The organism is Bifidobacterium sp. N5G01, assembly GCF_002742425.1.
GTDB classification, from domain to species: Bacteria; Actinomycetota; Actinomycetes; order Actinomycetales; family Bifidobacteriaceae; genus Bifidobacterium; species Bifidobacterium hominis.
On sequence record NZ_NJNP01000002.1, the window covers coordinates 403701 to 515170 of the forward strand.

79 protein-coding genes, 1 tRNA gene, 4 rRNA genes and 6 pseudogenes (1 of these 90 only partly in view) are annotated in these 111470 nt (G+C 56.2%); 37 read left to right on the forward strand and 53 right to left on the reverse strand.

Annotation, left to right across the window (positions count from 1 at the left end; genetic code table 11):
* Window positions 1-1030, reverse strand: partial view of an anaerobic ribonucleoside-triphosphate reductase gene (gene nrdD, locus CE168_RS05310; protein ID WP_099571425.1) — the 5' portion only. It extends 1370 nt beyond the left edge of the window; only the first 1030 of its 2400 coding nucleotides appear in the window; the start codon lies at window positions 1028-1030; the stop codon falls past the left edge of the window.
* Window positions 1031-1354: 324 nt separating this feature from the next.
* Between nrdD and xseA the strand changes: the two genes are divergently transcribed.
* The 3 genes from xseA to CE168_RS05325 all read left to right on the forward strand — a co-directional run bounded on the left by xseA (window position 1355) and on the right by CE168_RS05325 (window position 3147).
* Complete coding sequence (xseA, locus tag CE168_RS05315; RefSeq protein ID WP_099571426.1) at window positions 1355-2635, forward strand: exodeoxyribonuclease VII large subunit; 1281 nt, start codon at window positions 1355-1357, stop codon at window positions 2633-2635.
* Between the two features lie 2 nt (window positions 2636-2637).
* Window positions 2638-2922 carry an exodeoxyribonuclease VII small subunit gene (locus CE168_RS05320; protein WP_003834114.1) on the forward strand — a complete coding sequence of 95 codons (285 nt, stop codon included), beginning with the start codon at window positions 2638-2640 and terminating at the stop codon, window positions 2920-2922.
* A gap of 152 nt (window positions 2923-3074) precedes the next feature.
* Window positions 3075-3147, forward strand: a tRNA-Arg gene (locus CE168_RS05325).
* 48 nt (window positions 3148-3195) lie between these two features.
* Here the strand turns inward: CE168_RS05325 and CE168_RS05330 are convergent.
* Window positions 3196-4293, reverse strand: a complete 1098-nt coding sequence (locus tag CE168_RS05330) for an endonuclease/exonuclease/phosphatase family protein (protein ID WP_099571427.1) — start codon at window positions 4291-4293, stop codon at window positions 3196-3198.
* Between the two features lie 313 nt (window positions 4294-4606).
* Between CE168_RS05330 and CE168_RS05335 the strand changes: the two genes are divergently transcribed.
* Window positions 4607-5281 (forward strand): ABC transporter ATP-binding protein, encoded by a 675-nt coding sequence (locus CE168_RS05335; protein WP_099571428.1) that lies wholly within the window; start codon window positions 4607-4609, stop codon window positions 5279-5281.
* Between the two features lie 68 nt (window positions 5282-5349).
* Window positions 5350-7650 carry a hypothetical protein gene (locus tag CE168_RS08920; protein ID WP_143433399.1) on the forward strand — a complete coding sequence of 767 codons (2301 nt, stop codon included), beginning with the start codon at window positions 5350-5352 and terminating at the stop codon, window positions 7648-7650.
* A 108-nt stretch (window positions 7651-7758) separates the two neighbouring features.
* Here CE168_RS08920 and rrf (CE168_RS05350) read toward each other — a convergent pair.
* The 4 genes and pseudogenes from rrf (CE168_RS05350) to CE168_RS05365 all read right to left on the reverse strand — a co-directional run bounded on the left by rrf (CE168_RS05350) (window position 7759) and on the right by CE168_RS05365 (window position 10126).
* A 5S ribosomal RNA gene (gene rrf / locus CE168_RS05350) occupies window positions 7759-7875 on the reverse strand.
* 65 nt (window positions 7876-7940) lie between these two features.
* Window positions 7941-8082, reverse strand: a pseudogene (locus CE168_RS09155) (Ppx/GppA family phosphatase); the annotation flags it as partial.
* A 234-nt stretch (window positions 8083-8316) separates the two neighbouring features.
* Entirely contained in the window at window positions 8317-9522 is a 1206-nt protein-coding gene (locus tag CE168_RS05360) for an aminotransferase class I/II-fold pyridoxal phosphate-dependent enzyme (RefSeq protein ID WP_099571431.1), read from the reverse strand.
* Between the two features lie 130 nt (window positions 9523-9652).
* Window positions 9653-10126 (reverse strand): very short patch repair endonuclease, encoded by a 474-nt coding sequence (locus tag CE168_RS05365; protein ID WP_099571432.1) that lies wholly within the window; start codon window positions 10124-10126, stop codon window positions 9653-9655.
* 184 nt (window positions 10127-10310) lie between these two features.
* Between CE168_RS05365 and CE168_RS05370 the strand changes: the two genes are divergently transcribed.
* Together CE168_RS05370 and CE168_RS05375 are read left to right on the forward strand one after the other, a co-directional pair.
* Window positions 10311-11315 (forward strand): Gfo/Idh/MocA family protein, encoded by a 1005-nt coding sequence (locus tag CE168_RS05370; protein WP_099571433.1) that lies wholly within the window; start codon window positions 10311-10313, stop codon window positions 11313-11315.
* Window positions 11316-11734: 419 nt separating this feature from the next.
* Window positions 11735-13489 carry a UvrD-helicase domain-containing protein gene (locus CE168_RS05375; RefSeq protein ID WP_236824328.1) on the forward strand — a complete coding sequence of 585 codons (1755 nt, stop codon included), beginning with the start codon at window positions 11735-11737 and terminating at the stop codon, window positions 13487-13489.
* A gap of 614 nt (window positions 13490-14103) precedes the next feature.
* Here CE168_RS05375 and CE168_RS05385 read toward each other — a convergent pair.
* Window positions 14104-14373, reverse strand: a complete 270-nt coding sequence (locus CE168_RS05385) for a Txe/YoeB family addiction module toxin (RefSeq protein ID WP_065440024.1) — start codon at window positions 14371-14373, stop codon at window positions 14104-14106.
* Window positions 14373-14642 carry a type II toxin-antitoxin system Phd/YefM family antitoxin gene (locus CE168_RS05390; RefSeq protein ID WP_099571436.1) on the reverse strand — a complete coding sequence of 90 codons (270 nt, stop codon included), beginning with the start codon at window positions 14640-14642 and terminating at the stop codon, window positions 14373-14375. Before CE168_RS05390 ends, CE168_RS05385 begins: the two co-directional genes overlap by 1 nt.
* A 171-nt stretch (window positions 14643-14813) precedes the next feature.
* Between CE168_RS05390 and CE168_RS05395 the strand changes: the two genes are divergently transcribed.
* From CE168_RS05395 to CE168_RS05405, 3 genes are all read left to right on the forward strand, one after another.
* Window positions 14814-15251 (forward strand): (deoxy)nucleoside triphosphate pyrophosphohydrolase, encoded by a 438-nt coding sequence (locus tag CE168_RS05395; RefSeq protein WP_099571437.1) that lies wholly within the window; start codon window positions 14814-14816, stop codon window positions 15249-15251.
* Window positions 15252-15323: 72 nt separating this feature from the next.
* Complete coding sequence (locus CE168_RS05400) at window positions 15324-18506, forward strand: DEAD/DEAH box helicase (RefSeq protein ID WP_099571438.1); 3183 nt, start codon at window positions 15324-15326, stop codon at window positions 18504-18506.
* Between the two features lie 140 nt (window positions 18507-18646).
* Window positions 18647-19954 (forward strand): DUF6880 family protein, encoded by a 1308-nt coding sequence (locus CE168_RS05405; RefSeq protein ID WP_099571439.1) that lies wholly within the window; start codon window positions 18647-18649, stop codon window positions 19952-19954.
* 187 nt (window positions 19955-20141) lie between these two features.
* Here CE168_RS05405 and rrf (CE168_RS05410) read toward each other — a convergent pair.
* Together rrf (CE168_RS05410) and CE168_RS09160 are read right to left on the reverse strand one after the other, a co-directional pair.
* Window positions 20142-20259, reverse strand: a 5S ribosomal RNA gene (gene rrf, locus CE168_RS05410).
* A gap of 560 nt (window positions 20260-20819) precedes the next feature.
* Window positions 20820-21116 (reverse strand): alpha/beta hydrolase family protein, encoded by a 297-nt coding sequence (locus CE168_RS09160; RefSeq protein WP_236824330.1) that lies wholly within the window; start codon window positions 21114-21116, stop codon window positions 20820-20822.
* A gap of 128 nt (window positions 21117-21244) precedes the next feature.
* Here CE168_RS09160 and CE168_RS05425 point away from each other — a divergent pair, with 128 nt between their 5' ends.
* A complete protein-coding gene (locus CE168_RS05425; protein WP_099571441.1) occupies window positions 21245-22006 on the forward strand; it encodes an SIR2 family NAD-dependent protein deacylase in 762 nt (253 codons plus the stop codon).
* Between the two features lie 106 nt (window positions 22007-22112).
* Here CE168_RS05425 and ilvA read toward each other — a convergent pair whose 3' ends face one another.
* From ilvA to CE168_RS05450, 5 genes are all read right to left on the reverse strand, one after another.
* The gene (ilvA, locus tag CE168_RS05430) at window positions 22113-23378 is read right to left on the reverse strand and encodes a threonine ammonia-lyase (protein WP_099571442.1); all 1266 of its coding nucleotides are present in this window, start codon (window positions 23376-23378) and stop codon (window positions 22113-22115) included.
* A 236-nt stretch (window positions 23379-23614) separates the two neighbouring features.
* Window positions 23615-25435, reverse strand: coding sequence for a glycoside hydrolase family 13 protein (locus CE168_RS05435; RefSeq protein WP_099571443.1), 1821 nt, complete (start codon window positions 25433-25435; stop codon window positions 23615-23617).
* 511 nt (window positions 25436-25946) lie between these two features.
* Window positions 25947-26831, reverse strand: a complete 885-nt coding sequence (locus tag CE168_RS05440; RefSeq protein ID WP_099571444.1) for a carbohydrate ABC transporter permease — start codon at window positions 26829-26831, stop codon at window positions 25947-25949.
* A 38-nt stretch (window positions 26832-26869) separates the two neighbouring features.
* Window positions 26870-27805, reverse strand: coding sequence for a carbohydrate ABC transporter permease (locus CE168_RS05445; RefSeq protein WP_099571445.1), 936 nt, complete (start codon window positions 27803-27805; stop codon window positions 26870-26872).
* A 14-nt stretch (window positions 27806-27819) separates the two neighbouring features.
* The gene (locus tag CE168_RS05450) at window positions 27820-29112 is read right to left on the reverse strand and encodes an ABC transporter substrate-binding protein (RefSeq protein ID WP_099571446.1); all 1293 of its coding nucleotides are present in this window, start codon (window positions 29110-29112) and stop codon (window positions 27820-27822) included.
* Between the two features lie 207 nt (window positions 29113-29319).
* On the opposite strand from CE168_RS05450, the gene CE168_RS05455 reads away from it, so the two are divergent.
* Complete coding sequence (locus tag CE168_RS05455) at window positions 29320-30522, forward strand: ROK family protein (RefSeq protein WP_099571447.1); 1203 nt, start codon at window positions 29320-29322, stop codon at window positions 30520-30522.
* A 75-nt stretch (window positions 30523-30597) separates the two neighbouring features.
* On the opposite strand, the gene CE168_RS05460 is transcribed toward CE168_RS05455, so the two are convergent.
* The gene (locus tag CE168_RS05460) at window positions 30598-32910 is read right to left on the reverse strand and encodes an alpha-galactosidase (RefSeq protein WP_099571448.1); all 2313 of its coding nucleotides are present in this window, start codon (window positions 32908-32910) and stop codon (window positions 30598-30600) included.
* Between the two features lie 234 nt (window positions 32911-33144).
* Window positions 33145-33594 carry a nucleoside deaminase gene (locus CE168_RS05465; RefSeq protein WP_003835363.1) on the reverse strand — a complete coding sequence of 150 codons (450 nt, stop codon included), beginning with the start codon at window positions 33592-33594 and terminating at the stop codon, window positions 33145-33147.
* 107 nt (window positions 33595-33701) lie between these two features.
* Between CE168_RS05465 and CE168_RS05470 the strand changes: the two genes are divergently transcribed.
* The 3 genes from CE168_RS05470 (at window position 33702) to dcd (ending at window position 38007) form a co-directional block, all read left to right on the forward strand.
* Window positions 33702-35774: a cation:proton antiporter gene (locus CE168_RS05470; protein WP_099571449.1), complete on the forward strand. Its 2073-nt coding sequence runs from the start codon at window positions 33702-33704 to the stop codon at window positions 35772-35774.
* 627 nt (window positions 35775-36401) lie between these two features.
* Window positions 36402-37205: an alpha/beta hydrolase gene (locus CE168_RS05475; RefSeq protein WP_099571450.1), complete on the forward strand. Its 804-nt coding sequence runs from the start codon at window positions 36402-36404 to the stop codon at window positions 37203-37205.
* A 220-nt stretch (window positions 37206-37425) separates the two neighbouring features.
* Window positions 37426-38007 carry a dCTP deaminase gene (gene dcd / locus CE168_RS05480; protein ID WP_004223871.1) on the forward strand — a complete coding sequence of 194 codons (582 nt, stop codon included), beginning with the start codon at window positions 37426-37428 and terminating at the stop codon, window positions 38005-38007.
* 288 nt (window positions 38008-38295) lie between these two features.
* Here the strand turns inward: dcd and CE168_RS05485 are convergent, their stop codons facing one another.
* Window positions 38296-41301, reverse strand: coding sequence for a cation-translocating P-type ATPase (locus tag CE168_RS05485; RefSeq protein ID WP_099571451.1), 3006 nt, complete (start codon window positions 41299-41301; stop codon window positions 38296-38298).
* Window positions 41302-41778: 477 nt separating this feature from the next.
* Between CE168_RS05485 and CE168_RS05490 the strand changes: the two genes are divergently transcribed.
* The 4 genes from CE168_RS05490 to CE168_RS09250 all read left to right on the forward strand — a co-directional run bounded on the left by CE168_RS05490 (window position 41779) and on the right by CE168_RS09250 (window position 45179).
* Window positions 41779-42423: an HdeD family acid-resistance protein gene (locus CE168_RS05490; RefSeq protein ID WP_236824331.1), complete on the forward strand. Its 645-nt coding sequence runs from the start codon at window positions 41779-41781 to the stop codon at window positions 42421-42423.
* A gap of 320 nt (window positions 42424-42743) precedes the next feature.
* Window positions 42744-42866, forward strand: a complete 123-nt coding sequence (locus CE168_RS09245) for a hypothetical protein (RefSeq protein WP_260847255.1) — start codon at window positions 42744-42746, stop codon at window positions 42864-42866.
* 314 nt (window positions 42867-43180) lie between these two features.
* The gene (locus CE168_RS05495) at window positions 43181-44659 is read left to right on the forward strand and encodes an ATP-binding protein (RefSeq protein ID WP_099571452.1); all 1479 of its coding nucleotides are present in this window, start codon (window positions 43181-43183) and stop codon (window positions 44657-44659) included.
* 397 nt (window positions 44660-45056) lie between these two features.
* Window positions 45057-45179 carry a hypothetical protein gene (locus tag CE168_RS09250; RefSeq protein WP_260847254.1) on the forward strand — a complete coding sequence of 41 codons (123 nt, stop codon included), beginning with the start codon at window positions 45057-45059 and terminating at the stop codon, window positions 45177-45179.
* 125 nt (window positions 45180-45304) lie between these two features.
* Here the strand turns inward: CE168_RS09250 and CE168_RS05500 are convergent, their stop codons facing one another.
* Entirely contained in the window at window positions 45305-46585 is a 1281-nt protein-coding gene (locus CE168_RS05500) for an MDR family MFS transporter (RefSeq protein WP_236824332.1), read from the reverse strand.
* A gap of 67 nt (window positions 46586-46652) precedes the next feature.
* Here CE168_RS05500 and rlmB point away from each other — a divergent pair, with 67 nt between their 5' ends.
* Window positions 46653-47654, forward strand: a complete 1002-nt coding sequence (gene rlmB / locus CE168_RS05505; RefSeq protein WP_099571454.1) for a 23S rRNA (guanosine(2251)-2'-O)-methyltransferase RlmB — start codon at window positions 46653-46655, stop codon at window positions 47652-47654.
* A 407-nt stretch (window positions 47655-48061) separates the two neighbouring features.
* On the opposite strand, the gene CE168_RS05510 is transcribed toward rlmB, so the two are convergent.
* Window positions 48062-49471 carry a DUF4032 domain-containing protein gene (locus tag CE168_RS05510; RefSeq protein WP_099571455.1) on the reverse strand — a complete coding sequence of 470 codons (1410 nt, stop codon included), beginning with the start codon at window positions 49469-49471 and terminating at the stop codon, window positions 48062-48064.
* Window positions 49472-49854: 383 nt separating this feature from the next.
* The gene (locus tag CE168_RS05515; RefSeq protein WP_004220968.1) at window positions 49855-50982 is read right to left on the reverse strand and encodes an ABC transporter ATP-binding protein; all 1128 of its coding nucleotides are present in this window, start codon (window positions 50980-50982) and stop codon (window positions 49855-49857) included.
* Window positions 50983-51299: 317 nt separating this feature from the next.
* Here CE168_RS05515 and CE168_RS05520 point away from each other — a divergent pair, with 317 nt between their 5' ends.
* Window positions 51300-52016 carry a LytR/AlgR family response regulator transcription factor gene (locus tag CE168_RS05520; RefSeq protein ID WP_180753713.1) on the forward strand — a complete coding sequence of 239 codons (717 nt, stop codon included), beginning with the start codon at window positions 51300-51302 and terminating at the stop codon, window positions 52014-52016.
* An 89-nt stretch (window positions 52017-52105) separates the two neighbouring features.
* The gene (locus CE168_RS05525; protein WP_099571515.1) at window positions 52106-53449 is read left to right on the forward strand and encodes a sensor histidine kinase; all 1344 of its coding nucleotides are present in this window, start codon (window positions 52106-52108) and stop codon (window positions 53447-53449) included.
* Between the two features lie 233 nt (window positions 53450-53682).
* Here CE168_RS05525 and CE168_RS05530 read toward each other — a convergent pair whose 3' ends face one another.
* From CE168_RS05530 to CE168_RS08930, 9 genes are all read right to left on the reverse strand, one after another.
* Window positions 53683-55020: a chloride channel protein gene (locus CE168_RS05530; RefSeq protein WP_099571516.1), complete on the reverse strand. Its 1338-nt coding sequence runs from the start codon at window positions 55018-55020 to the stop codon at window positions 53683-53685.
* A 76-nt stretch (window positions 55021-55096) separates the two neighbouring features.
* A complete protein-coding gene (locus CE168_RS05535) occupies window positions 55097-55438 on the reverse strand; it encodes a DUF4143 domain-containing protein (RefSeq protein ID WP_236824333.1) in 342 nt (113 codons plus the stop codon).
* 515 nt (window positions 55439-55953) lie between these two features.
* Window positions 55954-56742: a hypothetical protein gene (locus tag CE168_RS05545; protein WP_003835811.1), complete on the reverse strand. Its 789-nt coding sequence runs from the start codon at window positions 56740-56742 to the stop codon at window positions 55954-55956.
* Window positions 56726-57709: a class C sortase gene (locus CE168_RS05550; RefSeq protein WP_003835808.1), complete on the reverse strand. Its 984-nt coding sequence runs from the start codon at window positions 57707-57709 to the stop codon at window positions 56726-56728. Before CE168_RS05550 ends, CE168_RS05545 begins: the two co-directional genes overlap by 17 nt.
* Window positions 57710-57789: 80 nt before the next feature.
* Complete coding sequence (locus CE168_RS05555; RefSeq protein ID WP_099571458.1) at window positions 57790-59397, reverse strand: SpaH/EbpB family LPXTG-anchored major pilin; 1608 nt, start codon at window positions 59395-59397, stop codon at window positions 57790-57792.
* A 64-nt stretch (window positions 59398-59461) separates the two neighbouring features.
* A complete protein-coding gene (locus CE168_RS05560; protein WP_099571517.1) occupies window positions 59462-67147 on the reverse strand; it encodes an LPXTG cell wall anchor domain-containing protein in 7686 nt (2561 codons plus the stop codon).
* Window positions 67148-68127: 980 nt separating this feature from the next.
* Window positions 68128-68685, reverse strand: a complete 558-nt coding sequence (locus tag CE168_RS05570) for a GtrA family protein (protein ID WP_099571460.1) — start codon at window positions 68683-68685, stop codon at window positions 68128-68130.
* Window positions 68678-71107 carry a beta-glucosidase GluB gene (gene gluB / locus CE168_RS05575; RefSeq protein ID WP_099571461.1) on the reverse strand — a complete coding sequence of 810 codons (2430 nt, stop codon included), beginning with the start codon at window positions 71105-71107 and terminating at the stop codon, window positions 68678-68680. Before gluB ends, CE168_RS05570 begins: the two co-directional genes overlap by 8 nt.
* 325 nt (window positions 71108-71432) lie before the next feature.
* Window positions 71433-71840 carry a hypothetical protein gene (locus CE168_RS08930; protein ID WP_143433062.1) on the reverse strand — a complete coding sequence of 136 codons (408 nt, stop codon included), beginning with the start codon at window positions 71838-71840 and terminating at the stop codon, window positions 71433-71435.
* A gap of 15 nt (window positions 71841-71855) precedes the next feature.
* On the opposite strand from CE168_RS08930, the gene CE168_RS05585 reads away from it, so the two are divergent.
* Window positions 71856-74381, forward strand: a complete 2526-nt coding sequence (locus CE168_RS05585) for a glycoside hydrolase family 31 protein (RefSeq protein WP_099571463.1) — start codon at window positions 71856-71858, stop codon at window positions 74379-74381.
* Window positions 74382-74968: 587 nt separating this feature from the next.
* On the forward strand, window positions 74969-76810 hold the full coding sequence (locus CE168_RS05590) for a glycoside hydrolase family 13 protein (protein ID WP_099571464.1): 1842 nt from the start codon (window positions 74969-74971) through the stop codon (window positions 76808-76810).
* Between the two features lie 431 nt (window positions 76811-77241).
* On the opposite strand, the gene CE168_RS05595 is transcribed toward CE168_RS05590, so the two are convergent.
* A complete protein-coding gene (locus CE168_RS05595; RefSeq protein ID WP_099571465.1) occupies window positions 77242-78255 on the reverse strand; it encodes a LacI family DNA-binding transcriptional regulator in 1014 nt (337 codons plus the stop codon).
* A 186-nt stretch (window positions 78256-78441) separates the two neighbouring features.
* Between CE168_RS05595 and CE168_RS05600 the strand changes: the two genes are divergently transcribed.
* The 6 genes and pseudogenes from CE168_RS05600 to CE168_RS09170 form a co-directional block, all read left to right on the forward strand.
* Window positions 78442-79791: an ABC transporter substrate-binding protein gene (locus CE168_RS05600; RefSeq protein ID WP_226560252.1), complete on the forward strand. Its 1350-nt coding sequence runs from the start codon at window positions 78442-78444 to the stop codon at window positions 79789-79791.
* 12 nt (window positions 79792-79803) lie between these two features.
* Window positions 79804-80658 (forward strand): carbohydrate ABC transporter permease, encoded by an 855-nt coding sequence (locus tag CE168_RS05605; protein WP_039776028.1) that lies wholly within the window; start codon window positions 79804-79806, stop codon window positions 80656-80658.
* Window positions 80655-81491 carry a carbohydrate ABC transporter permease gene (locus tag CE168_RS05610; protein ID WP_021913073.1) on the forward strand — a complete coding sequence of 279 codons (837 nt, stop codon included), beginning with the start codon at window positions 80655-80657 and terminating at the stop codon, window positions 81489-81491. Before CE168_RS05605 ends, CE168_RS05610 begins: the two co-directional genes overlap by 4 nt.
* Before the next feature lie 6 nt (window positions 81492-81497).
* Window positions 81498-82112, forward strand: coding sequence for a YesL family protein (locus tag CE168_RS05615; RefSeq protein WP_099571466.1), 615 nt, complete (start codon window positions 81498-81500; stop codon window positions 82110-82112).
* A 682-nt stretch (window positions 82113-82794) separates the two neighbouring features.
* The gene (locus CE168_RS09165; protein WP_236824342.1) at window positions 82795-83133 is read left to right on the forward strand and encodes a hypothetical protein; all 339 of its coding nucleotides are present in this window, start codon (window positions 82795-82797) and stop codon (window positions 83131-83133) included.
* Window positions 83134-83140: 7 nt separating this feature from the next.
* Window positions 83141-84067: pseudogene (locus tag CE168_RS09170) on the forward strand (IS3 family transposase); the annotation flags it as partial.
* Between the two features lie 167 nt (window positions 84068-84234).
* On the opposite strand, the gene CE168_RS05625 reads toward CE168_RS09170, so the two are convergent.
* Window positions 84235-84936, reverse strand: a complete 702-nt coding sequence (locus CE168_RS05625; protein WP_099571467.1) for a phosphatase PAP2 family protein — start codon at window positions 84934-84936, stop codon at window positions 84235-84237.
* Window positions 84937-85148: 212 nt separating this feature from the next.
* Here CE168_RS05625 and CE168_RS05630 point away from each other — a divergent pair, with 212 nt between their 5' ends.
* The gene (locus CE168_RS05630; protein ID WP_080723487.1) at window positions 85149-85586 is read left to right on the forward strand and encodes a GNAT family N-acetyltransferase; all 438 of its coding nucleotides are present in this window, start codon (window positions 85149-85151) and stop codon (window positions 85584-85586) included.
* Window positions 85587-85892: 306 nt separating this feature from the next.
* Here CE168_RS05630 and CE168_RS05635 read toward each other — a convergent pair whose 3' ends face one another.
* The 4 genes from CE168_RS05635 to CE168_RS05650 all read right to left on the reverse strand — a co-directional run bounded on the left by CE168_RS05635 (window position 85893) and on the right by CE168_RS05650 (window position 90932).
* Window positions 85893-86528 (reverse strand): ABC transporter ATP-binding protein, encoded by a 636-nt coding sequence (locus CE168_RS05635; RefSeq protein ID WP_099571468.1) that lies wholly within the window; start codon window positions 86526-86528, stop codon window positions 85893-85895.
* 12 nt (window positions 86529-86540) lie between these two features.
* Window positions 86541-87764 carry an ABC transporter permease gene (locus CE168_RS05640; protein WP_099571469.1) on the reverse strand — a complete coding sequence of 408 codons (1224 nt, stop codon included), beginning with the start codon at window positions 87762-87764 and terminating at the stop codon, window positions 86541-86543.
* The gene (locus CE168_RS05645; protein ID WP_099571470.1) at window positions 87761-89128 is read right to left on the reverse strand and encodes an ABC transporter permease; all 1368 of its coding nucleotides are present in this window, start codon (window positions 89126-89128) and stop codon (window positions 87761-87763) included. Before CE168_RS05645 ends, CE168_RS05640 begins: the two co-directional genes overlap by 4 nt.
* Window positions 89129-89414: 286 nt before the next feature.
* Window positions 89415-90932 carry a glycoside-pentoside-hexuronide (GPH):cation symporter gene (locus CE168_RS05650; protein WP_099571471.1) on the reverse strand — a complete coding sequence of 506 codons (1518 nt, stop codon included), beginning with the start codon at window positions 90930-90932 and terminating at the stop codon, window positions 89415-89417.
* Window positions 90933-91243: 311 nt separating this feature from the next.
* Here CE168_RS05650 and CE168_RS05655 point away from each other — a divergent pair, with 311 nt between their 5' ends.
* Window positions 91244-94315 (forward strand): glycoside hydrolase family 2 TIM barrel-domain containing protein, encoded by a 3072-nt coding sequence (locus CE168_RS05655; protein WP_099571472.1) that lies wholly within the window; start codon window positions 91244-91246, stop codon window positions 94313-94315.
* 223 nt (window positions 94316-94538) lie between these two features.
* Here CE168_RS05655 and CE168_RS05660 read toward each other — a convergent pair whose 3' ends face one another.
* The 4 genes and pseudogenes from CE168_RS05660 to CE168_RS09175 form a co-directional block, all read right to left on the reverse strand.
* Window positions 94539-94844, reverse strand: a complete 306-nt coding sequence (locus CE168_RS05660) for a hypothetical protein (RefSeq protein WP_180753714.1) — start codon at window positions 94842-94844, stop codon at window positions 94539-94541.
* 68 nt (window positions 94845-94912) lie between these two features.
* On the reverse strand, window positions 94913-95152 hold the full coding sequence (locus CE168_RS09340) for a glycosyl hydrolase family 95 catalytic domain-containing protein (RefSeq protein ID WP_410050791.1): 240 nt from the start codon (window positions 95150-95152) through the stop codon (window positions 94913-94915).
* 17 nt (window positions 95153-95169) lie between these two features.
* Window positions 95170-95280 (reverse strand): annotated as a pseudogene (locus CE168_RS09085) (dihydrodipicolinate synthase family protein); the annotation flags it as partial.
* 255 nt (window positions 95281-95535) lie between these two features.
* Window positions 95536-95856 carry a carbohydrate ABC transporter permease gene (locus CE168_RS09175; protein ID WP_236824334.1) on the reverse strand — a complete coding sequence of 107 codons (321 nt, stop codon included), beginning with the start codon at window positions 95854-95856 and terminating at the stop codon, window positions 95536-95538.
* Between the two features lie 274 nt (window positions 95857-96130).
* Here CE168_RS09175 and CE168_RS09255 point away from each other — a divergent pair, with 274 nt between their 5' ends.
* Window positions 96131-96253 carry a hypothetical protein gene (locus CE168_RS09255; protein ID WP_004223384.1) on the forward strand — a complete coding sequence of 41 codons (123 nt, stop codon included), beginning with the start codon at window positions 96131-96133 and terminating at the stop codon, window positions 96251-96253.
* 148 nt (window positions 96254-96401) lie between these two features.
* Here CE168_RS09255 and CE168_RS05675 read toward each other — a convergent pair whose 3' ends face one another.
* The 3 genes from CE168_RS05675 to rrf (CE168_RS05685) all read right to left on the reverse strand — a co-directional run bounded on the left by CE168_RS05675 (window position 96402) and on the right by rrf (CE168_RS05685) (window position 99229).
* The gene (locus CE168_RS05675) at window positions 96402-98168 is read right to left on the reverse strand and encodes an FAD-dependent oxidoreductase (protein ID WP_284703051.1); all 1767 of its coding nucleotides are present in this window, start codon (window positions 98166-98168) and stop codon (window positions 96402-96404) included.
* Window positions 98169-98270: 102 nt separating this feature from the next.
* Complete coding sequence (gene ahpC / locus CE168_RS05680; RefSeq protein WP_039776050.1) at window positions 98271-98834, reverse strand: alkyl hydroperoxide reductase subunit C; 564 nt, start codon at window positions 98832-98834, stop codon at window positions 98271-98273.
* A gap of 277 nt (window positions 98835-99111) precedes the next feature.
* A 5S ribosomal RNA gene (rrf, locus tag CE168_RS05685) occupies window positions 99112-99229 on the reverse strand.
* A 141-nt stretch (window positions 99230-99370) separates the two neighbouring features.
* On the opposite strand from rrf (CE168_RS05685), the gene CE168_RS05690 reads away from it, so the two are divergent.
* Both CE168_RS05690 and CE168_RS05695 read left to right on the forward strand, forming a co-directional pair.
* On the forward strand, window positions 99371-99625 hold the full coding sequence (locus CE168_RS05690) for a hypothetical protein (protein ID WP_099571474.1): 255 nt from the start codon (window positions 99371-99373) through the stop codon (window positions 99623-99625).
* A 13-nt stretch (window positions 99626-99638) separates the two neighbouring features.
* Window positions 99639-99914 (forward strand): CopG family transcriptional regulator, encoded by a 276-nt coding sequence (locus CE168_RS05695; RefSeq protein WP_099571475.1) that lies wholly within the window; start codon window positions 99639-99641, stop codon window positions 99912-99914.
* Window positions 99915-100287: 373 nt separating this feature from the next.
* On the opposite strand, the pseudogene CE168_RS05700 reads toward CE168_RS05695, so the two are convergent.
* The 7 genes and pseudogenes from CE168_RS05700 to CE168_RS05730 form a co-directional block, all read right to left on the reverse strand.
* Window positions 100288-100499 (reverse strand): annotated as a pseudogene (locus CE168_RS05700) (IS256 family transposase); the annotation flags it as partial.
* Window positions 100500-100501: 2 nt separating this feature from the next.
* Window positions 100502-100648: pseudogene (locus CE168_RS05705) on the reverse strand (nucleoside hydrolase); the annotation flags it as partial.
* 95 nt (window positions 100649-100743) lie between these two features.
* A complete protein-coding gene (locus tag CE168_RS05710) occupies window positions 100744-101361 on the reverse strand; it encodes a DUF47 domain-containing protein (RefSeq protein ID WP_099571476.1) in 618 nt (205 codons plus the stop codon).
* Between the two features lie 127 nt (window positions 101362-101488).
* Window positions 101489-102361: a glycerophosphodiester phosphodiesterase family protein gene (locus tag CE168_RS05715; protein WP_099571477.1), complete on the reverse strand. Its 873-nt coding sequence runs from the start codon at window positions 102359-102361 to the stop codon at window positions 101489-101491.
* A 110-nt stretch (window positions 102362-102471) separates the two neighbouring features.
* Window positions 102472-103824: an ABC transporter substrate-binding protein gene (locus tag CE168_RS05720; protein WP_099571478.1), complete on the reverse strand. Its 1353-nt coding sequence runs from the start codon at window positions 103822-103824 to the stop codon at window positions 102472-102474.
* A 152-nt stretch (window positions 103825-103976) separates the two neighbouring features.
* Entirely contained in the window at window positions 103977-104783 is an 807-nt protein-coding gene (locus CE168_RS05725) for a carbohydrate ABC transporter permease (RefSeq protein WP_099571479.1), read from the reverse strand.
* A complete protein-coding gene (locus tag CE168_RS05730) occupies window positions 104783-105667 on the reverse strand; it encodes a carbohydrate ABC transporter permease (protein WP_236824335.1) in 885 nt (294 codons plus the stop codon). Before CE168_RS05730 ends, CE168_RS05725 begins: the two co-directional genes overlap by 1 nt.
* A 396-nt stretch (window positions 105668-106063) precedes the next feature.
* On the opposite strand from CE168_RS05730, the gene CE168_RS05735 reads away from it, so the two are divergent.
* Window positions 106064-107005 carry an inorganic phosphate transporter gene (locus CE168_RS05735; protein ID WP_099571481.1) on the forward strand — a complete coding sequence of 314 codons (942 nt, stop codon included), beginning with the start codon at window positions 106064-106066 and terminating at the stop codon, window positions 107003-107005.
* 103 nt (window positions 107006-107108) lie between these two features.
* On the opposite strand, the gene CE168_RS05740 is transcribed toward CE168_RS05735, so the two are convergent.
* Entirely contained in the window at window positions 107109-108134 is a 1026-nt protein-coding gene (locus tag CE168_RS05740) for a LacI family DNA-binding transcriptional regulator (protein WP_099571482.1), read from the reverse strand.
* 720 nt (window positions 108135-108854) lie between these two features.
* Here CE168_RS05740 and CE168_RS05745 point away from each other — a divergent pair.
* Window positions 108855-109142, forward strand: coding sequence for an IS110 family transposase (locus tag CE168_RS05745; protein ID WP_143433401.1), 288 nt, complete (start codon window positions 108855-108857; stop codon window positions 109140-109142).
* A 533-nt stretch (window positions 109143-109675) separates the two neighbouring features.
* On the opposite strand, the pseudogene CE168_RS05750 reads toward CE168_RS05745, so the two are convergent.
* Both CE168_RS05750 and rrf (CE168_RS05760) read right to left on the reverse strand, forming a co-directional pair.
* Window positions 109676-111094: pseudogene (locus tag CE168_RS05750) on the reverse strand (PDDEXK-like family protein).
* A gap of 168 nt (window positions 111095-111262) precedes the next feature.
* Window positions 111263-111380 (reverse strand): 5S ribosomal RNA (gene rrf / locus CE168_RS05760).
* Between the last annotated feature and the right edge of the window lie 90 nt (window positions 111381-111470).

A 111470-nucleotide genomic window follows, 5' to 3' on the forward strand; every position in this document is an offset into this window, starting at 1 on the left:
GGTATTCCATGGTCTGCATGGCGTCGTAGATGGCCTTGCGGGTCTGGATCTTCGCCCACACCTCGCGCAGCTGCTGCAAACGACTGGCATCCTTGTTAAACGGCTCGTCCATCGGCAGGGCCGGACGGTCCTTTTCGAAATGCAGACGCTTCGGTTCGACATCCTTGGCCAAGCGTACCTGGCGTTCGGCGATTTCAATCGGCAGGTCGTCAGGCATGATCTCATGGGCCTGCTCAAGGAATTTATCGTAATCTTTCCTGGCATATTCAACGAAGTGCTCATCGGCACGGTTGGCGGTCTGGCCACCATATTGGCTGGAAGCCACGTCCTTCATGATCTGGGTAATCTGCGTGGCAGCGATGGAAATGCTGTTCGGCGATCCCATCGGCGCGTTGCCGAGGGTGAAGCCGTTGGCGAGCATATCCCAATAGTTCGGCAGAGAGCAGTTGGATTGTGCGGTGAACGGCGAGTAGTCGGCGTCGTGGAAATGGATGTCACCCTTCATATGGGCGTTGGAAACCGCGTCCGGCAGCATGGAGAAGGCGGACGCCTTGGACACCGCACCCGCCAGCAGATCGCGCTGGGTGGAGTAGACGTTGGAATCCTTGTTGGCGTTCTCACGCACCAGAGCCTCGTCACGGTTCACCAGACGCTTGACGGCTTCGTTGATGTCGGTGGCCTTGGCACGTTCGATGTCTTTGTTCAGACGGTAGTTGGTGTACGTGCGCGCCACATCGTACAGGTGGTCTTCGATCAGGCCGTGTTCAACGAGATTCTGGATGTCTTCGATCTTGGCGGGACCGTTGTAACGATCCTTGATTTCAGCTTCGACCTGATTGGCGATATCACGGATCAGCTGTTCCTCCTGCGGCCCGATCTTCTTATCAAGGTCGGCGAAGGCTGACTTCACCGCGCTGATGATGTTGATCGGATCGAAGTCGACCACACGACCGTCGCGCTTCTCGACGAGCACCTTACCGGTTCCCGTTTTAACGGTTGCGGAGACGGCATTCAGAGCCTGCGTTTCCATTCATCATCCTTTCCGGGTCGAATCCCATCCGACCAGGTTTTCATGCTTTGTTTCGCATGCCATACGTTTTCTACGTCCATAGACTCTACGCCATAGCCAGCACTAAATGTAGTAGAGGCGCGCCGGCAGTAAAACTATATATTCCATTTTTGGCTTGATTCCGCCATTCCTTAACTTGTGTGACAAAGGTAACGATTTCACCTCGGAGTGTCGCCCGAGTGTCGATTTGACGCACCCGCCGAAGAGGGACTATACAAGGCGGGGTACCCTCACGCGATTCGAACATGTGTTTCATTTGTCCGCAAGATGATGGAATCTTGAACCATGACTTGGAACCAGGATTACACACCCCCGGCGGCGCAGCCGAACAGCAAACCGCTGCCGCGACTGGCCGGCGAAACCACTGCTGACAACCCCTGGCCGGTAAGTCTGCTCAGCGAGAAATTCCATATGGCCGTTGAACGGTGGCCATCGGTTTGGGTAGCCGGGCAGATCACACAGATCAACACCAGACGCCAAGGCAGCGCCTACATCACGTTGCGCGACGATTATCAAGACATTGCGTTGGAGGTCAACGGCTTCGGACAGTTCGCCGCAGCGGCCACGCCTTTTGCACAGGGTGATCGCGTCATCATCCATGGCAAACCGAATCTGTGGATGAAACGCACGTCACTGTCTTTACGTGGCGACGCCATTATCGCAGCCGGCGCGGGTGGCAGTCTGAAGGCCATGATCGACGAATTACGCAAGAAGCTTAAAGGCGAAGGATTGTTCGATGCCGACCGCAAGCAGCCTCTGCCGGAGTTTCCGCATTGCATCGGTCTGATTTGCGCTCCGCAGGCCCGCGCGGAAGGCGATGTCATCACCAACGTGAGATTGCGTTGGCCTGTCGTCGACTTCAAAGTAACGCATGTGCACGTGCAGGGTGAGCAGTGCCCTTCCGATGTGACCAAAGCGATCGCACAGATGGACGCCGATCCCGACGTCGATGTAATCATTGTGGCCCGTGGCGGCGGTGCTTTTGAGGATCTGATCGGATTTTCCGACGAAGACGTGGTACGTGCCGCGGCAGCCGCTCATACGCCTCTGATTTCCGCGATCGGCCATGAAGATGATTGGACATTGCTTGATTTGGTCGCCGACTTGCGAGCATCCACTCCAACGGATGCGGCAAAGAAAGTCGTGCCAGACGTTCGTGAGCAGATGCAACTCATCAATGTGAACATCGAGCGCATGCGCATGCGCATCGACGCCACCGTCAACAATGAAACAAGACTGATTGAAGGCTATGCGAACCGTCCAAGTCTCACACAGCCACTCACCATGCTGGAACCGCATCAGCGTCTTATCGACGATGCAAGGACCCGCATGAGAATCGGCTTGACACGCATTCTCGACGACGCAAGTCTCACCATCGAAAAAACGCACGCCTCACTGACCGCGCTCAGCCCGCAATCCACCCTCAACCGAGGCTATGCCGTGGTGCAGGGAGCGGACGGTCACGTAATCGACGATGCGAATGCCGTAAACACCGGCGATCAGCTCACCATGACATTGAAGCACGGCGTGATCGTGTCCGAAGTCACCACCGTAACGAAGGAGTAGCAATGACCAACGAAACCACCCCCGCATCCAGCCTGACCGACAAGGAACGCGAAGCCATCGCACAAATGCCTTATGAAGAGGCTCGAGATCAACTCATTCAGGCAGTGCAGGCGCTTGAAGCCGGCGGACTCAACCTTGACCAGTCCATGCGCCAGTGGGAGCTTGGAGAAGCCCTCGCCAAGCGCGCCCAAAGTTTGCTCGGTGAAGTGCGCGCCAAGCTTGACGCAGCACAGGCGGAACAAGCCACTGCGGCCAATACTGCTGGAACGCAAGACAATCTGGCCTGAGCATCTCAAAAATACCGCCAATATATCGTTTTCCATGACTGTGCGCCACACGTTTTACAAGGCATTATGTGGCGTACAGCCATGCGTAAATTTCGGATTTCTTCATTTCGGCACCACACTCGTCCGGAATGTGTGTAGAATGAAGATTCGTTGCCTCAGTAGCTCAGTGGATAGAGCACTTCTCTCCTAAAGAAGGTGTCGTAGGTTCGATTCCTATCTGGGGCACTTTGTTTTATGCAGATGCGCAGCCGATACATGGCAGTACCAGCACCTTCACACGTCGAATTGCACGGTTGCCAGCAACGCCTTGTGATCACTTCCATCGATTTTCAACGATTTGACCCGACCGGCCAACATGCCGGAATCCAATACGATATGGTCAATGCCCGCAAACGTCGGCACATAATCGATATTCGCAGGCCACGTGAACACCAATCCCCCGGCCGCTTGCTTGGCCGCATCCGTGAACCGTGTTCCCAAGAAATTACGGAACGGCGCATGATCGTTGGTCGCGTTGAAATCGCCCATGAACACGTACCTGCGAGACGTATCGTACCGGAGTCGACCAAGCTCATCCAATGAACGCTTCCACTGCTGCCAATATCCATCGGTCGGAGACGTGGTATGTACCGAAACGAAACGGATCTGCGTCCGACCATCATTGAATGCAACCGTGGCTCCTGGCATGAACGACGCGCTCGAATCAACATCATCATCAGCCGGATCAACAAGCGGACTCGCCGACCACAAACCATTGCCATACACGCCGTCTGAACTTGCCACCTGCGCATACGGCAACAAATCGCCAATACCAGCCTTGTTCAACTCGTCCACGAAAGCATCGGTCGTTTCTTGCAATGCCAGCACTTCCACACGCTCGCTACGCACCACATCGACAATTTCCTGCGCATCGGCACGACCCTTAAACACATTGCATGTCATCAAACGAGCATAATCATCCTGCGTATTGGCGGACGCTCCCGAAACCGCTGCAATCGCGGCACGCGGAAGCTTCGTCTCATTGTAGAAAAACGGATACTGCCACCATACTTGCAACGCGATCGCCGCAATCGCCAGCAATACCGACATTGTTCGCTTCGAAACAATGCCGCAAATCAGCGCAATCACCGCAAGAATCGCAAACCAAGGCACCAACGAAACGATAATGGGAACATACGGCCACGCCTGAATCTCAGCAGGCAGTATGTGCGAAACAGTGCCCAGCAAAGCTGCAAGCGACAGAATGCCAGCCAGAAAACCGCATATAAGATTGCGCGCACGATGCGACTTAGTTTTCTTCAACGCGCGAATAGGCTTAACAGCCTTCGCCTTCGCCGTACGCGGTTTCGTAGGCGTACCAGACCGTGCCATACATCCTCCAACATGAGCATTGCGTTCCATCAGTCAATACATCAATCATCAAATCAGCCATCAAAACCGAGTTCATGACGAACGCCATCGGCAATAGTGCGGCTTCATAGTACCCCAACTTCCACATTCGCTGGCAAATAGTCGCAATCGTCTCCATAAATTTAACGAAAAACAATCGAAACACAAAAATCACCATCTTGCCCCAACCATTAAATACTATTACGCTAGGCACATAAGAAATCGTAACTAATGGGGGTACGACGCCTTACGCAAGAGCAATGGATGCTCATGTATACCGAGAGGGGGCTATTCCATGCTGGAACTTGACCACGTGGGGTTTTCGTATGGAAAACGTCTGATTTTAGACAATGCGAGCGCATTATTCAAAGAAGGTTCGACAACGGCAATAATGGGACCTTCCGGCTCAGGAAAGACCACTTTGCTGCGTTTGATGGACGGTTCTTTACAACCAGACACTGGCTCCGTCACCATTGATGGAACAAATGTCAATTCCATTGATCGAAAAAAACTTCTCGGATCTTTATGCATGCGCATATTTCAGGATTACAGGCTCATTCCATATCTTGACGTGCGAGAAAACATCATGTTGGCGTTTGAAGCGACGCATAAGAACCTCGGACAAACCAAGATTAAGGAAACTTCCCGCACTGAAAACAACACAATCGATAACTTGCTTGAAGAAGTGCATTTAGCAGGCTATACAAACCATTTGGCTGACCAATTGTCAGGAGGAGAGCAGCAACGTGTGGCCATCGCACGCGCGATCGCCATGAAACCACGTGTGATTCTCGCGGATGAACCCACCGGCGCGCTTGATGAGGAAAATACGCAGGCAATCGCAACATTGCTTTCAGATATTGCCCACAAAGAGCGATCCATTGTCATAATCGCAACGCATGACGCTACGGTCGCGCAGCACAGTGACCGCATTGTGCGCATTCAGGACCACAAGTTGGTGGAGCAATGAATGGCATGCCTTACCACAGCACTGGAATCACGAGGCACGTTACCTCTGGATATTTGAGATTCCATCCGATGCTCACCATCTCACTCTTTGTGGTGGCATTATTGTCGGCGATGCTACCCGTGGTGGCCTTGAACAGCTTGGATCTATACGTACAGGCCGCCAAAGAAGGCGCAGCAGGTCAATCCGGAGGGTACACATATCAAATTTCAGGAGGCAGCAACGATGTAGCCGAAGAACTCAGACAACAAGTCCAAAACGGTAAGGCCATCGGCGTCAAATCCACACAAGGATCAGTAGGCCTCACTTCCGCCAGCGGCTCTTCACGAAACACCATCGCAGACATAACTTTCCTAACAGGCCCCTCACGATATGGCACGCTCATCGAAGGGCATCAGCCGTCGCAAAAAAACGAAATCTCCCTGTCTCGGGCCGCAGCTGAACAAATTGACGCCCAGCTGGGAGATATGGTCACCGTGCAATGTGACGATTCCGCATTATCAAGCGACTATAAGCTCATTGGCATCACCGTCGATGCTGCGAACACCAACACCGTGTACGCAACAGCAGTGTCTTCCAAAGACAATCTCCAAAACATACAAATGTGGCTCACCGACGATGACGCTACTGTAAATCAGGGAGAAGTCGCAAAAGAGAGCGCAACCAACAATGTCAATATCGGATACATCAAATCGACAATACGAAATGCCGAAGAAACGGTTCGTACTCGCGATCTGCCAGGATGCCAATGGTACGGAATAGTTCTGTTCCTTTGCTTGCTGTGCGTACATATCGCAGTAATGACAGCATTCTTCCGAGCAGGTCAGTGCTCCGGAGATGCTGTGGTAGAAGCTCTGGTAGCTTGCGGATTCCCCCTCACCACCAGCAGATGGACAGTGTTTCGAGGATTGCTTATTTGCACAATACCCGGAGCCGCAATCGGCATCGCAGCCGGATATGCGGTATTCGGTCTTAGCTACAGGACCATAGGCAGCATATTCGCCCAATATTGGGAATGGCAACCATCAGCAACTTCCCTGCTGTCCATCTTTTTTGTAGCAGCGATTTTGCTGTGCTCGCTATGCTTGACATGGTTGGTTTTGTTTTTCCGCATGTCCTTTAAGCATGACATCACAACCAGAAACGCATTATGGTACATCATTCCTTCCTCGGCCGTTCTGATGTTTTCTTGTGTGGCGATAGAACGTTATCATGCAGCCGCATGGCCGTTTGGCGGATCAGTGGGCTCGGTCATGGGGGCTTGTGCTCTGGGACCTCTGCTCCTTTCACTACCTTGGCTTTTCCGCACGCCAGCACAATGCAGTGCGATAGAACGTACACGAAGTTTGTCTGCCCCAGTATGCGCATTGGCACTCTTATTGTTAGGTGCCAGCTCATTGTTCAGCGGGCAAATGATGATAGCGACAGGCAATTCGGATAATGGGCTGTTCATCGCCGATTATTTGACTCAGGATGACTTGAACTATCTTGCCGGCAAATATCCCGAGACTCTAGACAAAGCCATCGTGCTCACGGCACCGGATGAATCCCGGTATCTGGTCCGCGCCGCGACTTCCCATGCTTACGATTGCGTCATTCAACATGGTTCCGACGATGCGGATTGCTACTCAGATTCCGATAATGAAACCACTGTCATGCTTGTTGATAGCAACTCATCTTTAGCCGGTAAAACCAACGACGTTCATATTGCCGAAGGCGGCAACACTGGCATCATTCTCATCGATCCCGCAACCCAAAAAATAACTCAGGCAGCACAAGTTCCCACCGAGGGCACCGACTCGCTGCTCAATGATTACACCATGCCCGGCGTGGTTCTTGGAATCGACTCACCACAGGCAAAAACGCTTGGCCTTACGCCAAGCAACCGGCATACTCTCATTATGACCGATTTCCCGTCAATCGCTTCCGGCGTTCGCGATTCAATCCGATCCGACATCATTAACCGTTGCGGATATGCATTCATTACCGAACACGACACCACCTCTTACCGCTCCTACATGGCACGCGCCATTGTCATACCAGCTTTGGCCACAATTATCAGCGGCCTGACATTCGCCGCATTGGCCATATCAACACGTCAAACGCAGTCAACATTACGCTGGACTCTTCAAGAATTCGGTGCATCACGATTCCAGCTCATGCGTTTGTTCAGACCTTTAGGAATAACCATGTCGTTGGGATCAGCCATAGCCGTATTCCTGGGATGGCTGGGATCGCATCCTTGGATTATTGCGCCCGCGAACGAATTCGGCACCACTGGCTGGTGGTGGCTCATACCGCTACCCATCATTTTTGTTGAAACGGCATTGTTCTGTTGGTGGTTTTCGCTGCCTGAGCGCCGCAATCAGTGACCACTGGATTCGCCTTCGCACATAACCGGAACATAATTGGACTTGGGCGAATCACGTAACGAAAAATCCCGAGGAGCGATGCTCGACTCGGGATTCAAAAAAGTTTAAGTGCGGCGACGTGCTACTCTCCCACACCCTCTCGAGTGCAGTACCATCGCCGTGCTAGACCTTAGCTTCCGGGTTCGGAATGGGACCGGGCGTCTCACCTAGGCTCTGATCACCGCAAGATGAAATAATACGCACACATGCCTCAATCACCAAATCACGGCGTGTCGCAACACGTTTGACCACATCAGCCGCGCCGTGCTTTTAGCGCTTGCCTCAGGTTCAGGGCGAGCTCCGGAAGCCGCGTCAACGATGAGCATGTGTACAGTTATTCGAACCAATATCAAGCACACCGAGTCGCGTGGCATACGAATGCAAATCGACCATGATTCAACAGCATAGTTACCGAAGCATTTAACATGTTACGCGACATGCCATTGACAACCTTCGCTTTTTCTTATCTCAAGTCAGGAAGAAAAGGGTGCTTACCCCTCTTATAGGGCGGAAACAACGATTGCAATCAACAGAAAAACATATACAAAAGACGGTTCCACACGATGTTTCCATCGCACGAAACCGTCTTCACCGCAAAAACAACAGTCTCAACAAGCCATGCAGAAATCAGCCGCGAAGCTTGCTAACGAAATCGCCAAGCCGCTTCAAGCCCTCACGCAACGCCTCGCGCGAGGCCGCATACGACAGTCGCACATGCGTATCAGCAGTGGCCTCACCGAAATCACGACCAGGCGTCAACGCAACATGCGCTTCCTTCAACGCGCGCTCACAGAACGTCCACGCATCAAGACCAGTGCTGGAAATATTGAAATACGCATAGAACGCACCATTCGGCTCAACCTCCAACGGCAGACCGATCTCAGCCAATCCGTCAACCACAATGCGACGACGCTCCAGCAACTCCTGACGGCGTTCCTCGCACACGGCCAACGTTTCCGGAGTGAAGCACGCGAGCGCCGCATGCTGGGTGGGTGTATGCGCGCACAGGAAGAAGTTGGTGGCGAGATCGTCCATGGCTTCGAGCGCGTATTCAGGCACGACCATCCAGCCCAGTCGCCAGCCGGTCATACCGAAGAACTTGGAGAAGCTGGAGCATACGATGGCGTCCGGGTCGCAGGCGAGCACGGATTTCACGTCGGAACCGTCCGGTTCGCGGTCGGCTAGGTCAAGGTAGGTTTCGTCGACGATGCGCCATGCGCCGCGTTCTTTCGCCAGATCGCACACGGATTTCAGGGTGTCGAAGGCGATGGTGGTACCGGTCGGGTTCGACGGCGAGGTGATCATCACCGCTTTGGTGCGATCCGACCAGTATTCGCGGCATAGTTCCGGTGTGAGATGGAATCGGGTGTCCGCGTTCGTTGGCACGTCCACGACTTTGCCTCCGAATGCGCGGACCAGTTCGCGATTGCACGGGTACGACGGGTCGGCGATCAGCACTTCGTCATCCTCGTTCACCGTCAATGCGGCGGCAAGCAGCAGTGCCGTGGAACCTCCGGCCGTGATTGCAATACGTTTCGGATCGACGCTCACATGGTGGCGTTCCTTGTAGAAATCGGAAATCGCCTGACGTAATTCCGGCAAGCCCATTGCAGCGGTATAGGGCAATGGACGGCCATCATACTGTTCGCGCATCGCATCACGCACTGCAGGTGGAGCGCCGAAATCCGGCTCCCCCAAGCTCAACTTGACCACATCGGTGCCTGCGGCGATCATCTCGTCGGCCATCGCGCCAAACACCATGGCACGGAACGGATTAGCAATCTGGGCGCGGTGCGACATCTGCGGCAGCGCGCTGTTCTCAGCATTTCCCATAGTTCGTTTGTATTCTTCAGACGCGACAAATCGCAAACACCGTCTCGCCGCCATTACGCTCGTTTTGAAAACAGAAAATCACATGTCACGGAAAGCTGGAACCACGAGCATCATGTTCCAGCGGCAAGAATCACGCTTCGACGATTTCGCAGTACAGTCTCTCCAACCGTTCCTCACGCACTTTTTTGGCGAGCTCGCATTCCCACACCACGATCACTTTCCAGCCCATCGCTTCAAGTTCGGCATGCTGTCTGACATCTCGTTCGTGGTTGCGCAGCAGTTTCGCACTCCAGAATTCCACATTCGATTTCGGTACGCGGGTGGCTTTCGGGCAGTTTTCATGCATATGCCAGAAACAGCCGTTGATGAACACCATCGTACGGTATTTCGGCAACACCACGTCGGGATGCCCCGGATACCGCTTGTCGTTTTTACGGAATCGTAGGCCTTTCGAAAAAAGAAAACTGCGTACCATCATTTCGATGGAGGTGTCTTTGCCTCGGATATGCGACATGATGTAACTTCTCGTGCCACGCTCGTATTTCTCTTTTTTTGCGGATTTCCGAGGTTTTCCGGTCTTCTTAATTTGTTCCTGCGCTGCCACAGCACACCATTATGGCAAGATCCGGCAAAATACGGCAAATCAGAAAAGCATCCGGACGAACGCGTGCAAGTGCGATGCGGATCAACGCGCGTTGCGATCACACATGGCGTACGCTGGAACTTGCAACGCAGCAATATAAATGAATCAACACTGTTCAGACAGTTTACGAAAGATGGGGTTTGATATGGCTCGTATTCGTGTTGCGATTCTCGGCGCAGGCCGGATCGCACAGCATATGGCTGACACGTTGGTGAAAATGGCCGCGGACAGTCGTTATGCGGATTTGGTGGAACCGTATGCTGTCGCCGCACGAGATGCGGGACGTGCGGCTGATTTCGCCGCGAAATACGGTTTTCCAGTTTCATACGGTTCATATGAGGAACTTGTGGCCGATCCAAACGTGGACTTGGTGTACATCGCTACGCCGCACAATCTTCATGCGGAACAAGCGATATTGTGCATGAAAGCCGGCAAGGGTGTGCTGGTGGAGAAAGCATTCGGCGCGAATGCGGCACAGGCCCGTAAGATGATATCCGTTTCCAAGGAAACCGGCATGCTATGCACAGAAGCGATTTGGACGCGATACATGCCATCTCGCGCCATTATCGATAAGATTCTCACTTCCGGTGCGATTGGTGAAATACAGGCGATCGATGCGAACCTGTGTTATCCCACCACCGCGAAGGCACGAATCACCGATCCCGCGCTTGCCGGTGGCGCATTGTTGGATGTTGGCGTATATCCAATCAATTTCATCGACATGATCATGCATAATGCGCCGATCGCTCGCATTGAATCGTCGATGCGAGCGTACGAAACCGGCGTGGATGCTCATAATTCCATGACGTTCTATTACGAGAACGGCGTGATGGCGACCGCGCAAAGTTCGATTCTATGCCATAGCGACCGCATGGGATCCGTGTGGGGAACCGATGGCTATATGGCGTGCCAGAACATTAATAACGTTGAGGCGATTGACGTGTATGACGGCAATCATACGGTTGTTGCGCATTATGACGTTCCCTCCCAGCTCACCGGCTATGAGTACGAGGTGGCGGCCGCCGCACAGGCCGTAATCGACGGTCGCATCGAATGCGAGGAAATGCCCCACGCCGACACCCTGCGCATTATGGAACTCATGGATTCCCTGCGCCGCGACTGGAGCCTCACCTACCCCTTCGAACGTTGAGCTCCAATATTAGTCTCAGCGTCGGCGAATTTCGATTTCTTCAAACAGCCGACGCTGAGACATTCATCGGCAGCACATATAATTTCTCCTTGCACTGGTTGAGGAGGAACATTATGGGATTGCTGAGCAAGGTCATGAACGCGCTTATTGGAGAACCATCTGTCTCCAGACCTGCGACTCAGCCCGTCCCCAGGCCCGCGCAGCAAAACGTTCCCAAGCCTACGCAACAGCAGACGACGCAACGCAAGTCCACTGCACAGCCACGTCAAACGCAACGGCCTACGCAGCCATCCCAATCATCACGCTTGGCGCGATCGTCATATCGCGCGAAAACACAAACCACAGCTCGCAATACTTCTGTCATAACGAATCGTTCGCGAGCGCGATCTCATGCCAATTCACAACCGGCGCAGAAACTTATGCCGCAACCAATGCTCCCTGCCGAGCAGATCGAACGGGCGCGAAATATTATCGGCAAAATCGAAAAGCATGAGTTAAGCGACGAGCAGATCAGCGCCATCGCCGGAGCTGGTCACAATACGCTGGTGCTTGCAGGTGCGGGAACCGGCAAAACCACTACTATCGTCGGCTATATCACATGGTTGCTGAACACAGGAACCGCTACTCCCGAAGAGATTCTGGTGCTATCATTCACCAAAGCTTCCGCCGACGAAATGTCGAGTCGCATCACGCAAAGCGCCGGCAAAGTCATTCGCGCATGCACATTCCATAGTCTCGGACTGGAAATCTGCCGTTCCTCCACTATTGCCAACCGTCCAATTATTGACGGGCGCACGTCAAACAATGTGGTGCGTAACGCATTTGAACACTTGCTTGAACACAATGTTTCCTATCGTCTTCTGGCATTTAAACTCATGTCGCAACAGTTGCTCGATAAATATTCCGCAGCTGCACGACTTGAGAATTTCCAGTTACCAACAGACGATTATGCGTTCAATCAATATCGGCAGAATCTTATCGATACCGCACAAACCATTATCCAGCATATGCGGTCAAACAATATTGACACTGCTGGAATGCAAGCTCTTAACGAACGTTATGGCGGTAAAAACATCGGCCGCAATCGTGAGATGCTACAGCTCATAGAACCGCTTTATCACGCCTATGTGCAGAATTTCGCAACCAATAATGGTATTGATTTTCCGGGAATGATCGTTGATGCCATCAGTTGCGTCAATAATGGCTCGTACCGTCATCCATATAAATATGTGCTGATTGACGAATATCAGGACATGTCACGACCGCGTTATGAGCTAATCCGCGCGCTTCGCTTGCAACATGATTTCTCATTGTTCTGCGTTGGCGACGATTGGCAGTCGATTTATCGTTTCGCAGGCAGCGACATTCATCTCATTCTCGATTTCGACCGAATTTGGCGCGACTGGGGTCCGACCCGCATGTTCCAAATCACCACCACACGGCGCTTCCGACAGAGTCTCATCGACGCAAGCGGAACATTCGTGATGCGCGACACCAATCTGTATGTCAAACACTTGCATAATCCCAGCGATAAGAAGGATTATTCGCTGAAAGCACTTGGCGGGCATACTGCGGAAGAACGATTCAATGTGATTGTCGAGCAGTTGCGTAAACTACCGAAAACCGCGTCCGTATTGCTGCTTGGCCGGTATCGCAGTGACATCAATCTCATGATTCGTTGCGATAAAGACGGTCTGTTCTCCATTGACCAGAGCATTGGGAATATTCGTTTTCTTGAAAAACCGGATATGGATATTCGTTTCATGACCGCTCATGCTTCCAAAGGATTGCAACGCGATTTCGTATTTCTGCTGTGCTGTTCCGGTGGATTGAAAGGTTTTCCAAGCACGATTCCCGAAGAGCCGCTGCTTGGTCTGCTACTGCCGGAAGTGGAGAGATGCCCACATGCGGAGGAACGGCGACTGTTTTACGTGGCGATGACCCGATGCAAGAAGAAACTGTTCTTCATCGTGGATCAGACCCGCCCGTCGCGATTCATGTATGAATTGCATAGCAATATCTGCCCGAACATTTTCCGAGGAGTCAAACTTCCTCCACAATGCCCGAATTGCGGCGAAGCCCTAAGTTTGCGGCACAATCGCAACGATCCGAACCGCTCATTCTACGGATGCACCGGCTTCCCGAACTGCCGCTACACCCAACAAGCAAAATAAGCGTGACATACGTGATGTGAAAGTTTTTGCTTCCAAAGATCATCTCCAGCTCTTCGCCAATGTCTGCATGCCCTATACTGTGCGCGTAACGCACGTTGCTTCATTGGTTGAGGTTAAGGAAAGGTAATGATCAGGTTTGCCGATTTCGAGGATCTGCCCGAGTCCTGAAGGTTCTATTCCGGCAACACCGGTCGAAAGGCCGTAGTCCGCTGGAGGGACGCTGACTGGATCCTGAAATTCCCTGGTCCGACGGGAAAGCTCCAAAGCTCCGCACCCTCTTACGCCACGGCCCCCATATCGGAGTTCTTGGGATCGCAAATATACGGACTGAAGTACATCCCCTCCGGACAGGACAGCGATTGCATCGCAGCCTCACTCCGCTTCATGGACCGGTTCAGCTTGGAAGCTTGTTGTGATTTTGTGGATTCCACCCGGACCAGGCTCTTGGGATCCTGGTTCTTCCGGAAGGATTCCGCGAATATCACAAAGCAGTACTCTCCTTCCAGACGAGCATGCATTCATGCCCGTCTGGAAGGAGCTCTACTGATTTCTTGAGCCCCGCTTTGCGTGATGAACCTCCCGACCTCACGATTCACCCATTTTGTGAGGTCGGATCATGACCATTCTTTACTGTAGTGGCTTTTGGCGGAGAGAATGGTGATGCCATCATCGTCGATTGTGTAGACGAGCCTGTTCGCCGAGTCGATTCTACGTGACCATGCTCCTTGAAGAGCCCATTTAAGAGGTTCGGGTTTGCCGATGCCCTCAGCAGGCGATCGCATGGCATCTTTTATCAGCAAGTTGATTCGCTTGAAAGTTTTGGGATCCTGCCTCTGCCAGTACAGATAGTCATCCCATGCGTCTTCCGTCCACGAGAGAATCACTATTTCCCCTCTTGCTCGATCAGGTCATGACGAATAGTCTGCCTTGACTTAACTTGAGCCAATCCCCTTTGTACCTTGTCCATAAGGTAAGGATTCTCATAGATATGCAGCGTCTCCATAAGGGAGTCGTAGTCACTAGCACTCATTACGACGATATTGTCTTTCGGGTCTGAATTCGTAACGAGGATCGCGTCGGCATCCTCGTTTGCCTTCCTCATGTAGGACTTAAGTTCCTTGCGAAAATTACTGTATGCGATTGCTGTAACCATTACCCATAACCTCCTATGATTGTACAAGATATTGTACCACTTTATTTGTTACCGAAAAATTCACAACGCCAAGAAACTTCGCCACCTTTTATGTTGTTTCAATCTTTTGGGCCTGGCGCGATCGCCCCCCGTTGTATCCTGGATCTGATTTTTGACAAGGGAGGTAACCCAATGCCACGTAAGATCATCAATGTTGTAGGTGCGGCCATCGTCAAAGATGGCATGGTATTGTGCGCACGCCGTGGCGAAGGCAAGACGCTGGCTGGATATTGGGAATTTCCCGGCGGCAAAATCGAACTTCACGAAAGCGCACGTCAGGCGTTGCACCGCGAAATCGAAGAGGAATTGCTGTGCGAAGTCGAAATCGGCAGCGAGGTGTGCACCGCTTCATATGATTACGACTTCGGCACTGTTGTACTCACAACGTTCATCTGCCACTTACTTAACGGCGCTCCCCGACTGACCGAGCATCAGGAAATCCGCTGGCTGAATCCCCAAGATATGCCGACTCTGGATTGGGCTCCCGCCGACCGCGATGCCGTTCAACGCATTTCCATCATGGACTTGAGAAAACCCGATTTTTCTTCAACCAAACCGACCATCTCGTGAAAGCACCGAATTTCACAACGCATTGCGATACGAAAAACACGTGACTTGCATGAAAACAAGGAAGTGATTTACATGGCCGATTCCTCTCTGGTCGAAGCCGTCATATCGGGTTTTGTTGAGAAAAAAGAGAACGCGAATTCCGAATATGAGCCGACGTTGATCGTCAATCATGATGGACGAACCATGGAAAAGGCTCTCAAGGAGGAGCTGGAACGCAGTCAGGATTTTGACATGTCGGTCGCGTTCGTCAGCCAGGGTGCGGTACAGACATTAAAACAGCATTTTCTTGATTTTGCAGATAACAACAATCATGAGTCAGGTCGCATTATTACATCGACATTCAACTATTTTAATTCTCCGAAAGCATTCAAAGAACTGCTGAAATTACAGCAGGATACCGGCATTCAAGTGCAGATCTGGCAGCCGGGACAGCAGGAAGCAATCACGGAAGCCTCAGAAACCATAGAAGGAACAGACATACAAGCAAGTAGTGCAACGGCGGATTATCCTTACCATCCGAAAGGCTATGTATTCCGCCATTCCGCAGGCAATGAGCCGCTGTATGCCACGTATATCGGCAGCTCGAATCTCACCATTAACGCGTTGAATTCCAATCGCGAGTGGAACTTGAAAGTCGCCACCGCAGACAATAGCGGTCTCGCGGAGCAGCTCGCAGCGGAAATCGATTTGCAAATCAGCGAATCCAAGCCGCTCACCGACGCTTGGCTTGCATTATACGAGGAAGATTTCAAGAAATACGCACCGCCTCGTCAGCCGAATCGCAGGCAGAACAACGATTCCGACGCAGCCATCACCCCGAATGCCATGCAGGTCGAAGCGTTGATGAATCTTGTGCAACTGCGCAAACAGGGCGAAAGCCGTGCGATTATTATTTCGGCAACGGGCACCGGCAAAACGTATCTGTCCGCATTCGACGTGCGCCAATATAAGCCGAATCGCATGCTGTACATCGCCCAGCAGGAACAAATTCTCAAAAAAGCGCGGGAATCATATCAGAAAGTGCTTCGTTGCACCGATGCTGAGCTTGGATTATTTTCCGGAACAAGTAAAGAGCATGATCGTAAATATGTGTTTGCCACTGTGCAAACCATGTCTCGTCCGGAAATTCTTGCACAATTCAGCAAAAACGATTTCGATTATATTTTGATCGACGAAGTTCACCATACCGCCGCGGATTCATATAAGAGAATTATTGATTATTTCACTCCTGATTTCATGCTTGGTATGACGGCAACGCCGGAACGTACTGACGGTGCGAATATTTTTGAATTATTTGGCAATAACGTTGCGTATGAGATTCGCTTGCAGAAGGCGCTTGAAGAGGATATGCTCTGCCCGTTCCACTATTACGGGGTTGGCGAATATATCAAGGAAGCGCCGGACGGCAAGTTTATGGGGCAGCAGGTTTCCGCTAATTCCATGACAGACAAGGATCGCACTGAGTTTTCCCGTTGGCTCGAACAGCTCACCGACCCTAATCGCGTGCGCTATATCATCGACAAAATCCAGATTTACAGCGAAGCCGGAACCGATGTGCGCGGTTTGGTGTTCTGTTCTCGCCGTGATGAGGCGAAACGTCTGTCCGCCATGTTCAACGAGCAGGTGAATCAGCAGGCGGAACGACCGTATCGCACGAAAACCATTACCGGCGAAAACTCGCAAGCTGAACGTGACGAAGCTGTCAAACAGCTGGAAAATGGCGAACTTGACTATATCTTCACCGTTGATTTATTCAATGAAGGTGTGGATATTCCTCATATCAACCAAATTGTTATGCTTCGTCAAACGCAGTCGAGCATTATTTTCACACAGCAGCTCGGCCGAGGTTTACGTAAGGCAAGCGGTAAAGATTCGGTTGTAGTGATTGATTTTATTGGCAATTACGCCAATAATTATTTGATTCCGATCGCATTGTATGGCAATACTGGCGATCGTGATGTGGCCCGTAAGAATCTTCAACGCGAGTCCATCGGCATTTCTTCGATCAGTTTCGATAAAATCGCCCGCGAGCGCGTGCTCGCTTCACTCGATACCGCTGATTTGTCGGATATGAAGCTGCTGAGCAAGCAGTATCAGCAGATGCGCTATGAGTTGGGTCGTATTCCGATGCTGATGGATTTCGCGCATCGCGATGCGTCTTTAGTGTCCACGTTGGCTTCGAAGAATAACGATTATCTGTCGTTCGTGGTCTCTCGTGAGAAGAGTCTGTCGCGCGGCAAGCATGCGTCGGCTTCGTATGTGGAGCAGCTTGAACCGGTGTCAAACGCGCAGTCTGGTGTGCTGAAAATGTTGACTGCGACTCAGTTGCGTGGTTTGCGCCCGCATGAGTCGTTGATTCTCGCTGTGCTCTGTGGTTTGGACTGGCATCATATTGATGCGGATTGTTCTGACGATGCGGCCGCATTATTCGAAAGTTTTTCCGCGCAGCACAGCCTAAGCCTGCCTGATTTGCAAACATTATTGTCTGCACTGTTCCCTTATGCCGATAAGAGTATTCAGCAGTGTGATTCTGCTTTTTCCACGTTAGGTTATTCGTATTTCACGAGTGCGAATCGTACTCGTTTCGGCAATACTTCCTTGGTTTACATGCATGATGATGGATCATACGTTTTGACTCAGGAATGCGAATCGATGCTCCAACATTCAACATTCCGCACGTTTTTCACGGACACTATCGAAGCTAGCTTGTTTAATGCTCTTGCACTGTCACGGGAGGCTCGCAAGCGTCGCGTTACGCCAGATCATGGGTTCATATATGGCGAGAAATACAGCCTCGCTGACGTCATGCAGCTATGCGCATGGAAGGATGAGCAGATTCCGCAGAACGTGGGCGGATATAAGCTTGACACCGATACGAATTCCTTGCCGATTTTCATTAAATATGAGGCAAGTCAGTATGGCGATCGTTTCTTGAATCCTGAAGAAATTGAATGGTTCAGCAAGAATAATCGTTCTTTGCGATCTCCTGAATTCAAATGGATGCTTGACGGCACGGAGCATGCGTCGGAATGGAGGAATCGTCATTTTATTCCCATTTTTATTCGCCGTAAAGTTGAGGAGAAGGAGAAATCCTACTATTATGTCGGTTCCGCAGTGGCCGTCAACGATGCGCACGAATCAGTGAATATTGCGGATGATGGCACCCAATCGAAAGTTGTGATCTCCACACTGAAACTCATAAAACCGGTTGATCCCGAACTCTACCGTCACCTCACCGGCAATGCCGCGTTCTAAGCTGTATCACTTCGACACGTGCAAAAAGAGCATTCGCAACAACGGCAGCATGATATAGGCTGAATAAGGATATGTCTTGTTCCGCGAAGCGTCATCGCCAACACGGCACATGCAATCCACGTTTTGAGGAAAGGCATGCAATGAGCAACGAACACGGTAGGATCAATCGTCTGCAGGAAGTCGAAGATCTCACCGAGTACATCAACAATGGCTGGCTGCATTCCGGCGAATTCGACGGTCCCACGTTCCTATGGAACCATATGATCCGTGAAGCTAGTCAGGAAGACGCCGAAAACCGCAATAATGTACCCGTAGCACAGCTTTCCGACGCGGACATGGTAATCAGTATGCCCATGCAGTGGTATTTCGATTCCATCGCCGCCATGGTGCCCACAGCCGAACGCACCGATACCGGTGTGGAAATTCCAAGAATTGACATGCCAACGTTCCATCTTGATTCGCAGGCGCTTTCCGGCGTGGACGCGGTGGTCGGCAATGCCATCGTAAGCACACGCTGGCTGGATGCTGTCGGCAATCTCGCCAAGGCCGTGGAAATGACGGCTCGTTTCGTTGGCAATGTGGCCGACCGTGATAATGAGGGTTTCGACTATTTGAAGGATCTGATTCAGACTGTGCGCGTGTACATGGATGCGGTGGCATGCAATGCAGATCCCATGACCGGCGAGCAGGCGCTGAATATCATCACGCAAGTGGCTTGCAATGAGGATTTTCGACTCAACGCCATGCAAATGGTTGAACTACTCTCGTGCGGATTATCGTTCGCTCAGTGGGATGATACGCGCATGTTCGCTTACGACGCGTTGAATAAGGGCATTGCCACGATGAGTGATTTCGCCTCGTCTGCTTTGACGTTGTCAAACTCGGCCGATGATTCTGACAGCCGCGACATGCAAACTGATTCGCAGTCTGTTGCGCAAGTGAAAAACGATTCGAGTTTGTTTGAAGATGCGGATGCTTTGTCTGCCGAAGATTTGAATAATCTTGCGATGCTTGATCCTGCTTTGCTTTCGGAAAAGGAGATTGCGCAGGCCGCGCAGAATCAGTTCGATCATGCCGTACAGTTTTTGCGGCATGACTTGCTGCGAATTAGTGGTGATGTTGATGAGGCTGATCGTTTCCTGCGTGACAACCATACTTCCGAACCGCTCGCCGATGCGTATGCGGCACGTCTGATTGCTGCCGAGCGTTGGCAGGATCTGCTCAATTTTGTCGATCTGGTATTGCGAGACAAACCTAATCAGGTCACGATGATGTTCCCCGAAGAGGTAGTGCCCTACGAGTGGGAGACGATTCGAGAGGCCGCTTTGGAAGCACTAGGACGCCGCGACGAATTGATAGCGATGTATCAGGGACGTTTAGATGACACATATGACCCCAACACCGCACTCAATCATCTGAAATTGCATGCTTGGTTGGATAAGCAGTAGTCCGGATTCTTCCAGCGGGTGGTGGAAAACGCCCGCCAGCTAGCCTCCCCGCGTCCCGTTCCGTCCACCCGGTGGAGGAATCCTCCCGCCGGGAAGGCCCGTAAACCCGCAGACCAAAACGCGAGCGGATAAAAAAAAAATGGGGGTTCCCGGAGCGTGACGCTCGACGGGAACCCCCTCAAGTAGAATGCGGCGGCGCGCTACTCTCCCACACCCTCTCGAGTGCAGTACCATCGCCGCAGCCAGGCCTTAGCTTCCGGGTTCGGAAAGGGACCGGGCGTCTCACCTGGGCCATGACCACCGCAAAACCAATATAACGGCCAACCACAAGGGATCGGCCGGCAAACGGAACCAGCCACACGACCGATTCCGATCGTGGCGGTCCGGGAACCGGACAACGGACGCGAGCGATAAACGCCTTACCAGTATCGTCGTCGTGACCACAAGAAACAGCATTCCTTGCCATCCAACGAGAAACCACCACAGGACGAGACCCAACCCAACAGGATTGGAAGAATGTGCCGCGATCGCCCGTTAGTACAAATACGCTTTTGAGTTCTCAAACCACCACCACTCACCCACCTCAAGGAACCCCAGCCGGGGAACCACTCGCTGAGCGGCAGCAAGAGATAAACCTACAGCACAACGGCCGGCAACGCAAATCGGACATCCACGAACACCACGAAAACCATTGAAAACACTGGACTCCACCGGCGTGTCGAAAACGGCCTTCCACGCGCCGCGAATCACAAAACAAACCCCGCCACCGCCCAAAAACCGTCAGAAAAAGCTGGCAGCCGCGTGTCGCACACCGCAACAACGCGGCAACCACACGGCAACCAGCAAATCAATACATCACAGCAGATCACAAACGATCGGAAAGCCAATCAAACACCAAACGCAATGCGCGGGTGCTACGGAATCCATAACAGGCATGGCAAGTGTTATCGAGTTTGTAGAACGTCACATCCTTGCCAAGCGACTTCAACGTGGCATACAGACGACACCTTTGATTGAACGGCACCAACTGATCGCGGCCACCATGCATGATCAGCGACGGCGGCGCCGCCATCGATTCGATATCGATCGCTGCAACTGCCGCAGCCGTTTCGGTCGTATCAGCGCCGTTATCCGCAATATGCCGTGCAATGTCAGTAGTCATAATGCACCTCTTATTCCATTCCTGTTCCGTATATGATTATCGAAATGGTTTTTCTCAGATTTGATTGCCTGACATTCCCTGTTTCACGTGAAACATCGGAAGTTACGATATGCGGCTATACCTAAGATATGAGCAAAAAGATCGCAGTATTGACGGGGGCGGGGATTTCCACGTCCGCAGGTATTCCCGACTTCCGTGGACCGGACGGCGTCTGGACCAAACACCCTGAACAAACGAAAGTGTATGACATCGAAGCGTTCCTTTACCACAAGGAAGACCGCGAGTATTCCTGGCGCTGGCAGAAGGAATCGCCCGTATGGAACGCGCAGCCAGGTACCGCGCACAAAGCGCTCGTCAAACTGGAACAGGCTGGACTGCTAACACTGCTCGCCACACAGAATTTCGACGCACTCCATGAAAAAGCCGGCAATAGCAGCGACATCATCGTCAATCTGCATGGCACCATCGGCACCTCGCACTGCATGAAATGTCATGCGAAATACGACACCGCCGACATTATGGCGAATCTCGACAACGAACCAGACCCGCACTGCCATCGCAGACTGCCATACAACGGCAACATGCCATGCAACGGACTCATCAAAACCGACGTAGTCTACTTCGGCGAAGCTCTGCCGGACGGCGCGCTCGAAAAATCATATCGCCTCGCGACGCAAGCCGACGAACTGTGGGTCATCGGATCCACACTGGAAGTCATGCCCGCGGCAAGCATCGTGCCCCTGGCCGCAGAGGCTGGCGTGCCGATCACCATTATGAACATGGGGCGCACGCAATACGACCGCTTGGCAGACCGGCTCATCCACGACGATATCGCGACCGCTCTGCCGCAACTCGTTGATGAGACAATCGCCGCAGAACAAGGCAAGTGACGTCAAGTACGCAAAAGTACACGAAAAGGCTCCTCGACCCGATTGGATCGAGGAGCCTTTTTGATGCGGAAGATATGCGAAATCCGCACTTATCCACCGTGGACGATCAGTAAATACGCTTGGGCTGGAAACCGGCTTCGCGCAACGCCTCGAGCACACGATCGATGTGATCGGGACCATTCGTTTCAATAGTCACACCCAACGCCACAGCGTTCGCGTAGTGGCTGGACGCCTTGAACTGGTCGTGATCCAGCGCGATGACGTTCGCGCGCTGCTCGGCCAGCAACGTGGCAACCTTCACCAGCTGGCCCGGCGTATCAGGCAGCTCGACCTCGAAATGCATGATGCGGCCGCGGGTGATCATACCCTTTTGAATCACAGCGCCGATGGATACCGTATCTTCGTTGCCGCCAGACATGATCGGCACCACCACATGCGGGCCCTTCGCCTCGGCGAACTTGCGCGAGCGCAGGTTGAGATGCTCAAGCGCAGCCAGAGACACGGCGCCAGCAGCTTCGACAACCAGCTTGTGCTTTTCGAGCATGAGCAGGATCATCTCGTTGATGTCACGCTCGGTCACGGTAACGATGTCATCAAGGAATTCATTGAGCAGCGCGAACGTGAGATCGCCCGGACGCTTCACAGCAACGCCTTCGGCAGACGTACGCACCTGGTCGGCGGCAACCACATGCCCCGCGGCCAGCGAGTTCTTCCACGCTGGGCTGCCTTCCGGAATCGCGCCAATCACGCGCACTTCCGGCTTGAACGTCTTGATGGCAAGCGCCACGCCGGCACCGAGGCCGCCACCACCCAGCGGCACGACCACATCGGTGACGTTCGGCACGTCTTCGAGGATCTCGAGACCAATAGTGCCTTGACCGCACAGCACCTCGTAATCGTCGAACGGCGGCACGTAAATCATGCCTTCCTTGTCGCTCAATTCCTGGGCGCGGGCTGCGGATTCGTCAAATACTTCGCCGTACAGCACCACGTCTGCGCCGTACGCCTTAGTGGCGTCGACCTTCAGCGGCGGGGTGATCTGCGGCATGCAGATTGTTGCTTTTGCGCCGCGTTCGCGAGCCGCATATGCCACGCCCTGCGCATGGTTACCGGCGGAAGCGGTGACAATGCCGTGAGCCAGCTGCTCGTCGCTCAGGGATGCGATCTTGTTGTACGCGCCACGAATCTTGAACGATCCAGTGACCTGGAGATTCTCAGGCTTGAGCAGAATCTCATGTCCGGTCATGTCGGACAGCACCTTGGACGGAATGATTGCCGTGTGGCGTGCAGTGCCCTTGAGCCGTTCGGCGGCTAGTTTCAGTTCAGCTGCGTGATCGCGCTGCAATGCTTTGAGAACCTCGTTTTGTTCCATGAACGTTATTGTAAGCGCACGTCTGCCGAAACTACCTGATCATGCGGATTCTGCCATGAAAAGTGAGATTATTTTTGCAAATACTTGCGAAATTGAGATTGCTTACAAACGCAATCGGAGCAATCGGAGATAATCAGGAATAATCGCAATACAACAATCGCAATAAAAAAGCGTTCGTACGATTCCGTGATGAATCGCACGAACGCTTTTTGCAGAGAGTTTATAGGAAAGATCGATCAGAGCTGAATCACGACCCCCTCCCAACGAGCGAGCTCGCCGCGAGCGACCGACTTTACGCTATGCACGGCATCATAGGTGCTGAGCAGCACCTGCGACTCGCCCACGCCATTTCCGAGCAGTTGCGCGACCTCAGCAGGCACCTGCGCCGTCTTATCAGTAAGATTGACGATGACGAGAATCGTGTCGTCGCCGCTGGTACGGGTGAAGGAATACACCTGCTCGCTGTCTGCCGCAATCAGATTCCATTCGCCCGTCGCGATGGTCGCATTGTTGTGGCGCATGGCGATGAGCTTCTTGTAGAAGCTGTACACGGAATCCGGATCGTCGAATTCCTCGGCAGCGTTGATCTCCACATGGTTCGGGTTCACGCCGATCCACGGTTCCGTCGCCGCGTCCGGCGCGGTGAAGCCGGCATACCTGGAAGCATCCCACTGCATCGGCGTGCGTGCGTTGTCGCGGCCGATGAGTGCGAGCGCGTCCATCATCGATTCTGCGGACTGGCACTTTGCTTCTTCCACGCGCTGGCGGTAGGCGTTGATGGATTCCAGATCGCGATACTGCTCGAGCGTGGTGAAGTGGGCGTTGGTCATGCCCAGCTCCTCGCCCTCGTAGATGTAAGGGGTGCCGCGGTGCATGTGCAGCAGCACGCCGAACGCCTTGGCGCTCAGCTCGCGCGACTCACGGTCCGTGTCATTGCCCCAACGGGAGACGACGCGCGGCTGATCATGGTTGCAGAAGAACAGGCTGGCCCAGCCGGCGTTCCTCACGGCCTCCTGCTGGTCGGCGAGGCGGGCGCGCAGATTCTTGACTTCGAACGGCACGGTGTTCCACTTGGAACCTTCCTGGTCGATGCCCACGTGGTCGAAGAGGAACAGCATGTCAAGTTCGCCGTTCTTCGGATCGGTGACATGCTCGTTGCGTGCCGGAGTGATGCCCGGCGCTTCGCCGACGTTCATGTAGCCTTCGCGGCCTTCGAACACTTCGCGGCGCATTTCGGCAAGGAACTCGTCGATGCGCGGACCGTCGGAGCACCATGGGAACGGGCTGGAATAGCCTTCCTCACCAACCGGATAATCCTCAATCTCGCAGCCGTCTTCTCCCGGCAGCTTGCCGTTCTTATCAACAGTCTTCGAAACCTGCGTGATCACATCCATACGGAAGCCGTCAATGCCGCGATCCATCCACCAATTCATCATCTTGTAGACGGCCTTGCGCACTTCCGGATTCTCCCAATTCAAATCCGGCTGCTTCTTGGAATACTGGTGGAAGAAATACTCGCCGCGCTTCGGATCGTACTGCCAAGCGGAACCACCGAAATACGAACCCCACTGGTTCGGCTCGGCACCCGGAGTGCCCGGCTCATGCCCCGGCCTGGCTGGACGCCACCAATACCAGTCGGCATGCGGATCGTCCTTGTCGCGGGAAGCCTGGAACCAGGCATGCTCGTCGGACGTGTGGTTGACCACCAAATCCATCACGATCTTCAGACCGCGCTTGTGCGCTTCGGCAAGCAGCTCGTCCATGTCCTCCAACGTGCCGAACAGCGGGTCGATGTCCTGGTAGTCGGAAATATCGTAGCCGTTGTCGTCCTGCGGCGACCTGTAGACCGGGGACAGCCACACCACGTCCACGCCAAGATCGGCCAAATAATCGAGACGGCTGGTGATGCCCTTCAGATCGCCGATGCCGTCGCCGTTCGTGTCTTGGAAGGAACGAGGATACACCTGATACACCACCGCGTTGGCCCACCACGGGTTCGGGGTCGCGCCGTTGGAACGCACGGTGTCGGGAAGGGTGGAACGATTGAAATTCGTCATGTCGTGGAGCTCCTTTGCTTGACGTTTGTTGGATTTTCGTTCGATCTTTCGTGACTGACTCTGCCCGTTTTCAGCTCATGTCAGCTTCATGCAGAAGATCGATTTTGCCTACTCCCCTATGGTATGCAACCCTGTTTTTCTTTCTTTCCCGCGGCGAGTTGTGCAAAGCAAGAAAAGAATACGCTTCTTACGGACGCGAAAAACCAATCCGCAAAAATAAAAACGCGGGACGTTCCAGAAAGGGAAATGGAACGTCCCGCGCTGGGGAGTGGGATAGGCCAGTCCCGCTCAGAGCGGTGAAGTGTTACTTCCTGAACGGACGGCCTACGGCCGCGTTGTCCCTGCCTTCACTCGCCTATCGGCTCGCTCAGGGAGAGCCTATGAACAGACCACTGGGCTGTTCACTTAACGGCGTCCTGCAATTAAGGACCGCGCCAGTCGCGGACAGCATATCTACCTCGCGGGGCCCTGCCCGCTCGGCGCGGTCAACGGAAAGCCACCAGGCTTTCCTTTACTTGACCGCGCCCCTCATCACACCACCGACGACCCACTTTTGGGCGAAGATGTAGACGATGAGAACCGGAGCCATGGCCATCAGATAGGACGCGAAGGCCATCGGATAGTTCGACGTGAACTGGCTTTGGAACACGTACTGTGCGAGCGGAATCGTCTGATTGCTCTGATCAGTCAGCGTAATCAACGGCAGCAGGAAGTCGTTCCAAGCCCACAGTGCGGTCAAAATCGCAATCGTGGCATTAATCGGACCCATCAGCGGGAAAATGATTGTCCAGAAAATACGCCAGGTGGAAGCACCGTCGATACGAGCCGCCTCTTCCAACGAAATCGGAATCGAACGAATAAAACCAATCGCAATAAACAGATTGGTGCCGATGCCGAGAATCGTGTACAAAATAATCAAACCAAGCTGATTATCAAGATGCAACGAACCCATTTCCTTCGCGATCGGCAGCATGATCACCGTGAACGGCACGAACATCATCGCAAGGAAGAAGTAGTACAGGAAACGGAAGAATCGCTTATCCATATTTCTTGCCACAGCATACGCGACGAACGTGTTCGTCAGCAGCGTCAACACCACCGCGCACACGGTGATGATTGCGGAATTAAGCGCGGCCTTCGGATAATTCACCTTATTCCACGCATCGGCGAAATTATGCCATTCCCATGTGGTCGGCAAGCTGAATGTACCAGCCTCGCTCGGAGTCTTCAACGCGGTGACCACAGCGAAATACAACGGCACGAGCACGGTAAGGCTCAACACCGTCACAGCCGCGGTCAGCCACCAGTTGACCCTATGATCCCTGCGGATTTTCTCCGGCTTTTCCTGCGATTGAGTAGTCTTGGCTGCAGTCTTTGCAACAGTTGCGCTAGTCATGATATTTCCTCTTTACCTTCAGACTTTCAGACCCTTGCTCAGACCTTTTCCTTGCCGCTGAAGAACTTCAGCTGCACGAAGGCCAGGATTGCCAGCACGATGAAGAACGTGACCGCGTTCGCCATCTGGTAGGAGTATTCGCCATTGCCAAGGCCGTTCTGGAAGATCAGGTACGAGACAGTTTCGGTCTTGGAATCCGGGCCGCCCTTGGTCAATGCCATGATCTGGTCGAACGCGCCGAGCGAATTCTTGAGGCTCAACACCATGTTGATGGTGAAGAACGGGCCGATCAGCGGGAAGGTGATCTGCCAGAAGTTCTGCCAAGCGCTCACGCCATCAATCGCGGCCGCCTCGTAAATCTCGTTGTCGATGGTCTGTAGTCCAGCCAAATACAGCAGCGTGGAGTAGGCCACGCCCTGCCAGATCGACAGGAACACAATCGGGAACCATGCCAAATCCGGATTGGAAATCATTGACGTCGACAGCCAATCAATATGTAGCGCCTGACCGAGCGCCGGCAGCGGCGTCATGAAAATGTACTTGAACACATAGCCGATCACCAACACCGACAAGGTGTACGGAATGAAGAAGATCGCACGGAACCCGTTTTTGAACGCGATTTTCGAATTCAGCAGCACCGCAAGGAACATGCCAAGAAAATTCGTGCCGATCGTAATCAAAATTGCGATGAAAATAGTAAACAGGTACGCGTGACCAACGCGAGAATCCTGGAACATCGCAATGTAATTCTTCAATCCGATGAATTTGAAATCACCGTAACCCTGCGAATTGGTGAACGAGTATGCCGCGCCCTGCAGGAACGGCCAATACAGGAAGATGGACACCAGAATCACAGCCGGAACGGTCATCCAATAAAATGCCGGATCGACCTTGCGCTTGGAATATTTCGAAACCTTATTCTTGGAAGTTTTTGCCGAGTTCTTCGCAGTATTTGCAGTATGTGCGGTAGTCATGTCCGTTCCTCCTCTCACCTGAAGTTTCTGGCTTCGATCTTGTCGTATTCGGATTGCACGCTGTTCAGGAATTTTTCGGTGTTGCCCGACTGAACCAGCGTCTGCAGGAAGCCTGCGAGGTTGATGCTGGCTGGCACGTAATGGTCGCAGAAGTCGGCCAGTTTGCCCGCCTGGTAGAAGTCAAGCACACCGTTCAGCGCTTCATCGCCCACATACGTGTCTTTGTAGGGAGTAAATGCGGACTGCTGCTTGGAGTAGTCCTTGATGTTTTCGTCGTTCATCAGGAAGTCGATGAATTCGCGCGCTTCCTTCTCATGCTTGGTATGCGCACCCATGGTCAGGATCACGTCATCGCCTGCGGTGAGCTGCTGTTCTTTGGCATCATCAGTTGCCGGCATTTGCGCGAAACGCAGGTTGGCGTCGCTGTTGATGAGTCGGATCTGCGGAATCGCGTAGGTGCCGAGTGGCAGAATCGCGGCTTTGCCTGCGGCCAGATCCTGCGTGGCCTGCTGGTAAGTGACGGCCGGATTCTTCTGCGTGTAGTTCTGGTAGATCTCGACCAGCTGATCGCTGACAGTGCCCCACAGGTCGGAGAATTTCTTCGATCCGTCTTTGAGGGAAAGATATTCGGATTCCGGTACCAGCGTGGAGTTGAGTGACGCCAGCGGCGCCTGGAGTGTCCACGGATCAGCGGTGCTCGCTTCGATCGGTACAATGCCCTTGCTCTTGAAGCGTTGCAGCAGGTCGATGAATTCGCTCCACGTCTGCGGTGGATTGTCGGGATCCTCGCCCGCTTCCTCCCACACGTCGGCGTTGATGATGTAGCCGGACGCGTTGCCCGCATACGGCAGGCCGTACAGGCGCTTCTTGGATTCGTCGTTGGTTTGCACAAGGCTCTTGGCGATGTTCACCATGCCCGGATTGAGTTCGTCAACGATCTCATCGTCGGTGAAATCATGGAAAACACCCGCTTCGGCGAGCATGCCGAAATTAATGTCACCATTGATGGTGATGACGTCGGGTTCACGATTTTTCACGAGTCGCGTACGCAAATCAGTGGTTGCGTCGGACGAATTGTTGACGTTGACTTTGATGTTGGGATGGGTTTTCTCAAATTCCTTTGCTTTTGCGGTGAACCAGTCCGCTGCTTCGGCTTTGAATTGGAAGAAATCCAAAGTGACGGTTCCAGCGGTGTTGTTGCCGCAACCTGCAAGGCCGGCCGTCAACGCGATTGCGCATGTGGCCGTGAGAGCGCGGTATACAATCCTCCTGAATTTACCTACACTAGTGGTGGAATCAGGTTTCATTCTCGACTCCTTTGTATCTTTTCTCTATTACGGTGGAGCGGCTTCCTTACCACACCACCGTTACTGAGAATTGTAGAAGGGGGCGGTTTTCATTCCCAGCTCAGCGCGCCTGTGCGGGGCGGAAAACAAAAACGACGAGATTTTGTTACTCTGAGAAAGTAATTTGATGCACGATGTGCGCGAACGGGAGTACGAAGGATGGTGCAGATGGCGGTTTCACCTCTGCCACAGTGGTTTGAAGGCTCGGAATATACCCATAAAGTCGCGACTTGCGTCATGAAATACGGTCCGATTTCGCGTATTACTTTGGCGCAGATTTTAGGACTTTCACAGGGCGCGGTTTCCCGTATTACCAGCGATCTGATTTATGCTGGCGTGATCGAGGAGACGCCGATGCCGTCCGGCAAGGCCGGTAAACTGCCGAAAGGTTTCGTTCAGAAAGAAAATGCGGAACGTCGCGGCCGCCCGCAAACGGGATTGCGAATAATCGAGAACGCGCGATCTTTCGTCGGTATGAAAATCAATGCGACGCATATTTCGGCGGTTGCGGTCAACGCAATCGGGCAGATTATCACCGGATGCCACGATTTGGAAATCGAAGACACGTCGCCGCAAGCCGTGGTCGCGCTGATCAAACAACTAACGATCGACTGTTCCGACGAGGCGGAGATGGCGGGATGGCCGAAACCGTGCGCCGTGGGAATCTCACTGGGCGGGCATATCGTCGACAATGCCGTAGTGACGTTCGCACCGTTCATGCACTGGTCTCAGCCCGTGGAGCTCTCCGCTATGGTTCGCGAGGCTACTGGATTGCCGACGGGCATTTACAACGATATCGATTCGTTGGTCGTTGATGCCTGCATGTTTGGGTCCGGCGTTGGATTGGGTAGCTTCGCGGTACTGACGTTCGGCGCAGGCGTCGGCTATTCGTTGACGGTCAACGGCGAGCTGGTGAGCTGTCCGGATAAAAGTTACGGTTTGGTCGGGCATATTCTGGTCGATCCGGATGGACCGCGTTGTGTTTCCGGACACAAGGGATGCGCGCAATGCCTGTCCGACAACTCAATCGCGGCGGAATATTCGCAGATTATCGGACATCCCGCATCATTCGACGATTTCGCACGTGACGCACGCACGAACAAACCGCAGGCGACGAATCTGGTGAACCGCACCTGCTTCCGTCTCGGCACCATGGTGGCGACCATAGCCAATCTTGCCATGCCAGACAAAATCATGATCGCTGGAGAATCGTCGTTCATCGCGAAATTCGGCATTGACGACTTGCGCAACGGCATCAACATGTATCGGCATAGCCAGGCCGCACCAGTGGATTTTGAAATTCCCGACCATGATTGGGCATTGTGGGCCAAGGCTGCCGCAGCGCAGGCGATTCGGCAATATGTTGGCTGATTGATTACTTGATTGTTTTTTAATGCAAAAATCCTCCCTTTTGTTCAGGGAGGATTTTTGTTATGCGATTACGGCTTATTCAGCGCTCTCGACGGGCGCAAGCACGGCCTTGAAAAGGACTGCTTGCGCCGGATGCAATGCCGGCGGGCGGATGCCGTACGTGGCGAGCGCACGTCCGGTCATCTTCACACCTTCGACCTTCCACCAGCCGAGCGGGCTCTGTCCGTTGGTGATGTCTTGCTTGGCAAGGTCGAGGCTCACGTCGAGCGGAGACACCTCATACACCTTGTCGGGGTCGAGGCCGGGCAGGCGTACCGGCGAGGCCGGGTAGGTCTGCGAAGTGGTGAGCTGGGTGAAACGGTAGATGGCGGCCGCCTTGTTGGGCATGACCACACCATCCAAGCGCACTGCCGGATCGGCGGCGTCGGAATGCACGACTGTGTCGACGGCGAACCATTCGCGATGCTTCTTGAATTCGGCGACCCATTCGGCGAGCTTGTCGATGTCTTCCTGTGGTTCCTTGAGCAGGTTCCATTCGATGCCCATGTGTCCGAAGAAGGCCATGGCCATGCGCAGTTCCTGCGTGGTTGCGCGGTGCGTGGAGTGTGCCGGTGATGCGCCCACGTGTTCGCCGATCATTTCCGGAGGCACGAGCAGCGAGGTGTAGCGCTGGATGTCGGCGCGTTCCACCGGATCGACGCAGTCGGATCCCCAAATGCGGTCGGCTACTTCGAGAATGCCGAGGTCCACGCGGCCGCCGCCGGAAGAGCAGCTTTCGATTTCAAGTCCCGGATGTGCGGCCTTCAGATCGGTGAAAATGCGATATACGGCGAGCGTCTGCTGGTGCACTGCCGGGCGTCCGGTGCGCGGAGAGACGGCTTCGGTGACGAGCTTGTTGTGATCCCACTTGATGTAGTCGATGCCGAGTTCACCAACGAGCTTGTCCATTGCGTCGTAAATGTAGTCGTAGGCGTCCGGATTGGTCAGGTCCACAACCTGCTGGGTACGTCCCTGCATTGGCAGACGGCCTTCAGTGGGCTTCAACACCCAGTCGGGATGCGCGCGGAACAGGTCGGAATCCGGGTTGACCATTTCCGGCTCGAACCACAGGCCGAATTCGAGTCCCTTGCCGTGCACATAATCGGCGAGTGCCTTGAGTGACTTGTCGCCGTCGGGCCACACGTCTTGCGAGACCTGCCAGTCGCCAAGGCCGGAGGTGTCGTCGCGGCGGGAGCCGAACCAGCCGTCATCCACCACGAAACGTTCCACGCCACTTTCCACAGCCTTGTCGGCGAGTGCGGTGAGGGTGTCGTAATCATGGTTGAAGTAGACGGCTTCCCACGTGTTGAGAATGACCGGGCGTGGCTTGGGTGCGATGTTGTGTTCAACGAGCCAGTCGCGGTGCACGCGGCGAATGTAGCCGTGGAAGCGGGCTGCGACTTCGTTGAGGCCTTCGCCATAGGAGCCGATGAGCCATGGGGTGGTGTAGGACTCTCCGTTGGCGAGGCTGATTTCACCGCCGAACAGCACTTCGCCGCCGCCAATCACGCCGCTGGTATAGGGCAGGCGTTCCGCGGAAAGCACGCTGTTGCCGCTCCAGGCCACGTGTGCGGAGTAGACGTTGCCGTGCGTGAAGCCGAAGCCTTTTTCGCCGACGCTGAGCAGCAGGGTGGCATCGAAGTCTGGGCGTCCGGCCATGGATGCTTTGGCGAAGCGGCCGAGGGTGAAGTCTTGACGCTGTGGGGAGCGTTCGCGCAGATGGTGGCCGGTGGTGGTGAGGATTTCGTTGGCGTCGGCCGGCACGGTGAATGCGAGTTCGATCTTGCCGACTTCGAGCTGGCCTTCGCCGGTGTTCACGACTTCGGCGTTCTGGCGGATGAGGCCGGTTTCGTCGAGTTCGCAGGTCCAGATGAGTTTCACATGCTGTTCCACGTCTTCTGCGGTGACGGTAACAGTTGGGGTCTGCTTGGGTTCGTCGGCCACGCTCCAGCTCGGGTATCCGTCTTTTTCACCCATGACGTAGGTTTTGCCAGCTGCCACGGTTTCGGCGGTGATGTTGCTGACTGCGAACTTGCAGAACAGTTCCACGCCGTCGCGGCGCACGTCGAAGCGGGTTGCGCCAATCCAGGATTCGGATTGCGTGGGCAGTACGCTCGGCCATGGGGTGTAGTCGAGCGCGCCGGAAACGCGCTGTGGCATTTGCGCGTCGAACATGTCGATCACGGTTGCCGGGGCTGCGAGCGGACGGCCCCAGTGCACAAGTCGCGGCAGATCATTACCGGGGAATACGAGTGCGAACGCCACGTTCGCGGCTGGCTGTTCGGCGTAGACCGCAGTGAGTTCGGTACCGTTGGTAGCGTTGCCATGGAAGGTCTGAATGAGCGTCATTGCAGCATCCTTTACATATTGCGATTGCCTTGTATTGTCACCTTCGATGATATGTCAAGCTTTATTTGTTGACGTCGTCGAGCGTGTTTCTTTCTTTCGGAAAGTATTTCTTGCGACCGTCAAATCACCGCAATCTTCTTCGTGAACGTTACTGCGCAGTCAGCAATCATCTTTACCGAGATTTACTTGGTATTTCAATATTTCTTACGTTTTTCTTGCGACTGCAAAATCGAGTTACCGTTTTCCAGCAAAAAAATCAGTCATTAATCGTGCGCATTCCATTTCGCACACACCACCGACGACTTCCGGAACATGGCCGACGTGAGGGTCACGCGGAATGTCCCAAATCGAACCGCATGCACCCAACTTGGCATCCCACGCGCCGAACACGATTCGTCCGACATGCGTTTGCAGACACGCGCCGGCGCACATCGGGCACGGCTCCAAGGTAACAATCAACGTGCAATCGGCAAGATTCCACGTACCAAGCGACCGAGCGGCCTGCGTCATGGCCTTGACCTCGGCGTGCGCCAACGGATCGGCATGCGCCTCACGCAGATTACGCCCCCGACCAATCACCGCTCCCCCAGCGTCAAGCACGACGGCACCGACCGGCACCTCACCCTCCGCTGCGGCTTCACGAGCCAACTCAATCGCAAGTCCCATGTCGTCACTCCACTGCATATCCGCCACTATACGGTTCCATTCACGTGAAGCAAAAGGCGAAACACACCCATAAATACCTCTTGGTAGGCTGGAAGAGTTTGGAAAATGCGCGCAAAGGAGGCACGTTGGCGGTATTCGAATTGATTGTATGTATTATCGCCGCGGTTGTGCTGTCTTCCTTTATCAGCCGTTTCATTCCCAAGGTTTCCACGCCTCTTGTACAGATCGCGTTGGGTGCGTTGGCATCGCAATTGCCGTTTTTCCCGAACGTCACGCTCGACCCGGAACTGTTTATGGTGCTGTTCATTGCGCCACTGCTGTATTTGGAAGCGCATGAGATCGACAAAAATGAGCTGTTGAAATCCGTTAAATTGTCGCTTTCATTGGCAATTGGATTAGCGATCGCCACGATGGTTGCCGTTGGCTTCGCACTGCATGCCGTATGGCCCGCAATTCCCCTTGCCGCGGCTTTGGCGCTCGGCGCAGCACTTGGGCCGACCGACGCGGTCGCCGTATCTTCGCTTGGCAAGGAAGCCGCTCTTACGCAACGGCAAACCAGCGTGCTCAAGGGTGAATCCCTGTTCAACGACGCGTCCGGCATCGTCGGCTTCCAGTTTGCGATTGCAGCGGCCATCAGCGGCGTATTCGAAGTGGGCGATTCTGCCATACAGTTCGTGTTCTCGTTCTTCGGCGGCGCTATTTTCGGCTTGGCAGTAGGCATGATCGCCGACCTGTTATTTGAATCGTTGCGATCTTTCGGTTGGGAGACGACCACAAGCCGTATTTTGATGGAATTGTTCCTGCCGTTCATTCTGTATTTGGGTGCGGAAGCAGTGCATGTTTCCGGCATTCTTTCGGTAGTGACGGCCGGTTTGATCATCCGTTTCGACCGAACCGGCATCGGCCCGAATGTTGCTCGCACTAACATTGTTTCGTCAAGCGTATGGGGGGTATTCTCGTTTACGCTCAACGGCACGGTGTTCATTCTGCTTGGCATGCTGCTGCCGAATGCGATGAGCGCAAGCTGGGATGATCCTCAGGTCAGCAATTGGCGGCTGCTGGTTGCGATTCTTACGGTTTCCGCAGTGGTGATCGTCATGCGATTTCTGTGGATTTCGTTGATGCTGCGTCTCGCACGAGATACCGTCACCGGTAAGCGACGCAAGATGACGGCGCAACGTTGGCGTTCGGCCGCGGTCATGACGTTCGGCGGGCCGAAAGGCACCATCACCCTGTCGTTGATGTTCACGATCCCGTACACCATTACGGGAGGCGCGTGGTTCCCCATGCGTGACGAGCTGATCTTCATCGCAGGTGGCGTGATCGTCGTAACCTTGCTGCTCGCCAACTTCCTGCTGCCTCTGCTGGCACCGAATCGCAATAAAGACGCTTCCGTGGAAATGACTGAAATCACTATCGAAGTGCTGCGACGGACCGTGGAAGAACTGACGGGACGAGTCACACCTGACAATCGTCGTGCGGTACTGATGATCATCGACTCGTATACGAAACGTATTACGCGACTGAAGCAGCGCATCGGAGAAATCGACCCGCAAGGGTATATGCAACTGCAGATCGACGCGCTCAATTGGGAGAAGGAATACGTCAAGGCGCGACTGGCGAAAGTCAAAGCGACGCCGAACGACGACAAGGCAGCGCACGATCTGGAAATCGAAGCATGCGAGCGCCTGCTCGACCAGATCATGAGCTCACTGCGCCATATTGAAACGGAACATAATTCCGGACGCACCATCTGGCGAGCCAAAGGCCGCTTCAGGGCGTTGCAGAGGCGTATGGGCACCATGTTGAAGCGTGTGAACAGCCGCATTCGCCGCACTACCCCGCTGTTCAGCGACGACGAGCTGTTCGCGCACACCCGCGTGGTGCAGGTGGATGCCATCGAACATGTAATCGACCGCCTGTATGAGGAGATGGGCCGCGACACGTACAACACGGAACATTGCTCAGCACTGCTGCTGGATTATCGACGAGGCGAGGCTACGCTGAGGGCGCGCCCGAATGTGGGCACGAGCGCGGAGGCGCAGGCGCAGGCGGAAGACGTGAAGCGCGAAAGCTACGGTATCGAATTGGGCGTGATTCAGGATATGTACGAAGCGGGCGACATTACGCGCGCGCAGTCCAAGCAGCTGCGACGCAACGTGTATGTGATGAGTGTGGACGCCGACGCGCAGATCTAGCATCCAGCTGATCTGATGGGGTTAGCAAGCTGGCGTGAGCCGGCGGTCTGCCGTAGGTTTGTTTGCGGACGAGCTGTGTGGACGTGGAGAACGAGACAATTGCGGAAACGGAACACGCGTATAACGTGGCAAACTGAAGGCTATTCCACAATCCAAAACATGGGGAATTGAAATTCTCAGAAAGTTCCCAGAAAACACCAGACATGTACTCAGCATCGTCTGCTTATATAGGAGATGTCAGCAAAAGAGCCGACCAGGAACCCACAGCAGTTCCCGACAATTGAACCCTTTCTTCTTCTCTCTCCTTTCTCTCCCCGGTGGTCTTCTCTCCACCGGGGTTTCTTTTTGCCTTCAGCGGGGTGGATTCCTCCAGTCAGTGGAACAATCTGCCCGCTGGCAAGTCGCCCAGCGTCCCAAACCCTCCACCCACTGGAACAATCTGCCCGCTGACAGCCCACTCAAAGTCCAGATTCCCCCAGTCAGTGGAAGAATCCACCCGCTGGCAAGCCATCCAGAGTCCAGAAACCTCCACCCACTGGAACAATCTGCCCGCTTACAGGCCGCTCGGCGTCCTAATCCTTCCAGTGACTGGGAGAATTACCCCGCTGGAACAGGTATATTGGAGGCATGAGTGAAATACGCGAGCACAAAACCAGCGATTCCCACTACTCCAGCAACCCAAACACTCCGGCCGGTCTGATCGGGCGCGAATCGCAGGTGGTTCCGGGGCGCTTCGGCGAGCCGCTGCAGGTCACGCACGTGCAGTATTCGCGAGGGGGTGGCAATGCGGCTCCACGACGCCCGCTGTTCCTCTGTCTGCACGGCTGGGGTTCCAATGAGGCCGATCTGGCAGACATGATGCGTTACGTGGCTCCCTACAACGATTTCGCTTCATTGCGCGCGCCGCTCGTGCTGCAGGAGGCCGGTTCCGGTGAATTCGGCTTCGGCCAGGGCGCGTACTCGTGGTTCCATGATTGCGTGCCGTCCGGCGAAGATCTGGATCGTGACGCGTATGCCGCCGCCCAAGCCATCGACAATTGGGTTGCGCACAATGTTCCCGAAGATCGCGCTGTAGTGCCGATCGGTTTTTCGCAGGGCGGTTTGCTGGCGATTCAATTGCTGCGCGTTCATCCGGAACGGTACGCCGCGTCGATTTCGCTTTCCGGCTTCCTTGCTCCAGGAATCGTTGCCGGCAGTGCACCTGCCGATAGTCGTATTGCGGAATTGAACATTCCCGTGTTCTACGGTTACGGCAAAAACGATACTGTGATTCCGATGCCTGAGATTTTTGCAACCACCGCTTGGCTGGACGAACATACGTTCCTCACGTCGAAAAGCTACCGCGGACTTGATCATGCGGTCAGTCTCAATGAGTTTAGCGATTTACGCGACTGGCTTGCAGCACACAATATCGCACCGGGAATTCTGTAAGAAATCCTGCAGAAAATCCGAAGCAACGGATTTTGCGCACCAAGCACACGGCAATCGTTACAGCCCAATATAAGCCACGATATAGCGATACCGCGTTAGACTAGAGCCAGCTAATAATCATTTCGCAATTGCCGACATTCGCACGCTCAACCATGCGAACATTCGAATGTTGGCGAGCGCCATACCGGCACATTCGCGTGCCTGGCAATAAGGAGTTTCGATGCTGCTGTCCGATCGCGACATTCTCGCCGCGCAGGCCGAAGGTCATATTTCACTCGATCCGTGGACCCCGGAAATGGTGCAGCCTGCTTCCATTGACGTGCGTTTGGACCGTTTCTTCCGCCTGTTCAACAATCATGCGTACACGTATGTCGATCCGGCTGAGAATCAGGGCGAGCTGACCGAGCAGTTCGAGGTGGCTCCGGGCGAACCGTGGATTCTGCATCCAGGTGAGTTCGCGTTGGGATCCACGTGGGAGTATGTGAAGCTTGATCCGACGATTGCCGCCCGCTTGGAAGGCAAGAGCTCGCTGGGCCGCTTGGGTATTCTCACGCATTCCACCGCAGGCTTCATCGACCCTGGTTTCGAGGGGCATATCACGTTGGAATTGTCGAATGTGTCGACGTTGCCGGTGAAGTTGTGGCCGGGCATGAAGATCGGTCAGATGTGCTTCTTCCAGCTCAGCTCCCCCGCCGAACATCCTTACGGTTCGCAAGGCACCGGCTCGCATTATCAGGGCCAGCGAGGTCCGACGCCGAGCCGTTCCTACGTGAACTTCTACAAAGCCGACATCACCGACTGATTACCGAATATTCAGCACGGATTGCTGAACGCGGAATAGACAATACCGTTGCAGTCAGCCGCAAACACGGCCAGTCATGGAACACCATCGGTCGTGCGCTTGGCGTCACCGCCGAAGCCGCACGTCGCAAGTATGGGAAGCGCCAACTGCAGACGGCGTGATTGAAACGCATCAAAACGACGAATGCGTCTGCGATAAACATCGCACGGCGCGTGGAGTACAGCGAGCGGGGCTATTCTCGATTAGGAATAGCCCCGCTCGCTGTTTATGGCTTATGACTAGTGCCCTTTAGCGCTTGTGCATGGCGCGAAGGACGCATTTGCGCAGTTCGGAGGCGATGAGCACGATCATGGCAAGACCCAAGCATTCGACCCATGCGCCGGCGCTGAGCGGTACCGTCCCAAAAGCGGTGTTGAGGAACGGAATGTAAATCACCCCCAGCTGCAATACCGCGCTCAGTGCGATCGCACCCCATAGCCACTTGTTGGAGAACAGGCCGACGAACGCCGACTGCAGGTGCGAACGAGAGGCGAGCGCGTTCAGCATCTGGGCAAACACGAGAATCGTGAAACCCATGGTGCGCGCTTCAGTCATTTGCGCATCGTGGCCAATCGCATCGACGGAACGGTCGGTGAACAGGCCTCCAGCCAAATGCATGTCCATGCCGATCAGGGTGACGGCTGCCATAATCACACCGATGAAAATGATGTCGCCCCACATTTCGGCGTCGATCACACGATCGGTGAGTTTACGCGGTTTGCGTGCCATCACGTCATCGGTAGACAGGTCAACGCCCATAGCGAGCGCGGGCGCGGCATCGGTGAGCAGGTTGATCCACAGCAGCTGCGTGGCGAGCAGCGGGACGATAACGCCTTGGCTGCCGGGCTGGGTGATGCCAAGGAATCCGGCAAGCATCACGCCGCCGAACACGGTGAACACTTCGCCCACATTGGAGCTAAGCAGGTAGCGCAGGAACTTGCGGATGTTGTCGAAAATGCCTCGTCCTTCGCGGACCGCTGCAACGATGGTGCTGAAGTTGTCGTCGGCGAGAATCATTTTCGCGCTTTGCTTGGTTACTTCAGTGCCGGTAATGCCCATGGCGACGCCGATATCGGCGGTTTTGACGGCAGGAGCGTCGTTCACACCATCGCCGGTCATGGCCACGATGTTACCTTGTCGCTGCAACGATTCGACGATCTTCAGCTTGTGTTCCGGCGCGACTCGCGCGTAGACGGACACTTCACTGGTCACCTTGTCGAAGGCCGCTTCGTCGGGCAGTTCGTCAAGCTGGCTGCCGGTCATGGCCTTGCCACCCTTGTCGATAATGCCCAAGTCGGTGGCGATGCGAGCCGCGGTCAGCGGGTGGTCACCGGTAATCATTACCGTGCGAATGCCGGCGCGATGCGCCTCTGCCACGGAATCACGCACTTCCGTACGCGGCGGATCGATGATGCCGACCATGCCGACCCAAATCAAATCCTTCTCAAGCACATCGCTTTGTTCCGCAATATCGGCAACATGGCCCGCGGAATTCAGCATTACTCCCGGCACTTGCGCAAGCGAAGCGGTACCGAGCGGACGGTAGGCCTGGCCCAACGTGCGGTACGCGTCGGAAGAAAGCTGTTCGACAGTCGCAAGAATCTGCTGACGATCACCTTCCGTAAGTGGGCGGACGGCACCGCCGACCGCAATTCTGCTGCAATATCCAAGAAGCACGTCGGGGGCACCCTTGGAGAAGACGGTCAGACGGCCAGCGTCGGCGTTGTCTTGCGCCACGATGGACATGCGCTTACGTTCGGAAGTAAACGGGATTTCGCCGACGCGCCCGTAGTTGGCATACTTGCGATTCGCTTTCACTTTTTGTGCTGCGACGATGAGTGAGACTTCGGTCGGGTCGCCGACTGCCTCCCACGTTACGTTTTCCGCATTTCCGGCAGAAGCAGCAGATTCGCGCAGTTCGCCGTCGTTCGCCAGCGCACCCACGGCAAGGGTTGCGACGGCCTCCGATTCGATGATCTCGCGTATTTGCGCATGTTCCATGATCTGCGAATCGACCACCATGCGGCCTTCCGGCGCATAGCCGGTGCCAGTGAGCTGCACTTCGCCACTCGGCGTGACCACACGTTCCACGGTCATCTCATTGCGGGTGAGCGTACCGGTTTTGTCGGAGCAGATCACCGACGCGGAACCGAGCGTTTCCACCGAATGCAGCTTCTTGACGATCGCATTATGCATGGCCATGCGCTGCACACCGAGTGCAAGCACTACCGTAAGAATCGCAGCCAAACCTTCCGGCACGGCCGCGACCGCCAACGAAACGGCCAACAGCAGCGAATCGATCACATCGTGAACGTCGTGGAAGCCTTCGGTAAGCGCGAGCGCGACCAGCACCACGACCGCGATGATGCATACCGCGGTGCCGAGGATTTTGGAAACGTAGTTCATTTCCTTTTGCAGCGGGGTTTCGTCGTCTTCCGTGGCTTGCAGCAGATCCGCGATTTTGCCGACCTGCGTACCCATGCCGGTACTGGTTACGATGGCTCGGCCGGTGCCTTGCGTTATGGACGTGCCGTTGAACACCATGTTGGCACGGTCGCCGAGAGCTTTCGCCTGTGCGAGGGTGTCGGTCTTTTTGCCGACGGGCACGCTTTCGCCGGTAAGGCTGGCTTCCGCGACGCGCAGGCTGGCGGCCGCGAAGAGGCGTCCGTCCGCGGAAACGGAGTCGCCTTCACCGAGCACGATAATGTCGCCGGGCACCACGTCAACCGTGTTGATGCGGGCGATTTGGCCGTCACGCAGCACGTTGGTCTGCGGCGCGGTCATGTTGGAGAGAGCTTCGACGGCCGCTTCCGCCTTCGATTCCTGAATGTAGCCGAGCACCGCGTTGACGATGAGGATGAGCACGATGACAATGGCGTCGAACGGCAATGCTTCGCCGCCTTCCGCACCCGGTACGGCGTTGGCCCGTTCGATGAACCATGCGACGAGCGAAATGCCGGTTGCAGCCAACAGCAGGTAGACAAGGGGGTCTTTGAATTGTTCGAGGAATTTCTTCCATTTCGGCACCGGTGGTGCGGACGCGAGTTCATTCGGTCCGTACTTGTCGAGTCGCCGCTTGGCTTCCGCTTGGCTCAGGCCGGTATTCAAATCGACGCCAAGCGATTGCGCTACGGTTTGCGCATCGGCGAGCGACGGATCAACTTGCTTTTGCGTAACGGTTTTCGTTGCTTGTTCGAAATTGCCCGCACTGGTATCGCGGAATTGGGTGGATTGATCTTCCTTGCGATCAACCATGATGATCTCCTTGGGAGCGCCGCGGAGTAGTCAGCACTCCCCCTGCCGTTGCGATAGTGTGAAAACCGCGGAAAATTGCGATTTCACAAACACTCGCCGAGCTGGGCAATGCTGCGCGGTTGCGGACACCGGGCGTACGCCATCGGTGCATTCCTGCCATTATTGCACACCGTGACCATTTTGCAAGAGTGCCACACACCGTCTTTTGTCAAAATTTCGCAAATTCGTGAAACATGTCGTGAAACACAATTCGCAATAACACAGAATCGTGCGACAATCTGTTCAAATCGCGCGGTAAGACAGCTAAATCATGCGATCCATCCAACAAAATGGACGATGAGGGGAATTTTGTTGATGGCTTAAATTAGACAGATTGCCTAGAATGGGGGCAGAACTTCCGAAACGTTCGAGTGCAGGCGGACTACTTCGCGCGCGTCCGAACGTCACGAAGCAAGCTCTTCAAGGAAAGGGGCCATCATGAGCGACGCAATGAACAACCCGTATGCGAACGATCCGAACCAGAACGGCGGCAACGGACAGCCGCCGACCAGCCCGTTCAAACTTGCGGAGGAATGGCTGCCAAAGAAGGCGAAGAACGCGATCCGCGGCACCTACGCAATACTTGGCATCGCCGCCATCATCCTCGGCCTGGCACTGCTGATCTGGCCAGGAGCCACGCTGAAAGTCGCCGCAATCGCACTCGGCGCATACTTCGTGGTTTCCGGCGTGGTCCGCATTGTGACCGCAATCGTGGAACTCGGGCTTCCGGGCGGATGGCGCGTACTTGACATTCTAATCGGTCTGATGCTGGCCGTCGGCGGTGTGGCCATGCTGAAGAACGCGGCGCTTTCCGGAGCCACGCTCGCCGTGCTCGTTACCATGGTGGTCGGTCTCGGCTGGATGCTGGAAGGTGTGATGGCGCTCGTGGAGTCGTGGCGCATGCCAAGCTCCGCATGGGCTGTGATTTACGCGCTGCTATCAATCGTCGCCGGCTTCATCGTGCTGTTCTCCCCCATCAGCTCCACGACTTGGCTGATTCTGTTCGGCGGATGCGCGCTTGTGGCAATCGGCATCGTCGCGATCGTGCGCGCATTCACGTTCGGCAAGCCCAAGCGCAAGTAATTTTTCACGGCGCAGGCCGTAAAGTCTGATTATCTCTGTTTTCCCAAGGGCACCAAGCAACAGCTCGGTGCCCTTTTTTTCTTTCTTTTTCGTGTCTGTGGGCGTTCGCCTTCACAAGTTATTACTTTTTCTTCAAGATTAGCCGATGATTTTACAAAAGAAGTGACGATCGTCGCATGACATTGATGGTTTGCCCGGCTTAGAATGAAGGCACAACAGAAGAACGAAGAAAAAGACAAACACAATACAGACTTACGGCAGCGGCCAGAGGAATGACAAGAAGAAAAGACGCGCCGCCGAGCCAAGTGAAAGGAAACATCATGAAGAACAACACTTTCGATCAGATCATCAACGCCAACCTCGCCTCCATCGATCCGGGTTTCGGCCAGTTCGCCCTCGCCAAGGCTTCCGCTGACCTCTTCAAGAAGGTTCTCAACAAGTAAGACCGCTTCCTAGACAGGAGGCAAGGCGCAGGCGCGGCAGCATCCCGCTCCTCTTCTTTCCAATCCTTAAATCACATAGCGGGAGGCCGCGGTTCCAAACGGAATCGCGGCCTCCCGCTTTTCGCATGCGCACGCATACACACACGCACCTGCCCTGCCGGCAATATTCACCATTCGCTCCGCGCAATCATGCCAATACATCGTTTTCCACCTAACTTTGCACGAACTTAACAGCAAACTTAACAACTGCGAAGTTGCTGTTAAGTTATGTTAAGCTTGTTGCAAGTAAATGGATTTGCGCCAGGGAGACGGTCATGAACGCAAGTGAACTCAAACATCTCATCCTACAGATGCGTCAAATCGGCAACGATACTCAAACCTGCGAAGTCAAGGAAGCACGTAACAAAATACCTGAAAGCATCACCGATACCCTGTCCGCCTTTTCCAACGGTAACGGAGGCACCATCATTCTCGGCATATCTGAGAAGGAAGGGTTCACGCCGGTGGAATCCTTCGACGCGCGCGCCATACAGGAAGCGCTGAGCACCAAATGCGAGCAGATGACGCCTCGCGTACGGCCGACGCTGGAAGTAATTCCCTTTGAAGGCACCAACGTTCTCATGGCGCACATCCCCGCAATGCCACTCAAAGACAGACCGTGCTACATCACCACTAAAGGGCGCTACCAAGGGTCGTACATCCGCACCGGTGACGGCAATCGCAAGCTCAGCCAATATGAAATCGACCGCCTCATGGAAGAACACAGCCAGCCCACATTCGACGACGAAATTGTGGCGCAGGCCACACTAGACGATCTGGACCACAATCTGCTTTCCCAATTCATCAACCGTCAACGTGAATTGCATCCACGTATTTTCGGCACTCGCAGTGACGAAAACATCACCATCAGCATGCACGTCGCAAAAAAGGACGATGAAGGAACCATCCGGCCAACGCTTGGCGGCCTGCTGGCACTCGGATCATTCCCTCAGCAATTCTTCCCGAGGCTTAATATCACTTTCACCGCTTTCCCAGGTATCACCAAAGCCGAAATAGTGGACGAGAACCGCAGATTCCTTGACGCACAGACCATCATCGGCCCCATTCCTTTCATTATTGAAGACGCATTGAATGCCGTCACCAAAAACATGCGTACCGGAGCCGTAATCGAGGGAGCATTTCGCCAGGATGTGCCCGATTATCCGCGTAAGGCGGTTCGCGAGGCAATCGCCAACGCACTCATGCACCGCGATTACTCGCCAGACGCCCGCGGATCACAAGTGCAGGTGAACCTGTATGCCGACCGGTTAGAAATCCTTAATCCCGGCGGATTGTTCGGCAACGTAACCATCGACACGTTGGGCACCGTGGGCATCTCTTCTTCAAGAAACCAATTCCTTTCCAACATTCTGGAAACCACACCATATCCCGGTGGCGGGTATGTTGTAGAGAATCGCGGAACGGGTTACCAAGTCATCGAAGAGCAGCTCCAAGCTGCGCTCATGAATCCACCGAAACCGCTTAACACGTTGACTTTTTTCTCATTGACTTTCAACAAACGCAGAATGACGAAAAGCGAGAAAACCAATACTAACCCACTATCCGTAGAAGAAGCAATCATCGAACTGCTGAGCAAGCGCAGTTCCGCAACTTCAAAGGAACTGTCTGAGCTATCGGGGCTATCCCGTTCGGCCATCACCAGTCACCTGCGGACCATGATCGCTAACGAAATTGTGGAGCCGACGGAACCGGCGCGCAGCCCAAAACAGCGGTATCGGCTGGCCGGGAAATAACCCGTCTCACCAACTTCGTACGAACCCCACCAGCAACCGGCCAACGCACAATGCAGGTAGCATCGGCAGTCTGGCCGCAACAAGCGGACAGACTGACGTCACCGGTTTCGTCCTGCGGCAATTCGAGTCGTTCCGAGCCGAAACACTCCCAAATAACCATCGGAAGCAACGTTATGCAGGCAGATTATTTACATTTTCTTCAAGATGGACCGATGATCATACAATAAAAATAAGGATTACGGAATGACGAACGCATACCGGCGCGCCTATAGTGAAGGCACAACAGAAAAATAACAGAAGAACGAAGAACAAGAGAACAAAGACAGCAGCGACGACCGCGCGACGTGAAGAAGACGGAAGACAAAAGAGACCAGGCGGCCGTCCGAAAGGAAACATCATGAAGAACAACACTTTTGACCAGATCATCAACTCCGATCTCGCCTCCATCGACCCGGGCTTCGGCCAGTTCGCTCTCGCCAAGGCTTCCGCTGACCTCTTCAAGAAGGTCCTTAACAAGTAAGACGACAGGAGGCAAGGCGCAGGCGCGGCAGCACCCCGCTCTGCTTCTTTCCAATCCTTAAATCACATAGCGGGAGGCCGCGGTTCCAAACGGAATCGCGGCCTCCCGCTTTTCACGTACGCCGGCTACACCTCCTCAGCAGCGAGATTACGGGCTGCGGCACGTTCACGGGGACCGCGTGTCACATAGAAACCAATCGCCACAATCACGAACATCACCGTGCAGCAGGTCCACAGCACGTGGCTGCCGAACGCGTTCAGAATCCAACCTCCGACAAGCGGCGAGAACGCATTGGACAGCGACCACACCAGGTTGTACAGGCCCTGATACGTGCCACGCACATCCTTTGGCGCGATGTTCGCCACCGTCGTGGCGGCAATCGGGAACGTGCCAAGCTCGCCGAGAGTCCACAACACGGTCGCAATCGCAAACGTCACCCACGAATCGGCGCCGATTTGGAACGCGTAACCAACCGCCGTGATGGACATGCCAAGCACCAGCACACGGGTGTTGCTCATCCGCTGAAACAACGCGATCGCTGGAATCTGCAGCAAGCACAGAATGCCACCGTTGATGGTCAGCAGGCTGGAATATTCGTCCGTGCCGAGCCCAATCTGCGTCATGGAGATCGGCAGGCCGCTGACGATCTGGTAATACGCCAGCGTGTACAGGAACATCAGCACCACCATCGACATGAGCGCTTTGTCGGCGCACGCGCGACGATAGCTACGCCATATGGAGAATTGCTGCGATTGGGTAGTTTGTGAAGTTTCAGAACGTTCCATAGGTTGTTTCACGACGCGTTTCACAAACCGTCCGGCAACGCGCACACCCAATCCGGCTTCCTTGAAGAACACCATCATCAGCAACGTGGCGAACACCAGCACCGCCGCTTCCACATAGAACATCAGCGAATAGGAAATCTTGACAAGCTGGTTGGCGATGATCGGCCCTATCGCAAAACCGAAATTCACAGCCCACGTCTGCAACGAATACGCGCGCTTCTGCTTACGGAACGGGACAACGTCGGAAACGTACGCCGAGACCGCGGGCGTCGGCATGGAGGAAATCACACCGTATATCAGCAACGCAATCGCCATAATCCAAGGATCGCCGATAAAAGCCAGCAAAACCAGCATCGCAGCGGAACCCAAGTTGCCGATGACAATCATCGCAGGCCGCCCGAATCGGTCAGACAACGCGCCACCGTACAGACAGCCGAAAATGCCACCGAAACCGTACATGGAAACGATGGTGCCGGCCACGCCCGCACTCACATGCATGTCGGAAACAAGATACATGGAAAGGAACGATGTGACGAAACGGCCCATCCACAGGATGAGCAACGTGACCCACAAACCCCAGAACATGACGGGCAAACCAAAAATCTCTCTTCTTTTCTCCATTCCATCCATCATATCGGTTAGGAGCGAAGCAGCCGCTTTTCCCGGGGTGCTGGGAGAATGAACAACTATGGCAATGAAAAAAGGACCGACCAAGGGGTCGGGTGGAAAGCATCGTAACTCGCTGAGAGGCAAGGGGCCAACTCCCAAGGCCGAAGACCGGGTGTATCACAAGGCTTACAAGGAAAAGCAGGCTACCAATCGCCGTAAGATGGCGGATCCGCGGCTGGCAGCACGCCGTCGCGCGGCAAAGTTCAGCTCGGAATCCGATGATCTCGTTATCGGCCGTAATGCCGTGCTCGAGGCGCTGCGCTGTGGTGTGCCCGCAAGCACGCTGTATGTGGCCGCGCGCATTGAACATGATGACCGCACGCGCGAAATCATTCGTCTCGCCGGCATTCATGGACTGAACCTCATGGAAGCCGACCGTTTGGAAATGGATCGTATCGCACGCTCCTCCAACCATCAGGGCGTGGTGATGAAGGCGCAGCCGTTCCAGTATTCCTCGCTCGCTGAGCTGGTGGAACGCGCTGACAAGAAGTCCCGCGCCATGGAAGCGGCCAACTCCGCAAGCGCACGCATTGCGGCACGTCCGCTGTTCATCGCGCTTGATGGCGTCACCGATCCGCAGAATCTGGGTGCGGTCATCCGTTCCGCAGCCGCATTCGGCGCCAACGGCGTGATTCTGCCGGAACGTCGCTCCGCTTCAGTCACCGCAGCCGCATGGAAGGTGTCCGCAGGCGCAGCCGCACACATGCCGGTCGCCCGCGTGGTAAATCTCACCAAAGCCATTGAAAGCCTGAAGGAACGCGGATACTACAGCGTCGGCCTCGACGGTGGCGGTGACGCCCTCGTTGGCGAAACCGGTTTCGAAACCGACCCGCTGGTCGTAGTGCTCGGTTCCGAAGGCAACGGCTTGAGCCGTCTCGTACGCGAGGCATGCGATTCCATCGCAGGCATTCCAATGTCGAACATGGTCGAGTCACTGAACGCTTCCGTCGCAGCAGGCATCACGCTGTATTCCGTCGTACGTGCCCGCCGCGAAGCCGGTGCCGCAGCCGACGCGAAGTAGACAACGCGCAAAGCAACAGCAAGCACAGCGAAACTGCGGAAGCAAACACGGCAAAGCAGCACGTCTGAAATGATTATGAGCGGATAGTCCATACGGATTATCCGCTCATTTGTTATGCAAGTCTGTACTTGGATTGATCCGGCGCTTCTGCAGACCTACTCTCCCACCATCGCTCTCTCGCAGTATATGTCTCACTTTCAAAAGTCAAATATTTTTTGAGTTTTGAAAGTGGGAAGGTGATTAGCGTAGCAAAAAGCGGAGGATCAAGATCCTCCGCTTGCGTTCGACTGTCAGTATGCCTCCGACCCTGCAATTAAGGGTGTGCTACGCGCAGACTCAATACCGTCTTCGTTCGGCTACCGCCTCACTCAGGACACATTGGAAAAGCTCCACTGGCGCTTTTTCCATCAATGTGCCCATACAGCTGCATCGGGATCGTCGTCGGGGTTGTAGCCGTCGTCAGGATCGTCATAGGTGTATTCGTCGTCGATCACACCGGAATCGGCTTCGGCGTTCAGGGCGGCCACATCCTTCGTGGTGAGCTTGTACTGCGGAAGAACCTTGTCCACATAGCTTTGCACAGCCTCGGCCATCGGCACATCATGACCGGCACTCTCGGCCAGGAACCAACGGTGGTCAAGCACCTCATGGAAGAACTGCGCCGGTTCGATCTGCGAACGGTATTCGCGCGGAATCATGCGCACGGTCGGCTCGAACACTTCACGCATCCAATCGGTGGCAACAATCTCAAGATCCTCACCATCACGCCATGTGGAAGCACGGTAGGCATCCAAATCGTTGAGAAGTCGACGAGCCTGATTCTCCTGCACATCAAGACCAGTCAAACGCAGCAGCTTACGATTCGCATAACCGGCATCGACCACACGCGGACGCACCAACACACGCTTGCCATCCTCAGCGGTCTTCATTTCCAGCTCATCCACATCAAAACCAAGCTCATTCAGCTTGTTAACGCGCTTCTCAATCTTCCACATCTCATCCGGACCGAACTTGTCGGTATCAGTCAGCGCGCTCCACAGCGAATGATAACGATCCACCAAACGGTTGCCGATCTCAATCTCATCAACACCGCTCGGCAGCAGCGAACCGGACGAAAGATCCATCAATTCGCCAATAATGTTCGTACGAGCCAAATCAACATCGTATTCGCGCTGGCCTTCCGTCAGGTTAATCTGCAGATCACCGGTTTCCGCATCAACCAAAAATGCGGAGAACGCGTAGGCATCACGCAGGAACAACACGTTCGACAGCGACACATCGCCCCAATAGAAGCCGGCCAAATGCAAGCGCACCATCAGCACAGCCAGCGCGTCGATCAGTCGTTCCGCGGTATCAGGGCGCAGATTACGCGCGAACAGCGCACGATACGGCAGTGAGAACTTCAAATGCTTGGTAACAAGAATCGCTTCCAGCGGCTCGCCTTCACGGCTATGACGGCCCGTGACCACGGCAATCGGCTGCACGGTCGGCAGTTCCAGCTTCTGCAGGCGACGCAGCAGCTCGTATTCTCGTTCCGCCACATTGCGCGTGATTTCCTTCATGGCGTACACTTCGTCGCCCACGTGCACGAAACGCACCACGTGCCTGGAAATACCACGCGGAAGATTGGCCAGCAGGTCTTCCGGCCAAGTAGCCAGCGGCTTTTCCCACGGCAGGGTGAACATCTTCGGATTCGAGCTTGCGGCGGTGATTTTCAGCGCCTGCGGCTCCGGAGATTGTGCGGCCGGATCTCCGGCCTGCACGGAAGTTGCTTTCAGCACACGGGGATCCATCTGTGGCAATTCAAGAGATTCCATGAATCAACAATTTACCTGTTGACCTACCCGAAGAAGCGAATATGGACGAATCCGTTTCACCTGCCGATATTTCATTCATCAATATGCGATGATCATCATTGAAATTCCAATATCGCATTTCATTTGAGATTCCACCATTGCAATCTCAATAATAGAATCTCACTACAGGAAAACAAATTTCACTATTGCAGATACAACAAAAGAAGCCCCGCACCAACGCGGGGCTTCTCCAACGAGACGGTAAGAGAGGAAGAGTACGTCTCGTTTAATGGTTGACGGAAGTTCGCGCTCCCGCCAAGTTTTTATTCAGCCACCCGCCAGCCGATTTCCGCAAAGGATATCCCCCTGGAGAAATAGCCAACGGTTGGTTACTCGGTATCAGCTCAGTTCAGGCGCAGCTCAGTCGACGGAGCGAACAGGTGCATCTTGGACGGGTCGATCTTGATCTTGACGGTATCGCCGACCTTCGGGAGAGCACGCGGGTTCACGCGGATCGTGGTGAGCTTGTTCTGGTCGGACATCATGGTGGATGCCTCAGCAGCGGAGCCATCGGTGATGATGTTGCCGTAGATGTAGCCATCGGAGCCCAGATCCTCAACGTTCATGACCTTGAGGGAGAAGGCGTTAGCGTCATCCGGGGCGGCCAGGGAAGCGTCTTCCGGACGGAAGCCGACGACGATCTGGTTGTTGTCTTCAGCGGTGAGCTTGTTGACAGCCTCAGCCGGCAGATCCACGGTGTCTTCGCCGATCTTTGCCTTGCCGTTGACCACCGGGTGGGTGTTGATGTTCATCGACGGGGAGCCGATGAAGCCAGCGACGAAGACGTTGGCCGGACGATCGTACAGCTCGGTCGGGGCGCCGACCTGCTGCAGGACACCGAGCTTGATAACGGCGATGCGGTCACCCATGGTCAGAGCTTCGGTCTGATCGTGGGTCACGTACAGGGTGGTGACGCCCAGCTGGCGCTGCAGAGCAGCGATCTGGGTACGGGTCTGCACGCGGAGCTTGGCATCGAGGTTGGACAGAGGCTCATCCATGAGGAAGACCTTCGGCTCACGGACGATTGCACGACCCATAGCCACACGCTGACGCTGGCCACCGGACAGAGCCTTCGGCTTACGATCAAGGTACTCGGTCAGGTCGAGGATCTCAGCGGCCTTCTCGACGCGCTTGCGAATCTCTTCCTTCGGGGTGCCGGCGATCTTCAGAGCGAAGCCCATGTTGTCGGCCACGGTCATGTGCGGATACAGGGCGTAGTTCTGGAACACCATTGCGATGTCGCGGTCCTTCGGCTGCATCGTGGTGACGTCCTTGCCACCGATGAGGATGCGGCCCTTGTTGACCTCTTCAAGGCCAGCGAGCATACGCAGAGTAGTGGACTTGCCGCAGCCAGACGGGCCAACCAGCACCAGGAACTCGCCGTCCTTGATGTCCATATTCAAATCATCCACCGACGGCTTATCGTTGCCCGGGTAGATACGAGTAACATGGTCGAATACGACTTCTGCCATGATTTGTCATCCTTTCAGAGGCAGGTACGTGCCTCACGATCCGTTGTAAAGGGATTTTTTCGGTGCCTCGCCTTGTGGCTTACAACTTCGACAAAGCCACAATTCAAAGCGTTAATTTATTTCTTTGGTCTAGCGAAGGTTCTCTTCGTTGAGCCACGTTCTATGATACATACAACAACGAGACTGTCAATGCGTGTCGCGAGTCGAGCTGTTTGTCTCCGCTGACAAAAAGGGGTTAACGACGTAGTAAATACACGCATTTATCGCCATCATGCAAGACAATGGTGCGGAGCGAAAGACAGGACAGGGAGGTTGCAATGCGCAATATTCGAATCGGCGTGGTCGAGGATGATCCCGCAAGCTGCCAGCTGGTACTCGACTATCTCAACCGATATCAACAGGAAAATGGCGAGCAATTTACCGTTTCCGTATTCGACGACGGTGCGCGAATCGTAGAAAAATATACCCCCGTTTACGATATTTTACTGCTCGACATCGAGATGAGCGAAATGGACGGTATGGCCGCCGCGAGACGCATCCGCGAGCGCGATGACAAAGTCGTGATCGTGTTCATCACCGCTGCACCGCAGTATGCGATCAGCGGGTATGAGGTGCGTGCGTTGTCGTACTTGCTTAAACCTCTACCATGGTTCGCGTTTTCGCAGGAGCTCAAAAAGTCGATCGACATGGTGCGACGCAATGGCGATGATTCCATGCTCATCGAAACCGGCAACGGGCAGATGCGCCTGAATCTTGCCGACATTCTGTATCTTGAATCGATTCGGCACACCATCGTCATCCACACGCTGGAAGGCAAACTGTCGATCAATGGCACGCTCAAAGACATGGAAGCCAAGCTTACCGACCATCATTTCTTCCGCTCGAACTCCTGCTATCTGGTGAACCTCAAGCATGTGACGGGCGTTGCCGACCAAGATTGCGTGATGTCGAACGGTGAGCAGCTGCGCGTGAGCCGCCCACGCAAGAAGGCGTTCCTGACCGCACTGACCGACTATATGGGGGGTGGCAGGTGATCGGCGCGGTATTGCCGAATATGCTGGCCGGATTGGCAAACGCACCTTTCGTGTCTTCCACCACAATAACCGTGCTTTCGGCGCTGTCGATGACGCCGATCACCAACGCACTGCCCGATATACCCCGTTCATATACGGCGATCTGCGAATGGGCCGCTTGCATGGTGTATATCGCGGTGCTGTATCGGCGCGTTCCACTCCAGCGGTCGATCATCGTCAGTGCGGCCGGACTGCTGCTGCTGATTGCAGTGCAGTATTTTGACGGCAGTATGCCGATCTGGTTCTGGATTATCGGCATGCTGCTCGCCTTCGCCTGCATGTATGCGACGATTCTGCTTGGCGCGGGCACCGGCAAGCGCGAAGGCCTGTACATTACGGCGCGCGCGTTCGTGCTGGCCGAATTGGTAGCGTCACTGCATTGGCAGATCGTTACGTTCATTGGCGTGCGAGATGGTTTCGCTGATTACGATTGGCGTGCGATCGCGCTGCTGGTCGTTACGTATGCATTGTGCTTCAGTTTGGCTTGGCTGGTTGAACGCGGCAATTTCAGCCAGACCACGCCGACTTTGCCGACCGCTTCCGCCGCGATTGCGACGATGGCCATCATGATTGTCACATTCGCCATGAGCAATTTGAGTTTCGTATCGACGAACACGCCGTTTTCCGGTTCGGTCGGCCAGGAGATTTTCTACATTCGCACGCTGATTGATTTCTGCGGTTTCGCGATTCTGTACGCGCAGCAGGAGCAGGCACGTCGCATCGAAGCGAACACGGAACTTGCGTCCATCAACGCGCAGTTGGAAAGCCAGCATCAGGAATACCTGCAATCGAAGGAAAATATCGAATCGTTGGGCCGCCTTGCGCACGATCTGAAGCATCAGATCACCGCATTGCGTGCCGAAGTCGATCCGAAGCATGCCGCGGCCGGCTTCGAGCAATTGGAGCAATCCGTGCAGCGCTACAGCGCGCAGCAACATACGGGAAATCCCGTGCTTGACGTTATTCTGACCACGAAAGAGCGCACGTGCGCCGATCGCGGAATCACGTTCACCGCGGTCGCGGACGGATCACTGTTAAGCGGCATGTCGTCGATGGATATCGCGTCGCTGTTCGGCAACGCGCTCGACAATGCGATCGAAGCGACGTCGAAACTGCCGAAACGTGAACAACGACTAATCAAACTTGCGTTATACGAGCAAAATCACTTTATCGTCATCCGTGTTGAAAATTATTACGATTCCCGACTGAAGAAAGATGCGGAAGGCAATTTGCGCACCACAAAGCGCGACGACCAGCACCGGCACGGATTCGGTGTGAAATCGATTCGCCACATCGTGCAGCAGTATGGCGGCGAAGTGACGATCCGCACCGAGGACCACTGGTTTGTGCTAACCGCGCTTATTCCGCGAAAAACCGGCCTTATGGCCATGTAAACACAGCGTCTGAGTCATGCGGACCTGCGAGACCACGCACGACTCAGACGCTGTGTTTGGGTGAGATTTGAGCGGCTTGGACGACTTGGAAGACGATTCCACTAGTTCTCAGGGTTTTGCGGCGCGGCGTCGCCACCCGCTTCACCTTCATCATCGGGCGCTCAGCAGCGGCCACCCGTATGCCAACCCCTAGTTTACCGTCTAATGCACCCTTGCATGCGCATTCTTCTCAGTTAGCATTTTTTAGCACTTTTCGATAGATGTACAGCGGCAAGCGGTCCGCCCAAACGGCTTGCGACGAACGCACTGACCGCAACCGCGAAGCCAATGGGCACAAACAGATTAATCGGAGCATCCGCAAGTTCCATCACCAAACAAATCGCCATAAGCGGAGCCTGCTGGGACGCAGCCAACAGCGCGCACGCACCCAGCAGAGCATACATACCAATCGAATTCGTGTGGAATATCTGCATCCATAGAATGCCAAGCAACGCACCCCCCGAAGCACCGAGCGCAATACCCGGCTGCAACACACCACCGGAAGCGCCGGAACGGATCGTCAACAGCGTAACAATCGCCTTCGCAAGGAATGAAACCAACAAAATCGGCAGCACAGCCAAATCAACGTCGGACGAGAAACTCAACTGCGCGGTGGCGCGACCATTGCCCATAACCTGCGGCACCCAAATCGCCACCACACCGGTCAGCAAGCCAACGAGCGGCAGCATCCACAGAATGCCAACGCCCGACGGCTTGGATTTCTCAGCCCACTGCGAGCCGCGACGGAACAGCGCGCCGGCAACGCCGAGAATCATGCCGGCAACCAGTGCGAACGCCATGTAATCGGGGGTAAACAAACCGTCGGTTTCACCAATCAAATAGAACGTGTGTGTGCCCTTGACCAGCGACGCCACCCACGAAGCCAGCGCGGAACAGGCGAATGCGAGCGTCACCGTTTCGAGGGTTATATCGGTGAGCAGAATCTCGACCGCGAAAAACGTGCCCGCAAGCGGCGCGTTATACACGCCCGCAAGGCCAGCCGCAGCCGTGATCGCCACTAGCATGCGAGTGTCTTTTGCGTCAAGATGCACCCAACGCGCGAACCGTTGACCGAACATCGCGCCCAACTCGCGCGGCGCCACTTCTCGACCGATCGACATGCCCGTACCGACAATGAAAATCTGCAGCAGCACATGCACGACGGTCTGCCAAATCGGCATAATATCGCCATTTACCGCCTTTTTAACGGACGGCACTTTCGTGCTGCGCGTACGCAACAGCCACCAAATCACGGCCGCGATGGCCGCACCCGCGGTCACGGAAATCAGTCGACGAATCGCAGGAACATTGAACGGGCCGGATTCTTGCGAATTCTCAACATAGCCAAGTGCAAGATGCTCGACGCCGTACAGCATCAACGTCAGCAGACCGGCGGCCGCACCAATGGCCACTCCCACAATCGCCACCGCCGCAATCAACGCCGGAATTCTGCCGATCTTTGGTTGCGTTCCTTGAGAATTCTGCGACTCCTGCGATTCCCGTGTTTTTTGCGATTCCTGCGATTCCCGCATCTGCCGCACTCCTTGCACACCGTCTCCTTCGTTCAATTCATTCCCCAATTGTCCCATCTGCCGCAGCATTCGTTTGTTACGCCCCAAGCGTGGCGATCGGCAGCACCGGAATACCATCATCACGACGGTATGCAATATCACCACGCCCGACAATAAACGCCATGAATTCAGGCTCACGAACTTGAGATAGAGGATTTCCGCACACTTTTTCTTTGAAAGCATGTAGTTTGTCTACATTTTTCTCCGTGACTTTCAAATCGCTCAGCTTAATCTCCACCGCAGCCCAGCGACCATCCACCAATTCAAGAATCACATCAACTTCAAGACCTTTTTCATCCCGATAATATGCGATTCGATTCGCACCACCCATCGATTCGAGATACACGCGCAAATCACGAATCACCAATGTTTCAAACAAATCTCATACTGAATCAGAGACAATAATGATGACGCTCTCAGCTTATCCAGCACAACTCATTGCACATCATTTGATAGGGATTACTGCGAAAGCTGCATCTTTAGGTCATCGACTTTTAATTCCAAACGTCTGATATAAAGCGCCTGTCGACGGATAATCAAATCACGCATATCATTTCCACCGGTTCCAGGGTTACCTTCATTCGTGCGACTGGAAGTAACCTCAGAATCGGGGAGATTCACTCTGTCTACCGTGCCTGGATCTTCTATTCGTATTGTCTTCCTCCAACGATGCATGCACCGTTCAATACGCTTTTCGCCTATCGACTCAGGACCGAGCCCCGCTTCACGGAACAGCACAGTGGGAGATTCACCATTTTCAGCACTCGAAACGCATTCACGCTTGAACCACTCTGCATATCGGATACGTGAACCAGTAATACTTGACTGCAGACAGCGAAGCCAGATATTGTGCTTGTTCCGGAGAGAATCGTTCGTCGCTCATGCTTACTTTTTTCACTTCATCGTGCAATCATCTGTATGGGATTTGCCGGCCGAATTGACGTCCCGTATGCGGCGCCTCATGCGCAATCTGAACAAAATGAACGCAACAAGTAACATGAGCCCCGCTGCCGCAGCAATGCTGCCTACGGCGGCACCCGTATGACCGATAAGGCCAGGATTGCCAGGCTCCTCGCTCGGGTTATTTTCGGGCGGGACAACAGGAGTTTCAGTGCTAAATTTCGGCTCTACTGTGATGTTGAGATCAGCGGATGTGTCTCCACTGCCAGGAATCGAGATGAGGAACGGATCACAGTCGTATGCTTTGTTGGCTTTCGCCGAGCTCGTGCGGGAGACCAGATATAGGCCGAGCGGCAGATTCTGGAAAGTGAGCTGACCAGCTACGTTAGTGGTGCCGGAATGCTGGTACAGCTTGTTTTTCGCCGCGTGCGTAGCGAGCTTCTTGGCAGCATCGTGATATTCACTTGATGTCAGGCGTTCCCAATCGGCAGTGAGCCCGGAAAAATCGCCGACGGTTTTATATGAGGAGACGCTACCATCATTGTTCGTTGTGACGGTGGCGACGCGCACGATGGAATAGGTATCGCCGACAAGCAATTTAGGCGAAGCCGTGTCTCGGTCCCATACGGCATTGATGGTGAGAGCGCCGAAAGAATTAGCTTGCGCATACGGCACCATAGAGCCGAAGGCTGCAAGAACAGTGAGGACGATAGTAACGGCGGCGGCAATCATGTCAGCAATGCGCGCCGCACCATATTCGCTTCCGCTATGCAGGTCTAACATGTCTGCCCGGTCCTTTCCGCCGTGATGAATGTGATTGGTTATTTGTACTGTCTGGCTGAGGAGGCAAGTCACCGTCCGGCTCGATATCCGCAGAGTCAGAATCACCAGATGCGACCTTGGCGCTCCCACTCTGCCGGCGTCGCCGCTCATGACGCTGCCATAAATGCCATGCGATGAGCAAGGCAATCAGTGCAAGAGACGGCAACAAGTACTGCAGCGGAACGTCCACGTGGAACGTGGATTTGGCGTCATCCTGCTGCTGCGGCGCGTATGGGATGCGATGGCCGCGCACCAGCAGCCGATGCGTATTGACCGCATACGGCGTACAAGTGATGAGCGTGACCAAATCCTTGCCGGGCTCAATTGCCAGTTGTTTGGTATTGGTCGGCAGAACGGTAGTGATCTTATCGACCTGATACGCATACGTGTCTTTAAGTATTGTGATGTAGAACTTGTCGCCTTTTTTCATAAGGTTCAAGTCCGTGAACAGTTTTGCCGTGGGCAAGCCCCGGTGGCCAGACAGCGCCGCATGCGTGGACGCGCCACCAACTGGCAGTGAGGTCTGTTTGAGATGTCCGATGCCGGATTGCAACACTTTCTCGGAAGTGCCGTGATAAATCGGCAAGGTCTCCTCGAGCTTAGGCACAGTGATGTATCCCATCATGCCGTCACCGTCAATATTGAGCAGACTGTTGTATTCCTCGTCCGTGGATGCGGAATTGACGGCACTGGCAAGAGCGTCGGTCTCTCCTGCATCGTTCTGGGCGAGCTTTTCGTTATAGGCGTGCGCAGCATCCAGCACCTTCTGGTACTGTTCCTGGCTCAATGCTTCAACGCTGGCGTCGTAGTTATTTACGGCGCGGCTGGCGTTGCGCATAATGAGGAAGTTGCTGATCGTCGGATAGAACAGAATGAGCATTCCACCGAGAATGACTAGTAAGGGTAGGATGTTGCGCAGTCGTTTCATCGAGCGTTCTTTTCGCGAGGAAACCGTGTTGTGGGCGTAGCGGGTGTGTGCCCTTCACGCCCAAAACACGGCCATGCTCGTCAGGCGTTCTTGCGCTTGAGAGTCCAGGCAACGCCGAGCGCGATGACCAGCACACCAATCACCGTGAAGGCGATGGTACCCATGCCACCAGTGCCAGGCAGGATAGCACCGGACTTGTTCTGGACCGGGATGACACCGTTCGATGCGGTCTGGTCGTAGTTGCTGCCATTGTTGTTGTTGTAGGTGATGGTGACGGTGGCAATCGTGGTGTCAGTGCCGTTGTTCTGGCCATTAACCTTCACGCCGATGGCGCTGGCGAGCTTGTTGTAGCCGGCCGGTGCTTTGGTCTCGGTGAGCGTGTACTCGCCGTTCTTCAGTCCCTGGAAGACAACCTTACCGCTTGCAGGAGTGATGATAGTCGTCGTCGCACCTTCCTCACCAGTCTTAGCTACACGGTATACAGCGTTCGTGGTACCGTCACCGGCACTGACTTGCACGAAGCTAATAGCGGTGCTGTCGGTGTCGTTCTTAGGTGCGAGTGTGAACTCAGCACCAGCAAGTCGGCGGGCTTTATCAGTATATTCGTCACCAGTGTACTTATCGACGGTGAAGCCATAAGTGAAGACGCGAACCTTGCTGGGTTCAGACTCACCGGTTTCATTGGTGCTCGGGTTGTTGGAGTACTGAATCTTTGCGGAGTTGGTGTTACCAGCACCGCCCACAACAGCATTCTCGTTCAGCGTGGCCGTGTAGATGACGGTGATCTTCTTGCCGGCATTGGCCTGCTGCTTGGCCTTGAAGTCCTTCATGGCGACAGTAAGCGTATTGTCGGAGACCGTAGGAGTGGTGACGGTGTAGTCAGTGTTCACGGTCAGTGGATTAGTCACACCTTCGACCGTAACGGAAGTGACTTGTCCAAAGGTGAGGCCCTGAGACAACGTATCCTTGAAGTTGAAGGTGTAGGTGTCATAGGCGGACATGTCTGGAATGGTGGAGGTCAGGGTGAAGGTCAGGGTATCACCGATCTTCGCGTCAGTGGCGTCCTTACCAGTGCCGTCTACCTGTACCTTCTTGTCGACGGTAGGCAGGTCGCCCTTAATGTCGGTATTCACATTGGTGCTATCAACGGAAACTAGCGTGGCGTATTGACCACTGGCGTTGGCCAAGGTCGCACCCGGCACAGCGACCACGTAGTAGCCGTAGTCGAGATCAGTGAACGTCGCAGTGTAACTACCGTTCGTGGCATCGGCAGATACCATAGCGGTCGCGTCAGCCGTGATGCTGTTGGTCTTGGTCTGCGCCCAGTTCGATGCCTTGGTAGCGAAAGCAACCAAGTCTTCATCCTTCAGCTTGGATACGTAGTCGTTTGCTTTATCGTTGACGTTCTCGTCGGTAGCACCAGTTAGTCCGGAAGCAGTGGAGTTCTTGAAGAACGGCTTCCACTCGTCAGTCAACGTGTAGGAGACAGCCTTGCCGTCACCGCTCACGGTGGCGGAGAACATCTTGTAGGCGTTCACGGTCTTACCGGCGAACTTCGCGTCAGTAGTGCTGACCGTCAGCGTGGCATTATCCGCTGCGTTGGCCGTGGCGACTGTCGTCGCAGCCAATCCAAATACGGTGGCAATCGCCGCGGCGGCAGCGAAAACCTTTTTCATCAGTGATTTCATTACTGTTCCTTTCTCTAAATGGAAGTCTTTTCTGTTTGGCAGGTACGGTTTGTCTATGTGGTCGTCACGCGGCATGGGCACCTCGCTTTCGTATACGGCTGGAGCCCGAGCTGACCGTGCCGGATTGAACACGTTGATCACGCACGTACCAGACCACGCCAGCTCCCATAAGCAGCAAGCCGAACATCAGGAACCACATCGTGCCCGCGCCTCCCGTATCCGGAAGCAACGCCGCATTGGTAACAATGGCCACGCGTTCCTTGGTGTTGTAGGAGACCGATACTTGGTATCCGCCCTCCGCGGGCTTGATGGTCTTGGTGGTATCGCCGTCCTTATAGGTCACGGCGGTTTCTTCCACGGTGTACGTGTAGTAACGCACGATGTCCTTGCCGTTGGCATCCTGTCCATCCACAAATGCGACCGGCAGTCCTTGAATCACCTTGCGCCAGGTGTTGCTCCAGGAAGAGGCATCGGAGGAGTCTAACGTCACCGTCCATGGATTCTTCTGCGTCACGGTTGTGCAATCCGCGCCGAAGCATTGAATCGTCTGCGGTGTCACCGTATTGCCACTGCCATCGGTATAGTGCGCGGCGATCTTCAGTTCGACTGACTGCGGCCGTTCGAGGTTGCCGTCCTTCCATACCTTCTGGACGGTCAGGTCAATGGTTCGGCAACCGTCCTTGCCGCACGGGTCCTGGCCGTCGTCCGGTTCGGGGGTGAGTCCGCCGTTGTTGTCGGTCACAGTCGCGTCGAGCATGAGCACGACCTTGGCCGGGGACTGGTAGGCATCGAACTTCGTCTTGGTGCTGCTGTCCGTGGAGTCGACCACGGCATCCTTAATGCCGACCCAAGTGGTGCCGGCGTCGCCGGATGCGGAGCTGTGCACAGCGCTGCTGTCGTATGTGTTGACCACGTCGAACAGCTTCACTTCCCAACGATCGAGTCCGGTGTTCAGCGCATCGTCTGCCGTGTTCTTCTGCGAGAAGATCTTGTTGCCGTCCTGTGCGGAGGTGCGGGCCTCACTAGCGTTCGCGGCCGCCTTGCGGTAAATGCGATAGGTGTTGTATGCCTTGTCGCCGTTGCCGTCATCGACCGGTCCGAGGATGTCGCTCATGGTGTTGAAGTCCCATACGGACTTGAGTTTGGTGTTCGAGAACGGGTCGACCAGTCCGCTGGCACCGCGGATCGTGTCGGCGTAGACCATGTGGTCGTCTGCCAGCACGCCCTCGTCGTTCAGTCCGGCGAAGCCGCCCGTGTAGCCTGTGGAAAGATCCTTCACACCGTCGGTATCCTGAGTTGCCCCTCCGCCGAACACGTCATAGCCACTGGCGATGCCCGTTACGGTGGACTGTTCCACGCGAGTACGGTTGCCCTTAATGAGCTGGACGGTCAGGTTGCTGCCCGACCCATCCATATCAATGCCGTCTTTGCTGCAAGGCAGTTTGATGACACTATCGCCGATGGTGACAATCGCCACGTCGGTCTGCTGCTGGTTTTCATCATCAGCCTTGGACAGAGCAACGCTCACCTTCAGTCCGAACAGGTTCACGTACAGCACGTTGCCTTCCGAAAGCACCTTGAGATCGAATACCTTGCCGAAGATGGCCGGGAACCACTTGCCTAAATCGATGACGCCGACCTGTTCCGCCTTGTCGAGGTACAGGAGCTTGACCAGCGCGTTCACCACGTTCAGCAGCAGTCCCACAAGTACAGAGTTGACCTCCGCGTCAACCAAATAGGCACGGCTGGTTTCACCGACGAATCCGCCGGCAATCTCACCGCTAGTGACCTTCTTGAGATTGTCAGACGTGCAGCCCTTCACCCTGGCCAAATCCACGTATCCAACAAAACCGCCTGCGACCTCGCGTCCGGTAGCCTTGTCGGTGGCTTTGCCGTAATTGTCGCCATGGTGTGTGGCGGTGACGGTATAACCGTCCGGGATGCCGGTGACGCGCGAATCGCCAACGTGCGAGCCCCAGATGTCAAGTACGCCGGCCGTGGCACCAAGCAGATTGAGCGCATCCGTGCCGAGTTGTGCATTGTCGACGGCGACCGTGCCGGATTTGCCAAGATGCCCGATGAAGCCGCCCACGTAGTTCACGCCGGTCACACTGTTGAGGTTGGTGACCGCAGACTGCTTCACAGAGCCATTGATCAGCCCACCGCCGAAGCCACCGACCGCACCGGTGTAACGCTTCGAGTCAAGCATGCCCTTTGTGGTGGAATCATGGGCGACAATCTGGATGCCGTCGCTCACACCGTTGACCTGACCGTCATAGATGAAGGTGCGGAATGCTTCGAGCACGCCCACGTTGCCGACCTTGAGCAGTTTGAGCAGCAGGTTGGTATTCTGCTTATCGCCGGCCTCGCCGCCGCCGACGGAAGCGACGCTGGATATATCAGCAAGGCCAAAGAAGCCACCGGCGTATTGCCCGCCTTCAACAGCGCGCAGCCCGTTAACAGTAAGAGAAGCCGGATCATTGTTCGGATCCGCTTCACTGCCGGTGCCTTTGGCGGAATCCTTGTCACCGAGGATCGCGGCCTGCAACGAACCAGCGAAACCGCCGGCGTTCAGGGCATACTTGGTTGTGGTATTACCCTTATCGTCCTTGCTCTCATATGCGCCATTGACCGTGTATCCCCATGCCGGGTCATCCGAGCTCACATGTGCACCGCGAATCGTCGTAACCGTGGCCTGCAATACGCTGACCAGACTTGCCGGGTTCGATACCAGCGAGTCGAGGATTCCTTGCAGGAATCCCTCGGACGCATTGGTGTCCACATCCGCAACCGCACCGGCAGTGGCCACGCCGATAAATCCGCCAACATTGTTGCGCCCTTCCACCTTGCGCAGGTTGGAAACGTTGGCACCGGCAGCGGTAACACCCTCGACAAGCTTCTGGCCGTTCTGGTCGAGATCGCCCCAGATCTGGCCACCGACCGCGAGACCGGCATAGCCTCCGGCATTACCGGTACCGTGCGTGATGTCTTCACCGGTGGCCACGACCTTCATACCCTTGCGGTAGCCGGCCACGCTCGAAGATTTGATGACGGGCACAAATGCCTGTGCCACGTCGAGCATCTGTCCCAAATCAAGTTTGATGCCTTTGTCGCCGAATAGTTGGATAGAGCCGAACGAGGATGCCGAGCCGGATTCCATCGTGCCCGCATAACCGCCTGCCGCACGCATGGCAGAGACGGTCTTGACATCCATCGACTGGCCATCGGTGATCGTGCCGGTGCGCATCAGACCGACGTGTCCGCCGGCGACGCCGGAATCATGCAAGTCCGCGCCCGTCTGATACTCCGCACGACCGGCGACGACGTTGAATCCGAAGATGTAGGATTCGAGGAACTTGTCCAGGGAATCCTGATCAGTAACAGAGCCCGCACCATCGCCCGTAGCCACCTCGGTAAATTCCTTGCCATACGCACCGTACTTGCCGATGTTGTCGACCCACGTCTTCCATTGGTCGTAGCTCATATTGCGCAAAGGACCAGTGACCTTCGAGTGCTCCTCGGTCGGGTAGACCACAGACAGCACGCCAGCGAGATTGCCGGCCTTGATGAGACCGCCAAGCAAGGAGAGCGAACCGCCTTGAGCGGTATCGGCCGCCTCCATGAATCCGGTGTAACCGCCGGCGATTTCGGCACCGTATACGCTGCGGATGCGCGCGGCGTAGGCTACGCGCTGCGGCCCGTTGTATTTGCCGTCGGTATTCTCCTGCTTCCACGCTGCTGTGTTGTTGCCCCAGATATGACCGCCACGATTACGACCTGCATAGCCGCCGGCCATGCCGCGGCGTGTGGTCGTATCCGATGCCGCCTGGGCACGCACCGCGCCGCCGCACACTGCGGCATCGGTCGAGCTGTTGCGAATCGTCGGCACGAAGTCCTGCACGAGCGAGAGCAGGTTGTCGAGGTTGACAAGCTTCTTGAGCACGCTGCCTTCACCAAGCACGTTCGCCACGGCTCCCGGCTGCATGGCGCCCACATAACCACCGGCCGAAACCTGGCCGATGACGTATACGAACTCATGAGAGCTCGAGTCCTGAATATGGCCGCCTTCGATGTCTCCGGCGAAACCACCAGCCATACCCAGTGGATCGGGCTCATTGTTGGCATTCCTATGATCTGCGGTGCTGGCCAGAACGGAGTATCCGCCGATGCCGCCAGTCACATCGGAGTGTTCAATCGTCGAGACGACGACATCCAGCACACTGAGTACATCGTTGAGATTGACGTTCTGGCCGAGCAGGCTCAGGCCACCGCCCACAGCTGCCGCCGAGCCGATGTCCATCTTGCCGATGTAACCGCCGGCGTATCGCGCAGCGGTGACTGCATATGTGCTGTCTTTGCTCAGATAGGTGTCATCGATTGATCCGGCGGTTTCCAGATTCTTCGGTGCCTTGACATCAGTACGGCGCAGTTGGGTCACACTAGAATGGGACACCTGCACACCGGAACCGTATCCGATGTAGCCGCCGGCGGAACCGGATTGCGTATCGGACTGATCAAATCGGGTGGCGGAAACGGTGAAGCCGGGATCATCCGGGTCGGAAATCTTGTTACCGCTAGTTGCCTCCACAGTGGTGGCATCGGAATGCACACCCGCGTAGGAGATGAATGGCACATAGCCCTGCACCACCTGCAACAGGTTGGCGAGATCCACCGTACCGAATTTGCCGAGCAAACTCAGGCCGCCGTTGCCAGCCGAAGCGAGCGCACCGGAGACAACCTTGCCGCCGAAACCACCTGCGTATGCGCCGCCGGTCACATGGTCAAGGTTGACAACGGCCACGGGGTTGGTTTGCACGCGGGACTGTACACCGGCCAGCGTTGAGTCGTTCTTGAGATCGGTTTCGGAGAACTGGTTGACCTTGCCGCTTTGGAAGTTTCCCGCATAGCCGCCCGCAATATCGCCTTCGACATAACCGCCGTTGACATACGTCACGGTGGTATCCGTATAACTTGGAATCAGATACGGTACGGCACCGAGCAGGTCGTTCACGGACAGCAGGCCGCCTTTGATCAGGTCATCCAATACGCTGGAATTTTTTGCGTTGCTGAGCGCGTCGGCGAGGCCGCCGGTGGTGGAGAAGCCCACGAAACCGCCTGCCACACCATCGGACGTGCTGGTATCGGCTGTGGCCGATTTGAGGTTTATCACATGGCTTTCCCGGGTCTTGGTGCTGTTGGCCTGACCATAGAAACCGCCTGCAGCGTAATCGGTCGTTTCGTTGTTCTCGTTCTTGCCGGTTGCCGCAACCGTGAATCCGCCAGAGATGCCGTTCACGTTCGACGCAGTGACTGCAACCGAAGAATATTGGGCAACCGATAGCAGACCGGAAAGCTTGATAAGCCCAAGCACATTGAGACCGCCAGCGCCGATGGCGTCGCCTGGTCCAGAGAAGCCAACAAAACCGCCGGCTTCTCCCTTGGCCGAGACCGTGGCCAGATTGGTAAGGTTCGTGTTGGCCACGTCGCCGCCGGTGGCGCATCCGATGGCACCGCCTGCATAATATGAACCAGCCGTCACTGTCAGGCCGGATGCCGGAGCGGTGACAGACATGTTCTCCACGGTGAACGCGGCAAACTGGTCGAACTTCTTGAGCGTGGCAATATCGCCAATTTTCACCACACTGTTGAGCAACCCAGCTACCGTTGTCGGTTGCAGATTGCCGGCGATGCCACCCGCGTAGGAACCCGTGGCCGTGACCGATTCAAGGCCTTCTATGGTGGTGGAACGCTGCTGTGGGAAGTCACGAAGATTGTTGTACTTCCAGAATGTGAGATTTTGAAGGCGGTTCTGCGAGGAATCACCGATCACCGTACCCGAACCTTCGCCCACAAGGCCGCCCGCGTAATCACCGCCGGCAGCAACTGTGAGGGAACCCTTCATTTGTGTACCGAGAATCACGGAGGGATTCACACCGACGATGGACAGCAGTTCTCCCGCACCACTACCGCTGCCGCTCAGCAATTTGGCCACAGCCTTGGTGAGCTGTTTCAGCAGCGATGCGTTCGCGGCATCGTCCGTGCCGAGTTCCAGGCCCCATCCCACGGAGGCAAATCCGGTGAATCCGCCGGCATGGGATTTATCAGTAGACACGGCAGCCGTGGCTGAAATCGTATTATTGACCGCGTAGGCATTGGCCATCGCGCCGCTAAATCCACCGGCATAGTCCGTGGCAGATACAGTGACCTTGCCATCGCCGTCGACGGTCAGGTTGCTGTTCTCGATGAGGCTCTGCGGACGCAGCGCAGACAGCAAATCAATACCAAGCGAATCGAGCAGACCACCCACGTTGCCGTTGCGGCTTACTCCGGCGAAGCCACCGGCGTATTGCGTTGCCTGCACGGTGAAACCGTTCGTGCTCGTCACCGAGGAGTTCTCGACGATTGCGCCAATCTGCGCACCGACGAAGCCACCGGCCTGCGGATTATTCTTGTTGCCGATCACCACGTTTTCTTTGAACCCGTTCACCGAACTGTTCGAGATGACCGGATTGTAGTAGCCGACCGGAACCAAGGCATTCAGTCCGAGCGTGCCGGACAGCAGCCAATTCACCAGATCGCCAAGCCCCAGGAATGGGATGACGTTCAGGATCTTCGAGAGTACCTTGGTGAGTGCTTCCACAATGCCGGAAACCGCATCATAGCGAGTCGCACCCTCAACATATCCCACGAAACCACCGGTCATACGACTTACGCTGGATACCGAAACATCTGCTACCTCGCAGTCCGTAACCTTGGTGTCCCCGTAGATACGGCCGGCAAATGCGCCAGTGGCGAGATTGGAGGGATTGTCTTTGTGCAGGGTGAGCAGACCTCGAAGATTGAGGTCAAGATTTACTTGTCCGAATGTCAGCAGTTTCAACGCCTTAAGCAGAAGATCCAAAAGTCCACCCACTGCCGAAGTGAGTGCGCTGAGCAAGGTCGGCGGAATATATGACTCGCTTGCCTGATTCGTTACCGACACATCCTGCAGCTTGAGGTTCGACACCACGGCCGTACCGACGCTGCCCAGACTTTTGTTGTTCATCACGGTCTTGTTCGTGATCGAGGCGAAGAAGCCGATGCCCTGCTGCTTGCTGACGTCCAGCTGCTTGCCCGGTTGATTGACTACCACATGGCTGATGACCGGCCGAGCTGCTGTGGTATGCTCCACGCTTGCGCCATCGGTGCCGACAGCCTTCCACAGGCTAGCCACAGCGTCTGCGCTGTTGGAGACCGCACCGAGCATAGTGCCGGAGAACATGAGCGGAGTCCACTCGGTGTTGTTGGTATCTGCCGCGTTCTTGGACAGGTCGATGTCACGGAAGATCAGGTAGTTGGCGTCTGCGGAATAGGTCAGGCCGGTGTTGGCAGCGGAGTAGTCCGTTTGCGTGCCATCAGCACCCACGCCGTAATACTTGGCGCGGGTCCTGTTGACGCTTAACGCCGTGCATGCCAGCAGTGGACTGTCGTGGTCGGAGGCATCAGTATCGCGCAAAATATCTGAATCGGAGAGATCGGCGTCACCGGCGTATTCGGAAGACGGCGTGCCGTCCACCCACTGATAATTGAGGGCTCCTTGCTGCATGCAAGTCTGCGTGACCTTGTTGATGCGGCCAATAACCTTCTTGCCAGAACCAATCGCACGCAGCTGCTGCTCGTTACCAATCAGGATGTAGGTCTTGCCGTTGATCTCCTTGGTGGCCTGACCCTCAAAGTCACGGCCGCCAAGCGCCGTCGCGGCGACCTGCACATCGGCCTTCGCCGGCGATTGATCCGCCTCAGTCGAGGAATCGTTCTTGGCATTTTGAGAAGGTGCCTTAGAAGTATCAGTCGGAGCCTGCGTTTGGGCTCCATCATTAGCGGAATTGCCAGCGGTAGCTTCTGCTGAGTCGTCCGCCTTATTGTCTGTCGCACCATTTGAGGATTCGGAAGAATCACCAGTAGTAGAAGATGAAGGAGATGAATCCTGCTGTGCGTCTTGATTCGTTTCGGAAGGTGTTGGCGCACCGTTTGATGTATTAGCCTCTTCTGACGTCTTATCGTCAACGTTGACATTGCGAGCAGAAGGAGCAGCTACGACAGTATTACCCCCCCCCCACCTCAGAAATTACGGCGTTAGGAGAGCTACTCACATCGTCTATATTCTGAGCATATGCTGCAGGCACCATGCACACGATGGACAAGGAAACAGCAATAACCGAAGCAAGGCAACGCTTCAAAGACAGGCACTGCCGTCCAGATTCCCGTTCTGTTCCTCCGTTAAACCCGCAACGGACGAACTTCAATTCCGAGCTCATTGTTTCCCCTCATAGATTCGCAATCCCCTTTCGGGAGGTTACTGCGTACAACTATACGGAAGAGGTTGACAAAAGAACAAAAAACGTTCATTTGCGGGGGCCGGTTAGCGTATGTCTTTCTGGGCAAAAAGAAAAGCCCCGCAGCTATGCAGGGCTTTTCCAACGAGGTCATGAGAGAGGAAGAGAACGACCCCGTTTAATGGTTTAATGGTTGACGAAGCTTTAGGACCTCGCCAAATCACTCATCATTCCGCACTTTCAAGTTTACGCCAATCTCACTTTCGATTTTACGCCGACAGCACTGCTGACGATTGCATTGCGATATTGAGAAATCACGAGAAAGCAGCAAAAGGTCATAAGAAAACCCGCCCGGGAAAAGGGGGAAGACCGGGCGGGTTGAGGAGAGGAAGAAAGGGAAGTCAGCTATGAAGGGTTACTCGGTGGCCTCCTTGGAGTCCTTGCTCTTCGGCATAACCCAGAACTTGAGCAGCGGGTAGCTCACGATCACGGCAAGCAGGGTGTTGACCACGGAAGCAATGGTGCCGGCGATGCCAGCGCCCATGCCCCAACCCTGGCACAGACTAGTCACGTAGCCCGGCAGCACGAGGTTCACAACCACGATGATCATGGCGAGGATCACATACTTCCAAGCGGCGTCCTTGAAGCTGGAGTCAGACTTGAACACCCACTTCATCTGCACGAAGAAGTTCACCACCTGGGCGAGCACCTCGGCAAGCAGGAAAGTGAGGAAACCGCCCAGACCGTTTCCCTGGGTGTCGTAGTTGAAGATCAGAAAGTGGAACGGCTGAGTCAGGCCCATGCCGCTGATGAAGATGGCGGTGCCAATCCAGGTCACCACGAAACGGGTGATGGTGGAGATGTTTGACAGCACGTTGAACAGGATGAATTCCCAGATGTTCGGGTGATCCTTGATCCACTGGCGGATCGGTCCGACCTTCTTGGCCGGCTGCGTCGCGTTGTTATCAGTCATTGTTCAGCTCCCTTGCAGTGCGCATGTTTGCGGATTGGTTGCGGAAGAAGCCAGCGATAACGCCGCCCAATCCGCGGAAGGTGTGGCCGTTGGCGATTTTGACGATGGCGTCGACCATCGCGGAATCGACCATGCCTTGGGTCATCTTGCTCATGGCTCGCGGAGGCATGTTCAGGATGAAGAGGGTATTAAGGTCCGGAGCACCGGTTTTCTGGCGGATTTTGGCTTCCTGCTTGGTGAGCGTCTTGGCGACGGTACGCGCCACTAGGCCTTTGGAATCCACCCAAGACATGATCGGATCGTTCACATCGAACGTCACCGGCTTTCCCGGAGCCACAACCTCACGACCGAACAGAATGGCCATTTCAGCATCGGTCACTTCCTTGACGTGACCACTGAGGTAATGTCCGAGCGCAACATCTGCGGCAACGGGATCGATATCGCCGGCAACAGTGAGCGGAATCGAAACCGGCAGATGCTCGACATTGTCGCCCACCATCAGCGTCCACTCGCCGGATTCAGTCTTCCATTCGTTGCTGGCAACATCGAAGTGACGGAAGGTATAACGATCGAAATCAATGTGCACGCTCTTGCTTTCATGCGCGGCAAGCGAAATCTTGGCGAAGCCCTTGAGTTCGCGATCGGGGCGCAGCACGCCACCCTGCGGGCCGCGCACATACAGCTGTACAACGGTCGAACCGGCAACGTCGGAATCGTTGCTGACCATCACGTCAACGCCCTTTTCGCCGGCGGTTGCGGCGCTGTAGGTGAACTTGGAATAGCTCAGGCCATAGCCGAACGGGAAGCGCACCGGCACACCGGCGGTCTCGTAATAACGGTAGCCAACGAATGGTCCTTCGCGGTAGATCGCATCGCGACCGATTGCCGGATACCAACCGGAGCTCGGGCAATCCTCGTAACGCACCGGCCAGGTTTCAGCCAAGTGGCCGGATGGATTGACTTCGCCAGTCAGTGCACGTACGGTTGCGGAAGCGCCGGCCTGACCGGACAGGCCCACGTAAAGTACTGCGGCAACATCATCGATCCACGGCAGTTCCACCGGAGAACCGGCAACAAGCACGATCACAATCGGCTTGCCAGTACCCTTCAACGCCTCGACCAAATCGTTCTGCACCTGCGGAATCGCCATGGTGGAACGGTCAAGACCTTCGGATTCGCTACGCTCATCAAGACCGACGACCGCAAGCACCACATCCACATTATCCTTACCGGCCAGGGCTACGGCGTCTTCCACGAGCACGCGATCAGCCTTGCCTTGACGGTCGTAGCCCTGCTCGTAACCGGCAAGCACCAGGCCCTCAACGTTCTTGACTTCCTCAAGAATGTTCTCTTCCTTAGTGGCGTTCACTTTGGAGGAGCCGGATCCCTGATAGCGTGCGGTTGCCGCCATATCGCCGATCACAGCCACACGAGTGCCAGCCTTGAACGGCAAAGTTGCGTTATCGTTCTTCAACAGCACGCTGGAGCTTTCCGCCACCTTGCGTGCCACCTCGTGATGGGCCGCTGCGACTTCGTCCTTGAGCAGATCGTTGCGTCCAACGCCGACCAGCTTGGTCGCTGCGGCGATCTTTGCGACTTCTGCGGCACGAGCGTTGAGGTCGGCTTCAGACAAGGTTCCAGCCTTGACCGCACCTTCCAGCTCACGTACGGAAGTGAAGCCCGGAGACGGCATTTCCAGAGAACCGCCGGCCTTGACTGCTGCGACCGCGGAGTTGGATCCGCCCCAATCGGAGACGACCATGCCGTCAAAGCCCCATTCGTCGCGCAGAATCTCCTGCAGCAAATGCTTGTTTTCGTGCGCGTAGACGCCGTTAATCTCGTTGTAGGAGGTCATAATGGTCAGCGGCTTGGCTTCGCGCACTGCGATTTCGAAACCGGTCAAATACAGTTCGCGCATGGTGCGTTCGTCGACCACGGAGTTGCTGGCCTGACGGCGCAATTCCTGGCTGTTGACGGCGAAATGCTTCGGACATGCGGAGGTGCCGTTGCTCTGAATGCCGCGAATCAGGCCTGCTGCCATGCGTCCGGCGACAATCGGATCTTCGGAGTAGTACTCAAAGTTACGTCCGCACAGTGGGTTGCGCTTGATGTTCAAGCCTGGGCCGAGCAGCACATTCACGTCAAGATCGTGTGCTTCGCTGCCGAGGGCCTCGCCCATCTCTTCAGCGAGCGCCGGATCCCAAGAATTAGCTACGGTTCCTGCGGTCGGGAAGCAGGTGGCCGGCTTGGATGCGCCGATGCCGAGATGGTCACCTTCGCCGAGCTGGCGGCGTACACCGTGGGGGCCGTCACTCATCACGAAGCTGGGGATGTCTGCGCGGGCGTTGCCTCGCGAATCCCATTCGGATCCACCGGAAAGCATTGCGGCCTTTTCAACGACCGAAAGTTCTTCGAGTTCCATTGGCTCTCCCTTGCACTAAGTATGTCGCAAACCCACTTCGTCAGGTCTGTCTTGCTCGGCTTCACTGTGGTTTTTCTTGCGATTTTCCCGCTGCCGCACCGCGCTGCATCGTGCCGTGCCGCACGCAGGTTTTCGCCGCTAGTTTGATTGAACCAGCTTTTGTCACATCACCACTGCCGTATTACACAACCTGTCGTTTTGCTCGCACAATCGGCATATGGGCGCGGTGAAGAGGGTATGCGGTGGCGCAGAACGCGCATAAAATCGCATCGTTCCATTTTGCAATCGATGGCAAGCGTTTCGATATGCGTATATCGTTGCAATTTCAAGCGACTCGCCGATATTGATACCTTTTTGCACAAGCGCTATCTTTCTTAACGAAAGTAAGTTTTGCTGACTTTTCTTCAATGCGGAACATGCTTTGATCACTCAACGCGGAGAGCGATGTTTCGCAGCGCACAGAAAGGATAATGAGATACGCGACCAGCAAAGCAGCGACACGAGCATCGCCTTGGACGCCAATACGGACGTCCAGCAGGAGGCCGATAAACCGGCAGTCAAGTGGAGGTACCTCTTCGGCTTCCTCGCCTGGACCGTGCTTAACGCCATCGTCATCGCACTGTGCGCTGGCGCGTCGGTCTTGACCATCAAGCGCATCAAGTAATTCAAACAGGACCGTACCGTCGCATATGATGACACGGCCCCAATCCAGTTCTCCCGATTTTTCCCACACTCAAAGGAGCCCCACATGGTAGACAGCACACTGTTCTCGCTGGCCACGCTCAACGCCCATCCGGCAATGAATCCGGATTCGGTGATCCAGGGCGATCATTGGCGCATCGGCCTCATCACGGACGCGCTCGTCCGTTTCGAATGGTCCGACAGCGGCCGTTTCGTGGATGACGCCACGCAGATGGCGATGGTCCGTGATTTCGGCGAAAAGCCTGAATTCACCGTCACCGAACGTAATGGCTGGCTGGAAATCGACACCCCGTCGCTGCATATCTCCTACAACCAGCGCAAGTTCTCTCCGGAAGGCCTGTACGCAACCGTCAAGCACGTCAACGCCATCGAAAACACTTGGCATTACGGCGACGTGCAGCGCAGGAACCTCGGCGGCACCTACCGTACGCTCGACGAGGCGAACGGCCGCATCCCCGTCGATCCGGGCGTCAACAGCACCGACGGTTGGGCGATCATCGACGATTCCAAGTCGAACGTCATCCGCGAAACCGCCGAAGTGAACGGCAACCACAACGATTTCGGCACGTGGGTGACCCCGAAGGAAGAGCCGACCACCGACCTGTATCTGTTCGGCTACGGCCACCGCTACCGCGAGGCCGTGCACGCCCTGTACCGCCTGACCGGCCCGACCCCGCTGCTGCCGCGCTTCGTGCTGGGCAACTGGTGGAGCCGCTACCACCGCTATACCGAAACCGAATACCGTCAGCTCGTCGAACGTTTCGAAAAGGAAGGCATCCCGTTCACCACGGCCGTCATCGATATGGACTGGCACCTGGTTGACGACGTCGACCCGAAGTACGGCTCCGGCTGGACCGGCTACACGTGGAACAAGGACTTCTTCCCGGATCCGAAGCGCTTCCTCAACTGGCTGCACGAGCATGGCATGAAGGCCACGCTCAACGTCCACCCGAGGGACGGCGTGCGCGCGTTCGAAGAGCTGTATCCGCAGGTCGCCAAGGCCATGAACATCGATCCGGAAAGCGGCGAGGCCGTGCAGTTCGACCTGACCGATCCGAAGTTCATGGAGGTCTACTTCGACCAGCTCCACCACCCGATGGAGGAAGATGGCGTCGACTTCTGGTGGATTGACTGGCAGCAGGGCGGCCTGACGCGGCAGCCGGGCCTCGACCCGCTGTGGGGCCTGAACCACCTGCATTACCTCGATTCCGCCCGCAACGACGGCAGCGACTACAGCGAACGCAACCCGCGCCCGCTCACCTTCTCGCGTTACGCCGGCCCGGGCTCGCACCGCTACCCGATCGGCTTCTCCGGCGACACCGTCGTGACGTGGGAGTCGCTGAAGTTCCAGCCGGAATTCACCGCCTGCGCTTCCAACATCGGCTACGGCTGGTGGAGCCACGACATCGGCGGCCACATGTTCGGCTACCGTGACGAGGAGCTGGAGGTCCGCTGGTACCAGCTGGGCGCGTTCAGCCCGATCAACCGTCTGCACTCCACCGATTCGCCGTTCAACGGCAAGGAGCCGTGGAACTTCCACGGCGATGCGGAACGTGCGATGACGTCCGCGCTGCGCCTGCGCCATGCGATGATCCCGTACCTGTACACGATGAACCGTCGCGCCGCATTCGACAACGAGCCGCTCGTGCAGCCGCTGTACTGGGACTATCCGGAAATCGAAGCCGCATACAAGCTCACCGACGAATTCCGTTTCGGCACCGAGCTGCTGGTCGCGCCGATCGTCGATCCAGCCGAGCGTTCCGTGCAGCGTGCGAAGGCCGACGTGTGGCTGCCGCAGGGCGAATGGTTCGATTTCTTCGACGGTCGCCATTACACGTCTCGTCCGGCCGAAGGCCGCCGTCTGGAGGCTTGGCGCGATCTCGACCGCATGCCGGTGTTCGCCAAGCCCGGCGCGATCGTGCCGCTGCAGATTCCCGCCGAGGGTGAGGCGCTCAACTCCGTGGCCAACCCGCGCGCACTGCAGGTAGTGGTGTTCCCGGGTGCCGAAAACAGCTTCACGCTGTGGGAGGATGACGGTGCCGCACAGAGCAAGGATCGTTGGGCATCCACCGAAATGGCGCTGCGTTTTGAGGGCGATTCCGCACAGTTCTCGATCGCCCCTGCGGAAGGTGCGACGGACGTCATTCCGGCTTCCCGCGATTGGACGGTCACGTTCCGTGGCATCGCTCCGGAAGCGATGCACGCCGTCCGCGCGACCGTCGACGGCTCTGCCGCCGCTCCGGAAGTCGCGTACGATGCGGAAACGCTGAGCCTGACCGTCACGCTGCGTGACGTGCCGACGAGCTCCGCAATCGCCATCGATTTCGCCGACGGTCTTGCCGTTGCGGACGATCCGGTTGAAGCCGACGCGTTCGCCGTGCTGAAGGATGCGCAGATGCTGTACATGACCAAGGAGCTCGCATACCGCGCGATCCGCGAGCTGGGCAAGGATGCGCTGCCGGCACTGAGCACGCTGGAGGATCTGCACGGCGTTGGCGCGCAGACCAAACACCAGTCCCACATGCCGCAGCCGGTCATCCAGGCCCTGGCCGAAGTGCTGACCCGCAACTGACCTCATCGCAATAATTCAAAATAAAACGCGTGCGCGTCCGGATGGTTTCCGCCCGGACGCACACGCGTTTTGTTTTATGTACGAAATTAGTATGACTCGACATTCCGCATAGATTCGAAGAAGAATCAATGACACGCCCATCGCAAATGCGATAATTCCATAATCACAACAGGCATGTTGCAGCTTCTCTCGCTTGAGAAAGGTAAAGCATTAAAACCCTAAAGTGTATACGTTTACAAATAACAATCTAGATATTGACTTTGAGACTTATATACTATAATGTTATCGTATACATGATAGCTTTATGAGCTACTCACTTCGACGAAGAAAGAAAGGAGCAAATATGCAGAACGGGGATTTTCGCTAAACCGGCTGCAGCGCCAATGATGTACGTCCAATTACTTCAGCCAGTACAACGCAGCAACATCTACAGCAGGTAACCCCGTCTGCCACCTAGCTGTTAAGGCAACGGTGCCTATGTATGCCATCGCAGCACATTTCAACAGCAATCATGAGAGGTGCTGCCCATAGATGAACAACACCTCTCATACAAACTGCATCTAGCAACGTCAAAGAAGAAGGCTTTCATGACTGATTTCAATCGTTCCAAGCTTCCCGACAGCGTCCGTTCGAACGGCGCGACCCCGAATCCGTGGTGGGCGAACGCGGTGGTCTACCAGATCTACCCGCGTTCCTTCCAGGATTCCAACGGCGACGGCATCGGCGACCTGAAGGGCATCACCAGCCGTCTCGACTACCTCTCCGACCTCGGCGTGGACGTGCTGTGGCTGTCCCCGGTGTACAGGTCCCCGCAGGACGACAACGGCTACGACATCTCCGACTACCAGGACATCGACCCGCTGTTCGGCACCTTGGAGGACATGGACGAGCTTCTCGACGAGGCGCACAAGCGCGGCCTGAGGATCGTGATGGACCTGGTCGTCAACCACACGTCCGACGAGCACGCCTGGTTCCAGGCCTCCCGCGACAAGGACGACCCGCACGCCGACTGGTACTGGTGGCGTCCCGCCAGGCCGGGCCACGAGCCGGGCACCCCGGGCGCCGAGCCGAACCAGTGGGGCTCCTACTTCGGCGGCTCCGCATGGGAGTACGATCCGAAGCGCGGCGAATACTATTTCCACCAATTCTCTAAGAAGCAGCCGGATTTGAATTGGGAGAATCCGGAGGTGCGCAAGGCCGTCTACAAGATGATGAACTGGTGGATGGACCGCGGCATCGACGGCTTCCGCATGGACGTCATCACCCTCATTTCGAAGAAGGTCGACAAGAACGGACGTCTGCCGGGTGAGGAAGGTTCCGAAATCGCCGATCTGCCGGTCGGAGAGGAAGGGTATTCGAATCCGAACCCGTTCTGCGCGGACGGCCCAAGGCAGGACGAGTTTCTTGCCGAAATGCGTCACGAGGTCTTCGACGGTCGCGAAGGGTTCCTGACTGTAGGCGAGGCTCCGGGCATCACCCCAGCTCGCAACGAGCACATCACTGACCCAGAAAACGGCGAACTAGACATGCTGTTCCTGTTTGAGCATCTGGATGCCGATTGCGAGGACAATACCAAGTGGAAGCCGACCAAGCTCGAACTCCCCAAGCTGAAGGAGATTCTCAACGGCCAACAGAATGCGGTATCCAAAGCCGGCTGGGCCAGCCTGTTCTTCGATAACCATGACCAGCCACGCATCGTCTCCCGCTGGGGCGACGACTCCACCAAGGAGACTCGCGAGGCATCGGCGAAGGCGCTTGCCCTGCTGCTGCACATGCACCGCGGCACCCCGTACATCTACGAAGGCGAGGAACTGGGCATGACCAATGCCCACTTCACCGAACTCGACCAGTACCGCGACCTCGAATCCCTAAACGCCTACAGGCAGAGAGTTATCGAAACCGGAGTGCAGGACTGCAAATCCATGATGCATGGAATCGCAGAACGCAGCCGAGACAACGCGCGTACGCCGATGCAGTGGGACGGCTCCAAGTACGCCGGCTTCACCGCGCCGGACGCAGCCACCGAACCGTGGATCAGCGTCAACCCGAACCACGTGGAAATCAACGCCGCAGCGCAATGCGATGACCCGGAATCCGTGCACGCTTTCTATAAGCAACTCATAGATCTAAGGCACAGGAATCCAGTCGTGGCCGCAGGAGATTTCCGGCTACTGGACGCGTCAGATCGACAGGTGTATTCGTTTGTCCGCGCTCTTTCGTCCAAGGACGGGCAGGTCGCTAAACGACTTCTCGTCATGGTCAATGTCTCGGGAGAGATTGCACGTATTCCGTCGGAAACAGCGGCCTTGCTTCCCCTCGATGTCGACGAATCCCATATCGTCATAACAACGCACGATTCAGCTCACACCAAACTTTCGCTTACGAAGCGTGAACTGGCTCCATGGGAGGGAGTGGCGATCGAACTTTAATTACCATGCTTAGCATGTAACGTTTCACTCATCATAAGTGGACAGATGGCGGGCAAAATTCCATTCCCCTCAACCCGCCATAGCCCTTCCGACAAACGGTATCAATAACCGGAAATCGGAACGTGCTCTCATCCTGGTGACATGGATTTGGTTTCCTTCTCTTTCCCAAGTCCTCGCCACCAGGATGTTTTTCTTTAGGAACAACAAAGGGTCAGCCCCATCTGCGAGGCAAGACATTCGCCAATCAAGAATAGGGGAACCGCAACTACGAGCCTTCTCAAAATTCAGATGCTCTTCCCTTGCTTTTATGCATCCTGCATATTCTCCTAAGCATCGACAAAATCAGGAGCATATACGCATAGGACGCACATCCGAGCAGAGAATTTCGCCGTCACATACCCATATGGCATCTCATGACTTCTCCATCAGACTTATGACAGAGGAGCAGTTGAAGCCCTCAATGCAAGATATGTATCCAAAACCCTATTCTGAACTTCAGGCTGTTGTCCACGGATAAGATCCAACACCAGACGCCCTGCCTCAGCACCAAGAAAATCCACTTCCTGATGAACGGTGGTGAGATTGAATTGCTTTGCATAGGTGCTGTCATCAAAACCGACAAGCGACATGTCCTGAGGAACTTTAATACCGCTCCGCATCAGCTTGAATAACAGCGGAATGGCCATCCCATCACTCAAACAACAGACTGCCGTAGGCCGCGGCGAGCATGTCAGCAATTGCGATATCGCGTAATTCTCCGGTTCATCAACTTCACGTGGCACATGAATCAACAAAGGCTCAATGGATTCGCCAACGTCATGGCATGCACGCAGGAAGGCATCGGAACGTAAATCAGCGCTATACGGCAAGGGTGCATGCTTCAATTCGGAACATACAAAACAAACTCTGTGGTGTCCAAGATCATGCAGATGCTTAACAACCAAGCGCATACTGGCATATTCATCAATGCCGATGGTGGCGCTAAAACCCTGTGTAACAGGCACATTGATACCAATCAACGGTATATCAAGACGTCTAAGATCCTCGATTTCCATCACGTCTACACCGAACGACGAGACGACCACGGCATCAACGTTGTGCCGCAATGGAATCTCCTCAAACAGTTGCCGACGATTGGTTACATCGGGAATGTAATACGTACAAATGTCATAGCCCTCCGGCTGCAACACATCATTCAACGCCCCACAAATGTGAGAGTTAAACCAAGTGGTCACCGGCTCGCTAATCAGCACGGCAATACGGAACGATTGTTGTGATTTCAACGCCGAAGCGGAACGCGAGATAGTGAATCCAAGCTCCTGTGCCGCAGTCATAACCTTTTCACGCGTTTCCTGCAACACCTTGTCAGGATGAGCGAATGTTCTCGAAACAGTGGCCGTCGACACGCCGGCTTTATTCGCGACATCTTGCGTCGTGGGCTTCAAATTGATGCCTCATTTCTGTTGTTTTTCAAAGGATAACACCTGTGTTCTCCAAGAAGGGGTTTCTCCGATGAACTCGTATACATCTAAAACCAGTATACATTATTTGACGGTTGGAAAACTTGATGATATCGTATACATTGTTCCCGCAAATCGAAGTAGATCACAGGGAACAAAGGAGGATTGAAAATGAAAAACAAGCAATGGATGCTTCGTGCAGTCGGCGTGATTTCTGCTCTTGCTTTGGGCCTCGGCGGACTTGCCGCATGCGGCAACAGTTCCTCGGCGGAAAGCAAGAACGGACGCGTCTACTATCTCAACAAGAAAGCCGAAGAGCAGTCGACATGGGTTAAGCTCGGCAAGGCATTCGAGAAGGAAACCGGCATTCCGGTTCAGATTCAGACCGGCGGCACCGATTACGATGCGACGTTGCGTTCGGAGCTTTCCAAGAAGGCCGCTCCTACGATGTTCCAGGCTGATGGCCCGAGCTTCATGAGCAGCTTCAAGAAGTACGCCAAGGATTTGTCCAACAGCGACATCTACAAGCAGCTTGACAAGAATTACAAGAATCGTGTGCTGACCAACGATGAGGGCAAGCCAATCGCCATTCCTTACGCAACCGAAAGCTATGGCATCATCTACAACAAGTCTTTGCTCAAGAAGTATTTCGACGCCAGCTGGTCAACGGTGAAGTCCGCCGAAGACATCAACAACTTCAAGGCGTTGAAGACCGTCGCGGACGAGATTCAAGCGCACAAGGACGAAATTGGCGTCAAGGGAGCGTTCAGCTCCGCAGGTCTCGACACCAGCTCAGCTTTCCGCTATAACTTCCATCTCCCCAGCGTGCCGCTGTACTACGAATACGCCGATGACGGTGTCGACATGACCAAGGTTCCGTCCAGCGTCAAGGGCACCTATGTCAAGAAGATGAAGAACATCTTCGATCTGTACATTAAGGATTCCACGGTCGAGCCCAGCTCCTTGTCCGGTAAGACCATGGATGATTCAATCGCCGAATTCGCCACAGGCCAGGCCGTGTTCTTCCAGGATGGCGTGTGGGCCTACAACCAGATCAAGGGTCAATCCGTGTCTGACAACGATCTGGGAGTGTTCCCCATCTACATTGGCGCCAAGGGCGAAGAGAACCAGGGTCTGAATCAGGTGATCAGCAATTACTGGTGCGTGAACTCCAAGGTCTCCGAAAAGGATCAGCAAGCCACTGAAAAGTTCCTGAGCTGGCTAGTCACTTCCGATACCGCGCTTAAGGCCATCTCCCAGGACATGGGACTGGTGTCTCCGTTCAAGGGCTTCGACAACGAGAAGTACCAAGTTACCAATCCGCTGGTGGGCGTCAATCGTGAATACCAGAAGGCCGGAAAGACCGATGTAATCAGCGTTCCTACCGTTTCTCACCAGTGGGAGCAGAATCTCGGTTCCGCAGAGCTTAACTACGCTCAGGGCAATGGCAGCTGGGATGATGTTGTCAAGGTATTCACCAATGACTGGGCCAGCGAATACAAGCTTGCTTACGGCGAGTGAGGAAACCCTGTCATGATCACTATGACCGGTCGGGCCATCAGGCGCTGGTGGCCCCTGTTTGTACTACCGACATGCTTCGCTTTCGCCCTCGGCTTCGTAGTGCCGCTGGTGATGGGTATCTATCTCAGCTTCACCGAATTCACCACGATCACCGATGCCGAATTCGTAGGCTTGAAAAATTATGTCAGAGCATTCCAGGATCCCGACTTCCTGCATGCGCTGCTGTTCACTCTGGCCTTCACCATCGTCACCACCATATTGATCAATGTCGCCGCATTCTTCGTCGCTTATATGTTCACGAAGGCGATGCGCGGTGCGAAACTGTTCCGTTCGGTGTTCTTTATGCCTAACCTCATCGGCGGCATCGTGCTGGGCTATATCTGGCAGCTGCTGTTGAACGGCGTTCTGGCCCACTGGAACATCTCGCTGACATATCACGCCAAATACGGATTCATCGGCATGGTAATCCTAGTTTGTTGGCAACAAATCGGCTACATGATGGTGATTTACATCGCCGGACTGCAAAACGTTCCTGGCGACGTGATAGAGGCCGCTTCCGTGGATGGTGCCACTCCGAAACAGATTCTATGGAGCATCACCATTCCGCTGATGATGCCAAGCATCACCGTCTGCTCGTTCCTTACCGTGACCGGTGGATTCAAGCTCTTCGATCAGAACCTCGCTCTGACCAACGGCGCTCCGAGTAACACCTCGGAAATGCTGGCCTTGAATATCTACCGCACGTTCTACGGACGAGCCGGATTCGAGGGCGTAGGCCAGGCAAAGGCAGTGATGTTCTTCGTCCTCGTTGCCCTGATTGCCATCATCCAGAACAAACTCACCACCAGTAAGGAGGTCCAAGCATGAACCAGCGCATCAAGCACGGCCCATTCTGGACCGGACTGTTCTCGGTCATTTCTTTGGCGTGGTTGTTCCCGCTTGCTCTAGTGCTGATTAATTCCTTCAAAAAGAAGGTCTACATCTCCGCGGACACCTTCTCCTTGCCAACTGGTAAGGAATTTGCGGGACTCTTCAACTACAAGGATGGCATCGAGAAGACCAACTTCATTGCCAGCTTTGGGTGGAGCCTTGTCATTACGGTCGGTGCAGTGCTTCTCATCCTCCTTTGCACCTCGATGTGCGCTTGGTGGATTGTGCGAGTGAACAACGTCGCATCGAAAATCATCTACGTGTTGTTCCTGTTGAACATGATTGTTCCATTCCAGATGGTGATGTTCCCTCTGTCGAAGATGGCTGACATGCTTGGCCTGAACACCCCATGGGGCGTCTGCCTTGTGTATCTGGGATTCGGCGCAGGACTTCCCGTATTCATCTTCACAGGTACGATCAAATCCATTCCGCAGGAAATCGAAGAATCCGCAATGATTGATGGCGCCGGAGCGGTGCGTACATTCTTCACCATCGTTGTGCCGATGATGCGCTCGTCGATTATCACCGTGGCGATTCTGCAGACCATGTGGATTTGGAATGACTACCTGCTGCCGTATCTGACCTTGGATCTGCAAAGGTTCAAGACCATTCCAATCGTGATCCAGTATCTGCGTGGAGGCTACGGCAGTATCGATATGGGCGCCCTGATGGCATGCCTGGTGCTGGCGATTATTCCAATCGTCATCTTCTTCGCACTATGCCAGAAGTACATCATCCAAGGCATCACCGCCGGTGCGGTGAAGGGCTGATCCAATATGAACACAGTGTTCGCTAAGGACTCTGTTTTCATGCGAGGCCTTGATATGGTGGCCAACGCCGCGGTACTCACTCTACTTACAGCAGTGTGCAGCATCCCGTTGGTCACCATTGGGGCCGCGCTATCGGCTTCCTACGAAGCTGCTTGGGCGGCAAAAGAAGGTCGAGGATACCTGCTTCGCACATATTTCTCGGCATTTAAAAGAAACTTCCCAGTTGCAACGGCCATATGGTCAGTGCTCGCCGCAACTGGATTGATGCTCATTGCTTTATGGCTTTTCACTACCAGCATGGCTGCGATGATAGTGAAAATCATGCTAACGCTGCTATGGCTCATCATCATGGTCTGGGCTTGGCCGTTAACGGCACGCTTCGAAAACTCAGTGATGGCTACTTTACGCAACGCGCTACTGTTCGGTGGCACATCGCCGTTTACGACTTTGGTTGCTCTTATCATTCCAGCCATCGCAATCGGACTAACAGTGGCCAGTCTGCAATGGCTTCCCAAAGGATTGTATCTATTGCTGATACTGGGCTTCGGCATAGTGGTACAACTGCAAATACCACTGTTCGAACATGCACTAAAACCCTATGTAAATAAGGTGGCCGCATAGCAGCAAGCAAGTTTCCAAGCTTTTGAGCAAATACAATAAAGCTCAATCTTTCGGGCGGTAGCAGTGCTACCGCCCATTTACGTTTTCATTCGCATTTCGTATGAACCGCATGACACTTTTCTCTTTAAGGCATCGAGATGGTGACGTTTTCTTGGACTTCCCGACCGGGAGGAGAACCCCCTTATGGCGAAGTGCAGCAGGGAGCAGCGTGACAGGGCCGTGGACCTGTACGTCAGATACGAGCGCTACGCCGCGGACGTGATCCGCGAGCTCGGCTATCCCAGCAGAGGGATGCTGCCGGTGTGGTACCGGGAACGCCTCGAGGAGGAACGCACCGGCGTCCCCTCCAGGCGCGGCGAACGCTACAGGCGCTACACGGACGAGCAGAAGCGGGCCGCGGTGGACCATTACCTCGGACACGGCAGGCGTCTGAAACGCACCATGCGCGCGCTCGGCTATCCGAAAAGCCATGAGCTGCTCACCGCGTGGATCGACGAGCTCGCTCCCGGCCGACGCAAGCTGAGGCACGGCCCGGTTCCCGAGGAATTGAAGCGGAAGGCGGTGGTCGCGGCCGCGTCCGGAAGGTCGGAATCACGCGATGCCGCCGCCGGACTGGGCGTGGAGGCGTCCGTCGTCGGGAAACTGGAAACGGCAGATGCTCGCCGGATCCAAGGAGACGCACGTGACGAAGACACCTGGAGAGAAGCCCCCGACGGCCGGGGAAGGGAAAACCAGCGTGGAGCCCTCTACGCCGGCGGCCATGCCGCCGACCGCCGGCCCGCGGGACGCGGCCGGCCTGGCGGACGCGGTGGCGGCGCTGGAGAAGAGGCTGGCGGAGACGCGGACCCGTCTGGACGAGTTGGACGCCGATGTCGAGCGGCAGCGGCGGGAGAAGAGGGAACTGGACATCGAGATCGCGATCCGGAAGGGCACGTTGGAGCTGTTGGGAAAAGAGCCGGGCGCAGACCCGAAAAAGCCCGGCCAGCCGAGAGAAGGCCGTCCTCGTCAAACAGACCAGTGAGAGGCTCGGCGTGACCGCCGGAAGCCTGCTGCCCGTGGTCGGCATCGCGCGCGGCACGTACCATTACCAGCTCAACGCCATGAAACGTCCCGACAAGGACTCCGGTCTACTGGAGCTCGTGCGCGAGGCGTTCGAGAACAGCAAGCGCGGGTACGGGTACAAGCGGGTCCACCTGGAGCCGGAAAGCATGGGCGTCAGGGTATCGGCGAAACGGGTCATGCGGCTGACGGCCAGGCATGGCCTGGCGCCCCTGTTCAAGAGCGCGAAGCGGTACGGCTCATACAAGGGCGAGCCCGCCAAGGCGCCGAAGAATCTGGCGGACAGGGATTTCCACGCCGAGCGTCCGAACCGGCTGTGGATCACGGACCCGGCCGGGTTCTCGATTCCCGCGGGCAAGGCCTATCTGTCGCCCGTGATCGACTGCCACGACGGGCTTCCCGTCGCGTGGACGATCGGCACCAGCCCGAACGCGGCATTGGCCAACGGCATGCTCGCCGACGCGTGCTCCACGCTCAGGGACGGGGAGAAGCCGATCATCCATTCCGACCGTGGCTGCCGCTACCGGTGGCCCGAGTGGATCCGCATCTGCAAGGAGCATGGTCTGACGCGTTCGATGAGCGCGAAAGGCTGTTCTCCGGACAACGCGGCCGCGGAGGGGTTCTTCGGCCGTCTCAAGCAGGAGTTCTTCCATAAGCGGAGCTTCGCGGGCGTTGCCTCGCGAATCCCATTCGGACCCACCGGAAAGCATTGCAGCCTTTTCAACGACCGAAAGTTCTTCGAGTTCCATTGGCTCTCCCTTGCACTAAGTATGTCGCAAACCCACTTCGTCAGGTCTGTCTTGCTCGGCTTCACTGTGGTTTTTCTTGCGATTTTCCCGCTGCCGCACCGCGCTGCATCGTGCCGTGCCGCACGCAGGTTTTCGCCGCTAGTTTGATTGAACCAGCTTTTGTCACACCACCACTGCCGTATTACACAACCTGCCGTTTTGCACGCACAATCGGATATCCCCAAACTGATTTCAGAATCAAAGGAACTCACATGGCAGATAGCACTCTGTTTGGAATTGGCATCTGATCGACGACGTCGACCCAGCGCACGATTTTACCGCTCCCCCGCGCTTTCGCATGCGTTCCATACACACCACACGGCGTAGGAAATGAGTGGGCAGATGGTGGCGGAAATAATCACGTCGGTCGGATAGTGCAAGCCGAGCAGCAATCGCGAACAGGCGACCGCCACGACAAGCGCGACAGCGCCGATGATCGTCCTGCGGAGAAACACCCGTCTTCTGTTTGCACGCCCGTCATCTTCTCCGTCGGGGAAGCATTTGCGCGCGAAATTACGCACGGTAAGAATCATCATGACCGATACGATCACCGCGGCTGCCGTGTGACCACTCGGAAAACTTGGATCGCCCGGCAACAGACCATTGCCGACAGACGTGATCGGACGGGGGCGTTCGACCAGCCATTTGACGCCGGTCACGTACAGTATCGGCGCCACCGACACGGCGACATCGCGGATGACGACGCGCCTGCTGCCGGTAATACGCAAATCGACAGCGGCGAGCGCGGCGACGATTGCGATGCAGCCTACCGTTGAAAACAAGTACGCAAGTATCGTGGAGCAGTCGCGCAACCCTTCTGGCAGCGCCGCTAAAGCCTGCAAAATATTGGTTTCACGCATTGTTGCGATTGCAGAATCGCGCAGCGCGACGCCAATCATAGGCACAATGCCGCACAATATGGCGGTTGCGATTACCACAGCCGCCGTCCTCACGATACTTCCGTTCTTCATATGCATAATTCCAGTTAAGCACAGTTCACTGTGCCGTCGCCATGTGTTCGCATCCGGGATATCCCCGAAAATCGGCGGATTATCCTTCAGGATGCTTCCATGGCTTCCCTGACACGCGCGCTGCAAACGGCCGTGCAACGCAAATATGGCATACCCGCACAGAAAATACCGTGAACGATGCGAGAATCGGAGTTAACGTTCAAGAAAAAGAAGGAAATATGACCGAACCGATAGCAATGACCATACGCCATATGAAAATCGAGGATTATCCGCTGGTATACGGACTGTGGACGCGATGCACAGGTTTCACTATGAGGGATATAGACGATTGCAAGGATGCAATAAAGACGTTTCTCAAACGCAATCCCGACACCTGTTTCGTAGCCGAGGACGATGGAGGAAGAATCATTGGCGCGATTCTTGCCGGCCACGACGGAAGACGGTCGCGCATCTACCACACGGCGGTTGACCCCGACGCGCGCGGTAGGGGCATTGGCTCGATGTTGGTGGGCCGTGTGGTTGAAACGCTTCGTACGATCGGTCTGCCGAAAGTCGCTGTCGGAGTGCCCGCAGACAACGATGCCGGCAACGATTTCTGGGAACGGCAGGGCTTTGCAGTCCGTGACGATTTGGTTTATCGGGAACTGCCGTTGTAATAACAAGTCATCTAACACGCTCGCACTGTGTCTCTGGGCGCAATAGCCCAGTTCCGCAGTTGCATCCCACGACAAGTAGTTTTTACTTGTATAAACAGGCAAAAGCGATATGACAACCCTTGCACTCAGCAAACGGGGCAACACACAGGGAGCTACGCATCCCTCCGAGGATTTGCGCAAACAGGCGGGTATAACGAACGGATGCCAGAGTAACGCGAGCGTCCGCGACGAAAGTATCTACCCAAACCCGTGCATGTCGCCCCAATCCACGCTGTTCCGACGGAAAACGCGGTCTGTGCGAGCGAGCTATGCCTTGGCTAGTTTCTTATGCCTGAGGGTGTAAACAGCATCGGCGGAATCGGCGACACGCTTGGAATGTGTCACCACAATGACACATTTACCGAGTTGATGAGCGGCATGACGCAAAAGATCAATCACCTCATCAGTCATTTCCGGATCCAGGCTGCCAGTCGGTTCATCCGCCAGAATCGCGCGACCAGGCGCCACTAGGGCGCGACCGACCGCCACACGCTGACGTTGGCCACCCGACAAGTGCATAATGTTGCGCTTCGATTCCTCACGGCTCAGTCCCAGATCCTCGAGGATCTTCATATCGGCCTTGGGATTGACCAAACGCAGATTCTCTTCGGGAGTGAGATAGTCGATCAGATTATGGTCCTGGAATACCAAGGACACGTGTTCGCGACGGTGCTTTGAATAACCTGTCGTAGCTATATCCTCGCCCTCAAAACGAACCACTCCATCAGAGGGGGCATCCAGACCGGCCAACAGGGACAACAAAGTGCTCTTTCCCGCTCCCGATGGGCCGGTTATCGCATACATCTTTCCGGATTCGAAATCTACGTTTACGTCCGAAAGAACGCGGATCTTCGCCGCGCCATATGAGTAATTGACATGGTCCAATTGCAGACAGATAGTCATGATTAATATCTCCTAACGCATAGAGGAAAGAATGGATTTCGGGGATTTGGCCAGCACTGCGGCGCACGACACGGCGAGCGCGATCGCGATGACCGCGCATCCGAGCAGCAGGATGAGCAGCGTCTGTTCTGGCGGCAGAGCCTCCACCTGCAATGATTCAAGAGGCGCGACTCCCGAATCGTGCAGCAGGAGCGAGGACACGTATCCAGACAATAGGGAGCCCGTGCCCAGCGAGCACAGGGCGGCGACTACAGCCATGAGACCGGTTTCGATTGCGAACTGGGCGATAATCTGCATCTTGCCGATGCCGAGAGCCAGAAGGGTGCCTATCTCATGGATACGTGAGCGAATCCAGAAGACAAGCGCCATGCCCAGTACCAACACATCAGCCAGGCAAACGGACAACAGCACCATACGAACCAGATCGCGCACCGTTTCCACCGACTGCAGCACGCCGGAAAGCCGTGCCGAATCATCGGTAACGCCATACTTGCTTCCAGCGATTTTCTTTGCTTGGGCCACTGCAGCGGAGAGAGCCTGCGGATTATCCGAGAGGCACCGGATCGTGCCGACCCGTTCCTCTCCAGTCAGCGCGGAAACCACTTGGGCACCCGCATAGATAAGATTCTCCGATGCATCTGATGGCATAGGGCTCTGTGCCTGTACATTGCCAGAGAAGATTCCGGCCACGCGAACGGTGGAATCGCGGTCTTCCTGACTGAGCCGGAGTGTTGATCCCACCGATAGCCCATTCTCACGTGCGAAATCCCGGTGAATCAGTACGTTCCGGCCATTACCTGAAATGTGGTGTCCTTGTTCCAACCGGTACAGACCGCTTTGGAACTCTTCGGACAACGAGGAGTCAGTGGTACCCAGCACGCTAACCTGCGTGGATAGACCGGAATCCAGCCGAGGACCATGTTCGGGGACAACCGGATGCGCTCCATCCACCCCTGCCAAGGTCTTACGCTCGTAAACGGTTTTTTCTACGCCGGGGATGCGCGAGAACCGGCTCGCTTCCTTTAGACTTGCAGGATTCTCGCCTGTGTCGACGGTAAAACCTATTCCCATGCTTCTGCCGATATCGTCGGACATTTTCTGAAGCGCCGTTGACACTCCAACCTGAGCCACAAGACTGGTGAAAACCATCAGCATCAGCAGTCCGATGATTCCGCTGCGTACCGGTTTACGTACGATTGCCAGCGCGGCACGCTTCCACACGTTCATGCCCATCATCGGAGCTCCGACAGGCTTCGCGGCGACTTGCGCAGCATCGGTATGCACGATATGGCGACGCAGACCAGCATCACCGCCAGCAGGCCGAGCGATACATACAGTACGGCGTTCGTATCGATTGATACCGTGAGCGAATCCAAGGTGCGAACCGACATATTGGACTCGAGATCGCCGCCGACTTGCCCCATGCTGCTCAGCTCCTTCGCCGCGGAGGCGTTCACGGAACGGAGGGCCGAGGTGCCAAGCCATTGGGCCACTCCTCGTGCGCACAACCATCCGAAGACCAGGGACGGCAGACCAATCAGAATCATCTCGGTTAGATATTGGGCGATCAGGGATGGCTTGCCGATGCCGAGGGACACCAATACGCCCATCTCCTGACGTCGATCGTTCATCCACAGTAAGAGCATGAGACTGAGAACTATCACAGCAGAAATGGTCACGCCGATCAAAGCGCTGCGCATCATGGAACGCACACCTCGGGCGGCATTCAGCATACTTGACGTATATTGGTCATTGCGCGTGATCTGATAGTTGTTCCAATCCACTGGAAGCTTCTTCGCCGCTTCCATGGTTTTCTCCACATCGACACCCTTGTCCAGAACGAAAGTGGCATCCTGATATATTTCCTTGCCAGCCTTGTACTGGTACAGAGTACTTGTAGTGTCCAAATCGGTGTACACAGTGTTGGAGGTGAGTTCCGCGCGGCTGGCTACCTTCCTATCGCTGTCTCCTTTGAATATTCCAACGATGGTGGTTTTGACAGTTGCCGTCGAATGCGACTCATTGTCGGCATCATATGGATTGGCCTTGAGTGTGAGGGTATCGCCGACTTTAAGACCATTGGCTTTGGCGAGATCCTCATGGATCATCGACATATGCTTATCGGATGCCTTTAGATGGCGTCCTTCGACCATGCCGAGCGTGTGCGACGTGAACACATTGAGTTTTGACGAATCGTTTGTGCCCATGACGTTGGCCGCATTGCCGAACTGCTGTTCTTTCTCCGCATCATAATCATCGCCGCCAGGGACCTTCACCACGCTGGCTCCCACGAGATCGGCGGTGGCGTTCTGTCTGACCATGTACGAGTCAACCCCAGGCAGTTTCGAGATTCGTTGCACATCGGCGGGACGAACCATTCCACCTCCGCGAGGTGTCAGCATGCTGCCTTGCAGGTTACTGGCCAGCACGAATCCGCCGACCGCCTGTTTCTCAATCTGTCCGGCCTCATGTTGCGCTGCCCGAGAAACTGCGGTTGCGGACAGCATACTCGCCGTTATGATGGTCAGCACGATGAACAGCACCGCGGTGCGCACTCGTTTTCTGAGCACATAGCGCGCCGCCCGTGAGATGAATGTCATTAATACCCCCTGTAAAGCTGGGACTTTCTCATCCGAGACAATGAAATCTAATTCGATTCTTCGATTGGTCATTCGCTAAAATACATGGTTCACCTCGGAACATGGCAAGATATGCCTTGAGCGAAAAAGCGAAACAACATTGGTTGCATTATGCTCCGGGACATCGTTCGTTTTGTTCATCTGACAAACTTTGAACGGCTATAAAACAGTGCATATACCAATGGAGGCCCCAATCGAAATTGGGGCCTCCATCAGAGAGAAAGGAAGGATGTCAAGTATTGGTTATTTATTCGGTCAGCTTGGCCTTCTCATTGATGGCTTCAACCGTCTCGACCGTCTTGGCTTCCTCGTCGGAGATCTCACCGGCCGCGAGCTTGGCTTCGAGCTGCTCGACGATTTCGGCGTGCATCTTCTCGCTGATCTTCACCTTGAAGGTGAACACCAGCAGGCTGAGCACGATCAGAACGAGCGGCACATAGAAGGCGCAGACTTCGAAGGTGTGGATGTTCGCAGGGGTCATATCGGCTGCAGTGGCGCTGCCGGTCATACCTGCTGCGACGGCGATGAAGCCGGTGATGCCGTTCGACAGGGCGCCACCGATCTTGTCGAGCATCGGGCGGACGGACAGGGTGACGGCCTCGTTACGCTTGCCGTTCTTGAGCTGGCCGTATTCGATGGAGTCGGTCAGCGACAGGATGGCGGTCATCTGGATGAGCGTGCCCGGCACGTAGAAGAGCACCAGTGCAATGAACACCACGACGATGTTGGTGGAGAAAAGACCCAGCAGAACGTAAGCGACAATCATGGAGACCATGCCACTGATGTACAGGTAGCGGCGTGGGATGCGCTTGTTCAGGCTCGGGTACAGCGGGGCCATGATGAGGCCGGCCACAAGTGCGATGACACCGGTCGCGGAGTAGGCAGCCTGGTTGTCGAGCACGAACTTGAACAGGAAGAGGAGCACGCCGGTGGTAGCCACGTTGGCGATGGCGTACAGCAGGTAGGACAGGGCGACCCACAGCAGCTGGTCGTTCTGGAACAGTGCCTTGAACGCCTCGAGCGGGTTGCCGTTCTTCTGAGCCTTGGCGCGCAGGGCGCTGGTGCTTTCCTTAGTGCCGAAGGCAACGGTCCAAGCAGTGAGGATGCCGAGCAGCATAACGATGATGCCGAATGCGGTCCAGCCGCTCTGGCTTTCGGCATTCTTGCCGGTGAACATGTAGCTGAAGTAGGTGACAATCGGGATGACGACGATAGTGATGCCGTTGTAGCCGATGGAACCGGTGAAGGATCCCAGAGAGGTGTAGGTGGAACGCTCATGGGAGTCGGAGGACAGTGCCGGAATCATGCCCCAGTAGGAGATATCTCGCAGGGAGTAGAACACGTCGAGCACGACGAAGGTGATGACGAACAGCACGATGAACAGCGTGGTGTTGACGTTCACCAGACCGAACATGCCGCTGAAGACGATGGCGAGCAGCACGGCCGAAACGGCACCGCCGATGAACTGCCAAGGACGGAAGCGTCCCCATTTGGTGGTGGTGTTGTCGACGATGTTGCCCAACAACGGGTCGATGAAGATTTCTGCGATACGGATAATCACCACGAGGCTGGTGATGACGCCGATAAGCTTGGTCGCCAACGCCTTGTCGACGCCGGAGAACAGGCAGCTGGTCACGTACACAACAAAGTACGTGCTCATTGCGTTGTAGAAGGCAGACTGACCCAAGTTACCGCATGCGTAGGCGATGCGCTGGCCAAGCTTCCCCTTGCGGACTCCACCGTCCGCGGCTGTTGCGTTGCTCATTTTTCTTCTCCTCTAAGATAGTTAGAGCTGAGATCACCCATTGATCTTGTAATGCCACTATACGCCGTTTTATAAACGGAAGTAAAAAACATTAGTAATCAAGGTTTTTGCCGGCGTGTTGCAATGGTTCCCATAATGCAAAAGCCTGTCCGTCATCGACTTAAACATGTTTATGGGAATGCTTGAAAAACAGAGGGAACCGTGACGGTAAATACGATTTGCTTTTTCAGTAAAAAACATTTATCATTACCAGTAAAGGAAGTTTAGCTTCCACATCATTCACAACGAAGTAATGAAAGAAAGCAGGAAACATGGCAAACAGCAATCGTGTTGAGCACGCATCCGAAACGTGGCTGACCGACGCGACTGTGTTCGAAGTCAACCGCACGCCGGCGCACTCCAACCACAAGTGCTTCACGCATGATCCGCAGAGTGGCGAGCACTCCGATCTCACGCAAAGCCTTGACGGAGAATGGCGCGTCGAAATCGTACAGGCTTCCGACATCGACTTCAACGAAGAGCCATTCGTTGCTGAGAACTTCGATGATTCCTCTTTCTGCCGCGCCCAGGTTCCGGGCCATCTGCAGATGGCAGGCCTGCTGAAGAACAAGTACGTGAATATCCAGTATCCGTGGGACGGCCACGAGAATCCGCTGGAGCCGAATGTTCCGGAAAACAATCACGTGGCGCTCTACCGCAAGAAGTTCGTTGTGTCCAAGCGTCTTGCGGACACCAAGGAGTCCGGAGGAAGCGTCTCCATCGTCTTCCATGGAATGGCAACCGCAATCTACGTATGGGTCAACGGCCTGTTCGCAGGTTACGGCGAGGACGGATTCACTCCCAACGAGTTTGATATCACCGACCTGCTGCATGACGGAGAGAACGTCGTAGCGGTCGCCTGCTACGAGTATTCCAGCGCATCCTGGCTTGAAGACCAGGACTTCTGGCGTCTGCACGGTCTGTTCCGCTCCGTCGAACTGACGGCGCAGCCCCACGTCCATGTCGAGAACATGCAACTCGAAGCCGATTGGGACGCCGAGTCCGGCACCGCCTCTCTTGACGCCGCGTTGTCCGTGCGCAACGCCTCCGATGCCGCTACCATCTCGGCCACGTTGAAGGATTCCGAAGGCAACGTAGTATGGGAGGCCTCGACCAACGCCGACGCCAATACCACGTTCGCAAGCGGTTCCTTGCAGGGCCTCGAGCCGTGGAGCGCCGAAAGCCCATCTCTGTACGAACTTGAAGTCAACGTCATCGACCAGGCCGGCAACATCGTCGAAGCTGCCGTTCAGAAGGTCGGCTTCCGTCGCTTCCGCATCGAAAACGGCATCATGACCCTTAACGGCAAACGCATCGTGTTCAAGGGCGCGGACCGTCACGAGTTCGACGCCAAGCGCGGCCGTTCCATCACCGAGCAGGACATGATCGATGATGTGATTTTCTGCAAGCGTCACAACATCAACGCCATCCGCACCTCGCACTATCCGAACCAGGAACGTTGGTACGATCTGTGCGATGAGTACGGTATCTACCTGATCGATGAGACCAATCTCGAAACCCATGGCAGCTGGTGCCTGCCCGGCGACGTGGTCACCGCCGAAACCGCGGTTCCAGGAAGCAAGGCACATTGGGAAGGTGCCTGCGTCGATCGTGTCAACAGCATGATGCGCCGCGACTACAATCACCCGAGCGTGGTCATTTGGTCTCTCGGCAACGAGTCCTACACCGGCGATGTGTTCCGCGCCATGTACAAGCATGTGCATGACATCGATCCGAACCGCCCCGTGCACTACGAGGGTGTGACGAAGAACCGCGACTACGACGATGTGACCGACATCGAAACCCGCATGTACGAGCATGCCGATGTGGTTGAGGAATATCTCAAGAACGATCCGCAGAAGCCGTACATCTCCTGCGAGTACATGCACGCAATGGGCAACTCAGTCGGCAATCTGGACGAATACACGGCACTGGAGCGCTACCCGCACTATCAGGGCGGCTTCATCTGGGACTTCATTGATCAGGCGATCTATGCCACCCAGCCGGACGGTTCCACCCGTCTGTGCTATGGCGGAGACTTCGGCGACCGTCCGAGCGATTACGAATTCTCCGGCAACGGACTGGTCTTCGCCGACCGTACTCCCGCGCCGAAGGCCCAGGAAGTCAAGCAGCTGTATTCCAACGTCCATATCGACGTGACCGATCGTTCGGTGTCCATCAAGAACGACAATCTGTTCATCTCGACCGGCGGATACCAGTTCGTGCTGCGCATCCTCGCTGACGGAGAGCCGGTATGGCAGTCCGAGCGTCGCTTCGACGTACCCGCCGATTCAGCATGCACGTTCGATGTCGAATGGCCGGTGGATCTCTACCGCGCCAATGCCGATGAGCTGGTGCTTGAAGTGTCCCAGCGCCTCGCTGAGGCGACCGATTGGGCTCCTGCCGGGTACGAACTCGCCTTCGGCCAGACTATTGTAGCCGGAACGAAGGCAGCCGAAGACGCGGCTCTGCCTGCGGATGGCATCGTCACTGTTGGCCGTTGGAACGCGGGTGTTCAGGGTTCCGGACGAGAGATTCTTCTTTCTCGCACCCAGGGCGGTTTGGTTTCCTACACGTTCGACGGTCACGAATTCGTGCTGCGTCGCCCGGCGATCACCACATTCCGCGCGCTGACGGACAACGATCGTGGCGCCGGCCATGGATTCGAGCGAGCCCAGTGGATGACGGCCGGCCGTTACGCCCGCTGCGTGGACAATGTCATCGAACAGGTCGATGAAGACACGCTCAAGGCCGTATACACGTATGAGCTTGCCACGCCGCAGTGCACCAAGGTCACCGTCGGATACACCGCCGATACCACTGGCCGTCTGAACCTGCATGTGGAATATCCGGGCGAGTCCGGCGAGCTACCCACCATTCCTGCGTTTGGTATCGAATGGACTCTGCCGGTCCAGTATTCGAACCTGAGGTTCTTCGGCGCTGGTCCCGAGGAAACGTACCAGGATCGCAAGCACGCCAAGCTGGGCGTGTGGAGCACCGATGCGTTCAAGGATCATGCTCCGTATCTCATGCCGCAGGAGACGGGCAACCACGAGGAGGTCCGTTGGGCGGAGATCACCGATGAAAATGGACATGGTCTGCGAGTCAGCCGCGCGAATGGTGCCGCACCGTTCGCTGTGAGCCTGCAGCCGTATTCCAGCTTCATGATCGAAGAAGCCCAGCACCAAGACGAGTTGCCGGCTCCAAAGCACATGTTCCTCCGTGTGCTCGCCGCGCAGATGGGTGTCGGAGGCGACGATTCCTGGATGTCTCCGGTCCACTCCCAGTATCACATCCCCGCCGATCAGCCAATCAGCCTCGATGTCAATCTCGAACTGATCTGACGATCAGACAATGCCGTCCCTCCTCTACTCCTTCCTGTGGAGGAGGGACGGCATTGTCTTGCAAGGTTCCTTCACCTTGGATTAACCGGTGACGATGCTTCATAACGCAGAAGATGCGGCATGGATTCATGTTTTCCGCATGCCGCGTCCTCTGCTCATATCAGGAAAGAGGCCTGATGCCCAAGCCCCAAGGGTTGGACATCAGGCCTCTTTCATATGGTTTTCATAAAGATGGCACGAAACTGTCCCTGACCACCAGTTTTGCGGAAAACCTCATGTGCAATCGTAGGAGCACATTCTTCTCAAACGGTGCCGGACCGATTGAAATAAAACCAGCATGCTTGCTCTTATTCTTGATGAGATCGTTCACATTACGATACTCAGTTACATGCATGCGCTCATCTTCCGCATGCCGGTAGAGGGATGTCTTAAGCTCGTTGAAGTGCATGTCTTGCAAGCCCTCGTCCGGAACAGCATTGTCCAACAAGGCGATGTCCTGAGGAATGGTGACACGCTGGTATCGCGGCATATTCTCAACGTTAACGCCGGATGGATCCCTTGAATGGCTTATCTGGAGACAGTACGACACGTCCCATATCAGTCCCCAGAACGTTCAGTGTAATCTCTGTGGGCTTCGAACAGCGCAACGGATACCGGTTCTCCATTCACCAAGAAACAGTTCTCCGGTGATGTTGCAGGGGACGGGGCCAGTCCATGTTCCGTCTCCGATAGGAAATCCATGCAGAATCGCGCGGTGTCCCGCATGATCGGCCAAATGCGGGACAGGTACGATGCATCCTGGTTGAACAGATACTCGTCGAACAGGTTCCGGCACATCCATGCCTGGCCGAACGGGCAGCAATGACCTTCCTGGTGTGGCTGATGGTGTCGACAGTGTCCTTGATGCCAATGATGTTCTGGTTCTCCGCTGCGAGATCCGCCACCAGCTCAGACAGGTCGTTCGGGATGCCGATCAGTGCAGAATAATAGATCAGCATGTTGTAGCCAAGGAAGCACCAAGTGCAGATGTTTGCGATAGCGAACAGCATGAGTTGTTCCGACAGCATGTTGGGGGCTTGCACACCCATCATATGAAAAATTTGGCCAACTAGACCATACTTATCGCCGTAAATGTATCCCCACATCAGCGCTGCAACGACGCCTGGGACGGCATAAGGCAGGAACAGCAAAATTCGCGGCACTGCGATATGGCGGATTCTCTAGGAGTCCAAGATGAGCGCCGCTACAAGGGACAGAATCAGATTTATCGGAATCTGAATCGCCGCGTAAATCAGCACATTCTTAAAGCCGCCCCACAAAGCCTCATCCTTGAATGCTCGGGTGAAGTTGTCGAAGCCCGCGAATGTGGTACCGCCGAGAAGGGACTGCTTGAAGAAGCTGAGATAAAGCGCGTAGAACATCGGGATGATCATGCCGAACAGGAAGACCAACACGTATGGAAGACAATACAACATGCCTATGTACTCGCGCTTCGGCTTGCGTATCCCGGAAGTATCCGGCTTCGCCGTTGCATTTATCATAGTTTTTCTCTTTCTTCTTAACCCGTCTGAATGAGCCTGCCAACAACATCGTTGCCATCCTTTCCACGAAGCACCCCTGCATATGCAGCATGTCTCCGCCTGTCTCCGTCACAATCATTTATCTCTGTTTACCAGATGAAGATACAAAAGAAGCGATGAAACTGACGAGATTTCACATCAGAGGTATGCCTACAATGAAGCCACAACAGAAAAACGGCTCCGCACGAAGCATGAACCAACAAACGAAACGACGAGCCGGGTGAAAGGAAGAAAAATGCAGAACAATACCTTCGACCAGATCGCCAGCGCCAACACCGTTTCCATGGATGCCGGCCTCAGCCAGTTCGCCTTCGCCAAAGCCTCCTCTACCTTGTTCAAGAAGGTTTTCAGCAAGTAAGATTCCTAAAAGTCTTTATCAAACGCCTCGGCTGCTGTGATGAACCGGCTCAGCAGCCGAGGCGTTCTCATATATGCTCCTGTAACGGGCAGAGACCTCCCCGCCCGCATTACAAGACCGTCCGGCGGCCAGTCGAAACAAATCGCGGTTACGCGCCGACCAATTCGAGCATCTGCGGAATGCTCTTCTTGCCGAACTCGACCCGCTGCGTGCCGTCGGCCCGTGTGATGACGATGCAAGGCACGCTCATCGCACCATAATGGTCCCTAAGCTCGGGGAAGTGCGCAACATCGTAGGCCTCGGCGCGCACGGCCGGGTTCAGCGAGGCGATGCGCTGGGAAGCAAGCACGGTCTCCGGGCACATCGTGCAGGTGAGCGAGACGAGAATCATGATATTCAGCGGGCTTGCAATGGACTTTGCCCGTTCGATCAGATCATCGCCCAACGGCTGACCGGGACCGGCCGCGTTGTACAGGCCCAGCACGAACGAATTGAATTCATGGCCGGAGGGCACGCCATGGAAGGCGAGGCCGGTCGGCTTGCCATCCACCACCATGCGCACGCATGGACGTGCTGCCGGCAACACGTGTTCCACGTCGAATACCGCACGCCCCGCATCATCCTTCTCGTACTCACCATCGACCACTACCGATTTCAGCTTGCCATCGGATAACGCGACCATCGCATCAATGAATCCCCGCAGTTCCGTGGACAGCGGCGTATCATCCAGTTCCAAAGCAAGCGTGACCGGGCGAGACATACGGTTAAAGACCACGTTGAGCTGCTGTTTGGTGGTGTCGGAGAACAATTCGCCGGGCTTCCTGACGGCGTTTGCTGCGGCAGCGGCATCGGTGCTGCGTTTGACGGGTGCCGGTGCGGGCGTGGTGTCAGCCAACGAGGCGGCATCTGTCTTCGCCGTGGACTGCTCGTAGACGCAAGAGGTCGGGCGCTGTGGTATCAAACCGGTTTTCTCGCTCATCCGCTTGGCATACCGTTCCAACTCCACCGCGGCAATAGCACCATCGGCGGTGGCAGTAACAACTTGCCGCAGGTTTTTGGCCCGCAGATCACCGGCCGCATACACGCCGGGCACCGATGTTTCGAGATAGCCGTGCGTGACCACGTAACCATAATCGTCCAGTTCCACCACACCGCGCACCAGATTCGTGGCGGGCACATATCCTGCGAACACGAACACGCCGAACGTGCCACCGTCAGCAGGTTTCCACGTTTCGGTCTGGCCGGTGGCCCGGTTCAGGATCGTAGCTTCACGCAAACCGCCTTGACCGGCAGTGACGCCTTGCAGCTCGACTTGGTAACGCACGTCGATTTTTGGATTGTTTTTGGCTGCGGCGGCCACCGTGGCGTCGCAAGTAAAATCCTGTTCCCGCACGAGAACGGTGACTTTGGAGGCGTATGTGGTCAGGAACACGGATTCCTCGGCTGCTGCGAACCCTCCTCCGACCACCAGTACTTCCTTGCCGGTGAAGAATTCGCCATCGCAGGTAGCACAGTAGGCCACACCGCGGCCAGCGTATTCGGATTCCCCTTCAAACCCTAGTTTGCGTGGGCTGGCGCCGGTGGCGATGAGAATACCGAAAGCCTTTAAGTCGCCGCGTGAAGTATGCACGGTTTTGACGTCGCCATGCACGTCGAGGCCGATGGCTTCGGCGGAAAGGAATTCAGCGCCGAAGTCCTGCGCCTGTTGACGCATGGTCTGGGTAAGCTCACGGCCAGTGGTGCGGCCGACACCCGGATAGTTGACCACCTCATTGGTGATGGTGATCTGTCCGCCGAAATCGTCTTTCTCGAGAATCAGCACGCGATATCGGGCACGGGCCAGATACAATCCCGCCGTCAGACCAGCGGGACCGCCGCCGACAACTATGACATCGTACAAATCATTTCGAGACATAATGAATCCCTTCGCGCCTTAATCTGTCTGTTCAAGGGGTTGCCCGGAGGTTCTCCGGACAACCCGTCGGATTAGATTGACAATCCGTCCGTCAAATAACGATCACAGTTGGCCAACAAGATCGAGGCTAGGTTCGATGGTGTCCTCGCCCGGAGTCCAGTTGGCAGGGCAGACCTGATCGCCATGTTCGTGGACGAACTGAGAGGCTTGCACACGGCGTAGTAGTTCTTCGGCATTGCGTCCAACGTTGGAGGAGATGACTTCATAGGCCACGACCTTGCCTTCGGGGCTCACGATGAAATCACCGCGTTCAGCCATGCCATCGACCTCGTTGTAGGTATCAAGATCTTTGGCCAATAGAGCGGTCGGGTCAGCAAGCATTGGATATTGAATCTTGGCGATCTTTTCATTGGCATCATGCCATGCCTTGTGCACGAAATGGGTATCGCAGGAGACGGAGTAGATTTCGCATCCGATTTCCTTGAACTTGGCGTAGTTGCGAGCCAGATCCTCAAGCTCAGTGGGGCACACGAAAGTGAAATCAGCCGGGTAGAAGAAAAACAGGGACCAGTGGCCGAGCACATCAGCCTTGGTCACCTCATGGAACTCGTCGTTCTGGAACGCGTTCACCTTAAAATCGGTCAGTTCATGCTGCAGAAGAGTCATCATCGGTCCTTTCGCTGATTGTCAATCATCTGGCTTCTGCCGTTTTCTATCGTAACGTGATTCTCTGGAACCCGCGCGGGTATAACGCGTGAGACTCATCACATCATTAATAACAGTCACGCCGACAGACCATGCGATACAAAGGTGCCGCAAAATAAAAACTCCTGCATGCCACGGGGAGCAAGGACCGGGAGACGGATGAAAAGGGGACGCGAGCGGATAAAAAAAAATGGGGGTTCCCGGAGCGTGACGCTCGACGGGAACCCCCTCAAGTAGAATGCGGCGGCGCGCTACTCTCCCACACCCTCTCGAGTGCAGTACCATCGCCGCAGCCAGGCCTTAGCTTCCGGGTTCGGAAAGGGACCGGGCGTCTCACCTGGGCCATGACCACCGCAAAACCAATATAACGGCCAACCCACCAGGGGATCGGCCGGCAAACGGAACCAGCCACACGACCGGTGTGATCCCATCGTGACCATCCCACTTAATCGTGCTACAATAAAGTAAGACAATTAAGGGCGACATCCGGAGGACCATTGGAGGGAGAGACCATCATCCCGCCCCGCGCCCTGAAACACGGGCTGTCGGAAGAGGACATCCGATGCGCGTGTCGCAACGCCACGGCGGTCAGACACCGGAACTTCGACATCCCCTGCATCTACGCGGCGGCGGGGCCCGACGAGTCGGGCGACCTGGTCGAGCCGCTGCTGGCCGAGCAGGAGGACGGCGGATTCATCGTCTCCCACGACATGAGGCTCACCAGGAAGATGGCGCGGGAGCTGGATCTTTAGAAAGGAGACCGTCATGGAATACAGGCTCAAGGGCGGCGTCACGCTCAGCGACGCGGATTTCGGGCGCATGGCCGACGAAGCCGAGCGCGAGGAGTACCCGGGGATCCCGGGAGAGTGGGTCGTGCGCCCGCAGGGCAGGCCCGCGCTCGACGGCGGGGAACTGGTGAGCGTCACGTTCAAGATGACGAAGGCGCAGAGGGACGCGTTGGACAGGCGCGCCGAGAGCCGGGGCGAGACCCGGAGCCAGCTCATGCGTGAGGCCCTGACGCGCGAACTCGCCTTCGCGTAGGCCCCGGAGCCAGCCGGAACGGCTGGAATACATAGCCTCTATATAAGATAGAAGCAGGTGCTGAACAGGTTCCGTGTTCAGCACCTGCTTCTCCGGTCATTCGAACGGCGGCACGTCCCGCGCCTCCACGGTCTCGCCGTGGGACGTCTGGCTGCGTTTGTCGAGGAGGCGGCAGACGCATCCATCAATTCGTGGTTCCGTGAGACATGCGACGTCCCATCGAACAGGAATTTTCGATTTCGGGACGGAACCGGCATGCCATCGGCCTCTTCGTTGGGATCGGCACCGCGATCGCCTGCTATAACGTCTATAAGAAAAATACTCTATCCAGGCTTATAGGAATTTTGTGGCGCTTTAGGTCTGGTTCTCGGAGTCAGTCGGTGCCGTTGGGATGTCGCGTGCCGGTGTGGAATTCGTTCCAGTCGACGCCGGCCCCGTATGCGGGCGAGACGTCGCCTTCCTGTCCTCCAGCGGATCGTCGGGAATGAACGATTCCGGCCGCGGGTACACGGTCTTCATGTAGCACACCCATTCGCACGCGCGGAGCATGTGCTCCTCGGGCAGTCCGCGGTGGTTGCGCAAAACACATTGCGCGCCACCAACGGCACGGCCACGTTCCTGTACGCGGCCGTGACGCCGATCAGATCCGCCTCATCCGCACTGCCCAACGCATACGCAATCGCCATCGCGTCATCGATACCGGTATCCAAATCAAGAATCAGCTTCTTACGCATTGCTGCTTCCTTGCGATCATTGTCCGCATAGGGCCTTTGGCGGCGGGCCCTTCTATACGTGTTGTTCTGTCTGATGGCGTTGAACGTCCGAGTGGTTACAGACCGCGTTTGACGAGTCCGTCGAGGATGGCGTCGGAGGATTCGCCGAGTCTGAGGCCGATGACGTCGATACGGCGTAGCAAGTCGCGGGTTTTGAGGGTGTCCATGGTGATTTCGCCGGTGTAGACGGTGGCGAGGCCGGATTCGTAGGCGCGGCGTACGCGCGCGGATTCCTTGCTGGCTTCGAGGCAGTATTTGCGCATGTCGGCACCTTCGGCGGCCATGGCGAGTTCGAGGTCTCGCAGGGCGACGCTCACGTGGGTCAGGGCGACGTCGGCGTGTTCGCCGGCGTTGCCTTGCCAGAGGTGGAGTTCGCGTACGAAGTCGCGGGTGTTGTCGAGTACGTCGTCGATGGATCGGGAGAATCGGAACAGGTCCTCGCGGTCCAGTGGCGTGGTCCATGCCTTGGCCAGCGCGTGGACGACCTTGGCTCGGGTCTCGTCGCCTTCGTGTTCGATGTCGTTGACGTTTTTCCGGGATTCCTCGATGCCGGTGTGGCCTTCGATGGCGTCAAGGGCGATGGATACGCCTTTGCGGGTGGTGGCGACCTGTTCCCGGAGCAGGCTCATGACGGGGTCTTTGTCGGAAGGGTTCTTCGCGTTGAACCACGGCATTGTGGCACCTTCTTTCTTGTGGGTACGTTCAGGGCAGGCGGTCCCTGCGGCCGGGGCCGTCCATGTGGATGGATTGCCCGGCCGCAGGGACCGTTGGGAGGAGGAAGGAGGAGGGGAGCGTCGTTCGTCAGGAGATGATGCGGCGGTATTCGTCGAGCTTCTCGGGCCAGTCGGTCTGGATGACGTCGGCGCCAAGGGCGAGGAGGGCGCCCCAGCCTGCCCGTGGGCCTTCGAGGATGGAGCGGGTGTCATCCATGCCCTTGAGGCCGCAGTATCCGTTGCCGAGGTCGAGAGCGTTGACGAATGCGTACAGGCCGAGTTCGTTGATCCTGGCGAAGATCGCGGGGTCGGCGAGCGGGGTGTCCTCGGTGGTGGCGACGAGTTCGACGCCGACCGTGTTGATCTGTTCGTCGTTGACGAACAGATCGAGTTCGTCGGGGTTTTGGATCATGCCCATGAACATGTATTTGGTCGCATGGTCGTGGAGCGCCTGCTGGAAGCCTCCGGTGACGGGGCATTTGAGGATGAGCTTGCTTTCCAGGTGGAACTGGTCGAGCCAGTCGAGGAATCCGCTGCCCCAGTAGCGCCAGGAACGGTCGATGTTGATGAGGATGTCGGGCGCGTTCGAAAGGATATGGGCGACCCTTTCGACGTTGCCGTAGTAGGCGCCAGGGTATTCGGTGTAGCGCAGTTCATCAAGTTCGGCGGCCGTCTTGGACAGGATGTCGTCGGTGATGCGCAGGCGGGCCATCTCGGTGCCGTCGTGGAAGGCGAAGTATTCGCCGTCCGTGGAGCGGATCACATCGATCTCGGCGATGTCTGCGTTGACTTTCTTGGTGGCGAGGACGCTATTAAGCGTGTTTTCTCGGATGTCGCCGCGCGGGGTGCCGCGGTGGGCGGCGATGACGAACGGCGAGCGGGCGCATGCCTGGTTGAGATCGGCGTTGATCTGCGCGTATTGTTCGCGTCCGAATCGAATGGGGGTGGCTGCGGTGTTCATGTCGGCTCCTTTGTTACTGCCGGGAGGCTATGGGTGGTACAGGCCTTCCCGCCCCGGGAGGGAAGGCCGGGGCGGGAAGGCCGATTGGGGTTTGCGGGTATCGCGGGCGTTTACTTGCCTGCGGCCTTGTTGTAGGTGGCGATGTCCTTGGCGGACTGGGTCTGGGCCTCCTGCATGGCGGTCTTGAGGTCCTTGGAACCACTGACTACCTCGTTGAAGGAAGCCATCACATCCTTGCGGATGGACGGGTAGGCACCGGTGCGGGCGCCCAGGGACACGCTGGTGGACGGGTTGGCGGCGAGCTGGTCGTAGAACACCTGCACGTTCGGATCGGCCAGGGCCTCCTTGCCTTCGGTCTCGTCGACGGCCTTGGTGTTGGCGAACAGGTTGCCGGAGGCCTTGGCGAACACGGCCTGGGCGTGCGGGGTCATCATGTACTTGCCGAATTCCCAGGTGGCCTTCTGCTCGGCCTCGGATTGCTCGGCGGCCACGATCCACAGGGAATTGCCGCCGATCGGGGTGCCGGCCTTCTTGTTCGAGGCGTCATGCGGGAACTGGGCGACGGTCACGTTGGAGGTGGAGCCGCCGGGCAGCAGGGACGTGTAGGAGGCGGAGGAGGTCAGGACCAGGCCGAGCTTGTCGGAGGTGAACGCGGTCATCATGGAGCTGGAGTCGGTGCCGGGGTTCAGGGCGGTGCCGTCCTTGAACATGTCGACGATCTTTTGGAACATGTCGAGCTGGGTTTTGGAGGTCATGTTCACGCCGGTGACGTCCTTGCCGCCGCGGCCGTTGTCCGGGGTGGCGATGAGCTCGCCGCTGCTGGCGGAGAGCATCTCCAGGATCCACGAGTCGACCATGTTCATGGAGAAACCGTATGCGCCGGTCTTCTCGTGGATGGTGTTGGCCCATTCGACGACCTCGTCGAACGTGGTCGGCGGGTTGGACACGTCCAGTCCGGCTTCCTCGGCGAGCTTGTTGTTGATGTAGGTCACGGGCTGGCTGATGGCGAACGGCAGGGACAGCAGGCCGTTGTCGTCGCTGTAGTACTTGAGGGCCACGGGCTGCAAGTCGGCGGTGTCGAAGTCGGAGTCGCCCTCGGCGAACTTGTAGACCGGGGTGGTCATCTTGCTGTCGATCATATAGCCGGTGGACGTGTCGTTCATCTGCAGGATCGAGGGCGTGGACTTGGCCTGGACGGCGGCGGAGAACTTCTGCTGCACATCGGAGTAGGATCCCTGGTAGGAGGCCTCGACCTTGATCTTGCCCTTGTGGGCGTCGTTGAACTCGGAGACGAGCTGGTTGATGGCGTCCACGGCCGGGCCGGAGTTCGAGTACCAGAACGTGACGGTCTGCTCGCCGGTCTTCGCATCGGCGTTGGTGTCCGACGTGGAGCCGCAGGCGGACAGGACGAGCATGGGCAGGACCGCGACCGCGACCGCCTTCAGCAGGTTGGACTTCCTCATGGTGCGTTTTCCTTTCTTGTTGTGCCGGCTGGCTCGCTGGCCGCCGGCCGAAAATCGTTCCGCGGTGCCCGATGGCCTCGCGGGGTTCCCTGTGAATGGGGATTGGTTGCTTTGTGTAGAGGTCCGCCTTGGGGAACGGACGATGATTGCGCTTACTTGATGCTACCGGCGACGCTCATGCCGCGCAGGGACTTGTTGAACGTGAGCGTGAGGATCATCGCGGGAATGACCGCGATGGCAGCGCCCGCAAGGACCACGCCGATGTTGGAGCCGTCGGTGCCGCTCAGCTGGGTGATGCCGACCTGGATGGTGCGGTGCTCGGGCTTGTTGGTCACGAGCAGGGGCCAGAAGTAGCCGTTCCAGGCGGCGACCATGGCGTTGATGGTCGCGGCGATGATGGTGGGCTTGGCGATGGGCAGGAGCACGTCGACCATGAACCTGAGGTGTCCGGCGCCATCGATCAGGGAGGCCTCGCGCAGCTCCTTGGGGAAGGAGCGGAACGCCTGACGGAACAGGAACACGGTGAAGCCCTGCACGAGGAACGGCAGGAAGACCGCCGGGATGGTGTCCATGAGACCCCAGTTGGCGATGTTGAGATAGTTCGACAGGAGCGTGGTCTCACCGGGCACCATCATGCTCATGAGGAACACCATCATCCACATGCCCGGGCGCCTCAGGTTACAGAACACGATGGCGTAGGCCGCGAGAAACGCGGTGACGATCTGGCCGGCGGTCTGGCAGATGGTCACGATGATGCTGTTGCCCAGCTGCTGGGCCAGGGGCATCTGGGACATGGCGCGGGCGAAATTGCCCAGGGTGAAGCCCTTGAACAGGCCGTTGGCGTCGAAGAAGAACGCACCCACATAGATGTACAGGACAGGCAGCATGACCAAGATGGTCACGGCCAAGGCCAGCACGGCCCACAGGGCCTGGCTGACGGGAGAACGCTTCTGGATCATCAGTAGTTCACCTTTCCTTCCAGGAAGCGGAACTGCAGCAGGGTCAGGACGAACACGAACAGGAACAGCACGACGCCCAGGGCGGACGCGATGCCGAAGTTCGCGCTGCCCGCGTTGAATGCGGCGGTGTAGATGTTATACGTGATGGTCGTGGTCGCCTGGCCGGGACCGCCCTTGGTCAGGATGTTGATCTGGGCGAACGCCTGCAGGGCCTCGATGCATGTGGTCACGGCGATGTAGAACAGGGTCGGCGTGATCAGGGGCAGTACGATGGACCACTGGATACGGGCCTCGGAGGCGCCATCGATGCGCGCGGCCTCGAGGATCTCCTGGTCCACGCCGTCGATCGCGGCGCACAGCAGGATTAGGGTGAATCCGAGACCGGTCCAGATGGTCACCAACGTGACCGTGAAGAACGCCCACTTCGGGTCGGTCAGGAATCCGATCGGGCGGATGCCGAACCTCCCGATCATCGAGTTGATGACGCCGGTCGAGCCGAACAGGGCCAGGAACCCCAGGGATGCGGCGGCCACGGACACGCTCACGATCGAGGTCATGGCCACGCGCAGCACCTTGATGCCCATGATGCGCCGGGTCAGCAGGATCGCCAACAGCACACCCAGCGCGATACGCCCGACCACGACCAGCACGGCGTAGAGGAACGTCTGGATGAGCACCCGAACGAACATCGGGTCCGTAAGCACCGTCCTGTAGTTCTCCAGCCCGACGAAGCCGGAGGGCGAACCGAAGATGTCCGTGCCCTGCATGCTCATCATGGCCACGCGCACCAGCGGGCCGAACACGAACACGACCAGCAACGCCAACGCCGGAACCAGCATGGCCGCGCCGACCGTACGATTCCTTGCCGCGAGAACGTTCGTCACACGTCCGCCGCGCGTCCTGGCGACTCGCGGGGATTTCGGCGACTTGGTTGATGACACCATTTCCCGTGTTTTCCTTTCTATTTTCTGTCCTTGACCGTCCCAGCCACTTGGCACGGAAGAACCTGTCTACGTCTCTTGATTACGAACCGCATCCGCGGGGGATTCCGGGTGCGGTGTTTATGGTTATCGGTTGCTTCTCTATTCGTTGGTTTGCGGGACCACCCCATCTTTGGAGCGCTCCCAGTGATTTATAGTATATCCTTTCGACACGAAAAAGTCTAATCGGTGTTATTTCAAGTTTTTTAAGTTTTCAATGAACATTATCTGAACTCAATGCTAAATTTAGAAACTCAGTAATTACAGTATGGGGAGCGTTATCAGCAAGGAGGTTGAGAAATGTGGACCATTCCCATGTTGGCGTTGGTGTTCTGCCTGCTCGGAGGAAGGAATGACGGCTCGCCGCTGGTGGCCATCAATCTCAAGGCCACGCGCCGGGTCACAGCTGTCCCCTTCCTGATGCTGTCGGCGGCAGTCGTCCTGCTGCCCGCAATCAACAGTCGCGTCGGAGAGACGGTAGTCGCCATGGTGTCCCCCACTGAAGGTGACGCGCACGACCCGATTCTGCTGGCAACGGTGCTCATCGCGGCATCGGTCACCCTGCTGGCGCTCAACGGTGGCGGCGTGCCCACCTCGATCACGCTCGCCCTGGTCGGCGCGTCCTCCGGGACGGGATTCGCCGGAGGACAGCCCAACTGGCAATTGGTGCTGCGCGTTCTTGGAATAGCGGTGCTCTCTCCCCTGGCGGCGTTCGCCATCTCGCGCACAATATACCTGCTGGCCCGTTCCCGGACGCCGCGGTCCTCGACCACCATGGTCTTCCTCGGGTTCCTGCTCACCTGCCTCGCCTACGGCAGCAACGACGGGCAGAAGATGATAGCCCTGTTTTCCGCCGCCATGGGAACCGGCCTGGATGCCGCCACACACGACGTCGCGATCACCGCGACCGTCACCGCGGCGTTCCTTGCGGGTGTCCTCACCGGCATGCCCAAAGGGGCCACCGCCCTGCAACGCGGCACCATCGTGCCCGACTCCAGACAGACGTGGGTCACCCTGTGGGCGGCCTCCCTCGCCGTGCTTGTCAGCTCGACGCTGGGAAGCCCCGTCAGCATGACCCAATCCATCTCCGGCGCGCTCATCGGCACCTGTCAGACGAACGACTGGCGCAGGATCCGCTGGGGAGAGGTCGGGAGAATCCTCACCGCATGGGCCGCGACCCTGCCCCTGGCATGGACCCTAGGCTACGCCGCAGCCAGGGGATTCGCCCTGCTGCCGTCATGAGAACCACGAAAACCAGGGAACCGGCCCGGGAAAGACATCCGAGGCACCCCCCAGGACACCCGGCGCGGGACGGAACACACCGCCCTGCAGGGGCGACCACCGCTCACCGGGCCTCCCAACGGGGAAGAGCCACGGTACGCCCGTGGATGAACTCCCCCTTGACAGGTATCGCCTCCACCGCATGCTCCCCGTCATCCAGACGTTCGAGCACCAGATCCACCGCGCGGAAGCCGATCTCCTCCAACGGCTGACGATACGTGGTGAACCCGAGATACGGGGACGCGAGCGGCCCGAAACCGTCATAACCGGTCACGGAAACATCTCGAGGCACGCAGACATCGCGCCGGCGCAACTCGTCCATCACCTCGAGCATAACCACATCGGACGGGCACATGTACGCGGTGACCCGGGGATGGCACAACGCCTCGTCCACCAGGGCGCCCATCTCCCCCGCAGCCTGCACGTCCAGTATCTTCACGGAAATGCCGAGCTCCCTGAGCAACCCGATCATAGCCACGCCACGGCTGTACTGGCTGATCGAATACTCCTTGGGAACCAGAAACACGGCCACTTCCCGATGTCCGAAATCATGCACGTACTGGGCGAGCCTGCGACCGCCGTCCCCTTCATCGCAGAACACCGACGACACCGTACGGGTCGAATCCTCATGCCCGGCCATCACGAACGGGATACGGTCCACGAACGGAGCGAAATCCTCCACCGACAACATGGCCGAGCACACGATGAGCCCTTCGACGCGAAGGGCGATCAGATCACGCAACGCCGCACGCGCATCATCAGCCGGCAACTCCTCCACACCACTGATGGACACCATCTGATAGCCACGCTCACGCGCCCGCTTCTGCATCGCGCTCTGCAGGAACCCGTAGAACGGCAGTTTCGCGTTCCTGACCACCACGCCCAACGTCTTCGTACGCCTCGACGCCAGACCGCTGGCCATGGCGCTCGGGACATACCCGAGCTTCTCCGCCGCGGCAAGGACCCGCTCCACCTTCTCCGGACGCACACCGTCCTTGCCGAGCATCACACGGGAGACCATGGACTTGGAAACGCCCGCCTCCGCAGCGACATCGTAAATTGTCGGTTGCCTGTTCTCCGCGGCCTCCATAATGCATCTCCTCACCGTGCCTGCACAAACGACCGAAGCTCGCCGAAACCGATATCGCGACGATGCCAACGGCCTACACCCATCGTAATAGATCTGCCTTTGAGCCTACATCACCGAAATCGAAATCATCAACGACACAGCCACCAGAAACATCACATACCAGCCGATCATCCGTATCGGCCCGATACCAAAATGGGGCCGTAGAACCGAAGAACCGGAAAAGCCGCTTTTCTTATGCCGTCGCATGACAGGCGCAACGTCGCGCGAGCACAGCGACTTCCCCGTTCCACGGCTCCATGGGAACGCAAGCTATGGTATGCGCGTCTCCGTTCCCGTTCCGGGCATTTCCGACGATTCTCCAATTATGACATCGACCGTAATTGTGAAAGTGTCTGTCAAACAATCGAATCGGCCGAAGGCCGACGCAGTTTCCCAACGGCTGCGCCGCGCTTCCCTCCCATCACCCTGTCGAGTGGGTTTCATGAGAGAGCGGAGCCTGTGTGGGTCCCGGTCCCGGTACGGCTTCATCTCCCCGCCGCCGTCGTCAGGACGGACGGCTTACTGAGTGTCGCCGCCGGGGAACCGGACGTGTGGTGACCGCCGATAGGAACCAGGACACCTGAACCGATTCTACCCGACGGTGGATCGTCTTCGTAATGTGGGTGCAGGCGCCCACGTCAGGACCCGCCGCAACCGATGACGACTGCGAGGGAGACGGCGATGGAACGACTGGACGGCATGGGATACGGGTGCGTGCTCGGGCCGGACGTGGGCAAGGGCACACACCACGCGCGGCTGGCCGGCATGGACGGCGCGCGCCTGTGGGACGGGCCCGTGGCCCAAGGCGAGCGGGAGATGCGCTCCCTGTACGAGCGGGCCGGCCGCCACGGCAGGGTGCCGCTGGTCGTCGACCAGACCGGCACGGTCGGCTCGCTGCCCATGACGGTCGCCCTGGCCACGGGCACCGACGCGGCGTACCTGCCCGTGCTAGCGATGCGCCGCTCCTAATGCATTGCCGGGCGTTCGGGCATGCCGCTTCGGACCGGCGATGGAGCGCATCCATCGGAGCCCGTTCGTCACGAAGGACAACGGCGAGCGGTTTCCCGTCGCCGCCGACCGGCGCTTGAAAGACACTGGCCGGCACCCGGAGGACACGAGAATGGCGATCCCCTGCGTTCGGAGCCATGAGATCCTTGGGATATCCCTCGCGTCTCCCCGATCGTCTCCCTTCCGATGGAGAGGACCGCGGACTGCGGGCTCGTGAGGCGGCAACGGCGGCTCGAGGCCGCGTTCACCGCCCCCGGCGGAACGCATGCCTTATGGAAGGCCTCCGCGCGACCCCGACGCCGTTGCCGCCGCCCTCGTTCCGGCCGATGGTCCAGGCCGGGACGCGTCCAGCCGTAAGCGGCCAACCGGGAAAACAAACATTCTTTCCCACAGGAAGCCGAACACGAGCATCCGATGTCCAAACGGCACTCGTATTCCCGCGTATGCTCCTGCCTCCCATCCGTGTCACGACGGACGTCACCCGGTTCGGATGCCTATTCCTGAATGGATGCGCCGGCAATCAGACTCCTGACCCGTTGGGTCTCGGAGAGCCTGTCCTCGAGATTCCCGAGATGTCTGAGGCCACTGTCGAGCGTCTTTCTCAACGAATTGTCCCAGTCCTCTTCGGAATCGATGGGGACCGATGCGTATTCCGTGATTCGAATGGTGCACCAATGCTTTCCGGGCCTGGCGGTCGGAGCATTCACCTCGTTGATCGCGCGGATCGTCTCCCCGCATTTTTCCCTCAGTTTTTCGTCAAGACCGTCGAAGTTGAAAACCAGTTGGAACCTCACGCTGGGGACGTCCCTGTCGTCCTTCACATGGATCTGGTAGACGCAGGGGCAACGCCCTCCCCAGAAACCGCCCGGCTCATCGACGCCGGGAAAAAGCCTGAGCAGAAGGTTGGTAACGAACACCGTGTTCCATTTATCGCCCGTGTCCTCGTGGAACCTGATCATCCCGTCATTCCCGGATACCTCTCTGCTCCATTCCCGACAACAATCCGAGATGGCGGAGACCGCATCCGGCCTGTGCTCGTAGATCAGGTCCAACGCCTTCCTGTGCTTCGCGTAGATTTTCGCGCAGACGCGTTCGAGATCCCTGTCCTCCAATATGTTCCTCCTCACGGTATCCATGTATTCCGAGATGAACCGTGCCGGCTCCGGTGCCGGCGTGGACGCCTCGACCGCGTGGCCGATGATGTCGAGCACGTCCTTATAGCCCATGGAGAGCCAGTCGGATTCAGAGGCATCCCAAGAGCTTGGAGTGAGGAATATGAAACGATGCCGGTAATGAGGGAACTCCCTCTCTATCCCGCTGCGGTATCTGGCCAGTTGGTTGTCGTGCTCGCCGGAGAAGACCTTGTTCTCGATGCAAAGGACGTATCCCGCCTCGTCGTTCACGGCGAGGATGTCGATGTGGCATCATTCGCGTCGGATCGAGAATCCGTCGCAGTCCATGAGCAGATCGTCGAACACCCCGTCGTCCTCCGCATGCCTGGCCGCATAGTCGACGAAACCGCGGATTACGCCATCATGCAATCCGTGGTTCCCGTCGGGATTCATGAGCCATGCGAGCACGTTGCTGTGACGGTTCTCGGAGCTCGTGATTCCGAGAACGTCGAACGCGTTGAACCCGCTCGTCCACTTGCGCAGGGGATCCAGGCATTCGGAGTCGGTGAGAAACCCCTCGAGCGCCTCCGCGTCCTCATCGACGGGATTGTTCCCTGCCACTGCCAAGAGCATCCTCCATTTCCCGGAAAGCCCATGCCACGCTCCCTCGTGAGCGGAACGCCGAGTTCCTGGGTATCGATTATATCGAATCGTGCCTGCCACCTCACCCTGATACTCGATTTCGTAGCTCTCTCTGGAAGGGATGGCGTGGCGGGAAACGCTCCGGCGGCCATGCGTCATATTGAGGAAAAGCCGGCTCCGGAACAGACAGGGACGGAACCCCTTCCCGCCGAAGGGGTTCCCGGGGCGATGCGCCCGAAGGGAACCCCCGGAAAAAGACAAGACGGAACAATAAAAAAAATGGGGGTTCCCGGAGCGTGACGCTCGACGGGAACCCCCTCAAGTAGAATGCGGCGGCGCGCTACTCTCCCACACCCTCTCGAGTGCAGTACCATCGCCGCAGCCAGGCCTTAGCTTCCGGGTTCGGAAAGGGACCGGGCGTCTCACCTGGGCCATGACCACCGCAAAACCAATATAACGGCCAACCCACCAGGGGATCGGCCGGCAAACGGAACCAGCCACACGACCGATTCCGATCGTGGCGGTCCCGGRACCG

Bases quoted from the DNA above. Each gene is read 5' to 3' on its own strand.
- xseA (WP_099571426.1), top strand. From the start codon at position 1,355: ATGACTTGGAACCAGGATTACACACCCCCGGCGGCGCAGCCGAACAGC.
- CE168_RS05320 (WP_003834114.1), top strand. From the start codon at position 2,638: ATGACCAACGAAACCACCCCCGCATCCAGCCTGACCGACAAGGAACGC.
- CE168_RS05330 (WP_099571427.1), bottom strand. From the start codon at position 4,293: ATGGCACGGTCTGGTACGCCTACGAAACCGCGTACGGCGAAGGCGAAG.
- CE168_RS05335 (WP_099571428.1), top strand. From the start codon at position 4,607: ATGCTGGAACTTGACCACGTGGGGTTTTCGTATGGAAAACGTCTGATT.
- CE168_RS08920 (WP_143433399.1), top strand. From the start codon at position 5,350: ATGCTCACCATCTCACTCTTTGTGGTGGCATTATTGTCGGCGATGCTA.
- CE168_RS05360 (WP_099571431.1), bottom strand. From the start codon at position 9,522: ATGGGAAATGCTGAGAACAGCGCGCTGCCGCAGATGTCGCACCGCGCC.
- CE168_RS05370 (WP_099571433.1), top strand. From the start codon at position 10,311: ATGGCTCGTATTCGTGTTGCGATTCTCGGCGCAGGCCGGATCGCACAG.
- CE168_RS05375 (WP_236824328.1), top strand. From the start codon at position 11,735: ATGCCGCAACCAATGCTCCCTGCCGAGCAGATCGAACGGGCGCGAAAT.
- CE168_RS05390 (WP_099571436.1), bottom strand. From the start codon at position 14,642: ATGGTTACAGCAATCGCATACAGTAATTTTCGCAAGGAACTTAAGTCC.
- CE168_RS05395 (WP_099571437.1), top strand. From the start codon at position 14,814: ATGCCACGTAAGATCATCAATGTTGTAGGTGCGGCCATCGTCAAAGAT.
- CE168_RS05400 (WP_099571438.1), top strand. From the start codon at position 15,324: ATGGCCGATTCCTCTCTGGTCGAAGCCGTCATATCGGGTTTTGTTGAG.
- CE168_RS05405 (WP_099571439.1), top strand. From the start codon at position 18,647: ATGAGCAACGAACACGGTAGGATCAATCGTCTGCAGGAAGTCGAAGAT.
- CE168_RS09160 (WP_236824330.1), bottom strand. From the start codon at position 21,116: ATGACTACTGACATTGCACGGCATATTGCGGATAACGGCGCTGATACG.
- CE168_RS05425 (WP_099571441.1), top strand. From the start codon at position 21,245: ATGAGCAAAAAGATCGCAGTATTGACGGGGGCGGGGATTTCCACGTCC.
- ilvA (WP_099571442.1), bottom strand. From the start codon at position 23,378: ATGGAACAAAACGAGGTTCTCAAAGCATTGCAGCGCGATCACGCAGCT.
- CE168_RS05435 (WP_099571443.1), bottom strand. From the start codon at position 25,435: ATGACGAATTTCAATCGTTCCACCCTTCCCGACACCGTGCGTTCCAAC.
- CE168_RS05440 (WP_099571444.1), bottom strand. From the start codon at position 26,831: ATGACTAGCGCAACTGTTGCAAAGACTGCAGCCAAGACTACTCAATCG.
- CE168_RS05445 (WP_099571445.1), bottom strand. From the start codon at position 27,805: ATGACTACCGCACATACTGCAAATACTGCGAAGAACTCGGCAAAAACT.
- CE168_RS05450 (WP_099571446.1), bottom strand. From the start codon at position 29,112: ATGAAACCTGATTCCACCACTAGTGTAGGTAAATTCAGGAGGATTGTA.
- CE168_RS05455 (WP_099571447.1), top strand. From the start codon at position 29,320: ATGGCGGTTTCACCTCTGCCACAGTGGTTTGAAGGCTCGGAATATACC.
- CE168_RS05460 (WP_099571448.1), bottom strand. From the start codon at position 32,910: ATGACGCTCATTCAGACCTTCCATGGCAACGCTACCAACGGTACCGAA.
- CE168_RS05465 (WP_003835363.1), bottom strand. From the start codon at position 33,594: ATGCAGTGGAGTGACGACATGGGACTTGCGATTGAGTTGGCTCGTGAA.
- CE168_RS05475 (WP_099571450.1), top strand. From the start codon at position 36,402: ATGAGTGAAATACGCGAGCACAAAACCAGCGATTCCCACTACTCCAGC.
- dcd (WP_004223871.1), top strand. From the start codon at position 37,426: ATGCTGCTGTCCGATCGCGACATTCTCGCCGCGCAGGCCGAAGGTCAT.
- CE168_RS05485 (WP_099571451.1), bottom strand. From the start codon at position 41,301: ATGGTTGATCGCAAGGAAGATCAATCCACCCAATTCCGCGATACCAGT.
- CE168_RS05490 (WP_236824331.1), top strand. From the start codon at position 41,779: ATGAGCGACGCAATGAACAACCCGTATGCGAACGATCCGAACCAGAAC.
- CE168_RS09245 (WP_260847255.1), top strand. From the start codon at position 42,744: ATGAAGAACAACACTTTCGATCAGATCATCAACGCCAACCTCGCCTCC.
- CE168_RS05495 (WP_099571452.1), top strand. From the start codon at position 43,181: ATGAACGCAAGTGAACTCAAACATCTCATCCTACAGATGCGTCAAATC.
- CE168_RS09250 (WP_260847254.1), top strand. From the start codon at position 45,057: ATGAAGAACAACACTTTTGACCAGATCATCAACTCCGATCTCGCCTCC.
- CE168_RS05500 (WP_236824332.1), bottom strand. From the start codon at position 46,585: ATGGAGAAAAGAAGAGAGATTTTTGGTTTGCCCGTCATGTTCTGGGGT.
- rlmB (WP_099571454.1), top strand. From the start codon at position 46,653: ATGGCAATGAAAAAAGGACCGACCAAGGGGTCGGGTGGAAAGCATCGT.
- CE168_RS05510 (WP_099571455.1), bottom strand. From the start codon at position 49,471: ATGGAATCTCTTGAATTGCCACAGATGGATCCCCGTGTGCTGAAAGCA.
- CE168_RS05515 (WP_004220968.1), bottom strand. From the start codon at position 50,982: ATGGCAGAAGTCGTATTCGACCATGTTACTCGTATCTACCCGGGCAAC.
- CE168_RS05520 (WP_180753713.1), top strand. From the start codon at position 51,300: ATGCGCAATATTCGAATCGGCGTGGTCGAGGATGATCCCGCAAGCTGC.
- CE168_RS05525 (WP_099571515.1), top strand. From the start codon at position 52,106: ATGACGCCGATCACCAACGCACTGCCCGATATACCCCGTTCATATACG.
- CE168_RS05530 (WP_099571516.1), bottom strand. From the start codon at position 55,020: ATGCGGGAATCGCAGGAATCGCAAAAAACACGGGAATCGCAGGAGTCG.
- CE168_RS05545 (WP_003835811.1), bottom strand. From the start codon at position 56,742: ATGTTAGACCTGCATAGCGGAAGCGAATATGGTGCGGCGCGCATTGCT.
- CE168_RS05550 (WP_003835808.1), bottom strand. From the start codon at position 57,709: ATGAAACGACTGCGCAACATCCTACCCTTACTAGTCATTCTCGGTGGA.
- CE168_RS05555 (WP_099571458.1), bottom strand. From the start codon at position 59,397: ATGAAATCACTGATGAAAAAGGTTTTCGCTGCCGCCGCGGCGATTGCC.
- CE168_RS05570 (WP_099571460.1), bottom strand. From the start codon at position 68,685: ATGACTGATAACAACGCGACGCAGCCGGCCAAGAAGGTCGGACCGATC.
- gluB (WP_099571461.1), bottom strand. From the start codon at position 71,107: ATGGAACTCGAAGAACTTTCGGTCGTTGAAAAGGCCGCAATGCTTTCC.
- CE168_RS05585 (WP_099571463.1), top strand. From the start codon at position 71,856: ATGGTAGACAGCACACTGTTCTCGCTGGCCACGCTCAACGCCCATCCG.
- CE168_RS05590 (WP_099571464.1), top strand. From the start codon at position 74,969: ATGACTGATTTCAATCGTTCCAAGCTTCCCGACAGCGTCCGTTCGAAC.
- CE168_RS05600 (WP_226560252.1), top strand. From the start codon at position 78,442: ATGAAAAACAAGCAATGGATGCTTCGTGCAGTCGGCGTGATTTCTGCT.
- CE168_RS05605 (WP_039776028.1), top strand. From the start codon at position 79,804: ATGATCACTATGACCGGTCGGGCCATCAGGCGCTGGTGGCCCCTGTTT.
- CE168_RS05610 (WP_021913073.1), top strand. From the start codon at position 80,655: ATGAACCAGCGCATCAAGCACGGCCCATTCTGGACCGGACTGTTCTCG.
- CE168_RS05615 (WP_099571466.1), top strand. From the start codon at position 81,498: ATGAACACAGTGTTCGCTAAGGACTCTGTTTTCATGCGAGGCCTTGAT.
- CE168_RS05625 (WP_099571467.1), bottom strand. From the start codon at position 84,936: ATGCATATGAAGAACGGAAGTATCGTGAGGACGGCGGCTGTGGTAATC.
- CE168_RS05630 (WP_080723487.1), top strand. From the start codon at position 85,149: ATGACCGAACCGATAGCAATGACCATACGCCATATGAAAATCGAGGAT.
- CE168_RS05635 (WP_099571468.1), bottom strand. From the start codon at position 86,528: ATGACTATCTGTCTGCAATTGGACCATGTCAATTACTCATATGGCGCG.
- CE168_RS05640 (WP_099571469.1), bottom strand. From the start codon at position 87,764: ATGATGGGCATGAACGTGTGGAAGCGTGCCGCGCTGGCAATCGTACGT.
- CE168_RS05645 (WP_099571470.1), bottom strand. From the start codon at position 89,128: ATGACATTCATCTCACGGGCGGCGCGCTATGTGCTCAGAAAACGAGTG.
- CE168_RS05650 (WP_099571471.1), bottom strand. From the start codon at position 90,932: ATGAGCAACGCAACAGCCGCGGACGGTGGAGTCCGCAAGGGGAAGCTT.
- CE168_RS05655 (WP_099571472.1), top strand. From the start codon at position 91,244: ATGGCAAACAGCAATCGTGTTGAGCACGCATCCGAAACGTGGCTGACC.
- CE168_RS05660 (WP_180753714.1), bottom strand. From the start codon at position 94,844: ATGCCGCGATACCAGCGTGTCACCATTCCTCAGGACATCGCCTTGTTG.
- CE168_RS09340 (WP_410050791.1), bottom strand. From the start codon at position 95,152: ATGTGCCGGAACCTGTTCGACGAGTATCTGTTCAACCAGGATGCATCG.
- CE168_RS09175 (WP_236824334.1), bottom strand. From the start codon at position 95,856: ATGATAAATGCAACGGCGAAGCCGGATACTTCCGGGATACGCAAGCCG.
- CE168_RS09255 (WP_004223384.1), top strand. From the start codon at position 96,131: ATGCAGAACAATACCTTCGACCAGATCGCCAGCGCCAACACCGTTTCC.
- CE168_RS05675 (WP_284703051.1), bottom strand. From the start codon at position 98,168: ATGTCTCGAAATGATTTGTACGATGTCATAGTTGTCGGCGGCGGTCCC.
- ahpC (WP_039776050.1), bottom strand. From the start codon at position 98,834: ATGACTCTTCTGCAGCATGAACTGACCGATTTTAAGGTGAACGCGTTC.
- CE168_RS05695 (WP_099571475.1), top strand. From the start codon at position 99,639: ATGGAATACAGGCTCAAGGGCGGCGTCACGCTCAGCGACGCGGATTTC.
- CE168_RS05710 (WP_099571476.1), bottom strand. From the start codon at position 101,361: ATGCCGTGGTTCAACGCGAAGAACCCTTCCGACAAAGACCCCGTCATG.
- CE168_RS05715 (WP_099571477.1), bottom strand. From the start codon at position 102,361: ATGAACACCGCAGCCACCCCCATTCGATTCGGACGCGAACAATACGCG.
- CE168_RS05720 (WP_099571478.1), bottom strand. From the start codon at position 103,824: ATGAGGAAGTCCAACCTGCTGAAGGCGGTCGCGGTCGCGGTCCTGCCC.
- CE168_RS05725 (WP_099571479.1), bottom strand. From the start codon at position 104,783: ATGATCCAGAAGCGTTCTCCCGTCAGCCAGGCCCTGTGGGCCGTGCTG.
- CE168_RS05735 (WP_099571481.1), top strand. From the start codon at position 106,064: ATGTGGACCATTCCCATGTTGGCGTTGGTGTTCTGCCTGCTCGGAGGA.
- CE168_RS05740 (WP_099571482.1), bottom strand. From the start codon at position 108,134: ATGGAGGCCGCGGAGAACAGGCAACCGACAATTTACGATGTCGCTGCG.
- CE168_RS05745 (WP_143433401.1), top strand. From the start codon at position 108,855: ATGGAACGACTGGACGGCATGGGATACGGGTGCGTGCTCGGGCCGGAC.